This window comes from Dyadobacter sp. Leaf189 (genome assembly GCF_001424405.1).
Taxonomy (GTDB): Bacteria; Bacteroidota; Bacteroidia; order Cytophagales; family Spirosomataceae; genus Dyadobacter.
The window spans coordinates 1,386,613-1,501,955 of record NZ_LMPS01000001.1; the positions used below are offsets into that span (position 1 = coordinate 1,386,613).

Below are 115,343 nucleotides of genomic sequence, written 5' to 3' on the forward strand. Positions count from 1 at the left end.
ATGGAGCCTAAGATGATGCTGGACTATGTGCCGGCAGTCAAGCTCAAAAACTTTGCATTCAAAAACACGGGTAACCTTGCATTCAAAGACGTGACCGGCGACTGGGGAATAGAAAACTCGGGTTTTTCGAATGGAGCGGCTTACGCAGATCTGGACAATGACGGCGACCTCGACTATGTAGTTAACAATATCAACGATTCGGCTTCTGTGTTCAGGAATAACAGTATCCAGATTAAACCGACAGAAAGCAACTTTTTGCGGATAGGTTTTAAGGGGGAGCGGTATAACCAGAAAGGAATAGGGGCGGTTGTGGAGATCACCTATGCAAACGGACAAAAACAGATCGCTGAAAATTCACCTTATCGCGGCTACCTCTCAACTGTTGAGCCCATTGTGCATTTTGGTTTAGGGAAAATACAAAAGGTAGATCGTCTTAAAGTAACCTGGCCAGGAGGTAAATCCCAGGTTTTTCAAAATATAAAGGCAAACCAGGTTTTTGTCGTAAGCGAGAAAAATGCAGTGCAAGGAAACAATCCTGACGCCGGAAAAGAAGCTGTAACGCCACTCTTTACCGACATAACCAATGTGCTGAATGTGCCTTATGTGCACGAAGAAACAGATATTATTGATTTCAATGTGCAAAAGCTGCTGCCGCATAAAATGTCGCAATTCGGGCCTTCGATGGCGGCGGGAGATGTAAATGGCGACAGGCTTGATGATATTTTCGTAGGCGGTGCCATGCAGCACAAAGGGCGCTTTTTGATCCAGCAAGCAGGCGGTCGCTTCAAGGTCTCAGACCTGCTGCCTGGTGCGGACGGTTTGGAGAAAGATACCGAGGATATGGGCGTGCTGCTTTTTGATGCCGATGGAGACCGCGACCTCGACCTTTTCGTCGTAAGCGGCAGCTATGAGATCAACCGGGATTCGCCGGGATTGAGAAGTATACTTTACCTGAACGACGGCAAAGGCAAATTCAGCATCGACACTGCGGCACTACCTAATCTGCTGGTTAATGGTTCCTGCGTGAAGGCGGTTGATTTTGATAAAGACGGTGACCTTGACTTGTTTGTGGGCGGCCGCGTGGAGTCGGGAATGTATCCTAAACCGGTTTCCAGCTACATTTTGAGAAATGATACGCAAAAAGGAGCTGTCAGGTTCTCAGATGCGACAAAGTCGGTTGCGCCTGAGCTGGTGAATATGGGTCTTGTTTGTGACGCATTATGGACCGATTTCGATAACGATGGGTGGATGGACCTGCTCGTCGCGGGAGAATGGATGCCACTTACGTTTCTGAAAAATAAAAATGGAAAGCTGAGCAAGATAGAGTCGGGTATTGAAAACAAGAAAGGCTGGTGGGGGAGTTTGGTTGCAGGTGACTTTGATAACGACGGTGATATGGATTATATCGGCGGGAATCTGGGTGCGAATACTTTGAGCCGCGCCTCCGACGAGCGGCCGGTTCATGTTTATGCCAAAGATTTTAACAACGATGGTTATTTCGACGCCATTCCTACGATTTTCTATAGAGCTGAGGATCAATCCTATAAGGAGTTTCCGTATAATACCAGGGACGACCTCGGTAAGCAGATTATTCAGGTAAGGCAGCGTTTTCAGGAATACAGCAAGTTTGCGCAGGCTTCGCTTACTGACATTTTGAAGCCGGAAGAAATGAAGGATGCGCTGCACCTGACTGCAAACTGGATGAAGAGCAGCTACATTGAAAACCTGGGCAATGGTAAATTCTCGATACGCGAGCTGCCGCTGCAGGCACAGTTCGCTCCGCTATTCGGAATGATAGCCGACGATTTTGATCAGGACGGCAATCTGGATCTGCTGGTTTCGGGAAATGATTATGGTTCGGAGGTTTCAGTTGGCAGGTACGACGCTTTTTATGGATTGGTTTTAAAAGGCAACGGAAATGGCACATTCCAGCCACTCAGTCACACTGCAAGCGGCTATCTCACCAAAGGCAATGCGAAAGCGACGGTCAGAGTGCCTACTTCGGGGGGCAACTGGCTGACTGCTACTTCGCAAAACAGGGACTCCATTCGTTTCCATCAATCCACGCTTTCCGCGCGGCTCATACCCGTATCCGGTTCCGAAACAACTGCTTTGCTGAAACTGAAAAATGGGAAAAGCAGGAAAGAAGAGCTAAGCTATGGGTCCTCATTCCTTTCGCAGTCAAGCCACGTACTGGCATTGCCGCCTTATGTTTTAGAAGCAGTTATTGTAGATTCCCGTGGTGCAAAAAGAACTGTCAAATAGCTGGTACCCATTTGGATATCAGCGTGCTTTCTGGATTGATTAAGTAAGAGCTTTAAACAAAAAATCCCCTGATCAACTCGGTCAGGGGATTTTTGCATTCAATGGACCATACTAGCTTACTTTGATTTCCTGTGCGGGCTTTTCAGAGCCCGGGATAATAGGAAGTGTGAGAAGAAGAATGCCATTTTCATATTCAGCACGAATGTTTTCCGGATCCACTGTTTCGTCGATCATGAATGTACGTTCAAATGAAGTTTTACTGAATTCGTGCCTTACCCAGTTGCGGTTTTCACGCGCTTCTTCTTTCAGCTGGTAAGAAATGCTCAGTTCGTGTCCTTTTAAATTGATCCTGAAATCCTCCTTTAACCGGTCGGGTGCGAAGACGAAAAGTTGATATTCGCCGTCATTTTTCAGGATGTTCACCGGCACGCGGTATTCACGGGAGTTGCCGGCAAAGCGGCCGTAATGATCGTGGCGCACTCCAAAGCCACGGTTTCCATATCTATTGCACATAGTTTTTCTGTTTTGATAAATGGTTATTAATACCTGCGCTCGAACCCCGGGTTCAGGTCGGCTGGTTTCTCGAACTTGTCCCAGTGTCTGTCGCAATGCCGGAATCCGTGGCCGCGAAAGTGTCTGGGGTGAAATCGTGTTCCTGCCGTCAGGTGGAGGCTTGCAGCTGTAATCAGCGCTACGCTGATCCCCAGCAACATCTTAGTGCTTCTTCTCATGGTTAAATTTGTTTTGGATAGTTGTTGGACAGATCTCGCAGGCTCTCTTTTCCTTCGTAAATCTCATAATGATCATAAAACTGCGCGGCGGACCTGCGTCCCCGCCATCTTCCGAAATGTCTCCTGCCCACAGCCAGCCGGAAAATCAGGCCGAAAACCAGAAAGAACAGAAGTGCCTTGAAAATGAGAAATGGAATCAGAAACAGCAGAAAGCCGCCCAGGATGCCTGCAAGTATTACTCTAAAAACGGATGTGATCATGGCTGAACCAGTTTGATTAAATGTTTGATAACAATGCAGTTCAATGCATTTATCAGGCAGACGGGCCAGTCAGGATTTTACTTTAAGTTTTGGAAAAAATAAAGCCCGGTCGGCTGACCGGGCTTTGCTACATATTTTCTGGCGGCTTCCTGCATCGGTTTCGCATTTCCTGCCTGAACCTGATCCTTTCTTCGGGTGTCATTTCCTTCCATTTGTTGCGCCACTCGCCAAAGCGCGAAGGGCCATTCTCGCGATTCCACCTGCCCCAGCGCGGAGGCCCGCCGCCTCCCGGTCTGCCGAAATTCCCGAACAATATCCGGCACAATACCAATAGCGCTACCGCCTGCCAATAGTTGATCTCGTTAACGTCCAGGAGCAAAGGCAGTGTTGCATTCCACAGGAATTTCACTGCCGCGCCCAGCAGCAATGCGGCAAGCAGGGCAAAAACAGGGAATAAAAATGCAAGCCGCCTTCTCTTCATATTGCGCTTATTCATGGTTGACAAATTTAATAATTTACAAACTCCCGGTAAACCGTTTCAAGCCGTTCACGCAAGTGCCGGACTGCATATCTTTTTCGGGAAATCAAGGTTTTGATATTTTCTCCGGTGCGATCCGAGATCTCCTGGAAAGTCTGGTCTTCCATTTCGTTCCAGATAAAAACCTGTCGCTGGTTCTCGGGCAGCTCTTCCAATGCAATGGTGAGTTGCTCCCAGAAAACTTCTTTCAGGTAAGCTGTCTCCGGCGAGTTGTCATCGGCCAGCAGAATTTCCTTAAAATTAAACTCGCCGTCTTCGTCTTCATACCCGTAATCTTCCAGAAAATCGGGTTTTTGCTTTCGGTACTTGTCTATAATGCGGTTTCTGGCCACGCGGTACAGCCAGCTTCCGACCTGCTCAATTGCCTCCACTTCGGGTACGCTGCTCAGCTGGTACCACACATCCTGCAAAATATCTTCCGCGTCCTCATCGGAATTCACACGCTGACGAATGAATCCCATTAACTGCTTACTGTACGCAGCGACGGTCTGGATGATATTTGGTTTTTTCTGGGACAAGCGTTGGAATAAGGTCTTACCAATCAGGTAGACGGGAATGGCGGCAAATTACTTTAACCTTTTTTGCCACGAATGCACGAATGCACACGAAGTCAGCAAGAAAGCATTCGTGTCCATTTGGGCATTCGAGGCAATACAAAATTCATAACTCCTGCAAATTCAAAGAAAAGTACAACAAACCTACAATTGTACTTTTTACAGTTATCTGTCAAATTTCAAACGACTTGTTGTACTTTCATTGGAAACATATAACTATTCTAACATTAATAGATAACAGCAAAAAGAACTTTCTTCAACTTAAAATCAGGCTATTGACTTTTGATGCACGATCCAGCTACCTTTGAATTGTCAAAACGATTAAGAATCAGCAAAAAACTTAATTTTTGACTAGTGCAGTGATAGTAAAAGATTCAAAATATAAAAAGTACAATTATTAACGACTTTAAAACATTAAGTAAAATGAAAAAGACATTTTTAGCAATTGCAGTATTGGTGGGAGTATCAACTGCAAACTTTTCAGTAGCTGCGGACAAAGCAAAAGAAAACAGCGCTTCTATCGAGCTTGTTTCTAACAGCGAATTGAAATTCAAACTGACTTTGGAAAACGTAAAAGAAAGATCTTCTTTGTCTATCAAGAATTTCAGCGGTGAAACTGTTTACAGCACCTCACTTCCAAAATCAGAGAACTTCTCAAAAATATTTGACCTTTCAAACCTTGCTGACGGAAACTACAGTTTCGTTATCAGCAACGGAAACGAAGTATCTACAAAGCCTTTCTCTATCTCAACGGAGACAAAACGTCAGGTAACTGCGGTAGTAAAATAGTATAAATTTGTTGATCAAGTATAAAAATGGCAGCCCGGTTTGAGGCTGCCATTTCTTTTGTCAGGGTATTTCTAAAACTGTAATACCTTCTTGTCGCGGCTGCTTTGCGCGGCCAGGTCGATTACACGCGTAGTCCGCAGAATCTCTTCCGGCTTCACTGCCAGCTCTGCATTGTGTACGATCGCGTCATATACATTTTGGTAAAATGGCGCATAATTCCCGGGTTCACTTGTTATCACGCCGGTGAAATCGTTGCTGTATAATTTGCCCCAGCGATCTTCGGGTTCTACGCCCCAAGGCTGTGTTGTGGGCAGGATATCTTTTCTCAAAGTTTCCTCCTGAGGATCCAGTCCGCCTTTGATGAATGAACCTTTGGTGCCGTGCAAAACGTACCGCAGGTGGTTTTCATAGATCATAAGGCTCGATTTCACGATAACCAGCTTGTCTTTATAACCCAGGCGAATATCAAAATAGTCATCGATTTCGGAATGCGGCCGTACTGTGCGGATCTCGGCAGTAACAGTTTCCGGCTCGCCAAAGAGCACCAGTACCTGGTCGATCAAATGCGGCCCAAGGTTATAGAGGTTGCCGCCCACAGGTACGCTCTTCTCTTTCCAGGATTCTGTCGGTACCACTTCCCGGTAGCGGTCATAGTGGCTTTCAAATTCTATGATATCGCCCAGTTTCCCTTCCGCAAGGAGCTTTTTGACGGTCAGAAAATCAGAATCCCATCGCCGGTTCTGATAGGCGGTGAGTACCAGGCCTTTTTTCTCTGCCAGCTCAAAAAGTTGTCTGGCTTCATCTTCGGTAGCCGCAAACGGTTTTTCGATCACCACGTGCTTGCCATTTTCCAGCGCGTCCATTGCGTAAGGGAAATGGGTATCGTTGGGAGTGCAGATAAAAACCAGGTCTATGGACTCGTCGCTCAGCAGCTCGTCCACTGAGCGTGCATTGCCGATTTCGGGGTCAAAAGCCTGCGCTTCGTTCTTGCTTCTTTCAACAACGGTTTTGATTTTAAAACCGGGATTAGTACTCAGAAAAGGCGAATGGAAATAGCGTCCAGATAATCCGAAACCTATCAACCCGACATTCAGAATTTTTGAAGACATATCATTTAAATAGTTAGACTTAATGCAAATGTAACTTCACGCCGCCGAAATTGCGCTTTAAGCTTCTGCCCACAGCTGTTTGGCGCGGGCCAGATCTCTTTTCATCGCATCAAAAACCACCTTTTTATCTACGGTGATCTGGAATGCACCCTGATCGGCGCCGCCAAGCGGATATTCGAGGTGAAGGCAGATCGGCACATCCACTTTATGTTCTTTCAGCAGTTTGAAATAGGTTTTGAAATCTACCATACCTTCGCCCAGCGGCACATTCTTTGGTCCCCATTTCCCATTGGTCTTTTCCCACATGAAATCTTTAAGTACAATCGTCCTGATACTTGGGCGGATCAGATTGAAGCCGGTTTGCCAGGAAAGTCCGCCTTCAAGCGTCGCGTGACGGATATCATACTGTGCGCCCATTGTTTTAGGATTTGCCTTTTGCAGGATCTGCCAGATCTCGAACATGGAAGCGCCGACCATTCTTCCTGCATGGTTTTGGTAGCAGCCAGTGAGTCCCAGCTGTTCGTTCAGCTTGCTCAGTCCGGCCATTTTTCTCTGATATTCTTCCAGCAGCTGCGGGATTGTTTTCTGGTCGTTGTATTTATACCAATTCATCCGGTAATACTTGAAACCGAGCTTGGCCGCTGTTTCAAGCAGCTTTTTGTCCGTCGGATTAGTCGCATCCTCAACTGCTGTGCAGAAGAGCGAAGGCGAAAAGCCGGCTTTTTGCATTGCCTCAACAGCCAGTGGCAAATCTGTTTCCACCTTTTCCGGCAATACGTGGCCTTTTGGTCGTACTGTCAGGTCAATTCCGTCAAAGCCCATTTCTTTCGCAGCTTCAGACATATCCTGATAGTTCAGGAATTGGAGGTGTTTTGAGAAAATGTTAACTTTTATTGTATCTGCATTTGTATCAGGCTTTGCTGAAAATGCGTCCGTTGAAAGCAATGGGACAGCACTGCCTGCAAGAGCGCTTTTGATCAAAAAGTCACGGCGGGAAAGAGCTTCAATCATGGTCTTTAATGTTAGGGGAAGAATAGTCAGCGGCGTACCATTTACAAAGACGACGTTTTCAGTAGAATTACTGACTTCGCGCTTTATTTTACTTTCATTCAGGATATTTTAGTTAAAAAATATGAATGTATCACGTCTGAACCGCCGGGACTTTCTGAAAGCCGGAGCGGTAGTTTCCTCGTTCATGATTGTGCCCAGGCACGTTTTAGGAAAAGGTTTTACCGCGCCGAGCGACAAGATTGTATTTGGCTTTATTGGCTGCGGGCGACAAGCCGGCGGGCTTCGTAACAGGTTCATCGCATTGCCCGAAGTGCAGGTGACCGCTGCCTCCGATGTTTACCCGGTTAAGCTGGAAACCTTTGTGGCAGCTGCTAACAAATCCTATGCGGAAAAGACGGGGAAAGCCGATTATAATGCTACCAAAGCACATTCAGATTTTCGCGAAATCCTGTCCGACAAAGACATCGATGCAGTAGTAATTGCCTCGCCGGACCATTGGCACGCTTCCATGGCAGTGCTGGCCGCAAAAGCCGGAAAAGATATTTACTGCGAAAAGCCTTTGTCGCTCACAGTCAGGGAGGGTAGGGCTATGGTAGATGCAACCAGGAAACACAACCGCGTATTTCAGACCGGTAGTATGCAGCGGTCTGCGCCTGAATTTACAAAGGCGGTGCAGCTTGTACGCAGTGGCGCGATCGGGAAGGTTGAGAAAGTGTATGTGAATGTTGGCGGGCCGCCGAAAGTGTGGGACCTGCAAGCCGAAACACCGCCAGCAGGCCTGGACTGGAAGATGTGGATGGGGCCGAACACCGTGGACAGGCCTTATAACAATCAGCTCGCGCCCGCAATGGATGCCAAGTTCTGGCCAGCCTGGCGGAACTACGATGAATTCGGTGGAGGCGGAATGACGGACTGGGGCGCACATATGTTTGATATAGCGCAATGGGGCCTGAATATGGACAACAGCGGACCGGTAGAGCTCATTTATTCGGATCCGCAAAAAGGGCTTGTTTATAAATATGCAAATGGGACGGAAGTAATTCACCGGCCGATGGAAGGAAAGCAGCATTGCCACTTTGTAGGGACCGAGGGAGAAGTATTTGTTGCAAGAGGCGAGCTGAAAACCACGCCGGAGTCTTTGAAAGATAAGGCTTTTCAGGAAGGTGCGTCGGACGTATATGTCAGTACAAACCATTACCAGGATTTCATCAATGCGATCAGGTCGCGCAAGCCGCCCGTTTGTGACGTGGAAGTCGGTCACCGGACTGCGAGTGTCTGTAACATTGGCAACATTGCATACAGGCTGGGCCGTTCATTGAAATGGGACCCGAAGAAGGAGAACTTCGTAAAGGATAAGGAAGCAGACAAGTTGCTTGGAAGAGCAATGCAAGAGGAATGGCGGGTGTAAATATGGTATTTAAAAAAACGAACCGGAGGCAGATAGTACCTCCGGTTTTTTGCTTTTAAGGGAGGTCTTCGATGCACATTATATGCCCGGTTCTTTCAAAATGTTTATTTTTGTAAAATGAGCAATCAGCCAGTGACAATACGGTTCAGCAAATTGGAGGAGTTGGAGCAGGTATCCTCAGAACTGATGCAATTGGGAAGGGATACGCCGGTGTGGCTTTTCGAAGGTCACATGGGAGCAGGTAAAACGACATTGATCAAAGCAATTTGCAGGTATTTAGGCGTTCAGTCACACGTACAAAGTCCCACGTTCTCGCTTGTAAACGAGTACGCAGCAGGTCAGGATTCCATTTATCACTTTGATTTTTACCGGATTAAAGATGAAACGGAAGCATTGGATATGGGAATTGAAGAGTATTTCGATTCAGGCTCATTCTGCTTCGTTGAATGGCCGGGAATGATCGGGTCCCTCTGGCCGGAACATTACCTGCATATCGACCTTCGCGCAGACGAAAGTGGCACGAGAATATTACAAGTAAAGAGGATTTAAGAATAACACATACCGGATTTAGTTTCACTTTCTTCGTTCAATGGCGCAATCACAGATTACCGGCTTCGAAGAGCTGGCCAAGCAGTCGATATTATATCCCCAGGAGTCGTTAATGGCTGTTAGGAAAGATCAGAATGCATTGCATATAGGTCTGCCGAGGGAAGTTTCACTGCAGGAAAACAGGATTGCACTGACGCCCGACGCGGTAGGTATACTCGTGCGGAACGGTCATGAGGTTTGGGTTGAGAAAGACGCCGGAAAAGGAGCGAACCTTTCGGATCATGAGTATAGCGAAGCCGGTGCCAAAATCGTGCAAAGTCCGGAGGAAGTATATCAGGCCAAGGTAATCCTCAAAATCGAGCCGTTGGTTGATGGTGAATTCGGCTACGTGAAGCCTGGTACCACGCTGATTTCTGCACTCAACCTGCCTGCACTGGAAAAGCAGTATTTCGAGAAGCTGAATGAGCTGAAAATTACTGGCATCGGCTATGAGCTGATCGAGGACAAGGTGGGAGGTAAGCCGATTATCCGTGCCATGGGAGAAATTGCCGGCAGCACGGTACTTCTGATAGCGGCCGAGTATCTGTCTACACCAAATGGCGGCCGAGGCATTATCCTGGGAGGAATTACGGGCGTTCCGCCGACCAAGATCGTAATCCTGGGCGCAGGTACCGTCGCTGAATACGCCACGCGGGCAGCAATCAGTGTAGGCGCTGATGTGAAAGTTTTTGACAAGCACATTTACAGGTTGCAGAGACTGAAATATTCGATTGGTCAAAACCTTTATACATCCATTATTGACTCAGATATACTTGCAGAGGCGATTGGCCGGGCGGACGTGGTGATCGGCACCATGCGTGCTGAAAACGGATTGAGCCCGCTGGTTGTTACCAAAGATATGGTGTCGCAAATGAAGCCCGGTTCAGTGATCATCGATGTAAGTATTGATCAGGGCGGCTCCTTTGAAACGTCGCGGATGACAACACACAAGAATCCGATTTTCAAATATAACGACGTGATCCATTACTGCGTCCCGAACATTCCATCACGCGTAGCGCACACGGCCAGTACTGCATTGAGCAATGTATTTTTACCTTTTTTGTTGCAAACCGGTACAATAGGCGGCATTGAGGAAATGATTTATGCAAACCGGTGGTTTATGAAGGGAGTTTACTGTCACAAAGGAACACTCACCAACTCACACATCGCCCGAAGCTTCAACATGCGGTATAAAGATTTGACGTTGTTGCTGGCAGCGAGAATGTAGGAAGTGGCTATCGGCAGTCGGCTTCTTGCGAATTAAAATGCTGACAGTAGCTAGCTGAAAGCCGAAGTAATATTAAAATCCGCCGACGGCCGAAAGCCGAAAGCCGAGGTAATCTAAACGCCGAAGTATCTAAAAAAATGATCAACAACAGTAACGAAAATGCCTTGATGGACGATGCCAATTCTCCGGAATTGAATCAGAAGCTGATGGGGCATATATCAGAGGATTTTATAAAAGTGGCCGACCAGTTGAAGGAGGCTTCTTACCAGATCCGCAAACGTGGATTCTCGGATTTTCCCATTTTTGTGGTAACGAATAATGAGCTGCACATCGGCGCATTGCTCATTGATGCGCAGGAACTTTCAAACAATTTCAGCTACCGCGCATCTTATATGCAGGAGTTTGTAGATCGTAAACTGATCGGGGAAGAATCGGTACTGCTTTTTACCGAAAACTTTAAGAATGCGGACGAGTACTGCTGCCTGTTTGCATTGATCGGCGAATTCTCGGGTTTTGTTTTCGTACCCTACCCGGAGGATTAAGCAGGAGCCAGTAAATAGGTTTTTGACCAAGGAGCAGCCGCTGGCTAAACAATACCGGCACGTTAAAGATTGGGGCGTTAGGTTTGCAGGGAATCTGACTAGATTTATTTATCTCTTTTTAACCATAAAAATCGCCCCTCATGGAATCAAAACTACCTCTGGAAAAGGAACTTGAACCTATTTTTCTTGGCAAATTTCCGCCCTTCTCGGAAAGCGTAAAGGAATTTCTTGTTCAATACGGACCTTATTTTATCCTTATTCTCTCCATTCTCGCTGTATTTGGTCTCGTCACTGCTTTTGGTATCGGAAGTGCTGCATTAGGCCTCGGCGCTGTGCCGGCCGGAATCGGGTTCAATTTCTATTTGAGCATTGCACTGGGCGTTATCACGCTCATTATGTACCTCATGGCATTTAGTCCATTACGCGCCAGAAAACGTGCGGGCTGGAATTTACTTTACTATGCTGTGCTGATCGGTGTGGTGAGTAACCTTGTACAACTTTACCTGCTTGGCGCGATCATCGGCGCCGTACTTGGTTTCTGGATCTTATTCCAGATCAGAGAGAAATACGTGATCTGATACTTCGGACATATTCAAGTCGAAAAAGCGAGCGGTACTCCGCCCGCTTTTTTATTTTTACCGCTGGTCACCAAAATCCGGTTTATGCTTGTAACTTTAATATTACCCCTCTACTTTGCACTTTTTGGTGCCTAACCCCGGATTCTCAGCAAATGAATATCATAGAAGTCAGAAACGTTACCAAGGAATATGCCAATCACGTGGCACTTGACAATGTAAGTATCTCCATTCCACGCGGGAAAATCTTCGGTCTGCTTGGCCCCAATGGAGCAGGTAAAACTTCACTGATCCGCATCATCAACCAGATTACGGGACCGGATAAAGGCGAGATCCTTTTTGATGGGGAGTTGCTGGGCAATAAGCACATTTCCAGAATCGGTTACCTGCCTGAGGAAAGGGGTTTGTATAAGAAAATGAAAGTAGGCGACCAGCTGCTGTACCTCGCCCAGCTCAAAGGTTTGTCACAAAAAGAAGCTATGGACAAGCTGAAATCATGGTTTGTCAAATTTGATATAAAAACGTGGTGGGACAAAAGTGTGTCCGACCTCTCGAAGGGAATGCAGCAGAAAGTCCAGTTTGTGTCAACTGTTTTGCACGAGCCCGACCTGATTATTCTCGATGAGCCTTTCTCAGGCTTTGATCCCATTAATGCCAACCTGATCCGCGACGAAATTCTGGAACTCAAACAAAAAGGCTGCACGATCATTTTTTCTACACACAGAATGGAGACCGTTGAAGAGCTTTGCGATCACATCGCATTGATTCATAAATCAAAAAAAATACTTGACGGGCCGAAAAGGGAGATCAAAGAGCAGTTTAAAACCAATACCTACTTTGTGGAATACAAAGGTTCTCTGTCCGGTCTGGAGGGACTTTATGAGATTTCGGCGGACAAAGAAGTTGAAAATGATTATCGGCGGGCTACCATTCATCTTGGCGAAAATAAAAGCCCGAATGCATTGCTGACCAGTCTTTTACCCAATGTAGAGATCCGTTCTTTCGGAGAGAATATCCCAAGTATGAGCGATATTTTCATGCGGTCTGTCAACGAAATACCAGAGGCCTGATCTGCTTAACAACCTTAACTTTCTTCCCAATGCGCAATATTTTCCTTGTCATAAAAAGAGAATACCTCGTCCGTGTCAAAAAGAAATCTTTTCTGATCATGACATTGCTGGGCCCGCTGCTGTTTGTGGGCTTTTATGCAGCCGTGATCTGGGTCGCGATCGGTTCTGTTGACACCAAAACGATACAGGTACTTGACGAGAGTGGTTTGTTTCGCAACGAGTTCAAAGACTCGGAAGCATTGAAGTTCAGCTTTATAGAGGGTAACCTTGATTCAGCCAAAGTGAATTTCAGGAAAGCCGATGCCAATGCATTGGTTTACATTCCGGAGAATGTGATCAAATCCCCGAAGTCGGTCAGGATTTATGCTGCGAAAAATGTAAGCATGGATCTCAAATCCGAAATTGAAAAGGTAATTGAGAAGCAAATTGAAGATATCAAGCTCTCAGAGGCAGGTATCACACATAAAATACTGGAAGATTCACGCGTGAATGTGAGCTCGGAAACGATCAGCCTGAGTGAAGAAGGGGAGAAGACCAGCAGCTCAGGCGCCGCAACCGTCATCGGAGGTATCTGCGCTTTTCTGATCTACATGTCGGTCTTCATTTATGGCACACAGGTAATGCGCGGCATCACAGAGGAAAAAACGAGTCGCATTGTCGAAGTCATTATTTCCTCCGTTAAGCCATTTCAATTGATGTTGGGTAAAATCATCGGCGTAGCGCTCGTGGGCCTGACGCAATTTGTACTCTGGATCCTGCTCACTACCGCACTGACAAGCGCTACTTCGGCCATTTTGAGCAACCGGATACCAAAAGACGCTGTGGAAATGCAGCAGCAGATGGAGAAAGTGCAGAAGGGAATGCCAAACCAGAATATGCCCGGCAACAATGTGGAAAACCCCATGGCAGAAGTGCTGGGAGCAGTCAACAGTCTAAATATCCCGCTCATCCTGGGCTGCTTCTTATTTTACTATCTCGGCGGATACCTGCTTTACAGCGCACTTTTTGGCGCGGTGGGAGCGGCAGTTGATAACGATGCAGATACCCAGCAGTTTATGCTGCCTATTACTTTGCCCATCATTTTCTCATTTGTATTTGCCCAGTTTGTACTTCGCGATCCTGACGGAAGTCTCGCATTCTGGACCTCCATTATCCCATTTACCTCTCCAATCATCATGATGGTGCGGATCCCGTTCGGAGTGCCTGCCTGGGAGATCGCGTTATCGATGGTTTTGCTGGTTCTGGGCTTTATGGCAACCACCTGGCTGGCCGCGCGGATTTACCGTGTAGGTATTCTGATGTACGGGAAAAAGGTGACTTATAAAGAGCTGGCAAAATGGATTTTCTACAAGTAATTCTTAACACTTTTTAAGAGAGTAAGGGACTTTACCTTCTGGTTATTTTGCTATTTTTGGCCCATCGTTGATAAAACTGTTTTGGCAGCGTTACCATATTAGCACATTTTGCATATCATATTTTTTAATTTACCATCTCTCAGATGACCCGTTTCAACCGTTCCAACAACATTGCGGGTTGGATTGTATTCGCAATTGCATTCATCACCTACGCACTTACCGTTGAACGAACTGCCAGCTTTTGGGACTGCGGCGAGTTTATCGCCTGTGCGTTTAAATTACAGGTGCCTCACCCTCCGGGAGCACCATTTTTTCTTTTAATAGGCCGACTTTTCTCGCTGTTCGCATTCGGCGACCTTACCAGCGTTGCCTTTTGGGTGAACATGGTATCTGTTCTAAGCAGTGCGTTGACGATCCTGTTTTTGTTCTGGACAATTACCCTGCTTGCACGCAAGTTCATTTCCAAGTCTGAAAATGAAATGACGACAGGCGACCTGATCCTGGTATTGGGTGCAGCGGCTGTTGGCTCACTGGCTTATACCTGGTCCGACTCATTCTGGTTCTCAGCCGTTGAGGCGGAGGTGTACGGTATGTCTTCATTTTTTACAGCTATTGTGATCTGGGCTGTTTTCAAATGGGAGCGTGTGGAAGATCCGGCTGCCGAAAACCGCTGGCTTATACTGATCGCCTACCTGGTTGGTCTTTCCATTGGCGTCCATTTGCTTAACCTGGTCACTATCCCAGCGCTTGCCCTGGTTTATTATTTCAAAAAATACCCAAAAACAAGCCTTTTTGGTGGTATAATGGCCTTTGTAGGTGGTTTGGTGATATTAGGTATTATCAACTCTGGTATCATTCCGGGACTGCCGAGCGTTGCAGGTAAATTCGAGATTTTCTTTGTTAACTCACTGGGCTTACCTTATAAATCCGGTGTTATATTCTTCATTATCATCTTCCTGGGCAGTCTGATCTGGGGGATCCGGTATTCGCACCAAAAAGGAAATGTGCTGCTTAACACCGGCTTGCTTTCACTCGCCTTTGTATTGATTGGATACGCGAGTTACCTGATGGTACTGGTACGTGCCGAGTACAATCCACCGATCAATGAGAACAATCCCAACGACGTACTGAGCTTTGTTTCCTATCTGAAAAGGGAGCAATACGGAAGCCGCCCGCTGCTTTACGGACCATCATTTGTATCGCGTCCGGTAAGTCAGAAACGGGGCGCGCCCATGTACCGCAAGCAGAATGGCAAGTACGCCATTTATGACTATCGTCCTGAGTATGAATATGAGCCAGGTAGCAGTATGCTGCTGCCGCGTATGTACAGCACCCAGCCAGGTCACCCGCAACTATACCAGCAGCTGACCGGCCTTGCCGAGGGGCAAAAGCCGACCATGGGACATAACCTGTCATTTATGTTCTCTTACCAGATCGGTCACATGTACTGGCGCTACTTCTTGTGGAATTTCGTTGGGCGTGAAAGTGACGAGGAAGGGGCCGGGAATTTGCTGCCATGGGATATCAGCAAGAAATATCCTGAGCCGATCGAGAACAATAAAGCGCACGATAACTTCTTCATGCTGCCATTCCTGCTCGGTTTGTTTGGTATTGTGATGATGTATTTCCGGCAAAAAAGAGACTTGCTCGTATTAGGATTATTGTTCATTCTAACGGGCGTCGCGCTGGTGGTTTACCTCAATTCCCCGCCGACCGAACCGCGTGAGCGTGACTATATTTACGTGGGTTCTTTCTATATATTCTGTATCTGGATCGGCTTTGGCGTACTCGCAATTGCAGATGCGATCAGTAAATTTATCGGTAATCCTTCAACCAGAGCGATTGCCGCCACGGGTGTTGCAATGGTAGTTCCTGTTATTATGGTGGCCAAAGGTTGGGATAATCACAACCGCAGCCACAGGTACCATTCAGTTGATTTTGCCAAAAACCTGCTTAATTCCTGCGCCCCGAATGCGATCCTGTTTACAGGCGGCGATAACGATACATTCCCATTGTGGTATGTGCAGGAAGTGGAAGGATTCCGTACTGATGTTCGTGTTTGTAACCTCAGCTTGCTCGGTACTGACTGGTATATCGATCAGATGAAACGCAAAACTTATCTTTCAGAAGCGCTTCCTATTTCTTTGGACAAGAGCAATTATGCTTTTGGTAAAAACGATATCGTTCCCTTCTACGAAATACCAAGCGTGAAAAACGGTATCAACCTGAAAGAATACCTTGGATTGGTTAAGCAGGAAAACAAGGCGATTCAGGTGCCGCTGACAAGTGGAGATATGACGTCAATCCTGCCTTCGTCGGTATTGTTCCTGCCTGTAAATGCAGAGGCAGTGAAGAAAATGAATATCATCAAATCTGACCTGGTACCATTCGTAAGCGATTCTATCAGCTGGACAATTGGTAAAGGAGATTTGTACAAGTCTGACCTGATCATGCTGGATATCATCGCAACAAACGACTGGAAAAGACCGATCTATTTCTCATCAACGCTGGGCGGATCAAGCTACCTTAACCTGAAAGAATATATGCAGCTGGAAGGTTATGCATACAGATTGCTTCCCGTGAAAGTGCCTGGTGCAAGCGACGGGTACGTGAATGCGGATGTGATGTACGACAACCTGATGAACAAAATGTTCTGGCGCGAGCTCGACAATCCGAATACCTATTACGACAACACGTACCTCGGCTCGCCGGTGGCAACTGCAAGAATCGCATTCCTGCGGTTAGCAGGACAACTGCTCGCCGATGGTCGCAAAGCCGATGCCAAGAAAGCAATCGATAAATCATTGGCGACAATGCCGGATAAGAGCATCCCGTACGATCAGTTCTCGGCCAATTTCATTGGTCCGTTGTTCGATCTGGGAGAAACCAGCCGTGCATTGAAAATAGCGGACACAATGGTCACCCGCGCCGACGAAGTACTTACGTGGGCCAAAGACAACGGAACCACCCGCCGCCGCGACAGCAACGTTTATTTATACATTCTGCAAATCATCGTTCAGGAATGCCGCGAAGCCAAGCAGGAAGCCGCCGCCAAAAAGTACGAGCAAGTCTTCCAAAAGCACCTGGCCGCATTTAATATGTACGGAGGAGGGCAGTAGTCGCTCAACATCCCGCACGTGTCTTCGGCTCCGCTCAGACTGACAAGCTTCTTACGTTGTCACACTGAGCGCAGCCGAAGTGTTGTCACCCTGAGCGGACCGGGCCGCCGGGCGGTCGAAGGGCAAACCAGCAAAAGTCGAAGGGCTAATCCAGCTTCATTTTCACCCATACCAACCGGTGATCGGAGCTGGATTCTCTTTTTTCGACCAGTTCGGCCATGGGTTCTCCTTTTGCCGGCCAGAAAACACCGCTGTCTAGAATCTTAAAACCATCTTTGGATGGAAGTACGTAATCTGCGCGCATTCGCCAGAATGCGGTGTGATTTTTGGCAAATGCATTACCGGCGCTGTGTTCCGCACCGCCTTTACTGGCCGGAGGCAGCTCGTTGTTGATCTTCGGATGATTGAGCAATGAGCGTATTCCTTCTCCGATTGCATTGCCTTCGTCCGGCGACGCGTTTTGATCTCCCAGGATCACAAACGAAGCATTTGCTCCCAGTCCTCCCTTTTTGCCTTTATCATCATAGATATATGCTCCGTCACTGATGTAATCCTTCCAGAAACGGATTTCATCGTGGTTGCGCTTTCCGTTGCGGTCTTCGGGGCCGTCGAAAGAAGGCGGGGTGGGATGGCTGGCAAGTACGTGAATGGTTTTTTCTCCAACCTTCACAGGAATATCCCAGTGTGACTTGGAAGAAAGCGGAAACTGCGCCCAGGCTTCTGCCGAGTACCAGTCGCTTCCGTCTGGTTTCGTCGTTTTCAATGCGCCGGGCATATCTTTCCATTTAAAATGCTGGAAAGTTCTTACCTGCGCCTCGTCAATGGGGTACCGCGATAGCAGCGCCATTCCGTATTGGCCCGGATAGTTACCGAAACCCCAGGCATCGGCTCCGTATTGCTCCGATTTTCCATTCCCGTCAAGGTCAAACGGACTGGGCTGTCCCGTGTTTACTGTTGAATAATAGTAGTAAGGATAATCGATCCCTTTTGCGCCATCTGCATCGGTTTTCAGATAGTTATTGATGAATGCGCCTACGCTGGTGGTTCCGTCTTTCACATAATCAAACTCATTAAGCAGAATAATGTCAGGCCGCACGGTTTTGATGATCCTCGCGATATTTCTGATCTGCTGGTTGCTGCCTGAGGCCAGTTCTTTCACCAGGATCTGCTCCGAAAGTCCTTTCGTGCCGCGGGGGAAGTAATTCTCCGCTTCCATACTTACGTTGTAAGTTGCTACGGTAAGTTCGTTTGCTGACTGCGCCTGCAGCTGAAAAGCGGCGGATGTGATCAATAGAGATAAGAGTGTTTTTTTCATAATAATGAATGCTGAACAACAAAAGTATCCGCAACCAGGGTAATAAATGTTACCGCAGTTTGAATTTTTAAAAGCAGGGTGTCAGTAACAAAAAGAGCCGCCTCCCGGAAGAAGCGGCTCGTATCGTTCAGATATTTATATCAATGAAAGAAGTCTTTCATTTTGTCAAAAAATCCCTTCTCGTTCTTGCCCGGCTTCGGCTGGAAGTTAGGCGAGTGGCGCAGAGATTCCAATGTTTCACGTTCGTCAGACGATAGTTGCTGTGGTGTCCATACATTGATATGAACCAGCTGGTCGCCTTTTCCATACCCATTCAGGTCTTTGATACCTTTGCCTTTCAACCGAAGGATTTTACCCGCCTGTGTGCCTGACTCTACATTGATCCTGGCTTTGCCGTCAATGGTCGGAATTTCTACCGAGGTACCTAGTGCAGCGTCGATGAAGCTCAGGTGCATATCGAATACGACGTTATTACCATCGCGTTTCAGCATTGCATCTTCTTCTTCCTCGATCACGATCAGCAGGTCGCCCGCCATTCCGCCGCGCGCTGGTACATTACCTTTGCCCGACATGGAAAGCTGCATTCCTTCTGCTACACCGCCCGGTATGTTCAGTGTGATCAGGTCATCCTGCAACAGTCTTCCTTCTCCTGCGCAGGAATCACAGCGCTCGCTGATGATCTTGCCGTCGCCATTACAAGTCGGACAGGTGCTGGTAGAAACCATTTGTCCAAGCATGGTACTTACTACCTTGCGTACCTGACCGGTTCCGTTACAGCCGTTGCAATTGGTGAGCGAAGTGCCGTTTTTGGCACCGTTACCACCGCAGGTATTGCAGGTTACGTGGCGTTTTACCTTTATTTTCTTTTCAACACCGTTTGCAACTTCTTCCAGGTTCAGTTTGAGCTTAATGCGCAGGTCCGAACCTTTACGTACACGGCGACCACCGCCTCCGCCCGCACGACCAAAAATGTCACCAAACGGACTGCTATCTCCGAATATATCCCCGAACTGAGAGAAAATATCGTCCATTGTAAACCCGCCGCCGCCGTAACCGCCAGCTCCGCCGCCACTCGCACCACCTACGCCCGCGTGACCGAATTGGTCATACCTTGCACGCTTGTTTTCGTCGCTCAGGATGCTGTAAGCTTCTGCTGCTTCCTTGAACTTGTCCTCCGCAGTCGGGTCGTCAGGGTTCTTGTCGGGGTGAAACTTGATCGCAAGCTTGCGATAAGCCTTCTTAATGTCATCCGCAGTAGCTTGCTTGTCTACGCCCAGTACCTCGTAATAGTCTCTTTTCTTTGCCATTATTTTGTGCTAATGTATCTTTTACGCGGCTAACTAAGCCCCAACTATCACTTTCGCGTAGCGTATGACCTTGTCATTTAAATAATATCCTTTTTCAATTTCATCGATCACCTTGCCTTTCAGATCATCGGAAGGCGCAGGGAATTGTGCGATGGATTCGTGGATCTCGGCATCGAAAACCTCTCCTTTTGAAGTCATCGGTTTCAAACCTTTTGATTCCAGTGCCTTAAACAGCTTGTTGTAAATCAAATCCACGCCTTCTTTCAAAGCCTCTACATCCGTAGAAGAATCAAAAGAAACTTTGGCACGTTCAAAATCGTCCACGATCGGGAGGATGAGCTTTACCATATCGGCACCGGCACCCGAAATCATTTCCAGTTTTTCCTTCGCCGTTCTTCTGCGGAAGTTCTCAAAATCTGCATACAGGCGCAGGTACTTATCTTTCAGCTCGGCGATCTCTGTTTTTGCAGCCGCCAGCGGGTCAATTTCCTGAGCAGGCGCTTCATTTTTTATTTCCTGTCCTGCATTGTCAAGCGGTACCGAATTGGAAATTTCATTGTTTTCACTATTTGCCGTGCTGTCAGTTTCCAATGGCACATTTTCCTCGTTCATTTCGTAATTTTTGTCTTGATCTATGTTGAAATCTGTGTTTTCAGGCATAATTCTTAATAATAACGTGACTTATACAATGCACCAATTGAAGTAAATTATTTTGCCAGAGCTAAAATACTGACAAGATGGCATTTTACAATCAATTTGTAAATTTGCAAGATGACCAGCGCAGATCTAGTAAGCCAGGAAAGGAGTGGGTTCGTGAAAATGAAGGCGAAAGAAATCGGCTTCGACTTCTGTGGTATCTCCAGAGCGGAGTTCCTGGAAGAGGAGGCGCCGCGGCTCGAAAGCTGGCTCAACAAAGGGCGGAATGGACAAATGGGTTACATGGCCAACCATTTCGATAAGCGCCTTGACCCGCGCAAGCTGGTCGACGGTGCGAAAAGTGTCATTTCTGTGCTCCTCAATTACTACCCTGAAAAGCAGCTTCCCCAGGGAGAAGACGACCTCAAAATCTCCAAATACGCCTACGGGACAGACTACCATTATGTATTAAAGGAAAAGCTGTCGCAGCTTATGCTGGCGATCAGTGAGGAAGTTGGCGAGGTAAATGGGCGCGTATTCACGGATTCTGCGCCGGTAATGGATAAAGCCTGGGCAGCTAAGAGCGGGCTGGGCTGGGTAGGGAAGCATTCCAACCTGCTTAACCGCGAGATGGGCAGCTTTTTCTTCATTGGTGAGATCATCTGTGATCTCGAACTGGCGCCCGATGGTCCCGTGCAGGATTACTGCGGTACCTGCACGCGCTGCATTGATGCTTGTCCGACAGACGCGATCACTGAACCTTTTGTCGTTGACGGAAGCAAATGCATCAGCTACTACACGATTGAGCTGAAAGAGGCGATCCCGCAGGATGTTGCTGGCAAGTTTGAGAACTGGATATTTGGTTGTGATATCTGTCAGGATGTATGCCCGTGGAACCGTTTTTCCCGGTCACATTCAACACCTGCATTCGATTTGCCGGAAACTTTGGCAGGCTTTAAAATGAGCGATTGGCAGGAAATAACAGAAGAAGTGTTTAAAGAAATTTTCAAACGGTCGCCTATAAAAAGGGCCAAATTTGAAGGTTTGAGGCGGAATATCGATTTTGTTATATCCTCTAAATAAAAAGCACAACTAATAGTTAATCCTTTTATATTTGGGCTCGGGAGTTCCTTTCGATGACTGAATAACACACTCAATTTAATATGAGAAAACAATCTGTCAATCTTTGGGCCGTGCTGGTGTGCGTAGTGATAGGGCAAATTATTCCTCCGATTTGGTACAGTGCCTTTTCTGAAAAATGGATCGCGTTGAATGGCTTTACCATGGAGCAGATCAAAGCCGCTACGAGTCCCGCTCCATATCTTGCAAGCATTGTTTCTTCCTCTTTTGTGGCCTACACAGTGGCCTGGGTCTTCACCAAAATTCCCGTTAAATCTGTTTGGAGCGGTTTCCTGACCGGCTTGCTTTTCGGGGTTGTCTTTATCCTGTTCGACACAATTGTTAAAGATCTTTTTTCCCTTAAACCTTTCCTTCTGGCGCTCATTGACGGCGGCGTAAGTGTGTTCGTTTATGCCATTACGGGAGCTGTTCTGGGTGGCTGGCGCAAGTACGATTAAGTGGTCCGCGTCGCGTCGCCTTGCATTCAATCTTACAATAATACTAGTTCATTAAGCCGCTTCACGCAGCCTCTTCGAGGCTTCTTTGTGCCGTTTTCCTCCAACTTTCATACAGCTTGCATTCGCTTTTACCCGTCGATTGCTCCGTGTCAATAATGCCGAATCTTAATTGGTGTTTCGAGCACGCAGCCAAATTTTCTCATTTTTGATAATTGTATCTGCGACAAATAAAATTCCAAAGAGTACTCTACGGGGCAGTTTTGGTACTTTCAATCATCATTATTACAGAATATTAGTATAGTGCAATTAAATTTTACCGAATAAATTGCTATTGTTTCGAAATGAGTATAAATTTCAAAAATTTTAAAAACCCAACGAAACCTATGACTAAACATTTACGGTTGATGCTACTGACGTTTGTTCATGTAGCATTTCTTTGTTGCACCGCATTCGCTCAGGACCGGCAAATAACCGGGAAAGTGAATGATGAGAATGGTGCAGGACTGCCCGGGGCCAATATTCTCATTAAAGGCTCGACCCGTGGTACCAATACAGATGCGGAAGGTAATTTCTCTATCTCGGTTGCCTCCGGTTCTACGCTGATCATTTCTTCGGTAGGCTACACTTCAAAGGAAGTATCAGTGAGCGGTTCCATGACCACCGTTACCGTGACTCTTGATCCGGATGTTCGGAACCTTGGAGAAGTAGTGGTAACTGCATTGGGTATCGAAAGAAGCGCCAAGTCACTTACCTACGCGACCCAGAAGATTGACGGAAAGCAGCTTACCGATGTTCGTGATGCCAACTTTGTAAATACGCTTTCAGGTAAAGTGGCCGGTATTGTGATTACCCAGGGCGCAAGCGGCCCGGGTTCTGCAACGCGCGTTACTTTGCGTGGAAACCGCTCTATTTCAGGTAACAACAATGCGCTGTTTGTTGTAGATGGTGTGCCCATTGACAATACGGTACAGGGACAGGTAGGCAGCGATTTTGGTGGTGTTAACGGAAGTGACGGAGCTTCAAACATCAACCCGGACGATATTGAGTCGATGAACGTGCTCAAAGGAGCAGCGGCATCTGCATTATATGGTAGCCGCGCCGCAAACGGGGTTATTATGATCACAACTAAAAAAGGAAAGGCCGGGGCGGTTTCTGCAAACATCAACTCCGGTGTAGTAATTGAAAATCCATTCGTTCTGCCCAAGCTTCAAAATACCTACGGACAAGGTAATGGGGGCATTTTTGCTGAGAAAGCAGGTCAGAGCTGGGGAGCAGCGGCTACTGCTTATCCGGATAATGTGAAGGATTTTTTCAGGACCGGCGTGTCGACGAACAACTCGATCGGTATCTCCGCAGGAACTGACAAGGTTCAGACTTATACCTCTTACACCCATAATAGCAACCAGGGTATCATCCCGAACAATGGACTGACGCGGCATACATTAAACCTGCGTATAGGCACACAGTTTAGCAAAAAGTTTTCAACTGATGCCAAAATCACGTATACCAACCAGACTATTGAAAACAAGCCGCGCGCAGGAGAAGAAAGCGGCGCGGTGATGAATGTGTATAAAGTGCCGCGCAGCGTTGATCTGAGCACTTACAAGAATTATGAGGATGAAAATGGAAATCCGACTTACTGGACTACTTCTTCCATTTACATGAATCCTTACTGGACAATCAACAAAACGCCGAATACGGAGAAAAGAAACCGGACCATCATTCTCGGATCTGCCAAATACCAGCTTACAGACTGGCTGAACGTACAGGGCAGGATCAGCTTTGACCGGTACGACGACCGCATTTCAAGAAGCTGGGCCAACAGAACATTGCTTTTTGCAGGCACAGGCGGATCTTACGAAGATTTTACAAACAATATCTCTGAAAAGAACCTTGACCTGATTGTTTCAGGAAACCATAATATTGGCAAGGATTTCGCATTGACTTACAACTTCGGTGCGGGACAAACTTACAAGCGTTTTTCACAGGTAGGTGGTTTTGCAAACGGGCTGAATGTACCCAACAAATTCGATCTCTCGTTTGCAACTACATTAACCCAGCGTGCTGATTTCAGTGAAAAGGAGCTGCATTACGTATTTGGTACCGCGTCTCTTTCTTACAAGGATTTCCTGACTGTAGATATGGCGGCGCGTAACGACTGGTCGTCTACCTTGCCGAAACCGTATTCGTACTTCTATCCGTCTTTCGGAGCAAACATTGTTCTTTCCGATGCAATGCAGCTGCCTGAGTGGATCAGCTTTGCAAAAATCAGGGGATCGTGGGCGCAAGTGGGTAACGATACTGATCCTTACCAGCTGGTTCAAACCTACACTTTCTCGCAAGGCGGCGGACCTGACAAGCTGGGCTTTATTTCCCGTGACGATACAAAACCTGCGGAAAACCTGAAACCGGAGATTTCTTCGTCAACAGAATTCGGGATCGACCTTCGCACATTTGATGGTCGCCTGGGACTGGATGTAACTTATTACAACTCCAACACGGTAAACCAGCTGCTCAAACTGGCACTTGCTCCTGCTTCGGGGTTTGCATTCCAGTTTATCAATGCTGGTAAAATCAATAACAAAGGGATCGAGATTTCTCTTTCAGCCAAGCCCGTAAGAACTGCAAACTTCAACTGGGATATGACCGTGAACTTTGCACGTAACAAAAACACAATCGTGAAGCTGAGTCCCGAAATCAAGGAAGCTACCCTGGCCGGCGGCTATGGACGTACAGCCAGCCCGGTCGTAAGGGAAGGTGGTTCTTATGGAGACCTGATCGCGCAGAAATGGGACCGTGACAGCACCACAGGCGCATTCATACTGACTGCCCCGGACAGTTTGGGTAAAGGCGGAGGCCGCCCTGTGGCAACGACCACTAACGAGATCATTGGTAACTTCAACCCGAAATTTACATTGGGTTTCAATAACCAGTTCAGCTACAAGAACTTTGTGTTCGGGTTTTTGATCGATGGTCGCTTCGGCGGTGTAATGACTTCGGGTACTGAGGCTAACCTTGCTTTTGACGGTAATGCGGAATATACAACCAACAATAGAGAAGGCGGCTGGGTACTTCCGGGTGTGACGCGCTCCGGCGAAGCCAATACTGCGGCTATCAATGCAGAGGATTTTTGGACAACAGTGTCAGGCGGTCGCTATTCGTGGGGTGAATTCTTTACCTATTCAACAACCAATGTTCGTTTGAGAGAGCTTTCATTCGGATACAACATCCCAACTGGTCCCAACTTCTTCATCAAGAATGCACGGATTTCGTTTGTAGCCCGTAACCTCTTCTTTATTTACCGCGGCAGCGCAACGCTGGATATTCCGGGAGTTGCCAAAAGAAAGCTGCCTTTTGATCCGGACGTGAATCTGGGCGCAGGAAACTTTCAGGGTGTGGAATATGGAAACCTGCCTTCTACAAGAACCGTAGGCTTGAATCTAAAACTGGGATTCTAATCACAAATCATTATTAGGCTACAAAATGAAAATACATATAAAATATAAAAAGATAGCGTGCATTGGCCTGATAGCTGCAACCGTCGGGATCGGGCAGGCTTGTACAGGGGATTTTGAAGAAATGAATACAAGCAAGACAAAGCTCACCACTTTGTCTGATAGCGAGCTTCCATTCCTCTTTTCCCGCGCGCAGCAGCAGGCATCATATTCCAGCGGAACCTACCAGATCGCGCAAAACCTCTTTGCTGATTTGTACGCGCAGTACTTTGCGACTTCCGCAACCTACTTTCCAACAGATCGCTACGCAATGCGGTTTGACTGGCTTACAGGTCACTGGAACCCTGTATACACGCAGGTGGTACCGCAGCTGAAAACCATTTTTGAGCAGACAGATCCGGGCTCGGCTGAATATGCTCTGGCGAATGTGATCTGGGTATTTGCCTTTCACAGGCTTACGGATTATTACGGACCTATTCCTTACTCCGCTGCCGGAACACCTGCATTGTCAATCAAATACGATTCGCAGGCGGATATTTACAAGGATTTCTTTGTGAGACTGGATGCGGCCACAACGGTGCTCAAAGGTAAAACGACCGCTGTTCCTTATGGAAAATTCGATTTGATCTATAAAGGTGATGTTAACAAATGGATCAAATTTGCGAATACTCTCAGGCTGCGGCTAGCATTGCGGATCTCGAAAGTGGATCCGGCAGAAGCTAAAAAGCAGGCTGAGGCGGCTTACGCCGGCGGTATCATGACCGACGTTGCTGACGACGCTTACATGGGTAAAACACAGACCGGAGACGATGCCAATGGATTGAGCCGCATTGCTGTATGGAACGAGTTCCGTATGAGTGCTTCCATGGAGTCGGTACTGAAAGGTTACGCCGATCCCAGGATTGGAATTTACTTTCAGCCAGCCAGCGGAACAGGTACCTATGAAGGTCTGCGCAACGGTCTCACACCGAAACAACTTGCTGCCGGGCCAAACGGGAACAACAATAATTCAAATGTTGGAACAAGATGGGCAACCGGCTCAGGCGCCGACTGGACTACTGTTTTTGATACTCCTCAAAACATCCTGCATTCTGCCGAGGCTTACTTCCTGCGCGCAGAAGGTGCATTGAATGGCTGGGCAATGGGCGGTACTGCGAAAGAGCTTTATGAAAAGGGTATCACTGCCTCTATGAAGCAATGGGGCGTTTCTGATGCAGCCGCAGCAGCTTACGTGAACAGCATGAGCAAGCCGGTTGCGCCAGGGGATGAGCAAAATTCGCCTGCACTTTCCAATATTCCTGTAAAATGGGACGATGCAGCTTCTATTGCTGTGAAACGCGAGCAGATCGGTACGCAAAAATGGCTTGCATTATATCCCGACGGTATGGAGGCCTGGGCAGAGGCGAGAAGAACGCGTTTCCCGAAACTTTACCCGGTGGTGAACTCGGATAATGAAGATCTGAAAAACGGCGCAATGATCCGTCGCATTCCTTTCCTGCGAACAGAAAGGGAGACAAACGGAGCAGCTGTGAAGGCAGCCGAAGCGTTATTGGGTGGTCCTGATAAAGCGAGCACTCCATTGTGGTGGGACAAGAACTAGCCTCAATGGTGCTCTGAATGAAGCAAAAGGCGGGCTATGTGCCTGCCTTTTTGCTATTTAAGTGAAACCTCCTCTTTTTTGAATTGAGCTACAACCTTTGAAATAATGAAAAACAGCTTTCTGGCTTTCGTTCTGTGCGTTTCCCTATTCTCCTGCGGATCGGAAGATACCTTATTTACCTTGCTCAAACCTTCGCAAACGGGCATTGACTTCAACAATTTTATTGATGAAGATGCTTCGAATAATGTGCTGGAATACGGATATTTCTATAACGGGGGCGGAGTTGCGGCAGCTGATTTCAACAATGACGGGCTTGTAGATCTGTACTTTACAGGCAATATGGTCGCCAATAAACTGTATCTCAATAGAGGCGATTTTGAATTTGAAGATGTGTCGGAGCAATCGGGTACTGCATTGAATGAGGGCTGGAAAACGGGTGTGTCGCTCGTGGATATCAACGACGACGGCTGGATTGATATTTACGTTTGCCGGGCCGGTGCGCAGGATCCCAGGCTCAGGACAAAGCTGCTGTATGTCAACAATGGAAAAACGGCCGACGGGGTGCCGACCTTTACCGAGAAGGCAGCAGCGTACGGGCTTGATGATCGTTCCTACACCACTCAGGCTGCTTTTTTTGATTATGACAAAGACGGCGATACCGACTGTTTCCTGCTCAATCATTCGGTCCAGCAATATGCCGGATTCAGTAACCTGATCGCCAATTACCGCCAGCAGCGAAATGACGCCTACGGAAATAAATTGCTGAGGAATGACGGCGGCAAATTCACGAATGTGACAGACTCTTCGGGTATTGTATCCAATGTGCTCAGTTTTGGTTTGGGGATCAATATCAATGATTTCAACAACGATGGCTGGCAGGATATCTACATTTCAAATGATTATAATGAAAACGACTACCTGTACCTGAACCAAAAAAACGGCCGGTTTAAAGAAGTGATCAGAGAAGCTACCGGGCACGTTTCGCTGTATTCAATGGGGACAGATGCGGCCGATATCAATAATGATGGGCTCGTGGATATCCTTACACTGGACATGCTGCCGGCTTCGAACGAGCGGATCAAGCTTACTTCCGGCGATGATAATTACGACAAATACCAGCAGCTGCTCCGTGCAGGCTTTCACGATCAGACAATGCGGAATATGTTGCAGCTGAACAGCGGCGTCAATGCAGACGGCGTGCCGGTATTCAGCGAAATTGGTCAGCTGGCTGGTATTTCCAACACGGACTGGAGCTGGGCAGGTTTAATGGCGGATTTTGATAATGACGGCTGGAAAGACATTTTCATTTCAAACGGATATGCCCGCGATTACACCAATATGGAATTCCTGAAATACTCAACTGATCTGCAAGGCCAGGCGGGAAAAGGAGGGAAGCAGCCTACACAAATGGAAATCATCGCCGAAATGCCGCCCATTGATGAACCCGATGATATTTTCCAAAATCAGAAAAACCTCACTTTTGCTAAAAAAACAAAAGAATGGGGCTTTGAAAAAGGTAATCAGTCCAACGGCGCCATTTATGCAGATCTGGACAACGACGGGGATCTTGATCTTGTAGTCAATAATGTAAATCAGAAAGCATTTGTATATAAAAACAATGCAGAAACAAAGCTGCCTAACAAGTACCTCAAAGTAAAGCTCAATGCACCGAAGTTCGCCTTCATGGCAGGGGCAAAACTGGATCTTTATTCCGATTCGCTGACGCAGACGCACAACTTTCAGCCCGTGCGCGGCTTTCAGTCTGCGCAATGGGACGCGGTACATTTCGGGCTGGGCAGCGCGCAACGTATAGACAGCCTGGTTGTGTCCTGGGCTGACGGAAGGAGACAAACCCTGAAAAATGTAAAAGCGGGAAGCGGGCTAATCCTGAAATATACGGACGCACAGAAGTCTGCCGGGGACAAGGTCCTCCCTCAGCCTGCGCTATGGACGCCGGAAAACCTTCTTGATTTTACACATACCGAAGACCAGCGGAATGATTTCCGCGTACAAACGCTGCTGCCTGCGATGCTATCTGCACAAGGCCCTCATTTTGCTAAAAAGGACATTAACAAGGACGGAACCGAGGATATCTATGTGGGCGGAGCGCGTGGGCAGGCGGGTGCATTGTTCCTGAGCAGTAATGGGAAACTGGTGAAATCGCCGCAGCCGGCATTGGAAGCAGATGCTGCTTTCGAGGATGCTGATATGGAATTTTTTGATGCAGACGGGGACAATGATTTCGACTTGCTGGTAACCAGCCAGGGGTACGAGCTCAATGCAGGCGATCCGCTGTTGCTGCCGCGGCTTTACATTAATGAAAATGGAAAATTTCGGAAGGCCCCATTGCCTGCGGCTGGTTTGAATGCGGCAGTAGTTGTGAGCGCCGACGTGGATAAGGATGGTGATTACGACCTTTTCCTGGGTACCCGCGTAACGCCGGGCAGGTTTCCGGAAAGTATGGGGGGCGTTTTGCTGATCAATGACGGAAAGGGGAGGTTTTCAGACCAAACTAAAACGAATGCAGCTCAGCTGGCAGGCGCAGGAATGGTGACCGACGCCGTTTTTCAGGATCTGAATGGAGATGGTTTTCTGGAGCTATTGCTCACGACCGACTGGGGACCTGTGAAGGTATTTGGCAATAACAACGGAAAGCTCACTGATGCGAGCGCGGCCTGGTCAACGAATGCACTTACCGGCTGCTGGAACACCATTGAAAGTGCTGACCTGGATGCCGACGGAGATATGGATTTTGTAGTCGGGAATGTGGGGACGAACTGGCAATGGAATGTTGTTTCTCCAACTGGGCTGTCTATGTATGCGGCTGACTTTGATAATCTTAACCGCATTGTGCCGGTGATCGCGATCACTGAAAATGGCAAAGAGTTCCCATTTGCGAGTCGTGACGAGTTGCTGGACCAGGTGCCTTCACTCAAAAAGAAATACAACAATTACGTTACCTATTCCAGCGCGGCCCTGAACGAAATACTACCGGCAGAAAAACTGAATGCAGCCAGAAAGCTCGGGGTAAGTGAGTTCAGGAGCGGGATCCTTGAAAATAATGGCGGCAAGTTCACCTTCCGTCCGCTGCCTGTTGAAGCGCAGTTCGCGCCGGTTTACGCGATCGCCGTGACGGATATGAATGCAGACGGGAAGCCTGACCTGGTTCTTGGCGGTAACATCAGGCAAACGCGCGTGCGGCTTGGCAGGAACGACGCCAGTCTGATGCAGGCGTTTGTTAATAAGGGTTCGCAGCAATTTTCCTTCCTTCCTCAATACAAAAGCGGATTTTACGTTAAAGGCGATGTGCGGGATATTGCAGTGGTGCAGAGTGGCGGAGTAAGTTATTTGCTGGCTGCTGTCAATAACGGGAAGATGGAGGGGTACAGGTTGAGAAAGCACTGATTTCCAATGATATTCTTGTAAACCCCCGGTTCTTCATAGCCGGGGGTTTTTTGTTGTTGCAGACTTTGCATCGTAAGTCATACAACTGTAAGTTTTGTGTATGAATGTGTTTGAAAAATGGCATAAAAAATAAATAATGGCGGGTACTTCCTAAAAATATTTAATTACGAGAGATTTTTGAGATATTTGCCTCTCGGATAATGAATAAGAACTTTATTCTGTAAACGCCAATTTAACCAAATTAAAAATTCATTAAAGAAGTAATCTATGAAAGAAAAGCTACCCGAAACCCTTCTCCGGGTTTTATTTTCGGTGTTGTTTCTTCTGGTGACTACCTTCTCTGCTTTTGCGCAGGAAAGAACAATCACTGGTAAGATTTTGGATGAAAAAGACCAGGGACTTCCTGGGGCTTCTGTAACCGTCAAAGGAACTACGAAAGGAGCGAATGCCGATGTAGACGGTAATTTCAGTCTGGCCGGTGTCAAAGATTCTGACGTGATCGTGATCAGTTCGATCGGGTACATGAAGCAGGAGGTTACAGTGGGCGCGCAAAGCTCGATCAGTGTTAAACTACAACCTGACGTAGCTAACCTGGAAGAAGTTGTTGTAACTGCCTTGGGTATTTCCAAAGATGCCAGAAAGCTGGGATACTCAGTAACTACAATCGGCGGCGAGGTAATGACCAAAGCCCGCGAAACCAACGTAGCCAACTCACTCGCCGGACGTGTTGCCGGTTTGAACGTCAAAGGTACGAGCAGCGGTCCTGGCGGAACAGCCAAGATCCTCATGCGTGGTATGCCAAGTATGAACTCGGCCGGTTCTCCATTGATCGTTATCAACGGCGTACCAATGGATAATACCCAGCGCGGAAGTGCGGGTGAGTGGGGTGGTGCTGACGGTGGCGATGGTATTGGTAACCTCAACCCTGACGATATCGAAACCATGACCGTGTTGAAAGGTCAGGCTGCTTCTGCACTTTATGGTACAAGAGCGACAAACGGTGTAATCCTTATCAAGACGAAAGCTGGTAAAAAAGGCGATTTCTCTGTGGATTACAACCTGAACTACTCCATGGATTCTCCCCGTGATATGACTGACTTTCAATATGAATATGGTCAGGGTATCGACGGAAAGAAACCGACTACCGTTGAATTGGCAAAACAAACCGGCCGTATGAGCTGGGGTGCTCCTCTGGACGGTTCGCAGGTGATCCAGTTTGACGGAAAGAATTACGCCTATTCCGCACAGAAGGATAACGTGAAGAATTTCTACAGAACAGGTTCCAACTTTACAAACAGCCTTGCCGTAACCAAAGGTGGTGACAATGGATCATTCCGTCTCTCGATCGCAAATCTTGATACCAAATCCATTATCCCTAACAGCGGGCTGAGCCGTAAAACTTTCAACCTGACTGCTGACCAGAACCTTACCAAGAAATTGAGTGTGAATGTACTGGCTAATTATATATTGGAAAATGTAAAGAACAAGCCACAGTTGAGCGACGGTCCTATGAACGCGAACAACGGGATGTTCCTTGCTACCAACATCGATCAGCGCATTCTGGCACCGGGTTATGATCCTGTAACCGGAAGAGAGATTGTGTTCAGCGATGACGAGTATGTTACCAACCCGTATTTCGTAACAAGCCAGTACATCAACAATGTAAACCGCAAGCGTTTGATTTCGGCGATTTCTACCAAGTATCAGTTCACTGACTGGATTTACGCGCAGGCACGGATCGGTTATGATAACGCGAATGATAAAATATTTCGTGTAACCCCTTGGGGAACGGGGTTCTCTAACCAGGGAAAAGGTGGTCTTGACGAATTGGCCACCTCACAGCGTACAGAGCTGAACGTTGACGGTTTGATCGGTTTTAATAAATCATTCAACAGCGACGAGTTCTCAATTGACGCGATCGTGGGTGCTAACCTTAGAAGAAACAGGTACGAAAGAACATCCATCGGCGGTAGCCCGTTTGTATTGCCTTACCTGTACAGCTGGAACAACGTGGTGAACTTCAACCGTGATTATAACCTTGAAAACACAGAAGTTCAGTCTGCTTATTACAGCCTTGATTTGGGTTACAAAGGAATCCTTAACCTGACTACAACCGGACGCTACGATACATACTCTACTTTGCCCAGCGCAAACAGATCCATCTTCACGCCTTCGGTAACAGGTTCTTTTATTTTTACCGACATGCTGAATGTTGAGTCTCTCAGCTTTGGTAAGCTACGTGCATCCTACGCGCTTACCAGCGGCGAGTTCAAGCCTTACCAAACTCAGGTTTATTACGGTGTAGGAAATGCAATCAATGGTATTCCGACAGGAAATTTCAGCGATCAGCTTCCAAACCTCTTCCTGAAACCATTTACAAAAAGCGAGGTTGAATTTGGTCTTGAATTGAAATTCTTCGGTAACCGCCTTGGATTAGACCTTTCTTATTACGACCAAAAGACCAGAAACGAGATTATGCCTGCGAACTACAGTTCTTCAACAGGTTATGTGAAAGGTGTGGTAGGAACAGGATCTGTTCAAAACCGCGGTCTGGAAGTAATGGTGAATGCAAATCCGGTTAAAACTTCCAAAATAAACTGGAACGTTTCGGTGAACCTTACAAATGTGAAAAACGAGATCCTTCAGACAGATCCAGACAACAACCCGATCAACCTCGGCCAGAACCGTGCTACATTGGGTAACGCTGTAACTGCATTCGTTGTAGGCAAGTCAGGTCCTCAGGTGAGAGCGTATGATTATAAATATGCATCCAATGGTCAGATCATCGTGAACGAGTCTGGTCACCCTGTTGCAGGTAACCTGCTTGACCTGGGTACAGTTCTGCCTACATTATATGGTGGTGTGAATAACGACCTTTCTATTGCAGGTGTGAACCTTTCGTTCCTGGTTGACTACAACTTTGGAAACAAGATCCTTTCTGCTACTGAAAACTACGCTTACAGAAGAGGTTTGCACAAGGCTACGCTTGTAGGCCGTGACGGTATCACAACCGGTGTACTGGAAGGCGGCGCTGCAAATACAGTAGAGGCAAGTGCGCAGGGATATTACACTGCATTGGCTAACAACGTTACCAAGCTGAGCGTACTGGATGGGGACTTCATCAAGCTGAGACAAATCACATTGGGTTACACCATTCCTACGAAAGTAATGGAGAAATGGCCGTTGATCCGTGCGATTGATGTATCGCTTGTTGCGAGAAACCTGTTCTACATCATGCGTAAAACAGATAATATCGACCCGGAAGCATCTTTCGGTGCAAACATCAATTACTCAGGTATCGAAGGTACCAGCTTACCATCGACCCGCAACTATGGTGTCAATCTGAACTTCAAGTTTAAATGAAAATGACAATGAGAAAGAAAATATTAGCGGCGATACTTCTTACAGGTCTGCTTCCGGTAGCTTGTACTGATAAATTCGACGCGATCAATACAGATCCTACAAAAGCATCTGCCGAAACCTTTGATGCAAACCTTCTTTTGCCGAGCATTCAGTGGAAGTATGTAAGCGCGCAGGCGGGATATAATGGTTCGATCCTGTTCCAGAGCGGCTGGATGCAGTTGCTTTCGTCTACCACATCAGGTGCTGCTAACTACTATTCGAATGCGGACAAGTATGTGATTTCGAGCAATACCAATTCATACCTGGCAAGTGTGTGGAACACGGATTACAGTGCGGCCAGCTTCGCCTATGAAATGGAGCAGCTGACGAAAGACAATCCGGTACGGTCCAACCTGACCAACGTCGCGATCATCATGCAGGCACAGACACTGTCTACGCTTTCGGATGTGTACGGGGATATCCCTTACATGGAAGCGTTGCAGGCAAAGGCCGGCGTAACGCTGCCAGCTTACGACACGCAGGAAAGTGTTTACAAGTCGCTGCTGCAAAGACTGGATGCTGCTGTGGCAGGTCTTGACGCTTCAAAACCGCTTCCGGCCAACGATGCATTCGAAGGGTATAAGGGAGATGTTGCGAAATGGAAAAAGTACGGGTACTCGCTGATGCTTAAAATGGCCATGCGCCTTGTGAAAGTGGATCCTGCTACTGCAAAAATGTATGCTGAAAAAGCTGCGGCAGGCGGAACGTTCGCAAGTGTTGCGGATGACGCTTATGTAAGAAGCGACGATGCAAACGGATACACCAATGGAAATGCTTCTGCATTGCAGACACCTGCGGATTTGTACCAGGTAAGATGGAGCAAAAAGCTGATCGATTATTTGAAAGCTTCAAACGATCCGAGACTTGGCGCAATTGCCGAAGTTCCTGCGGCAGGTCTTACTGCCAATCAGAGCCAGAATGCGGGCAATTCAGATCCTGCTGTGCAAATGGGCTTGCCAAATGGTTACGATATGAATGGCGGTGCAACTGACATCACAAGATCTCCGGGTTACCCTGGCGCAACCGGAACGGGTGCGGAAGCTACGCCAATCGGTAAGTATTCAAGACCGTCAGCTATTTACAGAAACAGAAATGCTGCATTGTTTGTATTGACTTACGCAGAAACTGAGTTGTTGCTTGCTGAGGCAGTAACGCGCGGGTTCTCGGTAGGAAGCGCAACTGCTGCTGCGCATTACCGCAATGGCGTTTCTGCAGGTATCCAGTCACTGTCCAAATTGGGCGCGGCTATCCCTGCTGCTACTGCAGATGCATACGCGACCGCAAATCCGCTGGTTCCGGCTAACGCATTGAAACAGATCAACGAGCAGTACTGGGCAACAACCGGTATTTTCTTCAACTTCGTTGAATCCTGGAACAACTGGAAAAGATCAGGCTACCCAGAGCTTACACCTATCAATTACGTAGGTAATTTCTCAGGCGGACAAATCCCGAGAAGGCAGCTTTATCCAACTGGTGAAGCTACTTTGAACGGCGCCAACTACACCGAAGCTGTAAACAGGCTTTCAGGGGGTGACAGATGGACTTCCCGTATCTGGTGGGATAAATAAAATGAAAGGGGTAAGAAATGTAAATTTTCTTACCCCTTTAAAATAAAATAGCTTTGCTAAGTTTTAACTTCAACCAAAAGTTGAAGTTTTTTAATTTTAAGTAAATCTCCTCATCCTGAAACTGGTACCCGTGTTTCAAATGAATAGCAAAAGCAGGTATTTCTCTCTTCTTTTTACATTGCTTTTCGCCTCTCCTTTGCTGTTAAGAGGCCAGCAGCCGCTTTTTAAGCTACTTCCCGCCAAGACTACCGGCATCGACTTTATCAATCCGATCAATGAGGATGAACGGAGCAATGTGATGTCCTACGAGTACTTCTATAACGGCGGCGGTGTGGCTGTGGGCGATATTAACAACGACGGTTTCGACGATCTTTTTCTTACTTCCAATGCAGGTCCGAACAAATTATACCTTAATCTGGGCGGAAAAGGGCAGTTGATGAAATTCAGGGATATTACCAGTTCTGCAGGGAAGGGATTGGAGGGACGAAAGGGCGGTTGGAAAACGGGCGTGACCATGGCGGACGTGAATGGCGACGGGTTGCTGGATATTCACGTGTGCTACTCGGGGAAAGTACCTGACGAATTGCGCAAAAATCAGCTTTTTATCAACCAGGGAAATCTCAAATTCCTGGAACAGGCGCAGGAATACGGACTGGATAATGTGAGTTACAGCACGCAGGCTGCCTTTTTTGACTATGATAATGACGGGGATCTGGATATGATGCTGCTTAATCACAGCGTCAGGAAGATCGATAATATGGAACTGGCGCGCGCCAAGCAGGAAACCGACGCGCTGGCTGGTAACAAGCTGTTTGAGAATCAAAATAACAAGTTTACAGAAGTCACCCAGAAAGCGGGCATTCACCAGTATCCGCTCACGTTCGGGCTGGGTATGGCGATTTCGGATGTGAACCAGGATGGCTGGCAGGACATTTACGTGACAAACGATTACAACGAGCAGGATTACCTTTACATCAACAACAAAAATGGTACGTTCGAGGACGTTACCAAGCAATATTTCAGGCATATCGCCCAGTTTTCAATGGGCATCGATATCGCCGATTTCAATAATGACGGATTGCCGGATATTATGTCGCTCGACATGCTGCCTGAGGATAACCAGCGGCAAAAACTGCTTCAATTACAGGAAAACTACGAGTCATTTGAATTGATGACCAACCAGAATCTCCATAAACAGTATATGCGGAATATGCTGCAGCTGAACAATGGGAATGGTACATTCAGCGAAATAGCCCAGTTTGCGGGCGTTTCTAATACAGATTGGAGCTGGAGTCCGCTGTTGGCCGATTTTGATAATGATGGTTTTAAGGATCTTTTTGTTTCGAATGGCTATTTCAGGGATTATACCAACAAGGATTTTCTGCGCTACTGGGGCGATTACAAGATCAAGCGGGCGGTAGACAAAGAGCCGTTTTACCTGATGGACCTCGTCAAAGCAATGCCTTCAACCAAGCTCGCCAACTACATTTTCAGGAACAACCACGATCTCACCTTCACTAAAATGCAGGATAAGTGGGGGCTGGACCAGCCTTCGATTTCGAGCGGGGCAGTGTACGCAGACCTGGATAATGACGGTGATCTGGACCTGGTTGTCAACAATATCAACGAACCCGCATTCGTGTACCAGAACATGGGAAGCGAATCGAAAGAATTGCATTGGCTGCAAATCAAGGTGAAGCAGACTGGTGCTAATACTGCCGGTACCGGCTCACGGGTTTACGTTTATACCCCTGCGGGAATGCAGTACCAGGAGGTCAACCAGAACAGGGGCTATTTGTCCAGCCTGCCGCAGCGCTTGCATTTCGGGCTGGGTAAAGAGGCTGCTGCCGATTCGGTCAAGGTTATTTTTCCGGACGGTTCTATTAAAATGTTGCGTGCCGTAAAAGGCGATCAGCTGCTGGTGGTGGAGCCTGAGAAAGGATTGAAAAAGGAATTGCCCGCCGCCGGAACGGCGTCTGTGTTTCAGGATGCAGGCGACCTGATCACGCATGTTCATGAGGGTTTTAATGAAAATGATTTTAAAAGGCAGCCGCTCATGCTCACGATGTATTCTCAAACTGGGCCAGTTATCGCGAAGGGTGATGTGAATAAGGATGGGTTTGAGGATATCTTCATCAGCGGCGACCAGAACAAGCAGGCAAAAATCCATTTGCAAAAAACCAACGGTACTTTTGTCCGGTTGCCAGGTTTCTCGATTGGCGACGAGAATGTATCCGCTACTTCTGCGGCTGCATTTTTTGATGCAAATGGCGACGGCTATGACGACCTGTACATCGCGAAAGGCGGATATTCCATGTTCGAGCCGAACACTTTTTCATTGCAGGACGAGATTTACATGAGCGACGGGAAAGGGCAGCTGAGCTTGTCGGTACTGTCGCTGCCCAATATGAAAGCGAGCAGCAAATCCTGTGTGCGTCCGTTCGATTTTGATAAAGATGGTGACCTGGACCTGTTTGTAGGCGGCCGCGTCATTCCCGGCAGGTACCCCGAGGCGCCTGTGTCTTTTTTGTTGTTAAATGACGGAAAAGGGAATTTCACAATGAAAGAGTCGCCTTTCTTCAAAATAGGGATGGTAACTGACGCACAATGGGGCGACCTGAATGGGGACGGGAATGCAGAGCTCGTTATCTGCGGTGAAATGATGTCATTGAAGGTATTTTCTTTTAATGGGAAAGATTTTGAAGATCAAACGGCAAGTTACCTGGGAGAAGAGATCAGCGGATTCTGGTCGGCTTTAAAGCTGGAAGACCTGAACGGGGATGGAAAGCCTGATATTATCGCAGGCAATATGGGCCTGAACTCGCAGATCAAAGCCAGCAGGAAAGAGCCGGCTGAACTGTATTTCGCAGATTTTGATAAAAACGGCTCCATTGATCCCTTCTTTAATTTTTACGTACAAGGTAAATCGTACCCGTTTGTAAGCCGCGACGAGCTGAATGACCAGATTTACCCGATGCGTAAGAAGTTTCCTTTTTACCGCGATTATGCGAATGCGTCGATACAGGAAGTTTTCCCGAAAGAAGATCTTGAAAAATCCACCAGACTGGAAGTAAACGAGACGAGAAGTCTTTGCTTCCTGAGCACAAACGGAAAGTTTGAAAAAACAATCCTTCCCGTGCAGGCGCAATTTGCACCTGTATGTTCCATTCTGGTTGAAGACTATAACGGAGATGGGAAAAAGGACGTTTTACTGCTGGGTAACAAGACAGACAATCGTCTCAAAATAGGCAGTATGGACGCCAATTTCGGTTGCCTGCTATCCGGGAACGGACAAGGTGCATTCAGCTACGTTAGTCAGCCGGTTTCGGGATTGTCTGTGCGGGGCGACGTGAAAACCGCATTCAATATCCGGATCAACAAGCAGCCTTTTGTAACAATAGGCGCTTTCAATGAAACACTCCAGTTTTACAGGTACAACAACAAATAATGCGCAGGTACTTATTGATTTTGCTTCTTCTGACTCAGGTTGCTTTTGCGGGAAAAGGCAAAGATGATCTGCGCATGCATTTGCAGCCGGCTGTTTTTTCAGTTACCATGGTGATGATCCACGACGTGGTAAATCCGCCCGCTGCCAGCCGCTTTTATACCTATTGCTTAATGGGAGCCTACGAGATCGCTGCCCGCAACAACAAGCAGATCGTTTCTCCTGCCCGGTTTGTCAAAGGTTTGGAACCTGTTTCGGTGGCAGATAATGGATACAATTACCAGATAGCGGCCTTATACTGCATTCTTGAAACGGGGCGGTTGATCATTCCGTCGGGCTATATGCTCGAAGAGGACCAGAAGAAGCTGGTGATCAGTTTGCTGCGTGAAGGTTATTCACAAAAGGAGGTCGATGGTGCGATAGTAGTTGCACAGGATGTTGCCAAGCAAATTGCGGCAGGTGCGGCGAAGGACGGATACCTTAAACTGAGTACCAGGGTGCGCTACCGGCCTAAGAAAGGCGAAGCTTACTGGTACCCGACGCCTCCTGGCTACATAGAGGGGGTGGAGCCGCATTGGAAAACCATCCGGACTATGATCATCGATTCGAGTGGACAATTTGTGCCAAAACCGCCGGTGGAGTTTAGCAAGGATAGTACCAGTGCTTTTTTCAAACTGACAAAGGAGGTTTACCTCGCGGGAAAGAACTTGAAGGAAGAAGAACGTTTTATCGCATCCTATTGGGACTGCAATCCATTCGCCATCAATACCTCAGGTCACATGTCCATTGGTTTCAAAAAGATCAGTCCGGGCGGGCATTGGATGAACATTACCGGGATAGCCACTACAAAGGCCAGGCTGGACCTAGACAGAGGAATTATGGTGCATGCAATTGCGGCGGCAACTTTAATGGATGGATTTATCAGTTGCTGGGATGAAAAGTACCGCAGCAGCCGCGTCCGGCCGGAAACGGTGATCAATAGGTCGATCGATCCTAAATGGCAGCCGCTCTTGCAAACTCCGCCATTCCCCGAGTACACCAGCGGACACAGTGTCATTTCCACTGCCGTGGCCGAGACGCTTACGTATCTTCTGGGCGATCATTTCTCATTTCGCGATGATACCGAGGTGATTTTTGATTTGCCGACACGCGATTTTAAATCGTTCAGACAAGCTGCGGAAGAAGCGGCTATTTCACGGTTATATGGCGGGATTCACTACCGCGATGCGATTGAGAACGGGCAGGAGCAAGGCAAAGCAATAGGCCAGTTCATTGTGGAAAAGCTTAAAAGCAGCGGCATCAAGCCGGTACTCTGACATTAAGTGCCGGTTGGTAATCGATATTGGGCCAAAATTGGATAGTTTTGGAAACTGTTTTAAGCAATTTTTCATCATGATCAGAGCACTTGCACTGCTTCTTGCATTCGTTTTTTCGGCTGACTGTTTGTTAGGGCAAAACCCGGCGGGCGCTGAATGGAGCAAAGACAGGGATGCCTCGGCCGTGCTGGTCAAAGAGAAAGATGCGAATGTAAACAAGCCGCCTAAATGGGAATATGGTCTGAATGGCGGTTATGCTTACCGGCTTTTCAGGCCGGGCAGGATCTCGGACGTGGCGACTAAAAACTACATAGATGATCTGAAATCCGGGTTTGCTGCGGGCGGGAATGTATCTTATTTCCACTGGCAGAAAGTGGGTTTTGGGCTTCAATACGAATACTATCAGGGTAATGCAGCTTCCGAGGATGGTTTGAAGGAAAAGGTGACGATCCAACACCTGAGCGGCTCGGTGATCTACCGGCACTATCTTAAAAATCATACAACTTCGGTACTGAGCTCATTTATGCTGGGATACCAGCCTTACCAGAACAAGGCTGCACTGAACGGGGATCAGCTTACGTTCACGGGCAGGACGATGGGATGGGGTATCAGTGTAGGTCTGGAACAAAAAATCAGCAGGCATTTTGCCCTTCATCTGACAGGTAACGCCATGATGGGGGCGATTTACAGAATGCAGCGCAAAACGGGCGTCAGCACCCAGACACTCCATTTGTCGAAAGACGACAGCGTCGATCTCTCCCGCGTTTCACTCACATTCGGATTGCGGTTTTTTTGAGTTTTGTTAAGTTTTTACACATACTAATCAGATGACAAATGTCAACGTTGTGACCTGTCTTCTCTTGCTGGCAATGCAGCTTTTTTACTTACCAAATAGTACGAAAAAATCTTTGAGCAAAGCTGAAATAGCAATAGAGATATACTTATTGGATCCGCAAAATGTACGATGCCTGGACAGCAGCATGGCTTTCTTTCCTAATGAATCGGATCTGCCGCAATCACCCCTAATTACAAACGAAGAAATAACCTCGTACCAATTGAAGTGGGATTCGGCTTCGAATGATTCGGTCTATATACTGGAACTTAAAGATGCCGGAATTGATAAAGTTAGCCGCCTGACAGATGTCAGTGTACGCCAGGGTAAACCATTTGCGCTGTGCGTAAACAGGAAGCCTGTATTTGGCGGATACTTTTGGTCACCGTTTTCTTCCTATTCATGCGACTGGATTGTTATTCCATTAAATAGCCTAAACGGCGGATATTCCATATTGGGAAGCTATCCATTGGCGAAATTCCTTCATCAACGCAGTGATCCAAGAAGCAGCAAAGTTCTATTAGCAGCTTTTCGGGAGAGAATTCTCCCTAAATAGCTGTTCATTTTGATCAGTCCACGGATCTTTCAACTAGCATTAAGTAAGGGAAAAATTGGATTCGGGAGTCTTCTAAGTATTAGTGTTATATCTTTCCGGAAAATTTCAGAGTAAACCCGGACAGGATGCCGGGCAATGCGAGGTATTCCGTTATTTTGGATCTTAATTCTAAACTCTTAAAAGGCTAACCTTAATCGCATGACAAAATTGCTTCACTGCGGCCGCCCCTGGCTGCTGATTTTTACACTCATATCCATTTCCCTATTTACAAGCGGCGTTGTCAAGGCGCAAACGAAGAAGCCGGTGGTCGTTTTCGTGACCGGTGACCACGAGTACAGCGGCGAAGAGACGCTCCCGATCATGGCAGCCGAGCTGGAAAAGAACTATGGTATGAAAACCATTTTCTTGAAAGCCAAAGACGGCCCAAACGACGAAAAGAACATTCCCGGCCTGGAAGCGCTGAAAGATGCAGATTTGGCGATATTCTATCTCAGATGGCGCCAGCTTCCTCCCGATCAGCTTGCGCACATTGACGCTTATCTAAAAACAGGAAAACCTGTCATGGGTTTCCGCACGACCACCCACGCGTTCAACTTTCCAAAGGGGCACGAGAGTGAAAAATGGAATGCATTCGGCGAGTTTGCATTGAACTCACCTCCGGGCTGGGGCGGCGCTGCCAAGCATACGCATTACGGTCACGAAAGCAGTACAGATGTTACCGTCATTCCTGAACAAGCTAAAAACCCAATCCTCACCGGCGTAAAGGGACCTTTTCACGCGCGCTCCTGGCTGTACCGCGTGCTGCCCGACTACCCGACAAAGGGTTCTACCTGGCTGTTAATGGGCAAATCGGTAAACCCGGACAAGGAAGCAATCGAAAATCCGGTAGCCTGGACGGGTACCAACTCTTTCGGCGCCAAAGTTTTCATGACTACCCTCGGGCACCCGGAAGATTTTAAACTCGAACCTTTTCAGCGCCTGATCGTGAATGCGATCCACTGGGAGCTTGGGTTACCTGTTCCTAAATGGAAAGGCAAGATGAACATCGACGTTGCCTACCGTGGCATGAAGTAGTAACACCTGCATACATCCTAATCCCAACCTTTAAGAATACCATTAAAATGTCTAAACCCAGAAAAATCAGCGTTCACGTATCGCTTATTGCATTTGGATTGGCGCTGATTGCGTTCAGTGCTTTCAAGTTCAATCAATCTGCTTCCATTGCCCTTCAAAAAGGCTCGCATATCGTCCTGCTCGGCAACAATTTGGGTTCGAGAATGATGAACTACGATAATTTCGAGACGGAGCTGCACGTGCGCTATCCCCACAATGAGCTTTTTATCCGCAATATGTGCGATGGCGGTGATACGCCCGGTTTCAGACCGCATGCGAGCCGCAATTCACCCTGGGCTTTCCCCGGCGCTGAAAAATTCCAGACAGAGCTGGCAAACCCTTCACAAAGCGAAGGCCATTTTGATACGCCGGATCAATGGCTGACGCGGTTAAAGGCTGATGTAATCGTAGCATTTTTTGGTTACAACGAATCTTTTCAGGGTAAGGCGGGATTGGCCAATTACAAGGCCGAGCTGGATGCATTTATCAAATATACACTGAGCCAGAAATACAACGGCAGCACCGCACCTCAGCTCGCCATCGTTTCCCCGATTGCATTTGAAGACCTCACGGACAAATACGACCTGCCAAACGGCAAAAAAGAAAACGAGAATTTGCTGTTGTATACCAATGCAATGAAAGAAGTTGCAGGAAAGAATGGCGTCCTGTTCGTGGATGCATTTGCGCCTTCACAAAAGTGGTATGCCGAAACAAAAGAGCCGCTTACCATTGACGGATCGCAGCTCAATGAAGCAGGTTACAAAAAGCTGGGCCTGCTGCTCGCAGATCAGATTTTTGGAAAATCTTCACCCAAGGCAGAGGCAAACAGGAAGCTGGTTCATGAAGCAGTGGATGAGAAAAACTGGATGTGGCACAACGATTTCAAGATACCAAATGGCGTGCACGTGTATGGCCGCAGGTATAATCCGTTTGGGCCTGATAACTATCCTGCCGAGATCGAGAAGATCCGTGAAATGACGGATATCCGCGATAAAGCGATCTGGCTGGCAGCTTCTAAAGGAGAGAAGACGGACCTGGCTGCGGCTGATAAGAACACGAAGCCGCTTCCTCCGGTAAAGACGAATTTTAACCCGGAAAAAAATGGCAGTCTTACTTACCTGTACGGACAAGATGCATTAAGTAAACTGAAAGTGCCGCAAGGATATAAAATAGAGCTCTTTGCTTCCGAGGAGGAGTTCCCTGACCTGGCGAAACCGATGCAGATGTCTTTTGATAATAAGGGCCGTCTCTGGATTGCGACTATGCCGAGTTACCCGCATTACAAGCCCGGTGATACAAAGCCTAACGACAAGATCATAATTCTGGAAGATACCAACAATGATGGTAAGGCAGATAAGCAAACTGTTTTTGCGGACGGGCTGCATTTACCGCTTGGGTTCGAGATTGCTCCCGAAGGTGTATATGTGTCACAAGGCACAAACCTGAAATTCTTTGCAGATACAAACGGAGACGACAAGGCGGATAAAATGGAGATCCTCCTCAGCGGCTTTGATGACCATGATACCCACCACAACAGCCACGCGTTTACAGTGGATCCGTCAGGGGCTATTTACTCGGGAGAGGGCGTTTTCCTGCATACCAATGTGGAGACTTCCTATGGACCTGTACGTGCTACAAACGGAGGTTTTTACAGATATGCGCCTCAGCTGAAAAAGCTGGAACGTACCGCGCAATTGTCGATTCCTAACCCGTGGGGTATTGCATTCGACGATTGGGGCCAGCCGTTTTTTGCTGAAACGTCCAGCCCGGATGTACGCTGGATGCTGCCGGGTACTGTGTTGCCAAGATATGGCGAGGCTACGCACAAATCGGTGCAGCTGGTGGAAGAAAAGCACCGGGTACGTCCAACATCCGGTCTGGAATTCGTATCCAGCCGCCATTTTCCTGACGAGTTGCAGGGTGATTTCCTGATCAACAATACCATTGGATTTCTGGGTACAAAAGAGCATACGCTGGTGGATGACGGAACAGGTTATAAAAGTCAGCACCGCCAGGACCTGGTTGTGAGCGAGGACCGTAACTTCCGGCCTGTTGATATGGAGTTTGCGCCGGACGGATCATTGTATGTGATCGACTGGCACAATATCCTGATCGGCCACATGCAGCACAATGCACGAGATCCTTTGCGTGACCACTCTCACGGCCGCGTGTACCGCATTACATATCCTTCACGCCCGCTCGTAACACCTGCCAAAGTAGCCGGAGCGAGCATTGAAGAACTTTTGGATAATCTGAAATTACCGGAATACCGCACCAGATACCGGACAAGAAGAGAGCTGAGAGGAAGGAATGCAAATGAGGTTTTGACTAAAATGAACACCTGGATTGCCGGTCTGGATAAAAAAGATCCGAGATATGAGCACCATTTGCTGGAAGGATTGTGGGTAAGCTGGGGCTTGAACAAAGTTGACCAGAAATTGCTGAAACAATTGCTGAAAGCAAAGGATTATCATGCGCGGGCTGCTGCTGTGGAGGTGGTACGCTACACCGGTCACCAGGTACCCGACCAGGCCGCGCTGTTGATGCAGGCTGCCAGGGATGAGAACAGCCGGGTACGCCTGGTAGCTATTGTGGCTGCTTCGTGGATCGGTAAAGAAAAGGGATTGCCGATTCTGGCAGAGGCCAGGAAAATGCCGCTTGACGACTGGATGATCCACGCCTGGGAAGCTGCCGATGCGCATTTAAATGACAGGAATGTCAAGAAGGAAAAAGAAGAAGTGGCTCAAACCTCTCTGAAAGGCAACGATCTGATCCTGTTCAACCAGGGTAAGCAGATTTACGCCAAAGAAGGTTACTGCGCGACCTGCCATCAGCCTGACGGAAAAGGATTGGCTGCAGCCGGTTTCCCTCCGCTGGCCAATACCAAATGGGTACTTGGAAGCGACGAGCGGCTGATCAAGCTCGCATTGAAAGGTCTGCTTGGGCCCATTGAAGTGAATGGGCAGAAGTACCCCGGACAAGTGCCGATGACACCTTTCGGCGGACTTTTGAAAGACGACGAAATGGCTGCTGTGCTCACCTATGTAAGAAACTCATTCGGTAATAAAGGGCCCGCTATTTCGCCGGAGAAGGTGAAGCAGGTACGTGCTGCCACTGAGAGTAAGAAGGATTTCTACTCACCTGATCAGCTCCTGAAGGAACACCCGATGGAGAAAATGTAATGAGATATAAATTTCAAACGAAGAGAGCGGCCAGGTGCCGCTTTCTTCGTTTAGAGCCTGTAAGTGACATCGTTGACGAAGATTTGGCGGAACGTTTGAGATTAAATGCTTTAAGTTTTTAGATTTGTCTTACGCAGCCAGGTTGTAAGCCCTGCCGATAGCTGCCCACCTCTCATCTATCAAATTAAACTTATGCAGCGATTTTTGGCGGGCATTGTTATAATCCTTGTTGCCCTGATCTACTTCGTTTACAACTTTTACTACTCCGTTAATTTTCCATATCAGGATGATTATCTCCTTATCCAGTTTATAGAAACGATTTCCCAGGGCGGATCGGGTGTTTCAGGAGTTATCAAGGAGCTTTTCAGGACCTTTAACGATCACAAGGCGGCGGTACCGCGGTTTGTGTCGCTGGTTAACTATCATTTGACGGGGTACCTGGATTACCGGGCTTACATTGTGATCGTCTCGGTCAATGTCTGTTACATCTTCGGATTTCTATACCTTCAATTCCGGAAGCTGAATCTGCCGCCCTGGTACTTTCTGCCAGCTGCTTTCCTGTTTTTTCAGCCACTGTATCACGAGATCTCAAACTGGGCGCTAACCGGATTGCAGCATTCTTTCCTGACTGCATTCACAGTTACGGCGATTATGCTCGTTTCCCGACGCACCAGCGGCGCATTCCTCGGAGCGATGTTCTGCTGCTTTCTGGCCACATTTACGCATGGTAACGGGATACTTTCTTTCCCGGCGATCATTTTTTTCTTTCTGTGCATTAAGGATTTCAGAGGCGCCATCATGACAGCTCTGTTTATGATCGGTTGTTTTTTGATTTACATCATCGGCTACGAGTCGGGGCAGGCTGGCAAGCTTCCCACCAGCGTGATCAGCTTCCTTTCTTCGCTGTTTGGTTTTGTGGGTTCAAGTATGTCACTCTGGTCGGCTCCGGTGCTTTGGTCCGCCGTCTGGGGGATTGTGATCGTCGCCTTCGTTGCCTTCATCGTGACCAAAATCGCACAGACGTACTACGGCAAGCCGTTGGTTATCAAGCCCGGTACCGTGGAGCTGATCTCTCTTTTTGCATTCATCTTCATCACGAGCTTTGTGGTAGCCTTGTTCAGGTCCTGGGCGGGCAGCACGATCGCGAGCCGCTTCCAGATTTATGCCTCGCTGGCCACGGTTATTTTTTACCTGTTGCTGCTCAGCTACACCTCATTTTTCCGCCGCATGCGGGTTGTGTCCATACTGATCGGATTAAGTGTGTTCTACTGGATTTATTCCTATTACAAATTCACGGAGATGATCGCCGCTCAGAAGACGGTTTACCTCGCAGATGTTTACAATTGGAAAACCAACCACAATATGTTTTCTGTTGAAAAATCGATTCTCCGGAATGCCGATTTTTATCTTACGCCAGCTTATCAGAAAGGTTTTTTCAGGATTCCCAGGCCCGTCGTTGAAAAGGCGCAGCTGGATTCGATGTTTGCTGCACAGCCTTTGGCCACGGCGGATCACGGCATGTATGTGGAGGAATGGAAGGTAGACAGGCTGAGCCGCGACACTACGGAGCTGCTCACATTCTACTTCGTTTCCAGCGTTGTAGAGCCGGAGCGGAAAGGGTTTACCGGTAACCGGTTTATGGTTTTAAAGGATCGTACCCACGGACAGGTCCACCTGGTGAGTGCCAATCCCAAAGTGGAGGCAAGAAGGGAGATATTAACCTCAGGAAACTACTACAAACCGGGCTTCAATGTGCTTTTCCGGATTGACGATCTGGCGCCGGGGAACTATGACCTGGGTATTCTGGATGTTAGTGATAAACACGAAAAAACGTTTTACCGGCTAGACAAAGCGCTTCTTGTCACCACCAGCCGCATTGCCTTGCAATAGCTGCAAAATACCTTTCTTCTGCATTATTTTACCGTTAGATTACCCAATCCGAATATTGGTTAATTAATATTTCCACCTGCTTCATCCCGTCGCAACAAATCGTTCCCCAAGGCTGGATTCCTCCGAAAAAAAACGTATCTTTACATGCTTAAAAAGCCTGAAAATGGTTCTTTTTATCCAAGTGAAAAACAAACTATATGTCAAACGAAACAGTGCTTGAAGTAAACAGTTATTCAGCTGAAAATATCCAGGTTTTAGAAGGTTTAGAAGCCGTCCGCAAACGTCCGGCGATGTATATCGGTGACACTGGTTTTAAGGGAGTTCACCATTTGATTTGGGAGGTTGTTGATAATTCCATTGATGAGGCAATGGCCGGCTATTGCGATACCATCAATGTTACAATAGAAAAGAATAATTCTATTACAGTACAGGATAACGGTCGGGGTATCCCTACGGGAATGCACCCCAAAGAGAAGCGGTCTGCACTTGAAGTAGTACTGACTGTGCTCCACGCCGGTGGTAAATTTGATAAAGACACATACAAGGTTTCGGGAGGTTTGCACGGGGTAGGGGTTTCCTGCGTAAATGCACTTTCTATACATCTCCGCGCGGAGGTTCACCGCGAGGGAAAAATATTTGAGCAGGAGTTCAGTGAAGGCAAGCCGCTTTATGCTACAAGGGTAATCGGAGAGTCTGAAAAGACAGGGACATTCATCCATTTCCTTCCTGACTCAACCATTTTTACAGTAACTGAATTTAAATACGAAACCGTAGCAACCCGTTTGCGCGAACTTTCGTACCTGAATAAAGGAATACGCATTACCCTGGAAGACAAAAGGGAAGAGGATGAAGAAGGCAAGTTCCGCGGCGAAGAGTTTTACTCAGAAGTAGGTTTGAACGAATTCGTTACCTACCTCGATGCCACAAGACAGCCGCTTATCCCGCAGCCGATCCACATGGAAAGCGACAAAGGCGCGATTCCCGTGGAAGTGGCGATGATGTACAATACGTCGTACAGCGAGAATGTGTTTTCTTATGTGAACAATATCAATACCATCGAAGGCGGAACGCACGTTTCCGGTTTCCGGGCTGCATTGACCCGTACACTGAAAAACTATGCAGAGAAGTCGGGTATTCTTGCAAAAGAAAAAGTAGAGATCAGCGGTGACGATTTCCGCGAAGGTTTGACAGCTGTGATCTCCATTAAAGTACAGGAGCCGCAGTTTGAAGGTCAGACCAAAACCAAGCTGGGTAACTCGGAAGTAACAGGTGCAGTAAGTCAGGTAGTGGCTGAAATGCTTGATACCTATCTGGATGAGCACCCGAAAGAAGCGCGTGTGATCATTGATAAGGTAATCCTGGCTGCCAAAGCACGCATCGCCGCTAAAAAGGCGCGTGAGATGGTGCAACGGAAAAACGTGCTAACAGGTACGGGACTTCCAGGTAAACTTTCTGACTGCTCGGAAACTGACCCTAACGTTTGCGAACTGTACCTGGTTGAAGGGGACTCGGCGGGTGGAACTGCCAAGCAGGGCCGCAACCGCGCCTACCAGGCAATATTACCATTGCGTGGTAAAATCCTGAATGTGGAAAAAGCACAGGAATACCGCATTTATGAAAATGAAGAGATCAAGAACATGTTCACCGCGATGGGCGTGCAGATCGGAAAGGATGGAGACGAAAGGGCGCTGAACATCGATAAGCTGAGGTACCACAAAATTGTGATCATGACCGATGCGGATATTGACGGAAGCCACATTCGCACGCTGATCCTGACGTTCTTTTTCAGGTATATGAAAATCCTGATCGACCACGGGTACATCTACATTGCCCAGCCGCCGCTTTATCTCGTGAAAAAAGGACGCGAAGAGCGTTACTGCTGGACAGAATTACAAAGAGAAGAAGCGATCAGAGAAATAGGCGGAGGGAAAGAAGATTCCGTGAACGTGCAGCGATACAAAGGTTTGGGAGAAATGAATGCGGAGCAGCTCTGGGAAACAACAATGAACCCTGACAAGAGAAGCTTGAAACAGGTTTCTGTTGAATCAGCAGCAGAAGCCGACCATTTGTTCTCTATGCTGATGGGCGATGAAGTAGCTCCGCGGCGTGATTTTATTGAGAAAAATGCAAAGTATGCACGAGTTGACGTATAGCGGCTGATTCACATCGGATCAATCGAAACGGATGGTTGTCACTGGCAGTCATCCGTTTCTTTTTGAGCCAAAATTTAACAGAAACTTCATCGACCCGAAAACAATAGATTATTTACATTCGTTGAAATTTTAGCAGGTTTCCTACAACACATTAGATTAGTTATGTCCGATTCGAGTAACCATACATATAACAGTGAAAAAAAAGGTAAGTTGACAAACTTGTTAGCATTCTTTAAGAGCTCCAAGGAGCCCGTTCCTTCGGAAGAAAGCAAGGCGATCACCTTGTCGGAGAAAGCTACTACCCAGGTCCAGCAAAGCGATATGATCAGTCGTGACCTGAGCTGGCTGAAATTCAACGACCGGGTACTCGATCAGGCACTGGATGAGAGCAGGAACCTTTTCGACCGCCTCAAATTCCTGGCGATCACATCTTCCAATCTCGACGAGTTCTTCACGATCCGGGTAGGCAGTCTTTACAATTACCTGGACTTCGGAAAAGAGCGGCTTGATTATTCAGGCTTGCGGGAAATTCCTTTCCGGAAGGTGATGATGCGCGATATACACGATTTCGTGCGCAGGCAGAATGAATGTTATACCAACCAGTTGAAGCCCCTTTTCTCTAAACACGGTTTTCGCATTGTTGACCTGGAAGAAACCACGGAAGAGGAGAAGAATGCAGTGGAAGAGTATTTCGAGCGCACCGTTTACCCGATGCTGACACCGATGCTCTTTGACTATACCCATGCATTTCCGGTTTTGCTTGCCAAAGTACTGGTGCTCGGCGTGATCACGCAGGTAAAAGGAACTACCTCCGAGGAGGATAGAAAACTGTCTTTCGTGCAGCTTCCATTGAACCTGCCGCGATTTTACGTCATTGAACGTGAGGACGAGCTGCTGTTTATACCCATTGAAAACATCGTCAGAAAGCACATTAACAAGCTTTACCGGAATGTAGATATCGCGTCGACGAACCTGTTCCGCATTATCCGCAACGGTGATTTTACATTGGAGGAGAGCGATGATATCGAAGCAGATTTTATCGACGAGATCAGGCAGAAGATCAAAAGCCGGAGACTGGGGCGTGTAGTGCAGGTTTCCGTAGAGCCGGGTATTAATCCTGACTTGCTTAACCTGATCAAAAAACGCTGGGAGATTGACGATTACAATGTGTTTCCCACCGAAGGTTTGATAGACTACACGGCTTTTTGGAATATCATCAAACATCCGGAATTTAAAGACCAGATACCGCCGATCCACCCGCCTGTGCCACCACTAGGGCTGGACAGGGACCGTATTCCAGATATTTTCGAAACCATGCGGGAGCGGGATATCCTTTTACATCATCCCTACAACAACTTTGAGCCTGTATTGCAGCTGCTCGAACAAGCCGCAGAGGATCCGAAGGTATTATCTATTAAGCTGACCATTTATCGGCTTGCAAAGAATTCACGTGTTACCGAGGCCCTTTTACATGCAGCGGAAAACGGCAAGCACGTGGCAGTATTGTTTGAGGTAAAAGCGCGCTTTGATGAAGAGAATAACATCCGCGAGGCGCAAAGGTTGCAAAAGGCAGGCTGCTTTGTGATTTACGGAATCGGGTTGCTCAAAACGCATACAAAACTGCTGCTGATCGTCAGAAATGAAGGTAACAGGGTATTGCGGTACGCGCATTTGTCGAGCGGGAATTACAATGAGGATACATCAAGATTGTATACGGATACCGGGCTGCTAACTTCCAATGAAGAATACACGCACGATATCTCTGAGTTTTTCAATGTAATAACGGGCCATTCTATCCCCACGGAATACCAGAACCTGATCACTGCGCCGCGGTATATGCGCGCCAAGCTGATCGAACTGATCCAGCAGGAAGCAGAGAATGCGAGGGCCGGACTGAAAAGTGGTATCTGCATTAAGATCAACTCACTTGAAGACAGGGATACGATTCTGGAACTGTATAAAGCTTCGGAAGCAGGTGTGCCAATCCGCCTGATCGTACGGGGAATGTGCTGTTTGCGGCCAAAAAGGAAGGGATTAAGTGAGAATATCACTGTCAGGTCACTCGTAGGCAATTTCCTTGAACACTCTCGGATCTTCTACTTCCACCAGAATGGAAATCCGCTGGTATATGGTGGCAGTGCCGATGCGATGGTAAGAAGCTTCGATAAACGCATTGAGTCGCTTTTTAAGCTGGTAGACCCACGTGTGCGGCAGCAGGCGATCCACATTCTTTATTACAGCTTGCAGGACAATGTGAATGCTTACGAATTGCAGGAAGACGGATCATACGTCAAATGCGAAATCGAAGAAGGCGTAGCGCCGCTGAACGTGCACGAAGCTTTTTACGACGTCAAGCTGGACGAAGTAATGGCGACGCATTTGTTTGAAGAGGAAGACAAAAAGGCAGAAGCTGCGCTGCTCACGCCGGCTGAGCCTGAAATACAAGCCCAGGCCGGCAGCGAAGAATAGTTACTCTTTAAAAAATACCCGTTTTACACGATCTCCTATGCCAGTCAGAATCTCATAGGGGATCGTGTTTATTTTTTTGGCAAGATCAATAATAGGTACCTGCCTGCCAAATACGATCACTTCGTCTCCCTCTTCGGCATTTGCCTCGGTCACGTCGACCATTGTCATATCCATACAGATATTCCCGATCGTAGGGCAAAGCGTCCCGTTCACCCAAACCTGCCCGACACCGTTCCCCAGGCGCCTGTCGTATCCGTCGGCATAACCGATCGCCAGGGTAGCAATTGCCGAATTGTGCCTGATCTGACCTTTTCTGCTATAACCGACCGTTTCGCCGGTTGTCAGGTATTTGATCTGCGAAATGACCGTTTTGAGGGTACCGCTGTGCTGCAATGCACTTTGCTCCTGGCCTGTTGCTTCAACCCCGTAAAGTCCGATCCCAAGCCTGACCATATCCAGCTTGTATTCCGGAAAACGGACAATGCCGGCAGAGTTCAGAATGTGTTTCAGTACATTGTAGCCAAGCGTGTTTTCAAGCAAGGAGGCGCCTTCGATGAACTGGGCATATTGCTGTTTTGAAAATTCATTATGCACACCTTCATCAGCACCGACGAGGTGTGAGAAAATGCTGGCTACTTTTATTTCAGGATGTTCTCCCAGTTTTTGCATTAGCCAGTCAAGATCGTCGGCAACAAAGCCGAGCCGGTGCATTCCGGTATCGAGTTTTAAATGGATAGGAGGTATGTAAGAGCCTGCGGGCAGTTTTTCAATGTAGGCGATCCAGTCGGCCAGTACGCGGCGACTATATATTTCGGGTTCAAGCCTGTGCTGAAGTAGCAGATCAAATGTGGGCGTTGCCGGGCTCATCACCATAACAGGCAGGTTGATCCCGTTTTCTCGCAAAACAACACCTTCATCTGCATACGCAACTCCCAGATAATCGACCCTGTGGTATTGTAAAAGTGCTGCAACTTCGGCACTGCCGCTTCCATAGGCGAAAGCTTTTACCATCGCCATTATCTTCGTTTCCTTTCCTGCTTTTGCGCGATAGTAGTTGAGGTTGTGTACCAATGCGTCCAGGTTGATTTCCAGTACAGTACCATGCGCTTTTTGCTGTAAACGCTGCACGATCTTCTCAAAAGAGAATGGACGCGCGCCTTTTACAAGGATTAAGCTGTCGGTTAATGATTCAAATGGAAATTCTTTCAGGAAAGCTTCCGTGTTATTGTAAAAAGATTGAATGGGGAAATCAAATAGCGCTGCCTGGCTGCTGATCTGCGGACCGATCGCAATCAGCTGATGGATATTCTTCTCTCTTAAAAGGCTGGCCACGGACCTGTACAGTTCAGCCGGGGTTTGCCCGGTTTGTAAAAGATCTGAAATGATAACCGCCTTTTTCTGTCGCTGTTCCTGCTGTCCCAGGAAGTTGAGCGCCATTGCCAGCCCCTGTATATCATTGTTGTAGGTATCGTCGACCACATAATTGTGATTGATCCCTTCTTTCAGCTCCAATCGCATGGATACCGGACGGAGTTGCCTGATTTTCTGCTGAACCTTGTCAGCAGAAATGCCGAAATCAAGCATAAACACAATGCAATGAACCAGGTTTTCAAGCGAAGCCTCGTCGCGGAATGCAGTTTCAAAAATGTGACTGCCGAGCGTACCCTGTAACCGTATCTGCGTTTTGTCAGGGTGAACCTCGAAACTTACCTGTATATCAGCACCGGAGCGGCTGCTGCCCCAGCTTACCGTTTTCAGAAATGTATTGACGGGTTTCAGTATCAGCCTGATTTCTTCATCTATATCCGTGTAATCCTTCCTGTATATCAGCTTTCTGACCTTGGTGAAAAGGCGGAGCTTTTCTGTGATTTTCTGCTTGCGGCTCCTGAAACCATTATCATGCGCAGAACCGATGTTTGTAAAAATTCCGATTGTGGGCTGCATAACAGGTTGCAGGTATTCCATTTCATGTGCCTGCGAGATGCCCGATTCGAAAATTCCCAGTGTATGTTCATTGCTGATGTTCCACACAGAAAGCGGTACACCAATCTGCGAGTTGTAGCTTTTGGGACTCGCTACGATCCGGTGCTCGGGAGATAGAAGCTGCACCAGCCACTCTTTCACGATCGTCTTCCCATTGCTGCCCGCGATCCCGATCACAGGAATATCGAACTTGCTCCTTTTCTCCGAAACCAGTTTTTGCAAAGCGCGGATCGAAGAAGGTACGATCCAGATTTTGGCGTCGTTCCAGGCGGCCATTGTCTCGCGCAGCTGTTCGGGTAGCTGTGCATCTTCGAGCACAAATTCCCGCACACCCATTTCGTACAGTTCAGGGACAAAGTGATGCCCGTCGTGACGCTCGCCTTTGATCGCGAAAAATATACTTTGTTCCGGAAAAGATACCTGGCGGCTGTCAGTAAGAATGTAAGCGGCTGTGGTTGAGATAGGTTGAGAGATCGTCGGAGTAAAGCTCATTCCAATGCATTTTTAAACGGCGTAAAGGTATCAAACCTACATCCATTTTTTGCTTTTGAAATAAAATATCAACCCTGTTGTGACTACCGCCATTAATCCCCAGACATAAAAATAGCCGTACCGCATTTTGAGCTCGGGCATGTATTCAAAGTTCATCCCGTAAACACCTACAATGAATGTAAGCGGCATAAATACCGCCGAGAAAATCGTCAGGGTTTTCATAACCGAGTTCATCCTGTTGCTGATCGTCGACAGATGTACGTCGGCAAGGCTGGCTACCAATTCGCGGTACGAATCAATGGTATCCAAAACCTGCATTACGTGGTCATAAAGGTCGCGGTAGTAGGGAATTACGTCTTTGGAAATCTGAATATTATCTTCCCTGATCAGCTGATTGAGCATGTCGCGTAGCGGCCAGATCTGCCGCCGGGCCAGGGTAAGCTCGCGTTTCAGCGCGTAAAGTTGTTTGAGTGAAATGTCTTCCGTTCCCCTGATAACCTGATCTTCAACAGTATCCAGCTCGTCACCTAATTTTTCGAGTACGATAAAGTAGTTGTCTACCACCACATCGAGCAATGCAAAGAGCAGGTAATCAGGCCCGTTTTTGCGCGTTTTGCCCACCGAGGCTTCAAGCCTGGAAAGTACCGGAGAGAAAATGTCGCTCGTCCGTTCTTCCTGAAATGAGATCAGGTAATTCTTTCCCAACACAAAACTCACATGCTCGGACGAGATGCAGATAGGCTGTTCAGTCTCAATGTTCAGCATCTTCAAAGTAAGGAACAGCTGTCCCGAATCATAGAGTTCGAGCTTGGGCTTGTGCTCGGTATTCACCACATCCTCCAAAAGCAATGAATGGAGATGGTAAATATTCCCGAGCTTCTGGATCAGTTCAATTTCGTGAATCCCGTCGACGTCAAGCCAGGTTACAACAGGTTCTCCTTCTCCGGCAGGAAGACAGTCTTTCAGGGACTTGACCGCCTCATCTTTGATCATCTTTTCATTATACTGGATCCTGCGCACCGTTGTTTTGAGCGCGATTTCCGGGCCTACATAAGTAAGTGTGCCCGGCGAAGTCAGCAGGTTGCGGCGTTTGTACCGCTTCGTTTTTCTGATCAAAGGCGTAAGCTGATCGCTTTCAAGCCCCTGGATTAGTTCTTCCTTACTCAATTAGTTTCAGGATTTAAGGTGAAAAACAAGCAGCGGTACGTGGGTATCGATGACCAGTTTTCTGGTAACGCTCGGGTTGATCAGGAACTCTTCGATAAATGAACGTTCGCGCGCAGACATAATGAGCAGATCCGCGCCTGCTTCGTCGCAATATTCTTCAATTCCGTCCAGGACATGATTCGCTTTTTTATAAACAATCTGATCCTCCGCGATCGCAAATTCAGCCTTGATCTCATCTATATACTGATTGTCGGGCTGGATATTCGGCTGCGCGTCAGACTGGATTTTCAGTAAAGTAAGCTGAGCGCCCAAATGGTTGAGCAAAACAAAAACTTCCTTGAGAATGTCATTTTCATCATATTCAAACTGAGTGGCATATACGACCTTGCTGAACGTGGTCGGATTGCTCTGCGGCGGTATCACAAGCACCGGGCATTTGGATTGCAGCGCAATATGCGTCGCTGAGCTTCCTATCAGCTTATCCAAAAAGCCGCCGGTTCCGGTCCGTCCCACAATGACCATAGCGGGCTGATGTTCCTCAATGGCCTCTTCCACAACAGACTGCACACTACCCAGCATCCACAACGCGCGCGCATTGTAGCCTTGGGCAACGAGGTTGTCGGCGTATTGATCCAGCCTGTTTCGGTAATCATCTTCGAGGTCCGTGGTCATTGCCAGGAAATCCGCGCCGCCTACTCCGGGCAAAACGCCGCCGGGCGTAAGGTTCACATCGGCGATATAGGGCTGGTAAGCATGCAGGATAAGCAGCTCGGTAGCTCCTTTTTCGGCAATGATCTTTGCGGCATTCAGGGCGTGCTCGGCGTTCTCGGAAAAATCAATCGGGATCAGTAGGCGGTTCATAAAATGACGGTTTGAGTTGGGAAAATGCAGTGCCCGAACATATTCAATTTAAGAACTGGATCAAAGGATTCAGGTCAGTTTTCATAATTTGGTAAGATAAAGCTGAATGTGGCTGGCTGCTGCAAATTTCGTCCTGTATGCAGAGGCATGTTAAATTTTTATGCCAAATTAGACCTGTAAAACTGCAACCTGAGACCAACCGGGTTTCTTCTTCCTTTATATATTTGCATTAATCCCAGCTTTAGTATTCTGTAAGAAACAGTTTTTTATTTTATTTTCCTGATCAAACCTGGTATAAACGATAGTAATGTTGAATTAAGGCAATAATTAAATTCTGCAAACGGTGAGAAATGCAGATGCTTCATAGCTGGCCTTAAATTGATTTTTAATAAGTTTACTATCGCAAACCGATCTCCCACTTCAATCCTGATATGAAGAGCAAAATTACGTTAATCAACATTGCATTAGTTACAGTAGCGGCTATCGCCTCAGTGCTAAGCGCCTACGATATTGTTCCCCTTTCTGATACAGTGCTTATTTCCCTCCGCTGGCTCGCGCTGGCAAGTCTGATCGTTTACGCGATCATCAAAAAGAACCTGACGACCTCTATCCTGATCTCCATGCTGGTTGGGACGGAAATCGGCTATGATTTTCCAAAAATGGGAACAGAGCTGCATTTCTTGCGGCAGATATTCCTGCAGATGATCAAAACGGTTATCGCGCCGCTACTTTTCGCGACCCTGGTGACGGGTATCGCCGGTCACTCTGATTTGAAACAGGTAGGCCGAATGGGCTGGAAGTCGCTTTTGTACTTTGAGGTAGTTACCACATTTGCATTGCTGATCGGGTTGTTTTTTGCGAACTGGTTTAAGCCGGGCGAAGGAATTATTCCACCCGAAAGTCTCAATGCGACTTTGCCTAAGGTAAGCGAGCAAACCTGGCAGGATATCGTGCTGCATTCGTTTCCTGAAAACATTGCGAAGTCCATTTACCACGGGGAGGTTTTACAAATTGTGGTTTTCAGCGTCCTGTTTGGTATAGCGCTCGCATTGATGCCGTCAGTGAAGAAAGAGAAGTTTGTGCACGGGGTTGAGTTGCTGGCTGAGGTCATGTTTAAGTTTACCAAAATCATCATGTACTTCGCACCGATTGGTGTAGGCGCCGCCATTGCTGAAACGGTGGGGCACATGGGTATTGATGTTTTGAAAAACCTTGCATTGCTGCTCGCGACGCTGTATTGCGCATTGATCGTCTTCATCCTGATCGTATTTGTCCCTGTTGCTTTAATCGCGAGGATTCCGGTGATCAAGTTTGCCAAAAATATTTTCGAGCCTGTTTCCATTGCATTTGCTACTACCAGCTCCGAATCCGCATTGCCCAAAGCAATGGAGAAAATGGAGAAGTTTGGAGTGCCCCGGCAGATTGTGTCGTTTGTAATGCCAACAGGTTACAGCTTCAATCTTGACGGGTCCACCCTCTACCTCGCACTTGCGACGGTGTTCGTGGCGCAGGCTACCGGTACCGAAATGTCGCTGGGACAGCAGCTCACGATGGTATTGCTGCTGATGCTCACCAGTAAGGGGGTTGCGGGTATTCCGCGCGCCACGCTTGTGATTCTGCTCGGCGCGATTGCCAATTTCGGGATGCCCGAATGGCCGGTACTGCTGATTATGGGTATCGACGAGTTAATGGATATGGGCCGCACATCGGTGAATGTGATTGGTAACTGTCTGGCTACGGCGGTAGTAGCACGCTGGGAAGGAGAGCTGGACGATGAAAAAATGCACAACTCCGACCTCATTCCTGACGACGCTGCAATCCCTGGCGTTTAATCTAATATTCAGTTTTAATTAAAATTTCATGCTGACCGTTTACGGAATCCCCAACTGCGATACCATCAAGAAAACCCGCACCTGGCTGGATAAGAACAATGTAGCTTATACTTTTCACGATTACCGGAAAGACGGGATTTCGGAAGAGAAAATCAGCCAGTGGTTTAAGGAACTACCCTGGGACAAGGTTTTAAATAAAAGCGCTACCACCTGGAAAGAGTTACCGGCTGAACAAAAAGCGGATGTAACAGGTGGGGAAGCTGCGGCTAAGATCCTGGCGGCCAATAGTTCCGCGATCAAGCGACCTTTAATTGAAGACAGCACCGGCAAGGCGATACTTGTTGGTTTTTCAGAAAAGGAATTCACCGAACGGTTCCTGAACTAGGCTTTTCGGGTTACAATTACCGTTTTAGTATTATTGGAGAGGGTAGTGGCAAACAGATAAAAGTCACCGCCCTCTTTCAGTTTCCACTTTTTCCGTAAATCTTCTGTTTTCGCCGGAAAGTTGCGGGTGGTGAGGTTTGCCTTGCTGCCGCCGATGAACTTTGAAATCTCCTTTATATCCGGTTTGCATTGCGCAACAATCGAAAATGCGCGTCCCGGGAAGTCCGTTACCAAAGTTTCGGAAGTGTACAGCTGACTATTTACCGCCAGCTTCTTTAACCCAAATTTTTCACAAACCGTTTTAAATGCGCCGGCTTTCAAAACTGCTGCATGCGGCTCGTATAAAAAGGCGAGCGGCTGGTCAAAGGCAGCTTCTGCGTCCCTTTCTTTTTCCCTGTCAAAATCCAGCGCATGCAATGCATTTCCTTGTTCGTCCACAATGCGCGCTTTGATAGTAAATGAAGGCTCCCGGTGATTTCTGTCAAGAATAAAGAGCAGTTCTTTGCATTCACTTTCATAGCCCACCACGTGCACTTCTTTCAGGTTTGTCAAAGCCTTGGCAGCAAGGTCGATGTCCAGCAGGGGAGAGGTTTTGATCAGGATGTGAGGTGCGAGGCTCAGCAGCAGTTCCTGGTTTGCGGGCAGATCAGGGGCACAATCGGCGAGCTGCACTACTTTCTCCTTATGCTCATTTCTCCGCGCCGGATCAGCATATATCCAGTCGGAATAAATGGGAGTAGCTGCTAGTGATTGCAGGGAATCTGCGTGGTGTACAATGATGTTTTTTGCATTCAAGTGAAGGAAATTAACACGCGCTGCGGCGGCAACTTGTTCCTGCATTTCGAAATAATGTACCTCGCTGAATTTTTCGCTCATGTAAAAACAATCGACGCCCATTCCGCCAGTAATGTCGGTGAGCCGCTCGCCGGAGACGAAAGTGGCCTTGTACCTGGCAGTTGCCTGAGAGGAAGATTGTTCGACCGACAGCGCCGGCGGAAAGAGGAGTGCAGGGTGGCGCGACCATTCGGGGAGCTTGCGCGCGGCCTTTTGTCTGGCCAGGATCTGCCCTGCCATTTTCTTGATATCCAATCCATTCACCGGTCCCGGTTTCAGGATCAGCTCGTTGATATCCCGGTGCCGGTTTTGTTGTATAAAATCAATCTCAGCCTGGCTCAAACCGGCTTCCTGATCGTCGGATCGGGTAATTGCCTCATTCATAACACTCTTGTACAAGCAGGTTTCCAGCCGTGAAAGTACACTTTTTTGGCTTTGCCTTTTCACATTGTACAATGGCGAATAAAATGATAACTTGTCGCCTCAATATCCTAATTTCCCTAAGTTAACCTTTAAAAATCATGAGAATTAAGACCTTTGAAGAGTATCAGGTTGCCTACAAACATAGCGTAGACGATCCCGAAGGTTTCTGGGCAGAGATAGCCCAACAATTTCAATGGCGTAAACCCTGGAAAAAAGTACTGAGCTGGGACTTCAAAGAGGCGAATGTGAAGTGGTTTGAAGGGGGAGCAATGAACATTACCGAGAATGCGCTTGACAGGCATTTGGAAACAAAGGGAGACCAGCCCGCTCTGATCTGGGAGCCTAACGATCCCGAAGATCGCGCCGTTTCGATCACCTACCGCGTGCTTTACGACCGCGTTTGCCGCTTTGCCAATGTGTTGAAAAAACACGGTGTCAGGAAAGGTGACAGGGTTTGTATTTACCTGCCGATGGTTCCCGAGCTCACTGTGGCGGTACTTTCCTGCGCGAGAATCGGCGCGGTGCATTCAGTTGTTTTTGGCGGATTTTCAGCAAAATCCATTGCAGACAGGATCAATGATGCGCAATGCACCATGGTGATCACATCCGATGGCGCATTCCGCGGCTCGAAGGTGATACCGATGAAAGATACTGTGGACGAGGCGCTTGTACAATGCAGCTCGGTAAAGAATGTAATTGTGATGACGCGTACCCGCACACCCGTTTCCATGCTGAAAGGCAGGGATATGTGGTGGGAAGAAGAAGTAAAGCACGTGGATTCAATCTGTCCGGCTGAACCAATGGATGCAGAGGATATGCTATTTATCCTTTATACTTCCGGCTCAACAGGTAAGCCCAAAGGGGTTGTGCATACTTGCGGAGGTTACATGATTTATACGACCTATACTTTTGCAAACGTATTCCAGTACGAACCCGGCGAAGTTCACTTCTGTACGGCAGATATCGGCTGGATTACCGGGCACAGCTACATTGTATATGGTCCGCTTTGCTATGGAGCCACTTCGGTTATTTTCGAAGGTGTGCCTACTTACCCCGATGCAAGCAGGCTGTGGAAAATCGTTGAAAAGCACAAAGTAAACATCCTGTATACTGCTCCTACCGCTATCCGCTCACTGATGAGCTTTGGTCTGGACTATGTAAAGGGGCATGATTTCTCTTCTCTGACAAAATTAGGCTCCGTAGGAGAGCCGATTAATGAAGAGGCGTGGCATTGGTTTAAAACCAATATCGGCGCAGATCATTGTCCGCTGGTGGATACCTGGTGGCAAACAGAAACAGGCGGTATCATGATTTCGCCGCTGGCTGGGATTACGCCGGAAAAACCAACTTATGCGACTTTGCCACTTCCCGGAATCCAGCCGGTGCTGGTGGACGAGAATGGTCAGGAGATCGAGGGCAACGATGTAAGTGGTAACCTTTGTGTCAAATTCCCATGGCCGGGCATTATCCGCACGACCTACGGCGACCACGAGCGTGCGAAGCAAACGTATTTTTCCACTTACCCTGGTATGTATTTCACCGGAGATGGTTGCTTGCGCGACGAAGACGGATACTACCGCATTACAGGCCGGGTTGATGATGTATTGAATGTGTCAGGTCACCGGATCGGCACTGCGGAAGTGGAGAACGCGATCAATATGCATTTGGGCGTGGTTGAATCGGCAGTAGTCGGTTATGCCCATGATATTAAAGGGCAGGGGATTTATGCTTATGTAATTGCCGAGAACGAAGTGGACGATCCGGATATGTTCAGAAAGGACATAGCAGCCACAGTATCACGCATCATTGGCCCGATTGCGAAACCGGACAAAGTTCAGTTTGTAACAGGTCTCCCCAAAACCCGCTCGGGTAAAATCATGCGCCGCATTCTAAGAAAGATTTCGGAAGGTGACGTAAATAACCTTGGGGATACCTCCACGCTGCTTGATCCAGGCGTAGTAGAAGATATCAAAAAAGGTGCATTGTAGTTGTTGCATTAATTTCAATAAGTGATAAACAGGAGCCCCGATTTCGGGGCTTTTGTCGTTTGTAGCGGTTTGGCGCAGCGATACCAGATAATTGCAGATTAGCGGCTTGGGTGCAGCATTATCGAGGTAATTGCAGGGTGGTGTTTTGGGTGCAGCATTATCCAGTAATTGAAGAGTAGCGGTTTGGGTGTAGCATTATCCAGGTAATTGAAGAGTATTAAAGTGGAAAAGCCACCAGTCCGCAGCCCCAGCGGGGCTCCCTGTTTATAGAAAAGCAATGCCATTTATATCAAGGGCTCCTGCGGAGCCTCCTGTTTTTCTCGCATTGGAATTGAGTAGGAGGCTCCGCGGGAGCCCCATTCTTTGGCGATGTTACATTTCTATAAACAGGAGGCTCCTCTGGAGCCCTGCGCTTTGACAATGTTATACTTCTATAAATAGGGGGCTCCTCTGGAGCCGAATTCAACTGGGAACTGTCCCTTTGCTATAAAAGGGGAGCCCCTCGGAGCCACATTACCCATTGAACGCTTTACAATCGGCGAATTTCAAAATCAAAAAAGGCCCTTGACGGGCCTTCTGTGTAACTTTAAGATATCTCAAATTTCACTTTAACTTAAATGCAGTCGCTTTATCTTCTGCACAGCCGCAGCCTTTGGCGCAGCCTCCTGCATTTCGTTTGTCAAACGATTTCCAGATCCGCCAACCGATATAGCCGGCTGCGGCGAGGAACAATAAGAGTATGATAACTTCTTGCGTTTGCATATACCTCAAACACTTACCTATTTCCAATTGTTCCTTAAAGCCAGCTGAAATGCATGCTGATAATGGTGCTCACTGTGCCAGGCGTAATTTGCAATCACTTCGTCCAGACGGAAGGTCCGGTTGGTTGCAGGATGTACATAAGTGCGTGCAAGATCTTTTTCGTCCATTGAATTGAGCAGTAAAACCCAGCGCAAATGCACGTAGCGAAGTAGCTGAATGGATAAATCTATCTGCGCCATTTTGGCGTCAGGTAACTCAGCCCAGAGTTGTTCTTCGTAAGGCTTTATCACGGGATTATCCTCGGTCATTGCCAGTCTGCAACGTGTATATGCATTGATGTGGCTGTCTGCAACGTGATGTACGAGCTGCCGCACTGTCCAGCCGCCAGGCCGGTAAGGTGTATTAAGCCTGTCATCTTCCCAGCTGCCCAGCAGGTTGATGAACTTCGAAGGCAATGCGCTGATAATTTGGATATTTGATTTTACCTCAGCCAGAGAGTAGCTCTCCTGAGCTTGAAACAGACCGATTGGGTAACGGAGGTTGTCCATTTTAATTTTGAATGATTTAATGACTGAATGAATGAGAGAATAAGTAAGTGAGTGAAGCTTTGTAGCCCTGAGCGCACCGGGCCGCCGGGCGTCGAAGGGGAATGCTTTGTCACCCTGAGCGCAGTCGAAGGGCCTCCCCTTTAAAAATTCTCCCGGATGACCTCTACCAGTTGCTGGTGGGCTGGGCCGGCTGTGGCTATGATGTCGCCTCCGAAGAGGTAATTGTCTGTGCCCTGAAAGTCTGTGACTTTGCCGCCTGCTTCTTTGATCATGAGTACGCCGGCTGCCATATCCCAGGAATTGAGGTTGTATTCGTAGAAACCGTCAAAGCGGCCTGCGGCTACGTAGGCTAGGTCAACAGCGGCTGCTCCCATTCTGCGGATCCCGTGTGTTCTTTGCATCAGCAGTTCCAGGATGTGCATATACCTTTTCTGCTTTTCAAATTTGTAGTATGGAAATCCGGTGGCAATAAGGCTATCCTGTAATGAAGGAACGGTCGAAACTTTGATCGGCTTATCATTGCACCACGCTCCGCCGCCCTGCCAGGCGTAAAACATTTCATTCAGATTTGGCTCGTGTATCACACCCAAAAGCAGCTCTTTGCCGCGAGCCAGACCTACACTTACACAGTAAACTGGGATTCCGTGGATGAAATTGGTCGTGCCGTCGAGCGGATCGATGATCCAGTTCAGCGCAGTTGGATCGGGTTCAATGCCCGTTGTACCTTCTTCTGTAATGTAGCTGGCTTCGGGCAAAAGGTTGCTTAATCCTGCCACCAGCAGCTTTTCGGCCTCCTTGTCGACGTAGGAAACAAGGTTATTCAGGTCTTTATATTCAATTTTGTCTCTTGAAAACAGCGCGGCTTCCTGTTGAATAAAGGAAGAAGCCTGTCTTACAATCTCAATTGTTTTTCGTGTCAGTAATTCCAGATCCATATTCCTTTTCCCCGGTGGGGATTTTTGAAAGTGAGTTGTTAATGTAGTACACCCGTACAATCAGCATGAGCAGGATCGGGACAACTACAAAATTGTGCTTGGTAGCATTACCTGTTGCGCAAAGTAAGAGAAATCCATAAAAAATCAAGAAAAACTGAAACCATGCGGGCTTCTTCTTCTCCGACAAAAAGAAAATAACAGGCAGCCAGAATGGGAATGCCCACAAAATATCGTAGTTCCAGGAAGTTACCCCATGGTTGGTCCCAAACCACAGCAGCAGCAAAATCCATCCTGCCAGTCCCACCACTGCGAACAGCACCTTATCCAGTGTGAAGTTGATCTTCTCCTTTTTAATCTGCCAGTAAGTGAATGCAAGTACCAGAATGCCAAGTGTCCAGAAAACAACTGTTGGTGTCAGCGAGCCTGGTCCTGGTTCGGGTTCGGCTGTGAAAAGAACCTGCGTTGTAGCCACCAGGGGCGCAGTGCCTGTGGCTGTCTTTACCTTTGCGTCGGCAAATGCCTTCGCCATATTGTCGGGCAAAAAAGTTGCCTGATCAGCAGTTGCAATTTCGTCGGAAGGGTTACCAATCGCGAGGTCCATTCCAAAATCCGCCCAGGGTTTTTGTTTGTAAGCGTATTTGTCGATCCACTGCCTGAAGCTCAGTTTTTCCTTGGTATAACCGTTGTAAATCAGGCTATCGCCGCAAGCTGCTTTCAATGCGCCGGACATGCGCGTGGAACAGTTATCATAAAAGAATTTGTATTGATACTGCCGGTTTTCCGGCAAATAATTGGTTTCCAGAAACTGAAAGAGCCGCTGTTTCTGGGTTAATGTCAGATTGAGTATCTGCTCGGAAATCGAGCGGTTTTCATACTTCCAATGCTCGGCTTGTAACCCAAGCGGCGAAACGGAGAGCGAATAGGGCAGGGTACCTCTCAAAAACTTAATGTAAAAATTCCCTTCTCCAAAGCTGAAAGTGCCATAATTATAAGCGCGGTCAATGCCGGTTACCGGGTCGTAAATCCAGAGAACGCTATGCCCGAACCCAGAGTAGAGTTCCTGGCCGGGGCCTACTGTAACCAGGCTTGCTTTGGACTGTGGGCTTAATGCAGGAAGCTGCGCGAATGCATTCGTTTGAAACAAAAGAATAGCCAGAACAAGCTCAATTTGGCGGAAAGTACCGCGGATCTTAATCCTCATATTTATCAGATTTCTTTTTTTCTTCGGGTTTACCAGCCAAAACAATCACGATCTCGCCCTTGATGGTCTTGGGTGAAAAATAATCAATTACTTCCTGCAAAGTACCTTTTACATTTTCTTCATAAATCTTCGTCAGCTCCCGCGATACACATACCTGCCGCTCTGCGCCAAAAAACTCGGCAAACTGTTGCAAAGCTTTGACCAGCCGGTGCGGTGATTCATAAAAAATCATCGTACGCTCCTCGTCAGTAAGGTTTTGCAGGCGCGTTTGTCTTCCTTTTTTGTGTGGCAAAAAGCCTTCGAAAGTAAAGCGGTCGCATGGAAGTCCCGAGTTGACGAGTGCAGGCACGAAGGCGGTCGGGCCAGGGAGACATTCAACGTCAACGCCCTGCCGAATGCATTCACGCACCAGCAAAAATCCGGGATCGGAAATAGCGGGCGTTCCTGCGTCTGAGACGAGCGCCATGGTTTCGCCTTTGAGAATGCGTTCCACAATGCGAGTCACCGTTTGATGCTCGTTGTGGATGTGGTAGCTGTGCAACGGTTTGGAAATCCCGAGATGCTTCAACAGTGAGCCCGATGTGCGGGTATCTTCCGCAAGTACAGCATCGACGCTTTTCAGCACATTTATAGCCCGAAGCGTAATATCTTCAAGGTTTCCGATCGGAGTTGGAACAATGTAAAGTTTCATCTAAATGCAGCGCGCCTATCTTTTCAGGAAAGGGTTGCCAATGGGTTTATTTTCCTTTTTCAAAGATTTCATCAATAGCAGCAGCCAGCTTTCTGTCTTTATCGGTGACAACATCGCCTTCGCTGTGGGTATTTAGTTCGAAGTCTACCTTATTATAGGTGTTGGTCCAAAACGGATGATGGTCCATTTCGTTCACCACTTCTGATACTTCGGTCATAAAACCGAAAGCTTCTTTAAAATCCTTGAACTTGAAGCTTTTTTTTAGCTTGTTATCTTCTTCCTTCCACATAAGCCGGTTTCGTTTTGTTGATGCTAAATTTTGGTAACACGGTATTCGACAAATTTATCAGGCCCATTCCCGCGAACGCAGGTGATCGTTTCGATCAGGTACAATTGCTTTCCTTTGAAGTTTCCTGTGCCTTTCATGGAAATCCGCCCGCAGCCGTCTTCGCCTGTTCCTCTGTCGTAAGTAAAATCCGTTCCATTCATTTCCAGCTGTTTGGTGTGGTTAAATGGCGTAACTTCTTCTAGGTCCAGCTTTCGTTCAGCTACCCAGCTTGCCTTCATGGTAACTGCCAGAGAGTCTTTTCTTGACTTATTGAAAAACTTGTACCCCTGGTAGGTTCCTGCCAGCTCGGTGTCGGCGGGCTGTTCCCGGGCAGGTTCTGCTTTCTCCTCGCTTTTTTTGCAGGAAAGCATCAAAAACACTGAAAGAAGCAGCGCCAAGCAGGTTTTTAACATTTGAAGCCAGGGTTAACATTTTATCAAAACGAATATACGAGGATTATCGTTGTTTTAATGATCAGGGAAATGCCCTATCGCATTTGTAAGTATATTTGCAGCTATTCGAAACATTATGAAAATTGAACTAGTGCGCGTTGATGATGCCTTCCACTTCGAAGGCTCCGGATCATCAGAAGTTAAAGTACATACCGACGGCTCTCCTGAAATTGGAGGTAGTAACCTGGGTGTGAGACCAATGGAATTGTTGTTAATGGGGCTTGCGAGCTGCAGCGCGATCGACGTGGTGCTGATCCTCAAAAAGCAGCGCCAGGAAATCACCGATTTTCGTATCGTGGCCGACGGCGACCGCGAGCAGGAGGAAAATACTGAGCGCAAACCTTTCCGTAAAATACATCTGACCTTCAAGTTTGCCGGAAATCAGCTGGACGAGAAGAAGATCAACAAGGCGATCGGGCTATCCATGGAAAAATATTGCTCAGCGACTGCCCAGCTGGAAGCGCTCGCTACCATTACTTATGACGTTGAGATTGCGACTGTCTGAAAAGCCATTTTGTAGATATTAATTCAATTTTAAAATGCAACAATATCAGGACCTGCTACGCCACATTCTGGCAAACGGAGTTCGGAAAACCGACCGCACTGGAACAGGAACGATCAGCGTTTTTGGATATCAGATGCGTTTTAACCTGAAAGACGGATTTCCGCTTGTCACTACCAAAAAGGTACATACCAAGTCCATTATCTATGAACTGCTGTGGTTTTTGAAGGGAGATACCAACATCAAGTACCTCAAAGATCACGGTGTGTCCATCTGGGATGAATGGGCGGATGAGAATGGCGATCTGGGCCCGGTTTACGGGAAACAATGGAGAAGCTGGGAAGGCGCAAACGGGAAGTCGGTTGACCAGTTGCAGGAAGTTTTGAAACAACTGAAAAACACACCTGACTCGCGCCGAATTATGGTGTCGGCCTGGAACCCTGCCGAATTGTCCCAGATGAAATTGCAGCCCTGTCATGCATTATTCCAGTTTTACGTAGCCCCACCCGATGAAGAGGCTGGTGAAACCAGGGGTAAGCTGTCCTGCCAGCTTTATCAGCGCAGTGCGGATGTTTTTCTGGGGGTACCATTTAATATCGCCAGCTATGCGTTGTTAACCATGATGATCGCGCAGGAATGCGAGCTTGATCTGGGTGATTTCGTGTGGACCGGCGGAGATACCCACATTTATCTCAACCACCTCGAACAGGTCGAATTGCAGCTCAGCCGCGAGCCGCGTTCGCTGCCGACCATGGTGATCAATCCTGACGTGAAAAGCGTGCTTGACTTCGAATTTAAAGATTTTGAGTTGCGTGACTATAATCCATGGCCTGGAATTAAGGCACCGGTGGCCGTTTAGCGCATTCTGAAATGAGCATTCAGTACATTTTAGAGATCATCGGAACGTTCGCGTTTGCCATTTCAGGTGCATTGGCAGTGAAGGATTTGAAGCATCCCGACTGGTTTGCTGCCACATTCACTGCTTTTATTTCTTCGATCGGCGGAGGAACGCTGCGGGATATTTTGCTTGGCAGCTACCCGCTGGTCTGGATCAGCGATATCACCATCATTTATGCAATCCTGGCTGGCGTAATCGTCGCATTCATTTTCTTTGACTTCCTGCTTCGGCTTCGTAAAACCTTGTTTCTCTTCGATACTTTCGGGATTGCATTGTTCACCATTGTGGGAACGGAAAAGGCCCTGCATTTAGGTGTGAGGCCGGAAATCGCCGTAATCATGGGCGTTTTTTCGGCGACAATGGGTGGGGTGATCCGCGATATGATGACGAATGAGATCCCGATCGTTTACCGGAAGGAGGTATATGCAACTGCATGCCTGGCCGGGGCATGCAGTTATCTTATTTTTGACAGCTTGGGGATGGAGCGCAATACCGCATTCATTTCGGCTTCGCTGGTGATCATTCTGATCCGAATCCTGGCCGTGCGCTATGAATGGAGCATACCCCGTTTTTTTAGATAGCCTTACTTCTTTTTCTTCTTGCCTTTAACATTCGTCGCAACAGCTTTCGGAGTTACTTTCGGTTGTATCTCGGCGATTGTTTTTTCTATCTGTCCTTTGAAAAAACTTGTAAAAGCCTGGTCGGATGCATTCCCCAGTGTCAGTGCTTTTTGCGCAACGGGCAGTGCTTCGTTGTATTTGCCCAGCTTGTTCAGGATCGAAGCTTTGAGCCACATATTGTAGTAAGATTCTTTCAGGCCAATAGCCTTGTCAGCCCAGGACAGTGCGATAGGGAGATCTTTTCCTTTGGATAACAAATATCCCGCAGCGCTTTCCAGTGCAGCAGTATCTTCCGGCTTCTCGGCGATGATTTTATTCAGCGAGTTCATCGTCAGCGACTCGGTACGTACTGCAACCGGCACCGGAATTGTAACAGAAGACCACGACAGGATCAGATACCCGGTACTGTCTGAAACCGGCTCAATGTCGATCTTGAAAGCTTCCGTAAACTCGCCCGAGGTAGGTACCACGCGCGTCCGCGCCACATCTTCTGATTCTGTATAAGCCTCTGTTCCCTGGTTGTAGTTTTTATTTAAGATGACAGTCCAGGCTGTACCTGAAGGTATAGAAAGCAATGCATATTTTCCGGCAGGTACCTTTCTGTCACCAAATGTGAATTCAGTACTTACTTCAATGGTAGTCGGAGAATTGGCTCCGGTTCGCCAGAGTTGGTTGTAAGGCGCCAGCGCAGAGCTATCGGCAAAAACCTTGCGTTTGCGCAGCATGGGCCGCGAATATTTAACTGTAAAATCAGTTACACCGATCGTCTGCATTACCTGCGCGCCCTGACTTGGTGCAGGTGTGCGCTGGGCAATTGCGTAGGTGGAAAGCAATATGGTGAGTGAAACAATGAGTAGTTGCTTCTTCATAGAGTAAGGCAGTTTTGGGCGGGATATGTTAAACTTGTGGTGAAAATAGAATTAAAAAATCAGATAGCCTAGATGAAACGCGACAGTTTGCTTGCATTGCTCAGATCGTATCAGCCATTGAATGAGGAGGAAAATAAAATGTATCTCGACACCATCGAATTTGTCGAAAACAATAAAGATTGCTTTGAAAGGACACTATTAGCGGGGCATGTTACGGCGTCGGGCTGGGTACTGTCGGCAGACAGGAGTGCCATTTTGCTGATGCACCATTACAAGCTCGGTCAATGGTTTCAACCCGGCGGGCATTGCGACGGTGATCCTGACGTGGAAGCAGTTTCACGAAAGGAAGTCTGGGAAGAAACGGGGATCAGCGATCTGTCTTTAGCCAAAGAAGGTATTTACGACGTAGATGTACATCTGATACCGGCCCATAAAGATTTGCCAGCCCATTTGCATTATGATGTACGGTTCGCGTTTGTCGCGCCTCAAAATGCCAAGATTGTTGTCAACAGCGAGTCGCGCGATGTACAATGGATCCCTGTTGCAGAAGTAGCTGCATTCAACAGCTCCGAGTCGATTATGCGGATGGTGCGGAAAACTAGTTCTTTATAAACTTGACAACCTGTTTTTGATTATCGGCTTCCACACTTAGCACGTACAAGCCGGTAGGAAGCTGGTCAGTCCGGACCATGTGTGTTGTAGTAAGTCGCTCCCGGTTGTCATATTTCGCAGTTCCATTCATATTAAATATCCGGACTCTCGCAATTTTGCCTGCCAGTGTGGCGGGGATTGTCAGCGTGAGATCAGCCGCGACAGGATTTGGCATAAGCAAAATATTGCGCAGCGAAGAATTTTCTAAACCCAACGGTCCGAATTCTGTTGCAATAATTTCCTCCGCTTTTGCTGCATCGGGCACACCGAAGCCGAGCATGTTATTCGGGTTTGCTGCATTGTGCGCTGATTTCTTCAATGCATAAATCAGTTGCTGCGCCGTGATATTGGGATGTGCCTGCCAGAGAATGGTAGCAAGTCCCGCGATGAGTGGAGACGAAAAAGAGGTACCATTTGAAGAGGAAGCATTACCCGACACATTCCCGACAATTGCACCTACACCCACCGCCGCTACATCCGGCTTTTGTACGCCGGCTGCATTAGGCCCAATGGAACTGAGTGAAGCGTAGCTGCGATCGTACATTGTCGCTCCTACTGTGAGTACCGAATCCACATCCGCGGGGGCGGTAATGTATCTCCACGCATTATTTCCTTCATTACCCGCTGAGGTTACCACGAGCATTCCCGTGCGTGTTGCAATACGCGCCGCGCGGCTGATGATGGTCGTTTTACCGTCCATATCTGCATAGGTGTAATTGTAATCGTCGTTATCAAAAGCACCATCAAATGAATAGTAACCTAGCGAAGTATTGATCACATCCACTCCCAGGCTGTCGGCTCGTTCGGCAGCCAGCAGCCAGGTAATTTCCTCGTAAGGCGACTCGCCCTGATTGTGCTCTGTTTGATAAAGTGCGTACGAAGCTTTGAATGCGCCGCCTACCATTGTACCCGGCTGGTAAGCAGCCATCGTGGAAAGTACATTTAATCCGTGAGAGCCGTCGTTGAAAACGTTTCCGTCACGGGCAACAAAATCCTGGCTGTCAACAATGCGGTTTTCTGAACGCAGCTGTTCGAGAAAGGGAACCAGGTTTCCATTGCTGAATCCATTGTCCATGACTGCGATCAGCATACCCTCCCCGTGAAAACCTTTTGCATGAATTCCGGGAACGCCCATGAGCGCGAGCTGCGCATTCATATTGCCGTAATTGATATCCTCTGCTTTTTCAAACTTTTCACGCGTGCCCGCGGTACGTTCAATGCCCGGTGATTTTGACCCGATGTTCGCGACGGGCAGGTTCAGTTCAATTCCTTTGTAAAAAGCGAGCTTTTTAATGGCATCGAGCTGCGTGGCAGATGCTTCTACCAGCGCGCCGTTAAACCAGCGGGAAGGATAAATGACTTTTCCGCCAGTCGCTTTTACAGCCGCAATGTAGGTCGGGTTGACTGGCAGATCGGTGGTAGTTACAGGTATACCTTGCCTTTTACGGCGCGCAATCGCACGTTCAGAAAGATAGTTGCCGGGTTCTGCAATGGAAAAGGGGGAGCCTGCTTTGTCTTTAAAAAGGACGAGGTACCTCGGCGCACTTTGTGCAGATGCAAGGTTTGAGGTAAGCAGAAAGTAGAGTAGTGTGATGGATAGAGTTCTGATCATTGTTTTCCCGTTTTGCTGATTGTAAAAACTTCTTTCAAACCTGATTCGATTATTCCTTTACCAATGCATTCTGTATCGTAACAATAGCGAAGATAAAGCCGCTCGCTGTATATCAGACCAACGTTTGCAGCATATATTTCAATATACTTTTTCCGCGACAAAAGTGTGGAATCGTCCTGATATACAATGCATACTGTATTCGGATAAAACTGTGTGCCCGCTTGAAAGGGCTGGTTAACCCTGGTAGCCTTGGCGACACTTTCTTTTACATTGTTATAAGCATTGAAATTCCATTGCGAATGCTCAGTCAGGGGAAAATGCATTTTTAAAATGATATTTCCATTCTCCTGCTCAAAAGCTTTGTTGGCGGTGAGCCAGGCGGCGTGTACAGAATCAGTTTGCCACTGATTGGTAGCGGCTTTGCTGGCGTAAGTAAGGGGGTATGCCGGCTGGCTGTCGGGCTGTTGAAACATACTTCCCACTGTTCTTCGAACCTTGAATGGAGTGGTCGTTTTCTGATCCGGAAGGTACCGTGTTTTTTCAACTAAAAATTCGGAGTAGCTGCCGGAATGCAGCGGGAAGAAATCCTGTAATGCAGTGCTTTCCCGCGGGGCGGGATTGTTACAGGAAGCAAAAAGAAGCAGGAAATAGAGTGTGGTAGTGTGTTTTTGCATGGGTGTGTATCAGCTAGGCTACTTTTTCGTCCGGGATCTTTCGCCCGCCCAGGTGCGGACATTCCAGCAAGGCTTTGAAGCCGGGATAAGGGACGATCGTTTTAAGATAACCGTAATTGTCTGCCAGCGTGATAGTTCTGTTGTGATCTCCCATTGAAACATCAACATCATTCATTCCAAACTGGCAGGGATGTTCATAGCCGGCTGCGTGCGTAATTTCGATTATTTCCTTGGCGAGCGTCTTCATATAGTTGTTGAAACGCGCGCTTTTAAGTGTTGGATCGATGCCGGATTCGAGCCACTTATTGTTGGTGGTAATGCCCGTAGGACAGCGGTTAGTGTGACAAATCTGCGCCTGAATGCAGCCGATTGACATCATCGCTTCTCTGGCCACGTTGATAACGTCGGCTCCCATTGAAAATGCCATCACAGCCTGCGCAGGTAGACCCAGCTTACCGGAGGCAATAAACGTCAGCTTGTCAGTAAGGTTTCTTTGCTGAAAAATCTTGTAAACAGTCGTGAATGCATATACCAGCGGAAGGGCCACGTGGTCGGCGAAAGAAGGCGGTGCGGCTCCGGTACCTCCTTCTCCTCCGTCAATGGCGATAAAGTCAGGTCCTTTTCCGGTTTCTACCATCAGATCAGCCAGCTCTTCCCACATTTCCACCTTCCCTACTGCCGATTTGATACCCACCGGTAATCCGGTCTTTTCGGCCATTTGCTCAATAAAGTCGATCATTCCTCTCACATCTTCAAAGGCGCTGTGGTAAGGTGGCGACACAACATCAACGCCCATTGGAACGCCCCTTATCTCAGCAATTTCAGCAGAAATTTTGCTGGCTGGCAGTACGCCGCCTTTTCCCGGCTTGGCGCCTTGTGAGAGTTTAAGCTCAATCATTCTGACACAAGGGTTATCCTGCGTCATTTTGATCAGCTTTTCCATTACAAAATTGCCTTCATGGTCGCGGACGCCGAAGTAAGAGGTACCCATATTGAATACCACATCTGCGCCAAATTTGTGGTAAGGGGAAAGCCCGCCTTCTCCTGTATTATGGAAATTGCCAAAAGCGTAAGAGCCTTTATTAAGTGCTTCCACTGCGCGTGAGGAGAGCGAGCCAAAGCTCATCGCGCTCACATTAATAACTGAACGCGGCCTGTAAGGTCTTTTTCTGCCGTGATAAGCACCGATTACTTTGGCAGAGGGAATGGTATAATGGTGCGGATCGTTTCCGTTTTTGACGTGGTGGTTGTGAGTAGAATCAAGCCTCTTTGGCAGCAAAGCGGGTTTTACGAGTACGTAGCCCGGCTCGTGCATATCCTGGTCTGTCCCGAAACCCTGGTAGTTGTTTTCTTTTTTGGAAGAAGCATAAATCCAGGACCGCTGGCGCCGGTTGAAAGGCAATTCTTCGCGGTTATTGGCCACGATATACTGCCGCAGTTCCGGACCGATGGTTTCGAGCATATACCGGAAATGCCCGACAAGCGGAAAGTTGTGCTGGATCGTATGCTTTCGCTGGATAATGTCCCTTAATGCGATCACAACAGGTACCAGCAAAATGTAAACCCAAACAGGTACCTGCGCTAAAAAGGCGAGCAATTGATCCATAAATAGCCTGTTAACTAAATTTCGGTCTCTTCCCAGTTAGTGACTTTGCTGAGATCTTTCCAATACCCGGGATATGATTTCACCACTACCCCCGGCTCCTCGATGCGGATAGGGGATACCATTCCTGCAGGAGCAAATGCCATCGCCATTCTGTGGTCGTCGTAAGTGTGAATGGAAGGGATTTCGGTTGGGGCAAAACCGGTGATGGAGGTCACTTCGTATAGATGGTCTTTTTCTATCTCTTTCAATTCCGCGCCGATCTTTTTCAATTCCTGCTGCAATGCAAATACGCGGTCGGTCTCCTTGATTTTAAGACTTTCCACACCTGTCATCGATAAGCGGATATTTTTGACAGCGCAGCAAACGGCAACGGTCTGGGCGAGGTCGGGACAATCGGTAAAGTCCCAGCCAATGGAAGCGGCGGCAGGAATTTTGGTGAGTAAAACGCCACGTTCAGTAAAAAGGCTCTCTACGCCCAGGTGGCGCATGATATCAACAATGGCGCTGTCACCCTGCAATGAATTCTTTTTAAGTCCCAGCAACTCTACTTCTGCATGCTCGGCCAAGGCCACAATGCTGTACCAATAGCTCGCTCCCGACCAGTCGGATTCGATCGCGTAAGGTTTGGGCTGGTACTTCAATGGCGGTATTGTAATGGTATTAGTCTGCCAGTCGGCTTTGTAATCGATCCCGAAATAAGCCATTTGGTTCAGCGTCATTTCAATATATGGCCTTGAACCCACTTCGCCTTCGAGTTGAATGGTAAGCCCACTCGGCAGCTCAGGCGCGATCATCAGCAATGCGGAGATATACTGGCTGCTCACGTCACCCCGCATCGTCAGATGGTGGTTTCCGGAGCAAGCGAATCCGTTCAGTTTTAATGGCGGGTATCCTTCCTGGTTTTCGTATGTAATGTCGGCACCCAGCTTTCTCAATGCATCTACCAAAATCCCGATCGGTCTTTCGCACATACGCGCCGTGCCGGTCATGGTTTTGGCCTGATTGGTTACCGCATAATACGCAGTAAGAAAACGCATGGTGGTACCTGCATCGATCACATCTGCGACAGCATCTTTGGAAGCAAGCAAACGCATCATGGTTTGCGAATCCCTGGCTTCGGATACATTGGAGAGCTCGCATTGAAAACCTGTCAATGCATTGATGATCAGGGCGCGGTTGCACTCGCTTTTTGAAGCGACCAGTTGGATTTCTGCTTGAACAGGTTTTTGCGGGGGGCTAACAAGAATAGATTTCACTTTAAAAAATCAGATTTCAATTAAATGCGGCAATGCTGCTCACATTGTTCAATATGTTTCCAGTACCTTCAGCTTGTTGCGGTTGTTGATTTTCAGTGATGAAAATGTAAGCCGGTAACAAACATATCCTGCGACCATCATGGAGCCGCCTATTATGAAGGATGAAGCGTCAGTTGTAAAGCGTTTGTTATCCATGCCTTTATTGAAGAAGTCGGCACCGATAAAAATAAGTCCGGCGAGCGGCAGTAATGGGGCAGCCTGAGATATGAATGGAATGTTCCTTGAAACCTTCATCAGCCGGACATCCTTTAATAAAATTTCCTGATAGTCGACGCGGTTCACTGCCTCATTTAATATTCCAATGGTAAATGAGCTATCGGAAACACTCGAAATGGTCTCATTGAATTTGATAGTTTCATTCCGCATTCTGAACTTGATATTGTCACCGGGAAAGAAGCGGTACCGGTGAAAACCACCAATGGCAGGGGAAGCGTCGAGGACGAGGTATTTTTGTCCCGGGCTGGCGATCGCCCTGCTTGGGTTTCCCTGTTTTAAAAACAATTCCTCACTTGTAGGCGCTTTCCGGGGATCATAATGGTCCTGTGACCACGCCGTCAGATTCCCGAAAACAAACAAAAAAACGATAAGCAGCAGCTTTCTCATAGCACAAAAAGAATGTTTCAAATATAGGGAATCATTCTCTTAAACGGGCAGAAGTGTTGCAATGTTGCCTATTTAAACTGCGGCTTAATCCTCTTCCTCAGGCGTTTCCTCCTTGGAAACTTTCACCGAAACTCCCCCGGAAACGATCATTTTCATGATATCCGTAGACGAGGATTCAACGGGTACAATCTGGTCGACGGGCACGATGAAGAGTTCTCCCGACAATGAATAGGAAAAGGGCATGTAAACGGCGACGTGATCCGTTATTTTAAGGTGTGTAAGGTCATTTTGAGTAATAAAGCCAATTTTTTTGATCCCGGTATCTTTGTAAATGGTTACCAGGACAGGCTGGTTGAACTTCTTTTTGTCTCCTACAAAGGCCAGGATCAGATCTTTAATAGAGTAGTAGATCAGGCTTACCAATGGAATGCGCCGCATTATTCCTTCCGTGAATTTGAAGAACGATTGCGGAATGATCGTGGAGAAAAGGAAGCCAAGTAAAATGATCCCGAGGATGATGATCAGCACACCCAGACCAGGCAGGTACACCGATTGCTGGTTGGAAATCGGGATATCTATTGGAATGATGTTGTCCAGAAATTCAACTCCTGTCCATATAATAAGTCCGGTAGCGTAGAGCGGCGCAACAAGCACGAGCCCGCGAATGAAGTAGCTGATAATCCTTTTCAGGATAGAATTCTTGATTTCCATTTTTGGACGAAGCCAAACGAATTATTGATATTTGCACGCCGGCAGTAAAATCAGACTGACAACTACGGTAAAAATAAACAGAAGTTCACTCATTTGACGTATATGTATCAGGCCAGTTATTTGAAACATTTTACCGAGGAAGTATTCCTGGCCATCGGCTGTCCGCCGGCGGATGCGAAACTTGCCTCAGAAGTACTGGTAAGTGCAGACCTGCGGGGAGTTGATTCCCACGGCATTGCCCGGCTCGCCGGTTATGTGCGCCTGTATGATCACGGCCGTTTGAATCCTGTCCCTGAGATAAAGGTTGTGTATGAAACGCCAAGTACGGCAGTTGTGGACGGAGATCGCGGGCTTGGGCTGGTGGTAGCGCCAAAGGCAATGGAAATTGCAATGGAAAAGGCAGAGAAAGTTGGCTCCGGCTGGGTTTCTGTGCGTAACTCAAACCACTTCGGGATTGCGGGGTACCATGCTATGCTGGCGTTGCAGAAAGATATGATCGGCTGGACAATGACCAATGCGGCACCGCTGGTTACGCCTACTTTTTCACTGGATAAGTTGCTCGGCACAAACCCGATCGCAGTGGCGGTACCTGCACAGGAAGAACCTGCATTCGTGGCAGACTTCGCATCAACTGCTGTGGCTTATGGCAAGTTCGAGATTTTACAACGCAAAAACCTGCCGGCCCCGCTCGGTTGGGCGCAGGATGCAGAAGGGAATGCAACCACAGATTCCAATGCAGTAAAAAGCGGTGGCGGATTGCTGCCCCTGGGTTCAGACAGGGAGCATGGAAGTCACAAAGGGTACGGTCTAGGAGCGATCGTTGATATTTTTTCAGGGGTACTTTCGGGTGCTAACTTCGGGCCCTGGGTGCCACCGTTTGCTACTGCGGGATTTATGTCGGCCGGGGCAGGTGTTGGTCTGGGTACCGGGCACTTCTTAGGCGCCATGCGGGTGGACGGGTTTCGTCCTGCCGACGATTTTAAGACAGATATGGATAAATGGATCCGGGCATTCAGAGGCGCGAGGGCCGTGGAAGGGCAGAAAGTGCTGATACCCGGCGATCCTGAGCGCGAAATGGAGGCAGACAGGAGCATAAATGGAATCTCCTTGCTGGAACCGGTCGTTTTGTCGCTGGATGAACTTGCCAAGAGGTTCGGCATCCCATTTGAGGTTAATTTATAAAAATAAAAAAGAGCAGCCGAAAGCCGACTGGCAAATGCTGACAGCCTGATAACTATGTCTCGTAATTTCAAAGTAGGATTGTTCGTCACGGTCGCCATTCTGGCCACGACCTTTTCATTTTATTTCTGGCAGATATTCAAGACGCCCAATCTGCAGGTCGACAAGCAAGCAAGCTTTGCATTGCTGATCCCGGAAGGCGCCTCTTATAAGTCTGTGCTGGATACGCTGAACAAGCACGATGTGATCAATGATCATATTTCCTTCCGTTTTCTGGCCAAGCTTTTGAAATACCCTGAAAAGGTGAAAGCCGGCCGCTATGTAATCAAGCCCGGAAGCAACAACTATGAGGTTGTCAAGAAGTTGGTTTCAGGTAATCAGGATGCGGTTAAGCTCACCTTTAACAACATTCGTCTGAAAGAAGATCTGATCAAAAGGATCGGCAGTCGCTTTGAGTTTGGGGAGGCTAATTTCAGAAAAGCATTGAATGACCCCGCAGTTTGCAACAAGTACGGGCTCGATACGCTTACGATCGTTTCCATGTTCCTGCCTAATACTTATGAGATCTACTGGACTACCGGGACGGAGAAATTCCTCGATCGCATGCATAGCGAATACAAGAAATACTGGACTGACGAACGCATTGCCAAAGCAAAAGAGATCGGGTTGACGCCGGAACAGGTGTCGATCCTGGCTTCCATTGTAGAAGAAGAGCAGGCCAGAAAAGTGGACGAGCGCCCGCGCGTGGCAGGGCTTTACCTGAACCGTTTGAAAGCGCAAATGCCATTGCAGGCAGATCCTACTATCAAGTTTGCATTGCAGGATTTTGGTATCAAAAGGATTTTGAACGGACAGCTGCTCATTAAGTCTCCGTATAATACTTACATCAACACCGGACTTCCTCCCGGGCCGATCCGCGTTGCCGATCTCAAATCACTGGATGCGGTACTGAATTACGACAAGCACGATTACATTTATATGTGTGCCAAAGCAGATTTGTCGGGTTATCATGCATTTGCAACCAATTATGCCGATCATCTCAAAAATGCCCGGCTGTATCAGGCAGAATTGAACAGACTTCAAATCCTCAAATAGCATGTTTGTTCACGAAGTGAAAGGGATCAGGGTCAGGTATGCTGATACTGATCAGATGGGGTATGTTTACTACGGAAATTACGCCCGTTACTACGAGATAGGAAGGGTAGAAGCACTCCGCAGCCTTGATTTTCATTATAAAGCAATGGAGGATGAAGGGGTAATGATGCCCGTTTATGACTGTCACTCACGCTATCTTAAACCTGCCCGTTACGACGATCTGCTCAGTATAAAAGTGACAATCCAGGAAATGCCCGGCGTGCGCGTCCGGTTTTTGTATGAAATAAGAAACCAGCTTGACGTTTTGCTGAATACCGGAGATACTACGCTGGTATTTCAGAGAATGGACAATGGGAAGTTGTGCACAGTTCCTGAAAAACTGAAAGCCAAGCTGCAATCGTACTTCGAATAAATGATACCATGGGAAATATGCTTGAAAAACTGCTGCAAAACCGCCAGATCAAGCGATTTGTTAAATGGTCACAACATGCTACGCCTGTAAGAGGAAGAGTAACCCTTTATGACATTGCTCTTAATCTGGTTAAAAGCAATCGCAAATACGACATTGACCAGCGCGCCTCGGCTGTGGCTTTCAGCCTGACACTCGCGCTGTTTCCAGCGATTATCTTCCTTTTTACCCTGATCCCTTACATTCCGATTGAAAACCTGGATCAGCAGATTATGGATTTGCTGCGGGAGAATATTCCAAGCGGGATTTACGAAGATGCCGACCAGACCATTATGGACATCATCAGCCGGCCGAGGGGAGGAGTACTTTCATTCGGTTTTATCTTCGCGGTAATTGCCTCTACCAATGGAATGATGTCGCTGATGCGCTCATTTGATATGGTTTATGAAGACGACGAGATCAGGACCTTTCTGCAGATCCGCGGTATTGCCATCGCGCTCACCTTTCTCCTGCTGCTGGTATTGTTTGTTTCCGTGATCCTGCTGATTGTAGGTGATGCGGTGATGAACCTGCTTGGGGAGTGGAACATTGTGAGGGACAATTTCCTGTTGGTTTCCCTGAACATTACGCGGTATCTCGTCAGTTTGGCATCTTTAATGCTTACGATCTCCATTATTTACCGTTTCGCTCCGTCACACGGCAGGCAGGTCGCATTCCTGAACGCAGGCGCAATCGTCGCCTCGGTACTTATTCTGGTAGCTACTTACGGTTTCTCATTTTACCTGTCCCGTTTTAGTTCTTACAACAAATTGTACGGTTCCATTGGTACGATGATCGCGCTGATGATCTGGCTGTATTTACTTGCATTCGTTATTATCCTCGGTTTCGAGATCAATGCGAGCATATTGGCTGCGCGCTCTTCCAAGGCGAACCTTAAAGACTGATCTGCCGGAAAATAACTACTTCGGCTGCCTCTGCTTATTGTTCCTACTTTTGTACCGGAAGGCGCGCATTCAACATCAACAAAAGCGCCGTCGTGAGCTAAGCCGCACTTGTGAGGGTAAGATGAAACAATCAGAACAGCCATTGGTTACGGTAATCCTGACCGTATTTAATCAGGATCAATATCTGGGGGAAACCCTCAATTCGGTCTTTTATCAGACATATCCCCTCATTCAGCTTATTGTTGTAGACAATGCAAGCACGGATAAATCCCTGCGGATTGTAGAGCAATTCCGGCAGCGGGCACCTGCATTCCAGGTAATTACCAACACTTACAATGCGGGATTGTGCCGAGCATTTAATCAGGGGCTTGAACTTGCACAGGGCAAATATGTGATCGATCTGTCGGGAGACGATATTCTTGTTCCCGAGCGGATTGAAAGGCAGGTTGCCTGTTTTGAAAGCCTGTCTGAGGAATATGCAGTCGTATTTTCAAATGCACAGTACATTGATCAGGCGGGGCGGAAATTAAACGATCACTATCCTGTGAACCAGCAGGGAAAAACGCTGACCCAGGTACCTTCCGGAGATGTTTACAAAAAGATCCTGGAACGGTATTTCATTTGCACGCCTACCATGATGATGCGGAAAGAAGCATTGACCCAGCTTGGCGGATATGACGAGAGCCTGTTATTTGAAGATTTTGACTTTTGGGTAAGATCGGCTGTGAAGTTTAAATACCATTATCAGGACGAAATCCTGACCAAAAAGCGGGTAGTACCTGCGTCTCTTTCGACGAAGGTTTACCAGAAGAACAGTGGCATGCTCGCGTCTTACTATACAGTCTGCAATAAAGCCTACGATTTGAACCGCGACCAGCAGGAATTTGACATTCTTGCCCGGCGGATCCGCACTTTTATCCGCAAATGTCTTTATGCGCAGGAGTACGAGCTCGCATTGCGTTTCCGGCGCTTATTGAACTATATAGAAAACCCGGGTTGGCAAACTGAGCTGATTGTACTGCTCTGCCGACTTCACCTCCCACTCAATTTCGCATATCGTTTTTACATCAAAAACTTAAAAAAAGCATTCAGGCAGGAAGGATTTAGCTTTTAACGTTGTTAGTTAAAAAAGCCCAGAAGTTTTATGCCTGCTGAATTCATTAAAATATATCCTCAAAATCCAGACGAAAGGCGGATCCGCCAGGTTGTTGATTGTCTCAAAAACGGTGGTCTGGTGATTTATCCTACCGACACGGTTTACGGTCTTGGCTGCGATATTTACAATACCAGAGCGGTTGAGCGGATCGCACGGATCAAGGGGATCAAGCCTCAGAAGAATGACTTTTCGTTCATTTGCTACGATCTGAGCCACATTGCAGATTACGCCCGCGTCGGCAATACTGCTTTTAAAATCATGAAACGGGTACTTCCCGGACCTTACACCTTCATTCTTGATGCGACCAGCAATGTTCCCAAGCTTCTGAACACCAATAAAAAAACGGTTGGAATCAGGGTGCCAGACAACCTTATTCCCCGTTTGATCGTAAAGGAGTTAGGAAACCCTATTGTTACAACGTCCATTAAAGACGATGACGAGATCATCGAGTATTCTACTGATCCCGAGCTTATTTTCGAAAAGTTTCAGCATCAGGTGGATATGGTTGTCGACGGAGGTTATGGCGGAAATGTTCCGTCCACGATTGTGAAGGCTGACTCGGACGACTTTGAGATTGTTCGGGAAGGTTTGGGCGATGTCAGTATTTTTTCCTGAGTGGAAATTGTAAAGATCTAAGGCAGTATTGAACATTGCTGACTGCGCAAAATAATTATTATAAATTTTTTGATAATATCGACAGCCTTTAGCATATTTGGTAGTGTCAGAATTGGAAGTAAATAGTGCTCAGAATCGGGCGGTTAAGTTAGAATTGCAGTACCTGCCTTGCCTGGAATACTTTACCTGCATCCTGCAACACGAACAGGTTTTGATTGATATTGAGGAGAGATACGTGAAGCAGACTTTCAGGAACCGGTGTAGTGTACTTACTACCAATAAGATTGACGTGTTGACGGTCCCTGTCAAAGGTTACGAAGCAGCCAGCCCCACAAAAGACATTTTGATTGATTACAACCAGGAATGGATCAGGCGCCACCTGGGTTGTTTGAAAGCCGCATACGGAAAGTCGCCGTTCTACGAGTTTTATGCATCTGAACTAATCGATACTTACGGTAAAAAACCAAAATTCCTGGTCGATTTGAACTATGAATTATTGACAATTTGTCTTAGATTGGTTGGAATCAAAAAAGAAATAAGGTACATTTTGTCAGGTGAGCGGGAGGATGATAATGGTGTTTTTAATGCTATCTCGCTGATTAACAACAAAAAAACGCAGAACGCATTTAACTACTATTCGCCAGTAGCTTACTATCAGACTTTCGGGAATGGTTTTGTTGGTAATTTGAGCATAATCGATTTAATTTTTAATATGGGGCCGGAAGCAAAAAGTGTTTTGTTAAGATCCTGTGAATCCCGATAAAGCTATTTGAACAAACGGGGATCAAGTAGCGTTAATGATTTTAAAACACTTTTTATTGCTACACAATGGAAGCAAAATTTTCGAATAGAGTGAAGGAAGTAATTTCAATGAGCCGGGAAGAAGCCCTCCGACTTGGCCATGATTACATTGGAGCCGAACACTTGTTACTTGGAATGATTCGTGAGGGAGATGGTGTGGCGATTGGTTTGCTTAAAAAACTCGGCGTTTCGTTGGATGATGTTCGTCAGACGATCGAACAGGCGACCAAGGGTGCCGCAACCAATAATGTCAAGAATCTACAGAATATACCTTTAACCAGGCAGTCTGAGAAGGTGCTTAAAATTACCTACCTGGAAGCCAAGATATTCAAAAGTACCCTGATAGGAACGGAGCATTTGCTGCTCTCTATACTCAGGGACGAGGATAATGTTGGTACTCAGATCTTGCATAAATTTAATGTTAACTACGAAGTCATTAAGGAAATGTTAGAATATCAATCATCTGGATCCAGACCTCATATGGGGCCGGAGACCGAGGACGGAGACGACGAGGCAAGAGGCGGTATGTTTGGAGGCGGTGGATCTTCATCCGGAAAAGAATCAAAAGGTGCAGAGAAATCCCGCACCCCGGTGCTCGATAACTTTGGACGTGATCTTACTAAAATGGCGGAGGTAGGCAAGCTTGATCCTATTGTAGGCCGTGAAAAGGAAATCGAAAGGGTAGCTCAGATTCTGAGCCGTCGCAAGAAGAACAACCCGATCCTGATCGGTGAGCCTGGTGTCGGTAAAACTGCTATTGCAGAAGGACTTGCATTGCGTATCGTTCAAAAGAAAGTATCACGTGTACTTTTCGGAAAACGCGTTGTTACACTTGATCTTGCTTCCCTGGTGGCTGGTACCAAATACCGTGGCCAGTTTGAAGAAAGAATGAAAGCGGTGATGAACGAGCTGGAAAAATCTCCGGATGTAATCCTGTTCATTGATGAGCTGCATACAATTGTGGGCGCAGGTGGCGCTTCCGGTTCGCTGGATGCTTCCAACATGTTCAAGCCTGCATTGTCACGCGGTGAAATCCAATGTATTGGTGCAACAACGCTTGACGAATATCGTCAGTACATCGAGAAAGATGGTGCATTAGCCCGTCGTTTCCAGATGGTCATGGTGGATGCAACTTCTATCGAGGAGACCATTCAGATACTTGAAAATATTAAAGACAAATACGAGGATCACCACCACGTAAATTATACGCCGGAGTCTATCAGCACTGCTGTGAAGCTTTCGGAAAGATACATTACCGACCGTTTTCTACCTGATAAAGCAATTGACGTTTTGGATGAAGTAGGAGCGAGGGTGCATATCAGCAACATTACAGTACCTGAGGATATCCTGCTGCTTGAAGAGCAGATTGAGAACATCAAGCAGGAGAAAAACCGGGTTGTTAAAAGCCAGAAATACGAAGAAGCTGCACAGTTGAGAGATCGTGAGAAGAAATTGATCGACCAGCTTGACCGTGCTAAACTGGCCTGGGAAGAAGAAACCAAGCAGAAACGCTACACCGTTACCGAGCAGAATGTTGCCGAGGTAGTTGCGATGATGACGGGTATCCCGGTAACCAACGTGTCAATGGATGAAGGCAAGAAATTGCTGAATATGGCCGACGAGCTGAAAGGCAAAGTAATTGGTCAGGATCCTCCGATCGAGAAACTGGTGAAAGCAATTCAGCGTACCAGAGTCGGTTTGAAAGATCCTAAGAAACCAATCGGTTCATTTATATTCCTTGGACCAACCGGGGTAGGTAAAACCGAGCTTGCCAAAGTGCTTTCGACTTACCTGTTTGATAAAGACGATTCACTGGTACGTATTGATATGAGCGAGTACATGGAGAAATTCAGCGTATCTCGTTTGGTCGGAGCGCCTCCGGGATATGTGGGTTATGAAGAAGGTGGTCAGCTGACAGAGAAGATCAGAAGAAAACCTTATAGCGTAGTTCTTTTGGATGAGATCGAAAAAGCGCACCCGGACGTGTTTAACATCCTGCTGCAAGTGCTTGACGACGGTATTCTGACAGACGGATTGGGCAGAAGGGTTGATTTCAGAAATACGATCATCATCATGACTTCAAACATCGGAGCGCGTGATTTGAAAGATTTCGGAACCGGAATTGGATTCTCTACAAAAGCGAAGTCTGAAAACCAGGATGAAATTATGAAAGGCACGATTCAAAGTGCGCTGCGTAAAGCATTCTCGCCTGAATTCCTGAACCGCTTGGATGACGTGATCGTGTTCAATTCGCTGCAACGTGAAGACCTGCACAGAATCATCGACATTTCTCTCGGCAAATTGTTCAGCCGCGTGAAAGGTTTAGGTTACGAGATCGAGCTTACGATTCCTGCAAAAGACTTCCTTTCAGAAAAAGGTTACGATCCGCAGTACGGAGCTCGTCCATTGAACCGGGCGATTCAGAAATACCTTGAAGATCCCGTAGCTGAGGAGATCTTGAAAGGCGATCTGCGCGAAGGAGATGTTCTGGTTGCCAATCACGAAGAAAATAGCGAGCAACTCGTTATCACTGTTCGCAAGAAAGAGGAAGAACTGGCTAACTAGGAAGCCGGGTTAATATAAAATCAATGTTAGAGAGGCAGGTCGAAAGATCTGCCTCTTTTTGTTTGCAAATATTAACAGGGCGGATCAAAGCATTTGTCTATATTCAGCGTTCGCATTATGATTTGGGTTATATTTAACCACTGAAAATTTAAATATGCAGATGAAGTTACATTCTATTCACATTGCATTCCTGGCTGCTTTTTGTCTGCTGATTTCGGGGAGTAATGTAGTCGCTCAGAAATATTCAAGTGGTCCCCAGGTACTTACTTTCTCCTCCGATGCAGACGATACAGATCAGCCTTACGGATTGTATCTCCCCCCTAATTACGATTCAACTAAAAAATACCCGCTTGTAGTAATGCTCCATGGCGCAGGCTCTAATCACAAGCTGGCATTGCGACGTGTATTTGGCAAAAGCAATGCGGAGGGCGAGACAGACGTTGAAGCCTCACGCTCCTTTCCCAAATGGGACGATGTGGATTTCATTGTTGCGTCGTCTTATGCCCGTGGTACTGCGGGTTACCAGGGCGTACCTGAGCAGGATGTATACGATATGCTCGATGACGTAAAGCGGCGTTTTAATGTGGATGAAAACAGAATCTACCTGACCGGCTTGTCAATGGGAGGTGGCGGTACCTTGTGGATCGGACTTACCCGACCTGATATTTGGGCCGCAATCGCACCTGTTTGTCCAGCGCCTCCTGAGGGGACATTTGATCTGGCGCCTAATGCATTGAATTTTCCAATCCACTTCTTTCATGGAGATGCAGATCCCGTTGTGCCGGTTGATGGTACAAGAAAATGGGTCAGCCACTTGCAGGAAATGGGTGTGGAGGTGAGCTATAAGGAATTTGTGGATGTGAAGCATGACAGCTGGGTGAGCGCCTATGATAATGAATTTATTTTCGAATGGTTTGGCCACGCGGAGCGAAATCCGTTTCCTGATCGGGTGCGGTTTGTCAGCAAACTGTATAAGTATAACAAATCGTTCTGGGTAACATTTGACAAGATCACTTATGGTGCATTGGCGGAGATTGATGCTAATCTGGGCAAACCGAATGCATTGCAAATCACAACCAAGAACCTTGAAGGTTTTACGCTTAATCTCAAAAATCACCCTAAGTTCAAGCCCGGTACTGTCACTATGGATGTGGATGGTGTAAAGCTGTCGGCAAAAACAGACAGCACGATCTCATTCTCAAAAAAAGGCACTGTCTGGACTTTGATACCAAACGCGGTAAGTACGGCGGCTGGGAAGAGAAAAGGTGCGGAAGGCCCTATTTTCGATGCATTCTCGACCCGGCATATCTATGTTTATGGAACAGCTGACAACCCGTCACCGGAAGAGCTCGCAAAAAGACTGGAGATCGCCAATGCAGCAGCTAACTGGTCGCAATACCGGGGCCCGTTCCTCGGAAGGATTATGTTTTTCCCACGCGTTTTGTCTGACAAAGAAGTGCGCCCAAGTGACCTCGAAAGCAGCAATTTAATTTTGTTCGGAACGAAGGAAACAAATTCATATATAAGCAAGTACGCCGACAGGCTGCCTGTGCATTTGAAAGCCACAGATAAAACCCACGGGCTTTTCTATGTTTTTCCGGTGGATCAGCATTATGTTGCAGTTAATTCGGGATTGCCCTGGTGGCTTGGAACAGAAGATCAGGGTTATCCCTTTGTACCAGTAATGCATAGGAAGCTTTCCGAGTATAAGGATCTCATATTTTTCAAAGACAGCGCCAAGAATATGATCGTAGAAGGTTATTTCAGCCCTGAATGGAAGTTAACAGAAGATATGAGCTCCAAACTGTCTGCTTCCGGAGCAGTGAACATTACAAAGTAGAACAATTACCATTTACCAAATAACCGATGAATTACGACGAAAAGATTTCCAGGAAATCATTTATGAAGGCAAGCGCCCTGATGCTTGCTACGCCTATGTTATCTAAACTGAATTGGGAGTCGAAAGCTGCTTCCAAAATAGGTTTGCAACTGTACACGCTGCGCAATGAACTATCCAAGGATTTGCTCGGAACCCTCAAAAAGGTATCTGCTATCGGTTATAAGGAAGTGGAGCTTTTTGGTTATTCTGATGGGAAGTTCTTTGGAAAAACACCCAAGGAATTTAAAGCAATGCTGGGAGATCTTGGCTTGAACCCGGTAAGCGGACATTATGGAGCAGGTGTTGAGAATAAGACCGCCAAAGGCACACTCAGCAACAACTGGCAACAAGCTATCGACGATGCTGCTGAAATCGGCCAGAAGTATGCGGTATGCGCATACCTGACAGACAAGGAGCGGCAAAGCATTGATCAGTACAAGAGCTATGTTGATCTTTTTAATAAATCGGGTGAAGTAGCAAAGAAGGCAGGATTGCAGTTCGGCTATCACAATCATGATTTTGAATTCAAGAAAATTGACGGCCAGCTGCCTTACGAGCTGATTGCTTCCACAGATCCGAATCTCGTTAAGTTGGAACTGGATCTTTACTGGATCGTAAAAGCAGGTATGGATCCGGTTGATCTGTTCAAGAAGTATCCTGGCCGTTTCCCACTGTGGCACGTGAAGGATATGGATAAAACAGATCAGTCTTTCGCAGAAGTAGGTACCGGCTCCATTGACTTCAAAAAGATCTTTGATGCGCGAAAAACGGCTGGGCTGACGCACTTCTTTGTAGAGCAGGACGTAGCTAAAAGACCTCCTCTTGAAGCAATCGAGATAAGCTTCAAGAACGTGACCAAGATGAAAGTTTAAAACAAAAAAAGACCCGGCCGCATAGCAGCCGGGTCTTCCAAATTATGCAGATAAAAATTTCAGTTTACTAACTGTAATTTAAGCTCATTAAGCCTGCTTCTCAAAGACGCGTCGATCTGGCGGTCTTCAATGGTCAGGATATATCCTCCGATTAGGGCAGGATTGATTTTCTCAGCCAGCTGCACTGTTCTTCCCGTTTTCTCTTTAACGATTTCCTCAAACTGCTGACGCAGCTCTTCTGTCAAAGGAGTGGTTGTAGTAACAGTCGCCTTCTGAATGCCCTGGTAAAGGTTGTATGCTTTTATAAATTCGTTAGCGATCTCATCAAGGATCGACTCCCGGTTTTTCTTTGTAATAATATTAAAGATCGCGTAAGACACGGGGTTCACGCGGCTTTCGAAAAGTGCTTTCAGTATACCTGATTTCTTTTCGTGACGCACAACAGGGCTTTTCAATGCAAGCATTAAACCTCTGTTTTTGTCGGCTGTATCTTTGAACAAAAGCATATCCTGGTAAACTGCTTCAAGCACATTCTGCTCTTTAGCGAGTTCAATCAGCGATTTTGCATATCTGGAAGCTACTATACTTACTGACATCGGAAATCAATGGTTTAATTAAGACGTGCAGAAGAAGCAAGTTCCGCGATCAATTTTTCCTGAGCTTCCTTGTCTTTCAATTCGCGCTGCAAGACTTTTTCAGCGATTTCAAGAGAAAGTGTAGCAACTTCTTTTCTGATTTTTGCTACGGCAACCTGTTGTTCGTTGCGGATCGATTCGCGTGCGCCTTCGATCATTTTCTGTGCTTCCACAGCTGCTTTGTCTTTTGATTCTGCAATGGTGCGATCGGCTGCATCTTTCGCGTCGCGGAGGATCTGGTCGCGAACTGCATTGGCTTCTGCGATCAGTTTTTCGTTATCAGATTTCAACTGAACCATTTCAGCACGGGTTCTTTCCGCCAGGTCCAATGCACCCTGAATTTCGTTTTCACGGTCTTTAAGTCCTTTGATGATCGGTTTCCAGGCAAATTTGGCAAGGATGAAAACCACCAGTAAGAATACTACCAGCATCCAGAAGATAAGACCTGGGTTTGGAGTAAGCAATGACATAGAATAATGAGTTTAAGTGTAAGTAGCTCTCTTTTTTCAAAAGTCGTGGAAGCCTAATGCTTCCACGAAATGGTTTCTTTTACTTCTCAGCCTAATGCAGTTGAAGTAAGGACAATGTCCCGATTCGATTAAAGCTTGAACGAGATCAGCAGACAGATAACCGCCGCGAACAACGCTACCGCTTCAATAAGAGCCGCGATGATAAGCATTGCAGTCTGGATAGCACCAGCAGCTTCTGGCTGACGAGCGATACCTTCAACAGCGCTACCACCGATTTTACCGATACCAAGACCAGCACCGATTGCAGCAAGACCAGCGCCGATTGCAGCACCGAAAACAGCAAGACCAGCACCGCTCTGCTCAGCAGCTTGAAGCAAAATTTGAAGCAACATAATTGTGTTTGTTTAAAATATAATTGATAAAAAGAGATTCAGAATCAATGTCCGTGGTCTGCGTGGCTATGTTCTTCAATAGCGCTGCCGATGTACATGGACGACAAAAGAGTAAAGATAAATGCCTGGATAAACGCTACCATGATCTCGATAAAGTTTAGGAACAAGGCGAAAAGCGAAATAACCGGCGCGATCATAAAGCTTTGGAAAATAAAGATCAGACCGAAAAGGCTTAAAAGGATAATGTGGCCTGCTGTAATGTTGGCGAAAAGCCGCACCATTAAAGAGAATGGTTTCATAAACACACCCACAATCTCAACCGGAATCATTATCAGCAACAATGGAATAGGTACGCCGGTCGGTCTTACAAGGTGTTTGTAATAGTTGCCGTTCGCATTCAGGTGAACAACAATGAATGTCAGCACCGCCAGTGTCATCGTTACTGCGATATTACCTGTCAGGTTGGCAGATCCGGGAAGCAGACCCATGATATTGTTGATCAATATGAAGAAGAACAATGTAAGCAGGTAAGGCAGGTACTTTTCATATTTGGGACCTACGTTAGGCTTTACAACTTCGTCGCGGATAAAGAGGATAATTACCTCCATGGCCGACTGAAAGCCTCTTGGCGCTCTTCTGCTGTTGTTTTTATAGAATTTGGCGATGCTCGTAAAAATGAGGATCAGGATCACTGCGCTGAGCAGCATGGAAGCGACGTTCTTCGTAATGGAGAAGTCGTAGATTTTACGGGATTCATCAACCGGGACGATTTGTTCTGAATCGCCGTGAACCAGGTGATATCCGTTGTATTCGTGGTGGTCGTTGTGGAAATTGGATGAAGAGAATACTTCAATTCCGCGATCAGCTGAGTAAAGGATCACTGGCAGAGGTATCACTACGCCATGCGTGATTTCCCACTCGTGAGAGTCGGCAATGTGGTGCATGATCATCTCGCCGATATTGAACTTCTCCTCTGACTCTTCAAGCTTATGTTCAATTTCGTGCTCTTGCTCGTTGATGCTTTCGGTCACCTTTTCACCCTCGTGCTGAGCCCGAGTCGGAGCGCTGAAAAGGCAGGTAGTAGCTACCAGGGCAATTGTAAAAAAACGTCTGATATGGATATACATAAATGCTTGAAATACTATGCTTTGTCAATCGCGGCGCAAGTTACAATACAAACCATATATTTCAAAACATGTGTAAAATAAATAGAGTGCAAAAAAATTGATAATGAATAGGAATGAATTACTTAGCCCCTGATATAAAAAGAAGGCAATGAAAACGAGACACAGTATAATGCGGGCAACGATGGAAGAAATGTAAAAAGTGACAAATTTCTCCCGGTTGTTTCTTAATCCTATCTCCATGAGCCGGTGGCCCAGAAAAGAGAGCCCCAGGAAAAAGATCAGAATGTACCATATATAAGGGTGGAGCAGGGTATCTCCGCCAAAGTGCTTAACAAGGAATAATGCAATTCCTAAAATGAGGGTGGCAAGTAAAGTACGTAGCATCAGGCTGACTGGGTGAAAGGCTCAGGACTTTGAAAAGCTTCTGATCAGCATGTAAAGCGAGCCGGCTATTGAGGTAAGTGAAAGAACCAGCGTCCATACAGGTACCTCGTTTTGCTGGTATTCGTCCAGTTTGTAACCGCCCCAGGTAAACAGCAGAATGGTCCCCAGCATTTGCGTGGCCAGTCCGGAATATTTCAGGAATTTGGAAGATTGGTTTTTAACTGACTGTTTCCCCCCTTTTTCCCCCGATGTGCTGCTGTCGCTGTCCATACCGCTGATTGATAATATTGCGGTAAAATTGCTCCAATTTTCACAAATGCCGCTATCTTCGATACGGTTTTATTTAAATATCCGTTTTAGTTTTGCTTGTTACAAGAAGATCAGACCACCCCTAAAAGCTGCTTTGTGATCGACGTTATTGCCTTTCATATCCGAAAAATCACTTCTTTCCTTATTCTGACTGTGCTGATCGCGGGGTGTTCGCAGTTCAGCAACAGGCCGGGAGCTGTGAACTTCCATAACATTTCGGCAAGGTATAATGCATACTTTATGGCCGAACAGGATATGCTTGAAGCCGAGTACGAGATGAAAAAGGCTTTCAAGGAAGATTATAACCAGCTGCTCCCCATTCTCCTTCCGATGGATTCGGTTCTCGCGCTTCCTGTCAAGCCAAAATTGGAAGACGCAATCAAAAAAGCTTCCATTGTTGCAGAAAAACATCAGAATAGCAAGTGGCTTGATAATAGCTACATTCTTTTGGGTAAATCGCGGCTTTACCTCGGGCAATGGGCCGACGGTCTGGAAGCGCTCCGGTATGTGTATGCCAATGGACGCGACGAGAATGACAAAAACAATGCGCTTATCCTTTTAATGCGCGCCTATATCGAGCAAAAAGACTACTCAAATGCATTGGGCGTGGCAGAGCACCTGAGCCAGCAGCCGCTTAACAAATCAGCAATTCGCGAGTTTTATCTAACCAAAGCATATCTCCATCAGCAAAACGGAGAGTACCTTACCTCAGTGGCAATCCTGGAAGAGACATTCCCGCTGTTGAAAAAATCAATAGAAACGGCGCGGATCCATTTCGCAGCTGCGCAGATGTACGATCGGCTTGGTCAGTATGCTCTGGCCAATAAGCATTACAGGGGAGTTTCTAAAAACCGGCCATCTTACGATCTGGGCTTTTATTCCTCCATGAATTCCCTGCAAAATGAGGTAGTACTCAATCCTAAGAAAGACCTGAGCTCAGTTGGTTTTGACAGAATGTTGCGTGACAGGAAAAATGACGATTTACGTGACAGGATCTACTTTACAATGGGTTTGCTGGCAGAGCACCGCAAGCAAGTGCCGGAAGCTGTTGGTTACCTGCAAAAATCAGCCGCTGCTTCCAAAGGAAATATGCAGCAAAAGGCATATACCTATTTGCAGCTGGCCCGCATTAACTATGAAGCCCTTGAAAATTTTGAAGTCTCGAAATCATACTACGATAGCGCGCTGGTAATCCTCCCGAAAGAGGCGCCTGAATACAGACTGGTTGCTGACAGGAAGCGCGCATTGGACAGCTTCGTCTCGCAATACGCAATTGTGACAATGCAGGACAGTTTGCAAAAGCTGGCCGCCATGAATCCCGCAGCACTTGATAACAAGATCGACGCGATCATTGAAGCCAATGAAAAGTTGCGCATTGAGGAAGAAGAAAAGGCCAGGAAAGCAATGCTCGCTGCGAACAATGTAAATAATCAAGCAGCCTCGAACCCGCTTGTAAGTGGAAACGAGCGCAGATGGGAGTTGTACGATCCTGCATTGATGAATCAGGGTAAGATAGATTTTAAGAGAATCTGGGGGAACCGGCCGCTGGAAGACGACTGGCGCCGGAGTAATCGTCCATTGCAGGCAGTGTCCAATAATCCCGCCTCCACTGCTGACGACAGTACCGCGTTGGCAAGTACTGCGCCTGTTGATCAAAGCATGAAAAAAGGGACGCCCGAATGGGAGGCAGCGCATGATTTATTGAAAAAGAATGTTCCGCTTACCGAGCCGCAAATGGCTGAGTCGCGGCATGCGAAAGAAGATGCGCTGTATAATCTTGGTAAAATTTACCGCTTTGACCTGAAAGAACCTGGCCGCGCCATTTCCACATTCGACAGAATGCTTGCTGAATATCCCCAAACCCAGTACAAGGATGAAATTTACTACCTGCTTTATCTGAGCTATGAGGAAGATAATCAAACCAGGGCTGCGTGGAAGAATAAGCTGCTGACCGAATATCCAAATTCCACTTACGCCAGGCTGGTGAACAAATCCAGTGAAGCTGCTGGAAATTCGGGTAATCCGATTAAAGAATATGAAGCTGTATATCAGCTGTATGCGAGCGGTAATTACACCAAAGCGCTTGAAGATATTGAACGTAACCTGCCTGCTTATAAAGGGGGAGCAATGGAAGATAAGTTTGCTTTACTGCGTGTTTTCCTGATCGGAAAAGTAAGGGGCAAAGAAGCTTACGGACAGGCTATTACTGAATTCATGCGATTATACCCTGCCAGCATCTACCTGCCACGACTGAAAGAAATGCAGGAATTCAATTCTGTTTCGATGGGAAAAAGATAATTTCCCCGAAATCATATCTTTGTAAGTTTTCAATACCAAATCCCACATCTAATGATTGAGTTACAACCCGGAAAATATCGTCGCACCATTATACGCTTATGGAAGTATGTGGCACTGGGACTGGGTCTGATTATCCTTTATATTGTTGCTGTAAGCTTTAACTTTTTCTGGCTTTTTGGTGGAATGCCGGATTTAAAGATCCTGGAAAACCCGAAAAGCGAACTCGCTTCCGAGCTGATCAGCGAGGATGGAAAGTCTCTTGGTAAGTACTTTTTCGAAAACCGTACACAGATCGATATTTCCCAGATTTCACCTAATCTGATCGACGCATTGGTTGCTACTGAGGACGCGCGTTTTGTAAACCACTCCGGGATCGACCCAAGAAGTTTGTTGCGTGTATTCAAAGGAGTTGTTTCGGGTAATTCAAGTTCAGGGGGAGGTAGTACCCTCACGCAGCAGGTTGCCAAAAACCTTTTCAATACAAGGTCTGAGGAGTATGAAGGATTATTAGGTAAAATTCCGGGAATCAGGATCGTGATCGCGAAGACCAAGGAATGGGTACTTGCCGTAATTCTTGAAAGAAAGTATACAAAGCAGGAGATCATGCAAATGTATCTCAACACTGTTTCTTTCGGTAATAACACTTATGGTATCAAAGTGGCTGCCAAAACCTACTTTGACAAGGAAGCCTGGGACCTGAATGTAACGGAGGCCGCCTTACTCGTGGGAATGCTTCAAAATCCAACGCTTTTTAATCCGCTTCGTTTCCCAACCAATGCGACCAACCGCCGCAATACGGTACTGGCGCAAATGATGAAGTACGAGTACATCCCGGAAGAGGATTTTTTGAGATATAAGGAAAAACCGCTTGGCCTCAACTTCACCGTCGACAGTCACAATACTGGATTGGCGCCTTACTTCCGCGAGTCAATGCGGAACTACCTCAAAAGCTGGGTTAAGATCTACAACGAAGAGCACGATAAGGATTACGATTTGTATACCAGTGGTTTACGTATTTACACGACCATCGATTCAAGAATGCAGCGCTATCAGGAAGATGCTTTAAAAGAGCACATGAAAGAACAGCAGCGGCTTTTTGACGAACACTGGAAAGGCAGAAACCCGTGGACTTTTGACAATGGGAAAGAGATACCTGGATTTTTGGTGTCGGCAGCTAAGAAAACGCCGCATTTCATATCCCTGAAAAGAGACCTGGGTGAAGAAGAAGCCTGGAAAATCATGCGCAAACCTTACAAAATGAAGGTTTTTACGTGGAATGGAGAGAAAGAGGTGATGATGAGCCCGATGGATTCAATTGCTTATTACAAACGCTTTTTGCGCGCAGGTATGATGTCAATGGACCCGCGGAACGGACATGTGAAAGCCTGGGTAGGTGGTATCAATTTCAAATACTTTAAATATGACCACGTAAAGCAGGGTTCACGCCAGCCAGGCTCCACGTTCAAGCCCTTTGTTTATGTTTCTGCGTTGGATAAGAGCTTCCTGACACCTTGCGATCATGTAACGGATCAGCCCATTTATTTTGGTCCTTCCGACGGGGTTCCCGGCGGTTGGTCTCCGAAGAACTCTAATAACAAATACTCTTACCAGGCACTTTCGCTGCGCCAGGCACTCGGAAAATCGGTGAACACAGTCAGTGCCTATCTGATGAAAATGGTCCGGCCGAAAACGGTTGTGGAGTATGCCCATAAACTGGGAATCACCAGTGACTTACAGGCGGTACCTTCACTCTGTCTGGGTATCAGCGATGTTTCTGTTTATGAGATGGTGGGCGCTTATTGTGCATTTGCAAATGGGGGGCACCGTACGGAGCCGATGACGATCCTGCGAATCGAGGACCGCTATGGTAACGTTTTACAAGAGTTCTTTCAGAAGCAAAATCAGGAGATCAGTGAAAATATGGCATATAATATGCTTTACCTCATGCGCGGCGCAGTTGAAGATCCGGGTGGAACAGCTGGCCGACTCAGACAATGGGGTGTAACAGAAGGTAACGAAATCGCTGCGAAAACGGGAACTACCTCAAACTATTCCGATGGTTGGTTCATGGGTATGACGCAAAATCTTGTTACTGGTATCTGGGTTGGGGGAGAAGATCGTGCGATCCACTTCCGTACCATTGCATTAGGTCAGGGTGGCCGGATTGCGATGCCCGCCTGGGGGATGTATATGAAGAAAGTGTATGCCGACCAAACACTTGTACAATACAGAAAAGGCCCATTCAACAAACCTGAAAACTACGTCAGGGAATGCGGTAATGTATCTATGGATAGTACCGACACCTATGTTCCGCCATCCAGATCTGACGACGAGGGCGTTTTGTTTTAATCCTCAAAACTGGAAAGCATTGAATATTCTCGTTGCACCCGATAAGTTTCGTGGTTCGCTCGAAGCGGACGAGGTATGCAATGCAATCCGTGCGGGTATTTTGCTTGCCTATCCGGATGCGAATGTAACCACAGTACCGCTTGCCGACGGAGGAGAGGGGACAGCACAGATCCTGACAAAGCAGGCTGGTGGTACACGAATTGAGGTCAAAGTCTCTGACCCACTGGAACGCGAGGTAACCGCTTCTTATGGACTTTCTGCTGATAGTGAGGTTGCATTCATTGAAATGGCTGCGGCATCGGGCTTGAAGTTACTTTCGGAAAATGAGCGTAATCCGCTGCTCACAACTACATTTGGTACCGGTGAACTGATCCTTGATGCATTGAACCGGGGTGTCAAGAAGATTATTCTGGGAATTGGCGGCAGTGCTACAACCGACGGCGGCATCGGGCTGGCTGCTGCACTCGGTTTTCGGTTTTTTGATAAAAACAATAAAATGCTGGGAGTCAATGGAGGCAATTTGTCCCTGATCGACCGCATTGAAACTGCCAATGCAGATCCCAGGTTAAGCGCTGTATCCATTGTAGTCGCATGCGATGTTTCAAATCCTCTATTTGGAACCAATGGAGCAGCTTATGTATATGGTCCGCAAAAAGGCGCGACCGCTGAAATGGTGGAAGTGCTTGACAATGGATTAAGAAATGTGGCCGACGTAGCTAGCAAAACCTTCGGTCGGGATTACAGCGAGGTACCTGGCGCCGGTGCTGCCGGCGGGCTTGGCGCAGGTTGCATGTGGTTTTTGAATGCTGAATTGAGAGACGGAGTCAGCATTGTAATCGACCAGAGTAATATCGTCGAGCTGATCAAGCAAGCTGATCTCGTCATTACCGGCGAAGGAAAGATTGATGAACAAACACTGAGCGGAAAGGTAGTAAAAGGATTGGCGGACTTCTGTCAGCAGTATCAGGTACCTCTTGCCGCGGTGTGCGGTACCCTTCAAATCACCCCGGAACAAACCCGCGACGCAGGTATTACGTACGCGGTTTCTGTTTTGGATAGACCAATGAACCTGGATGTTGCCCAAAATGAGGCATTCAGGTTGGTAAGAGACGCAACTTTTCAATTGGTACGCTTGTTTTTTGCCAATACCAGATCTGATTTTTCCTGAGTATCTTTTATTAAATGTCCGAATTCAACTATAAGGAAGAGCTTTCAAAGATTCCGAACGATCCCGGAGTTTACCGGTATTTTGACGAAACGGGAACGGTGATTTATGTGGGGAAAGCTAAAAACCTGAAAAGCAGAGTTTCCAGTTATTTCCTGAAATCCAACCAACACGATCGCAAGACGAGACGACTTGTAAGTCAGATCAGAAGGATCGAGTACACCATTGTGCTAAGTGAATGGGACGCGCTGCTGCTGGAAAACCAGTTGATCAAACAGTTGCAGCCTAAATTTAACATTCTTCTCAAAGACGATAAAACTTATCCGTTTATCTGCATTACCGACGAGCCTTTTCCAAGGGTTTTTCCGACGCGTAATATGGATCGGGGCAAAGGTACTTACTACGGTCCTTTCGCAAATCTGAGGTCAATGCACACGCTGCTTGACATGTTCAAGTCGCTGTATCAGATCAGGTCCTGTCAACTTCCGCTCACCAAACCGAATATCGAAGCAAGGAAATTTAAGGTTTGTCTTGAATACCATATTGGCAATTGTAAAGGCCCGTGCGAAGGTCTGCAAACGGAGCCCGAATACAATGCAGAGATAGAGCAGGTACACAATATCCTAAAAGGCAACCTGTCGTCCCCGCAGCAATACTTCAAGGAGAAAATGCTTGCTGCGGCAGAGCAAATGGCGTTTGAGAAAGCGCATGCGTGGAAGACCAAGATTGAACATCTTTCTAATTTCCAGAGTAAAGCGACGGTTATCAATCCACGTATCGGGAATATCGATGTGCTGACGATCGTGTCTGATGAAGAGGCTGCATACCTTAATTTTATGAAGATAAAACAGGGGTATATGGTGGCTACACAGACGGTCGAGGTGAAGAAAAAGCTGGACGAAAGCGACCGCGATATACTGGCAATGATGATCATCGAAATGCGCAGTACTTACGGTGCAGAGGCCCGGGAGCTGATTTCGAATGTGAAGCCTGATCTTGAAATGCGGCTTGAAGTAACCGTTCCGCAGATCGGCGACAAGAAGAAGCTGCTGGATATGTCAATGAAAAACGTGATGTATTTTCGCAGGGAAAAGGCGGAGCGCCGGGAAGTGGAAGCTTCTGCTACCTCGTCTAAAAAAGACAGGGTACTGATTCGTTTGAAGACTGATTTACAGCTGAAAAGCCTGCCAAGACACATTGAATGCTTTGATAACTCCAACATTCAGGGTACTAATCCGGTAGCGGCTATGGTTTGTTTCAAAGAGGGGAAACCTTCCAAGAAAGACTACCGGCATTTTAATATCAAAACGGTGATCGGACCCAATGACTTTGCGTCCATGAATGAGGTTGTGAGCAGGCGCTACCTGCGGTTGATCGCTGAGGAGCAGCCGCTGCCAGATCTGATTGTGATAGATGGAGGTAAGGGGCAGCTTGGAGCAGCCTGTGATGCATTGAAAAGTCTGGGTATTTACGGTCAGATTCCTATAATAGGTATTGCGAAGCGTTTGGAAGAGATCTATTTTCCGGAAGATTCACTACCGCTTTATATTGATAAAAAGTCGGAGTCACTCAAACTGATCCAGCAGATACGCGACGAAGCCCACCGTTTTGCAATCACTTTCCACCGTGACAAGCGTAGCAAGGGAAGCCTGATCAGTGAACTGGAAGGAGTTGTTGGCGTAGGGAAGGTCACTGCCGCGAAGCTCTTAAAGCATTTTGGCTCGGTGCGCGGCATTCGCGAAAGCTCATTGGAAACCCTCACCGAACTTGTGGGGTTAGATCGCGCCAGGAAAGTGCGGGCCTACTTCGATGCTATGGCTGAGTAAGGCCGATGTTTTTGCCTGCGATGTAGCCGGTTGTCCACGCGTTCTGAAAGTTGAACCCGCCTGTGATACCGTCTACGTCCATTACTTCCCCTGCGAAGTACAATCCACTTACAGAGCGGCTTTGCAATGTTTCAGGATCAATGTCTGTCAGCGAAATACCGCCGCAAGTCACGAATTCTTCCTTGAAGGTCGTTTTTCCACTTACTGCAAACTGGCTGTTTGTAAGTACTTCTGTGAGACGATTTAGGTTTTTGTGGCTCGCATCTCCCCATTTCAGTGTTTCAGGAATTTCCACCATTTCAGTAAAAGCTTTCCAAAGCCGGAGCGGCAAGCCAAACCTTGCATTGGAGACTACCTGCTGTTTCGGTGTTTTGGTTTTTTCATTGATCAGGAATTCGCGCACCTGCTGTTCATTCAATTCAGGTAACCAGTTGACCCTGCACCCGAATTCATAATTCTTCTCAGCCAGTTCGCGGGCCCCCCAGGCTGAAAGCTTCAGAACGGCCGGCCCGCTGAGGCCCCAGTGTGTGATCAGTAATGGACCACGCCACTCGTATTTGGTACCCGAGATTTTGACAACCGTATCCTGAACTGAAACACCTGCAAGCGGAAGCAGGAAATTTTGAGGTGTATTGAATGTAAAAAGCGAGGGTACTGGCGAAATGATCTCGTGGCGGTGCGTTTCGAGCCAGTCAAAACTGCTTAGCCGGGGATAGCCTCCGGTGGCTATGAGCAGCCTGTCGGCCTTTAAAACTTGACTATCTGCCAAATGCAGTTCGAAGCCTTCCGGAGTGGATATAAATGAATCCACCGTGGTACTTGTTCTGATTTCAATATTTAGCTGGCGTGCAGTCCGGAGCAGACATTCAATGATGGTGTGGGAAGAATCCGTTACCGGGAACATTCTTCCGTCCGCCTCCGTCTTCAACTTGACACCTTTTTTTTCAAACCAATTTACGGTTGCATTCGCGTCAAATCGGGGCAGCAGTTTTCGCAGCAGCTTTTCGCCGCGTGGATAATTTTTAATAAAAAACCGGAGATCGGAAGGGTTGTGAGTCACATTGCAGCGACCCCCGCCCGAGATCCTAACCTTGTTCAAAACGGTCCTGTTCTTTTCTAAAATGACAATTCTTGCCTCCGGGAATGTCTCAGCGGCGGTAATTGCCGCCATAAATCCGGAAGCGCCTCCACCAACAATTGCTATCTGCATCGTAATAGTTTGATCATGCAAAAATGAAATGTAAGTTTTAAAAACTGCAATTTCTTTTCATATCTTTCAAAAACCTTCAAATAATTTAACTAAAACCCGTCAAAACTATACATGCAAAAAATTCTCGTTATCGGTTTAGGTAAAGTTGGCTCGCTGGCGGGAACACTGTTGAGCAAGCGCTTTGATGTGACAGGTGTGGATAAAGCCTCGCCTGCGTTGGTGCTCCCGTTTCCTGTACTTTCAGGTGATGTGAATGATCCTGAAAAATTGGATCAGTTAATGAGCGGTCAGGATGCTGTTGTGTCGTGTATGCCTTACAATCTCAATCTGCCGATTGCCCGCAAAGCTTATGAGCACGGCATCCATTATTTCGATCTTACGGAAGATGTTGGTACCACAGCAGCCATTCGCGAGCTGGCCAAAGACAGCAGCAACGTATTCGCTCCGCAGTGCGGCCTGGCGCCCGGGTTCATCGGGATTGTAGGAATGGATCTTGCAAAGAAATTCACAAGGCTGCGTGATATGGAGCTGCGTGTGGGTGCATTGCCACGTTACCCAAACGGATTAATGGGCTATTCTTTTACCTGGTCGCCGGCGGGCGTCGTGAATGAATACATTAATGATGCGGAAGTTATTCATAACGGTGTCAGGAAAATGGTACCCTCTTTAGAAGGTATTGAAATGATCAATATCGAAGGTCAGGAGTTTGAAGCATTCAGTACTTCCGGCGGCCTCGGTACCATGTGTGAAACGCTGGAAGGCAAGCTGGATACGCTCAATTACAAGACGATCCGTTACCCGGGACATTGTAGTCTGATGAAGTTCATGCTCTATGAACTTTGCTTGAAAGACAAGCGCGAGCTCGTCGAACAGATCCTGACAGAAGCCAAACCGCCCGTTCAGCAGGATGTAGTGTACGTGTATGCAGTGGTGGAAGGCTGGAAAGACAACCGGCTCGAACGCGAGGAGTTTTATAAGGCATATCACCCGATCGAGATTGACGGGATACATTGGCGGGCAATTTCCTGGACTACGGCGGCATCCATAGCGGCAGTAGTGGAAATGGTAGCAGATGGCATTCTTCCGCAAACGGGTTTTATCAGGCAGGAAGATATTCTTCTGAGCGATTTTCTTGCAACCCAAAACGGCCGCTTTTTCCTTTAAAACGCTTTTCTAAAATGATTGATATAAGATCTGTATTAAACAAGCTGGATATACAGCCACTAAACAATGGCATTACAACCGGTCAGAAAAGCTGGACGGGCGATGGCGACGTCATTGAATCCATTTCACCAGTTGATGGTAAAAAGATCGCCGGAGCCAATCAGGCAGAGCGGAGCGATTACGATCAGGTAGTGAAAAAGGCAGAAGAGGCATTCAGGATTTGGAGAATGCTGCCTGCGCCTAATCGTGGCGAGATCGTGCGGCAAATGGGCGACGCGCTTCGAAATGCCAAGACCGAGCTGGGTACGCTTGTCAGCTATGAAATGGGTAAAAGCTTGCAGGAGGGCCTCGGGGAGGTTCAGGAAATGATCGATATTTGTGATTTTGCCGTCGGGTTATCGCGCCAGCTTTACGGGCTGAGTATGCATAGCGAGCGGCCACAGCACCGGATGTTTGAACAATGGCATCCGCTTGGTATCGTCGGGATCATTTCTGCATTCAACTTCCCCGTAGCTGTGTGGTCCTGGAATGCGATGCTGGCTTGGGTCTGCGGCAATGTTTGTATATGGAAACCTTCGGAAAAAACACCGCTTACAGCTCTGGCTTGTCAGAATATCATCCAGTCCGTCCTGAAAAACAACGAGGTACCCGAGGGGGTATCCTGCGTGATCGTAGGCGGGCGCGAAGCAGGGGAATGGATCGCTTCCGATACGCGTGTGGCTTTGGTATCTGCTACAGGAAGTACGAGAATGGGAAAAGCGGTGGCGGAGGCAGTAGGGCGCAGACTTGGAAAAAGTATCCTGGAACTGGGCGGTAACAATGCGATTATTGTTACTCCGCACGCGGACGTCAACCTCGCCATTCCGGGCATTGTCTTCGGAGCAGCCGGAACTGCGGGCCAGCGATGCACTTCGACGCGGCGCGTACTTGTACAGGACAGTATTTATGAAGAAGTAAAATCCCGGCTTGTTCGCGCATATGGTCAACTGAAAATCGGAAATCCGCTTGATGCCGGGAATCACGTCGGCCCATTGATCGACTTGCAGGCTGTTGAACGATACAATGGTACTATTCAGAACTTGAAAGAAGCAGGGGCGCAATTTGCCGTAGAGCCAGGTATTCTGGAAGGTGAAGGGTTCAGTTCAGGCTGCTATGTTAAGCCCTGTATTGTAGAAGTTGACAACAACTGGCCCATTGTTCAGCACGAAACATTTGCGCCTATCCTGTATCTGATCAGGTACACTACCCTGGAAGAGGCGATTGCAATGCAGAATGATGTACCGCAAGGTTTGTCTTCCGCTATTTTTACATTAAACATCAGAGAATCAGAACTGTTCCTGTCACAGGCAGGCTCCGACTGCGGCATTGCGAATGTCAACATCGGTACGTCGGGGGCAGAGATCGGCGGTGCATTTGGTGGTGAAAAGGAGACAGGCGGTGGGAGAGAATCAGGATCGGATGCCTGGAAAGCCTACATGCGCCGGCAGACCAACACCGTTAACTACGGCAGCACGCTTCCATTGGCGCAGGGAATAAAGTTTGAGATTGACTGAGTAAAATTTTTAACTTTGTACAAACGGCACATTATACTTTTTCAATTCCCTTCATGAAATATCAATTAACCTCAGATCAGATTTCGTCAAAAGTAGCGGGTGAAACCGTTATTCTCAATCACAACAAAGGCGCCTATTATGGCCTGGACGAAGTTGGAGTGCTGATCTGGGATACGCTTGAAAAAGGGCCGCAGACAATTGACGAACTGTGTGATGTAGTGGTAAGCGAGTATGACATCGATCTTGATACCTGTAAAAATGATGTCGATACTTTGCTGAAAGATCTGATATCTGAAAAGCTGGTTGAAACTGTGAAATAAGTTGGGAAAGCTGCGCAGATTTTTTGGTAAATGGCAAAGCCTGAGTAACTCCGGTAAGCTGATCTTTGTAAAAGCGACCGCTTGTCTGTTGCTGGTGAAGGCCGGACTTTCATTGCTCCCATTTGCTACATTCAGAAAGCTTTTCCACCGGTTAACCAGTACGAAAACGGTGGAGGAAAAATCCAAAGCGGAGATAGACCAGGTTGTTTGGGCCGTGGATACTGCCGCGAATTTATTGCCAATTGAGCTGTTATGCCTCCCTCGCGCGCTTGCCACCAAGTTTCTGCTTCGTAAAATTCCTGCATTAACACTTGAAATCGGTTTCGAAATCAACCCTGCCAAATCCTTTGAAGCCCACGCGTGGGTTGAGCGTAATGGACATATCATCATAGGCGACTGGCCTGACGCGATTTCATACAAGCGTCTCTGGGTTTGGGAATGAGCTAACCTAAATTATACATGCATTATTACAAGGCTTTCGGGCTGAATGTATTTTCTGAAATACCACTACCGGAATTGAGCGAAGGTGATCCTGCTACATCACCTGATCTGCAAATCAAAACAGCCACCATTGAACTACCGGATCTTAGCAAGACACAGGTTTACAGGCGGGGCATTCGTGCATTATTTGGCAAAAACGCAGGCGAGCTGGTATTGCATTGGCCGGGTATAGCTACATTCAAGGCGATCGGCGGTAACGAGCTGGTCGTGAATCCATTCGTAGAAGATCCCAATCTTGTCAGTCTCTTTACAGTAAGTGAGGCAATTGGTTTGATATTATTCCAAAGAGGGCTTTTTCTGCTTCACGCCAGCGCAGTGCTGGTAGGGGAGGAAGCCTGGTGTTTCATGGGTACACCCGGCGCTGGCAAGTCTACTACCGCCGCTGCATTTATAAAAGCAGGTTGCCGCTTGCTGAGCGATGATCTTACGGCGATTCAGACAGCGGAGAATGGCACATTATCTGTTCTGCCTGCTTACCCGCAGCTTAAAATCTGGGATAAAACCGTTGCAGGCTTGCAGTACGACAGAGGAAATCTCGAACCTGTCAGCGAGGGTGTGAACAAGTTTTCATTTCAGCCTAAAACCAACTTTCCTGATAAGCCTGTTCCTCTTACCAAAATCATTTTCCTGCACAGAGCCCGGAACCGGGCTGCTTTACAGCAGGTAAGTGTGAGCGAAACGCCCGGCGAAATGATCAGGAACTTTCCTCTTCCTATGCAATTGCTGACCGGCGACGTATTAAAAACACATTTTCTGCAAAGTATGAAATGTGCCGCCCAGGTGGAGGTAATCAAAAAGAGAAGACCCGAAGGATTTGACTTATTGGAAAAATGGGTTCAGGAGAGTGTCATTCATTCGGTTTAGTGCATGAAAATCTCCCCTGAGCTGAACCTACTGATCAAAGCGTCGCTGGACAACGCAAGCGAGTTGCCTTTCCAGGTTGAGGCCCGTTCCATTGACTGGCAAAAGCTTGGCCGGCAAGCTAAATGGAATCAGGTCCGCCCTCTTGCCTTTGACTTTCTCTCCCAAAATCCGGACAACCTGGCCGCTGACGATGTACTTGCGCAGCTAAGAGATTTCAGTGTTGGACAAGCTGTTACCAATATGGCATTTTCCAGCATTTCCGTTCATTTGAATCAGCAGTTGGCGCAGCAAGGTGTTCGGGCATTCCTGATGAAAGGTGCATTGTGGGCCTGGCTGCTGTATGAAAAGCCTGGGCTCCGAGAATTTGGGGATATTGATTTTTTTGTCGCAAAAGAGCAGCTTCAAGGTGGTTTGAATGTTTTTGAACAGAATGGATTTGAACCCGATTCGTACCGTAAGTACCTGTTGAGAAGCGATAAAGCTGCCAGCGCCTACCTGAATACAGACTATCAGCTCCCATTAACGCCGGTGCGGGAACACGCATTAAGGTCACTGGAAATTCAATGGAATTGCAGCTACCCGCGCTACCAGTTTAATTTCAGCTGGAAGGAGCTGTGCAGCGAAATGGTGGGGCATCAAATTATGGGTAAGACGGTCAATGTGCCTGTTCTGGAAAATCAGCTGATTATGATGCTGGTACACCATGTAGGAATTGAGCAATGGGATAAGCTGAAATACATGGCCGACTTTGTGCGGCTGTTAAAACAGTACTCAGCGACACTCGACTGGGCTTATATCTCCCGGATTGCGCGTCACAAAGGTTTTTTCAACCTGCTGCTGGAATCACTTGGAGCCGCACAAATGCTCACGGGGATACAGTATGTGCGGCTCGTAGATCCAACCGGCAATGCGGAGTACCCTTCGGCCGGGTTTATGCAAGATATTGTCAGCCACTGGGAAGACGAAAGGGACACTTTAAAGACCAAGACGTTCCGCATTCTAGCTTACAATCTGAAATACAGGGACAATTGGAAAGTAAAGTTGAGAATCCTGTCGGGACATCTCGGTTACCTTGTTCACTGGCGACTGATCTGGCACAAATGGATCTGGCATAAAAACCGTTAAGTCAATCGTACTACAATCTCCCCGCTGAATACACCGCCTCCTGGCAGAATATACAATCCGTCTCCCGTATTAAAGGAATCAACATTGGCGGTAAGTGCCTCAATGGCGATACAATCCCTTTCAGGCGGTGTGTAAACTACCAAATGATTGAATTTGCCTTCTCCTGTTTCCTGCGTAACAGACAGTGTGACGTCCTGATTTTCGGATATAAGCTCAGTAGTTGCCAATTGTCCTTCTGACTTTACAACAAAACAATTATCGAAGACTTTGCGGTGTAAAAGCGCTGGCTTGTCAATGTGAAAATGCGCCACTCCGGTAGGAATCTGGTTACTGTCAAATGTGACGATCTGATCAGACGGAATGATAATCTTCCAGGCTTCCACATCTTCGTTCCCCAGCCTGAAATAGGGGTGCCACCCAAACATAGCCGGACAAGGTTCCGATCCTTCATTCAAAGCTTCAAAGGAAACAACAAAACGCCCATCCAAATGGAGGATATACCTGATGGAAAAGAGCACCCGAAAAGGGTAACCTTCAGGCGCATCTATCAGATACGATAGTTTAATGGATGCATGATCAGCATGCGCCAGTTGTTCTTCCAGATGGAAATGCTGCTTTCTTACCAGCCCGTGAATTGCATTCAGACCATTCTTTTCATTTTTCGCAAGCTGATAATCTTTTCCCAAGAACCTGTATTTACCCTCGGGAATGCGGCTGGCAAACGGGAACAGAAGCTCACTTGCACTTTCCGTATCATGTTTCAGCGTTTCCGGTGTTGGAGGTGTTTTCAGGACAGAAAATAACGTAAGACCTTTCCGGAGCGATAATTGCCGGACAATTCCGCCTAGCTCGGGTACCACTACGAAGCGGTTGCCTGTTGTACTTTCCTGCACTACATATTCTGTAAGATCACCAAATTGCTGCTTGAATATCTCAAAGGCCATATTTTCTCTTGGTTCAATGGGTTTATAAAACAATAGCCGGGCTTTCGAGTGCCCGGCTTCTATTTTATGGTATTTATTTCAGATTCTATTCGTTTGAAGCATCTTTTTCAGCTTCTGCCATCTCTTCTTCCTTCTTTTCCTGTTCAAGAGTATGTTTTACAACTTCCTCATGAATGGCAGCTTCCTCGTTTGAACGACGGTTAATGTACGCCTGATAGCTCGTTTCTTTTTCGTAAGGACGTTTGCCGATCAGCTTTTCAAGGTCGCTTTGGAACAGGATCTCTTTTTCAAGAAGTTCTTTGGCCAGCACTTCCAGCGCCTCACGTTTTTCGATCAAAAGGTTTTTAACAAATTGGTAAGCCTGGTCAACCAGCTTTCTTACTTCTTCGTCAATTGCCTGTGAAGTTGATTCTGAATATGGTTTGGTGAATGAATAGTCCGACTGTTTCGAATCGTAGAAAGAAATGTTACCAATCCTTTCGTTCATTCCGTACATCGTAACCATGCTGTAAGCTACTTTGGTAACTCTTTCAAGGTCACTTAATGCACCTGTTGATATCTTGCTAAATACTACATCCTCAGCCGCTCTTCCACCCAATGTCATACACATTTCGTCAAAAAGCTGCTCTGTACGATACAGATACTGCTCACGAGGGAGATACTGTGCATAACCCAACGCGGCAACGCCACGGGGAACGATAGATACTTTCACCAATGGATCAGCGTGTTCCAGGAACCAGCCGGCTACTGCGTGACCAGCTTCGTGGTATGCTACGATCTGCTTCTCTTCGGGCGAGATCAGTTTGTTCTTTTTCTCCAAACCACCAATAACACGGTCCATTGCATCCTGGAAGTCCTGCATGGTTACCTCTTCCCGGTTACGACGCGCCGCGATCAATGCAGCTTCGTTACAAACGTTGGCAATTTCAGCACCCGCAAAGCCGGGAGTTTGTGAAGATAACTTCTGAATGTTGACGTCAGTTGCCAGTTTCAAAGGTTTCAAATGCACTTTGAAGATTGCTTCACGGCCAATTACGTCTGGCTTGTCAACTGAGATCTGACGGTCAAAACGGCCCGGGCGAAGCAGGGCAGGATCCAATACATCCGGACGGTTGGTAGCAGCAACGATAATGATACCTGAATCGGTCGCGAAACCGTCCATTTCTACCAATAAAGAGTTCAATGTATTTTCACGCTCGTCGTTTGAACCTGGCATAGCGCCACGTCCACGAGAACGTCCAACTGCGTCAATCTCATCTATAAATATGATACAAGGCGCTTTCTCTTTTGCCTGCTTGAAAAGGTCACGCACACGGGCAGCACCCACACCTACGAACATCTCAACAAAGTCGGAACCTGACAGCGAAAAGAATGGAACACCTGCTTCACCCGCAACAGCTTTTGCAAGCAAAGTTTTACCTGTTCCCGGAGGGCCAACAAGCAATGCACCTTTTGGGATTTTCGCACCCAGTTTCTTGAATTTGTCTGGGCTTTGAAGGTATTCTACAATTTCTTTGATCTCTTCTTTCGCTTCATCAAGGCCAGCCACATCATTAAATGTAATCTTCACCTTGTTTTCAGCGTCGAAAAGCGTTGCACGGGAGCGGCCTATATTGAAGATCTGACCACCAGGACCTACTCCTCCTGACATTCTGCCGAGGATGAAGTACATCACCAGTATCATTACGATAAAGAAGCCCCAGGTTCCGAGGAAGCTGGTCCAGTCATTTCTTGTATCAACTACAAAAGGGACTTTGTCATCGTCAGGCACTTTCTCCTGCATTTTGTCAAAATCCTTCTTAAACGTTTCTGCTGATGTTACCTGAAACTGGTAATGCGATGCGCTTTCGCCACCGAAGTAGTTATTTTCCTTCGCAACAACCTTGTATTTATCTTGCTTTAACGCCTCTGGTTTAAGAGTTACTTCTACCGACTTATCGTTCACGATAGTTACCCTTTCCACTTCCCTGTCGGCCATCATCTTTTCAAAACGCTTCTGAGTAGTTTCGCGGATTGTTGAGGTACGATTCAGGTAAGTAATTCCCAGTATAGTGGCAATAAGAGCGGCTATAATCCAGCCTTGATATCCCTTTTGAGGACTTTTAGGACTGAGGGGCCCCCTTTTGTTATCGTTTTCGGACATTCTTTGTTTCTAATTAAGAGGAAATTTAATAAACAACGTTCCCGGTAGGATGAATGTTCACCACCGGCATTTTATACCATGGAATCTTCCAGGTATGTCACCTCTGCATCTCCCCATAGTTCTTCCAGATCGTAGTGCTTACGGCGTTCCTTGTTGAAAATGTGAGCGACAACGTCTACATAGTCAATCAAAATCCATTCCCCGTTTGCTTTTCCTTCTTTCTGCCAGGGCTCTGTTTTAGAGATTTTATACACCTCTTCTTCAACCGAGTTTGCCAGAGCATCGATCTGCGTATCGGAGTTACCGGAACAAATCACGAAAAAATCAGTTATTGAATTTTTTACTTTGCGGAGGTCGAGTATTGCTATGTCCTGGCCCTTCTTTTCTGTCATTCCTTTTACTACCAGCTCGGAGAGATCTTTTGAAGATAGTTCTTTATTTTTGCGTTCTTTCATGCGTAATGGATTCCTTTCTAAACCCTAAAGTAAAGCAAAAAAATTGTACAACTCGATACAGGATACCTTAATAATTGGTAAAAAAGTTATCTATCTGCCAAGTTGTCATTCAACAAACGACATAGCGGCGGAAATAGTACATGCTGGCTTGTTCACGGAGGGTACCGTTGTCATAACCGACCATCAGCTGTCAGGAAGGGGACAGCGGGGGACAAGCTGGTTCGCAAATCCTGGGCAAAACCTGACATTTTCAATTGTACTGACACCCGCATTTCTGCCCATCCAGAATCAATTTCTTATCAGTCAGACCGTTGCTCTAGGTATCAAAGCATATCTGGAAAAGTATATTTCAGGAGTTCAGATAAAATGGCCGAATGACATTCTTGTGGGCGGAAAGAAAATCTGCGGAATACTGATCGAAAATGCAATCCAGGGCAGCAAACTGAATACCTCCATTGTCGGTATTGGGTTGAACATCAATCAGATGAATTTTGAGAATGATCTCGCAACCTCACTGTTTATCGAGACAGGGGGCGAGCTTTCACTGGGGGACGAATTTGCAGCGTTAATGCGTTGCCTTGATGCCGCCTATCTTCAATTGAGAGGCGGCAATCGGTTTACAGAAATTCGCAGGGCGTATATGGGCAGTCTGTATGGGTATGCACAGGAGGTGAAGTTCTCCTACAAAGACCGCGTTTATACAGGTACCGTAACAGGGGTCGATGAGTTGGGACAGCTGTCTGTCAGGCTGTCAAACGGAGAAGAGCTTACAGATCTGGGTATAAAGGAGATCAGCTGGATCAGGAGTTAGGCTGTCCCCATTTGCCAATCACAAACATCACGATCGCACTGATTGCAAGTCCCAGCGACTCTCTCGCCAATTCAATGTTCAGGCTCCTCATCTGCGTTTCGCCAAAGAAAATTCCTTCGAATTCTGACGGCCATTGAAACACAGCACCTATCAGGTAGGCTGCTCCCAGCATATAAAAAACCCAGCTTGGCCAAAGGTCGCGGATACTCATAAAACAAGCGAGCGCTGCAAAACTGTAAATCCCGATCCATACACCGGAGTCAGGATCATTCAGTTGGAAGTAGGCGAAAATGACGAAGATGATGCCGAAGAATATTTTAAACAATCGCATTGTTCTTTCAATAAAAAGTGAGTCGGTATATTTAGATAAAGTACTTTCACAGGCTCAATTTACCCGTTTTCCCCGATTTATTGACAAAACTGCGCCAGCGCATTGACCGCGTCGGAATAGCCCAGTTTTTCAGCTTGTTTGAGACTGGTGCAGCCAAGGTCTTTCTCTCCGTCATTCCATTGCGAAAGGCCAAGTCCATAGAATGCTTTTCCGTATTGCCCGTCCAGTTTTACTGTCTGCCGGAACGCTAGAGTCGCTTTTTTGTAATCTTTCAAGCGGTAGTAAGTATTGCCGAGATTATACCAGGCTTGCTTATTGTTTTCATTAAGCCGGGTAGCTTTTTCAAAGTCCGGGATAGCTTCTGTGGGTTTGTCCATTAGAACCAGCAACTGACCGCGGTTGAGAAAAACGTCGGCAGTGTCGGGCGCAAGTGTGGCGGCTTTATTGTAGTCTGCAAAAGCGGAGTCGAGGCGGTTTTCACCGGAGTAGAGCAGAGCGCGGTTGAAATACGCGCGGTAGTTGTCAGGTTCCAGTTTAATCGCCTGAGCAAAGTCCAGCAAAGCATTTTCATTCTCCTTCAATTCATAGTAAGCGACAGCGCGGAGGTTGAAGGCCTCTGCACTCGTTGTATTTTTTTCAATTGCTGTATTAATGAATTCAATGGCTTCACGTGGTTTTCCCTCATTCATCAAATCCTTGCCTTTTTTAAGAAAAGCGTCGGAAGATTGGGAGCAGGCATTAAGGAGTACTAAAAAAAATAAAAAAAATAAGCGGGGCATACTGATTCATTTCTAGGTGATTCGCACAAAAGTAGCGCGAAACGGCAAATGAATGTTTTCTTTTTGTTAATAAAATGTCTTTATCTTTGCACCCGGCAAATCGGAACTACCAGCTCCTTCCGAATCCCCCAGGTCCTGACGGAAGCAAGGGTAGGTGGTTGATGCGGTGAGATTCTCGGTTTGCCTTTTTTTATTCCCCTCCCTGCGATCCCCCCTTCTTTCTTTTTGCATTTGACCAGGGTTTTCTACTTTTGTGGAATATTCTAACCAATAAATTTCCGATATGAAGTTTTTCATTGACACTGCTAACCTGCAAGAGATTCAGGAGGCACAGGCGCTTGGCGTTTTAGATGGAGTTACCACCAATCCATCCCTGATGGCGAAAGAAGGAATTACAGGTAAGGACAATATTATGCGTCACTACAAAGCAATTTGTGACATTGTTGATGGAGACGTAAGTGCCGAAGTAATATCAGTTGATTTGGAAGGAATGATCCGCGAAGGTGAAGAGCTGGTGGAGATTGATGATAAAATTGTGGTGAAAATCCCGATGATCAAAGAAGGTGTGAAGGCATTAAAATATTTCTCAGGCAAAGGAATCCGTACCAACTGTACACTGATCTTCTCTGCTGGACAGGCACTGCTGGCTGCAAAAGCAGGAGCAACTTATGTATCTCCTTTCATTGGCCGTCTGGATGATATTTCAACAGACGGAATTGGGCTGATCGAGCAAATTCTTACTATTTACAGAAATTATGGATTTGATACCCAGGTACTGGCTGCATCAGTTCGTCACCCGATGCACATTATCCAATGCGCAGAAGTAGGCGCCGATGTAATGACCGGCCCGCTTAGCGCAATGGAGGCACTTTTGAAGCATCCATTGACCGACATCGGTCTTGAAAAATTCCTGGCCGACTACAACAAGGGTAACTCCTAAAAAATCGTTTTTGCATTATTATGACTGAGTCTTCGGAGCCGATAATTGTACTCGACCAGGCGGATATTTTCCAGGGTGACCGGCCGGTACTGAATGACGTGCATTTTGAGATTAAAAAGGGAGAATTTGTCTATCTGATCGGTCGGACCGGCAGCGGCAAAAGTTCACTTTTGAAAACCCTCTATGCGGATTTGTGGCTCCATACCGGGTCTGCCAAAGTGGCTGGTTATGAGCTTCACAACATCAAGAGAGCAGATATACCTTTCCTGCGTCGCCGGATCGGCATTGTGTTCCAGGACTTTCAGCTCTTATCCGATCGCTCTGTGGAGGATAATCTTTCATTTGTACTCCGCGCAACCGGCTGGGACAACCAGACGAAAATTTCGAAACGAATAGCCGAAGTGCTCATGCAAGTTGGATTAGGTACTGCTCAGAAAAGAATGCCGCACCAGCTTTCAGGCGGAGAGCAGCAACGCATTGTAATTGCACGTGCGATGCTCAACGAGCCGGCAATCCTGATCGCCGATGAGCCTACTGGTAACCTTGACCCGGAAGTTGGTGATCAGATCATGAATGTGTTCAGAACAATCAATAATGCAGGTACTGCCATTTTAATGGCTACTCACAATCACGATTTTATAAAAAGATTCCCTGCGCGTGTTTTGAAATGCGAAAATGGGAGCGTGACAATCAGCTAAGTCACACCAGACTAAGAACAAAAAGGGGGCAGAGTTTTAAACTCTGCCCCCTTTTTGTTTGCTACCTGTTGCATTAATTACTTAGCTGTCATATCGATGATCGGAATGATCATCTCTTCCAGTGACACGCCGCCATGCTGGAAGGTATCCCTGTACAGGTTGACGTACTGGTTATAGTTATTCGGATAGGCGAAGAAGTAATCTTCCTTCGTGAATACATAAGAAGTTGAAACGTGCGGTTTTGGCAGGAATATCCGCTCAGGCTTGCGGCAGACCATTAAATGGTTGTCATCAAATCCCAGGTTCTTTCCGTGTTTATATCTCAGGTTGGTGTTTGTTTCACGATACCCAATGATCTTCACCGGCTTTTGTACTCGGATCATACCGTGGTCAGTGGTCAAAATCAGCCTGCATTTCTTTTCTGCCACCTTTTTTATGAAATCCAGAAGGGGAGAATGCTGGATCCAGGAGCGGGTAATAGAGCGGTAAGCTGCTTCATCTGGCGCCAGTTCCTTGATCATCTGCACGTCCGTCCTGGCGTGCGACAGCATATCCACGAAGTTATAGACAATCACATTCAGCTGATTGTTCAGCATGTTGTTGAAATTGTCAACCAGCGATTTGCCCTGATTTGTATTAAGAATCTTGTTGTAAGAAAACTTAATGTTGTTAAAGTGGTTCATTTCCAGCTGTTTTTGCAGGAAATCCTGTTCGTGGTTGTTCAGTCCCTCTTCACCTTCCGGCGTATTTTCATCGCTAACCCACCACTGCGGATGCTTGCGCTCCATTTCACTCGGCATTAAGCCCGAGAAAATTGCATTCCGCGCATACCCAGTAGTAGTTGGCAGAATGGAATAGTAGGAAGATTCTTCCTCAATGTTGAAATACTCCTGCAAAATGGGCTGGATCATCTTCCATTGATCATAACGGAAATTATCGATCAAAAGGAAAAATACAGGTTCGTCGGAGCTCTTCAGATGTGGAAATACCTTCTGCTTCATCAATTGGTGAGATAAGATTGGCTTATCCGACTTGGGGTCGTTCAGCCAGTCTTCGTACTCATCTTCAATAAACTTGCAGAAATTAGCATTCGCCTCACTTTTCTGCATGCTGAACACTTCTGCCATTCCCTGATCCTCGGAATTTTCGAGTTCCAGTTCCCAGTAAATCAGTTTCTTATAAATATCTGCCCACTCTTCGTGCCCGATCCTGTCCTGGTATTGCATAGCCAGGCTTCTGAATTCCTGCTGGTAGCTCAGGGTCGTTTTTTCGGTAACCAGTCGTTTGTTGTCGAGTATCTTCTTAACCGAAAGCAGGATTTGATTAGGATTAAGAGGTTTGATCAGATAATCATCTATTTTAGAGCCTATTGCATCCTCCATAATGTGTTCTTCCTCACTCTTGGTGATCATCACTACCGGAAGGCTGGGCTGCTGTTGTTTGATCTGGGCGAGTGTTTCAAGGCCGGTCATACCCGGCATCATTTCGTCCAGAAAAACTATATCAAACCGGTCATTTTCAATGCGGTCCAAAGCATCAGCGCCACTGTTTACAGGAGTGACATTGTACCCTTTGTTCGTCAAAAACATGATGTGTGGTTTGAGAAGATCTATTTCATCGTCGGCCCAGAGAATGTTATATTGCATAAGCTTGTTTTTTCAATGATAATTAAAATGGAATGCCTTTAAGGGTAACGGGACAATCAGAAAGTGTGGTATAAAAATACCCG

The 115,343-nt window shown here is 47.2% G+C and carries 97 protein-coding genes (1 of these 97 running past the window's edge); 56 read left to right on the forward strand and 41 right to left on the reverse strand.

The window, feature by feature from the left end:
• On the forward strand, positions 1–2,265 hold the 3' portion of the coding sequence (locus tag ASG33_RS05860; protein WP_056281304.1) for a VCBS repeat-containing protein. Its footprint begins 1,290 nt before the window's first position; 2,265 of the gene's 3,555 nt are visible here — the last part of the coding sequence; its start codon lies beyond the left edge, outside the window; its stop codon occupies positions 2,263–2,265.
• A gap of 111 nt (positions 2,266–2,376) precedes the next feature.
• Here ASG33_RS05860 and ASG33_RS05865 read toward each other — a convergent pair whose 3' ends face one another.
• From ASG33_RS05865 to ASG33_RS05880, 5 genes are all read right to left on the reverse strand, one after another.
• Positions 2,377–2,778 carry an Hsp20/alpha crystallin family protein gene (locus ASG33_RS05865; RefSeq protein WP_056281306.1) on the reverse strand — a complete coding sequence of 134 codons (402 nt, stop codon included), beginning with the start codon at positions 2,776–2,778 and terminating at the stop codon, positions 2,377–2,379.
• 26 nt (positions 2,779–2,804) lie between these two features.
• Positions 2,805–2,996 carry a hypothetical protein gene (locus tag ASG33_RS25730; RefSeq protein ID WP_157474590.1) on the reverse strand — a complete coding sequence of 64 codons (192 nt, stop codon included), beginning with the start codon at positions 2,994–2,996 and terminating at the stop codon, positions 2,805–2,807.
• A gap of 2 nt (positions 2,997–2,998) precedes the next feature.
• Entirely contained in the window at positions 2,999–3,256 is a 258-nt protein-coding gene (locus tag ASG33_RS05870) for a hypothetical protein (RefSeq protein ID WP_056281308.1), read from the reverse strand.
• A gap of 127 nt (positions 3,257–3,383) precedes the next feature.
• Positions 3,384–3,752: a hypothetical protein gene (locus ASG33_RS05875; protein WP_056281309.1), complete on the reverse strand. Its 369-nt coding sequence runs from the start codon at positions 3,750–3,752 to the stop codon at positions 3,384–3,386.
• A gap of 11 nt (positions 3,753–3,763) precedes the next feature.
• On the reverse strand, positions 3,764–4,312 hold the full coding sequence (locus ASG33_RS05880; protein ID WP_031525807.1) for an RNA polymerase sigma factor: 549 nt from the start codon (positions 4,310–4,312) through the stop codon (positions 3,764–3,766).
• Between the two features lie 459 nt (positions 4,313–4,771).
• Between ASG33_RS05880 and ASG33_RS05885 the strand changes: the two genes are divergently transcribed.
• Positions 4,772–5,137 (forward strand): hypothetical protein, encoded by a 366-nt coding sequence (locus ASG33_RS05885; RefSeq protein ID WP_056281310.1) that lies wholly within the window; start codon positions 4,772–4,774, stop codon positions 5,135–5,137.
• 71 nt (positions 5,138–5,208) lie between these two features.
• Here the strand turns inward: ASG33_RS05885 and ASG33_RS05890 are convergent, their stop codons facing one another.
• Positions 5,209–6,246 carry a Gfo/Idh/MocA family oxidoreductase gene (locus ASG33_RS05890; RefSeq protein ID WP_056281312.1) on the reverse strand — a complete coding sequence of 346 codons (1,038 nt, stop codon included), beginning with the start codon at positions 6,244–6,246 and terminating at the stop codon, positions 5,209–5,211.
• A gap of 57 nt (positions 6,247–6,303) precedes the next feature.
• Positions 6,304–7,257, reverse strand: a complete 954-nt coding sequence (locus ASG33_RS05895; protein ID WP_056281314.1) for a sugar phosphate isomerase/epimerase — start codon at positions 7,255–7,257, stop codon at positions 6,304–6,306.
• 121 nt (positions 7,258–7,378) lie between these two features.
• On the opposite strand from ASG33_RS05895, the gene ASG33_RS05900 reads away from it, so the two are divergent.
• The 8 genes from ASG33_RS05900 to ASG33_RS05935 all read left to right on the forward strand — a co-directional run bounded on the left by ASG33_RS05900 (position 7,379) and on the right by ASG33_RS05935 (position 17,142).
• Entirely contained in the window at positions 7,379–8,665 is a 1,287-nt protein-coding gene (locus ASG33_RS05900) for a Gfo/Idh/MocA family protein (protein ID WP_056281317.1), read from the forward strand.
• Between the two features lie 117 nt (positions 8,666–8,782).
• Positions 8,783–9,214, forward strand: a complete 432-nt coding sequence (tsaE, locus tag ASG33_RS05905) for a tRNA (adenosine(37)-N6)-threonylcarbamoyltransferase complex ATPase subunit type 1 TsaE (protein WP_056281318.1) — start codon at positions 8,783–8,785, stop codon at positions 9,212–9,214.
• A 40-nt stretch (positions 9,215–9,254) separates the two neighbouring features.
• Positions 9,255–10,481, forward strand: coding sequence for an alanine dehydrogenase (locus ASG33_RS05910; protein WP_082489087.1), 1,227 nt, complete (start codon positions 9,255–9,257; stop codon positions 10,479–10,481).
• Between the two features lie 137 nt (positions 10,482–10,618).
• Complete coding sequence (locus tag ASG33_RS05915) at positions 10,619–11,023, forward strand: hypothetical protein (protein ID WP_056281320.1); 405 nt, start codon at positions 10,619–10,621, stop codon at positions 11,021–11,023.
• 140 nt (positions 11,024–11,163) lie between these two features.
• A complete protein-coding gene (locus tag ASG33_RS05920; protein ID WP_056281322.1) occupies positions 11,164–11,601 on the forward strand; it encodes a hypothetical protein in 438 nt (145 codons plus the stop codon).
• A 152-nt stretch (positions 11,602–11,753) separates the two neighbouring features.
• A complete protein-coding gene (locus ASG33_RS05925) occupies positions 11,754–12,668 on the forward strand; it encodes an ABC transporter ATP-binding protein (RefSeq protein WP_056281324.1) in 915 nt (304 codons plus the stop codon).
• 29 nt (positions 12,669–12,697) lie between these two features.
• Positions 12,698–14,023: an ABC transporter permease gene (locus tag ASG33_RS05930; protein WP_056281326.1), complete on the forward strand. Its 1,326-nt coding sequence runs from the start codon at positions 12,698–12,700 to the stop codon at positions 14,021–14,023.
• 143 nt (positions 14,024–14,166) lie between these two features.
• Positions 14,167–17,142 (forward strand): DUF2723 domain-containing protein, encoded by a 2,976-nt coding sequence (locus ASG33_RS05935; RefSeq protein WP_056281328.1) that lies wholly within the window; start codon positions 14,167–14,169, stop codon positions 17,140–17,142.
• Positions 17,143–17,287: 145 nt separating this feature from the next.
• Here ASG33_RS05935 and ASG33_RS05940 read toward each other — a convergent pair whose 3' ends face one another.
• From ASG33_RS05940 to ASG33_RS05950, 3 genes are all read right to left on the reverse strand, one after another.
• Entirely contained in the window at positions 17,288–18,457 is a 1,170-nt protein-coding gene (locus ASG33_RS05940; protein ID WP_056281330.1) for an endonuclease/exonuclease/phosphatase family protein, read from the reverse strand.
• Positions 18,458–18,597: 140 nt separating this feature from the next.
• Complete coding sequence (gene dnaJ / locus ASG33_RS05945; RefSeq protein WP_056281332.1) at positions 18,598–19,764, reverse strand: molecular chaperone DnaJ; 1,167 nt, start codon at positions 19,762–19,764, stop codon at positions 18,598–18,600.
• 33 nt (positions 19,765–19,797) lie between these two features.
• Positions 19,798–20,424: a nucleotide exchange factor GrpE gene (locus tag ASG33_RS05950; RefSeq protein ID WP_056281333.1), complete on the reverse strand. Its 627-nt coding sequence runs from the start codon at positions 20,422–20,424 to the stop codon at positions 19,798–19,800.
• 111 nt (positions 20,425–20,535) lie between these two features.
• Between ASG33_RS05950 and queG the strand changes: the two genes are divergently transcribed.
• The 16 genes from queG (at position 20,536) to ppk1 (ending at position 52,363) form a co-directional block, all read left to right on the forward strand.
• Positions 20,536–21,483 (forward strand): tRNA epoxyqueuosine(34) reductase QueG, encoded by a 948-nt coding sequence (gene queG / locus ASG33_RS05955; RefSeq protein ID WP_056281335.1) that lies wholly within the window; start codon positions 20,536–20,538, stop codon positions 21,481–21,483.
• An 80-nt stretch (positions 21,484–21,563) separates the two neighbouring features.
• Complete coding sequence (locus ASG33_RS05960) at positions 21,564–21,977, forward strand: DUF1761 domain-containing protein (RefSeq protein WP_056281337.1); 414 nt, start codon at positions 21,564–21,566, stop codon at positions 21,975–21,977.
• Positions 21,978–22,360: 383 nt separating this feature from the next.
• On the forward strand, positions 22,361–25,435 hold the full coding sequence (locus ASG33_RS05965) for a SusC/RagA family TonB-linked outer membrane protein (RefSeq protein WP_082489147.1): 3,075 nt from the start codon (positions 22,361–22,363) through the stop codon (positions 25,433–25,435).
• Between the two features lie 25 nt (positions 25,436–25,460).
• Positions 25,461–27,032 (forward strand): SusD/RagB family nutrient-binding outer membrane lipoprotein, encoded by a 1,572-nt coding sequence (locus ASG33_RS05970; RefSeq protein ID WP_056281341.1) that lies wholly within the window; start codon positions 25,461–25,463, stop codon positions 27,030–27,032.
• Between the two features lie 105 nt (positions 27,033–27,137).
• On the forward strand, positions 27,138–30,437 hold the full coding sequence (locus ASG33_RS05975) for a VCBS repeat-containing protein (protein WP_056281342.1): 3,300 nt from the start codon (positions 27,138–27,140) through the stop codon (positions 30,435–30,437).
• Between the two features lie 267 nt (positions 30,438–30,704).
• The gene (locus tag ASG33_RS05980) at positions 30,705–33,800 is read left to right on the forward strand and encodes a SusC/RagA family TonB-linked outer membrane protein (protein ID WP_056281344.1); all 3,096 of its coding nucleotides are present in this window, start codon (positions 30,705–30,707) and stop codon (positions 33,798–33,800) included.
• Between the two features lie 8 nt (positions 33,801–33,808).
• On the forward strand, positions 33,809–35,407 hold the full coding sequence (locus tag ASG33_RS05985; RefSeq protein ID WP_229238570.1) for a SusD/RagB family nutrient-binding outer membrane lipoprotein: 1,599 nt from the start codon (positions 33,809–33,811) through the stop codon (positions 35,405–35,407).
• 139 nt (positions 35,408–35,546) lie between these two features.
• Positions 35,547–38,855, forward strand: a complete 3,309-nt coding sequence (locus tag ASG33_RS05990; protein ID WP_056281348.1) for a VCBS repeat-containing protein — start codon at positions 35,547–35,549, stop codon at positions 38,853–38,855.
• Entirely contained in the window at positions 38,855–40,168 is a 1,314-nt protein-coding gene (locus ASG33_RS05995) for a vanadium-dependent haloperoxidase (protein ID WP_056281350.1), read from the forward strand. Before ASG33_RS05990 ends, ASG33_RS05995 begins: the two co-directional genes overlap by 1 nt.
• A gap of 76 nt (positions 40,169–40,244) precedes the next feature.
• Positions 40,245–40,964, forward strand: a complete 720-nt coding sequence (locus tag ASG33_RS06000; RefSeq protein WP_056281352.1) for an outer membrane beta-barrel protein — start codon at positions 40,245–40,247, stop codon at positions 40,962–40,964.
• Positions 40,965–40,995: 31 nt separating this feature from the next.
• The gene (locus ASG33_RS06005; RefSeq protein WP_056281353.1) at positions 40,996–41,556 is read left to right on the forward strand and encodes a hypothetical protein; all 561 of its coding nucleotides are present in this window, start codon (positions 40,996–40,998) and stop codon (positions 41,554–41,556) included.
• 198 nt (positions 41,557–41,754) lie between these two features.
• A complete protein-coding gene (locus ASG33_RS06010; RefSeq protein ID WP_082489088.1) occupies positions 41,755–42,630 on the forward strand; it encodes a ThuA domain-containing protein in 876 nt (291 codons plus the stop codon).
• A gap of 47 nt (positions 42,631–42,677) precedes the next feature.
• Entirely contained in the window at positions 42,678–45,851 is a 3,174-nt protein-coding gene (locus ASG33_RS06015) for a PVC-type heme-binding CxxCH protein (RefSeq protein ID WP_056281355.1), read from the forward strand.
• 192 nt (positions 45,852–46,043) lie between these two features.
• Positions 46,044–47,741 carry a hypothetical protein gene (locus tag ASG33_RS06020; protein WP_056281357.1) on the forward strand — a complete coding sequence of 566 codons (1,698 nt, stop codon included), beginning with the start codon at positions 46,044–46,046 and terminating at the stop codon, positions 47,739–47,741.
• Positions 47,742–47,938: 197 nt separating this feature from the next.
• A complete protein-coding gene (gene gyrB, locus ASG33_RS06025) occupies positions 47,939–49,894 on the forward strand; it encodes a DNA topoisomerase (ATP-hydrolyzing) subunit B (protein WP_056281359.1) in 1,956 nt (651 codons plus the stop codon).
• Between the two features lie 162 nt (positions 49,895–50,056).
• Positions 50,057–52,363, forward strand: a complete 2,307-nt coding sequence (gene ppk1, locus ASG33_RS06030; RefSeq protein ID WP_056281361.1) for a polyphosphate kinase 1 — start codon at positions 50,057–50,059, stop codon at positions 52,361–52,363.
• Here ppk1 and ASG33_RS06035 read toward each other — a convergent pair whose 3' ends face one another.
• From ASG33_RS06035 to ASG33_RS06045, 3 genes are read right to left on the reverse strand one after another with little or no spacing between them, the layout of a single operon-like run.
• Positions 52,364–54,838, reverse strand: coding sequence for a bifunctional UDP-N-acetylmuramoyl-tripeptide:D-alanyl-D-alanine ligase/alanine racemase (locus tag ASG33_RS06035; protein ID WP_056281362.1), 2,475 nt, complete (start codon positions 54,836–54,838; stop codon positions 52,364–52,366).
• 36 nt (positions 54,839–54,874) lie between these two features.
• Positions 54,875–56,005, reverse strand: coding sequence for a magnesium/cobalt transporter CorA (gene corA / locus ASG33_RS06040; RefSeq protein ID WP_229238571.1), 1,131 nt, complete (start codon positions 56,003–56,005; stop codon positions 54,875–54,877).
• 6 nt (positions 56,006–56,011) lie between these two features.
• Complete coding sequence (locus ASG33_RS06045; protein ID WP_056281365.1) at positions 56,012–56,866, reverse strand: universal stress protein; 855 nt, start codon at positions 56,864–56,866, stop codon at positions 56,012–56,014.
• A gap of 431 nt (positions 56,867–57,297) precedes the next feature.
• Between ASG33_RS06045 and ASG33_RS06050 the strand changes: the two genes are divergently transcribed.
• Together ASG33_RS06050 and ASG33_RS06055 are read left to right on the forward strand one after the other, a co-directional pair.
• Complete coding sequence (locus ASG33_RS06050; protein ID WP_056281367.1) at positions 57,298–58,698, forward strand: dicarboxylate/amino acid:cation symporter; 1,401 nt, start codon at positions 57,298–57,300, stop codon at positions 58,696–58,698.
• 28 nt (positions 58,699–58,726) lie between these two features.
• Positions 58,727–59,083: an ArsC family reductase gene (locus ASG33_RS06055; protein WP_056281369.1), complete on the forward strand. Its 357-nt coding sequence runs from the start codon at positions 58,727–58,729 to the stop codon at positions 59,081–59,083.
• On the opposite strand, the gene ASG33_RS06060 is transcribed toward ASG33_RS06055, so the two are convergent.
• On the reverse strand, positions 59,080–60,300 hold the full coding sequence (locus ASG33_RS06060; protein ID WP_056283353.1) for a THUMP-like domain-containing protein: 1,221 nt from the start codon (positions 60,298–60,300) through the stop codon (positions 59,080–59,082). The two genes, ASG33_RS06055 and ASG33_RS06060, sit on opposite strands and share 4 nt — an antisense overlap.
• A gap of 137 nt (positions 60,301–60,437) precedes the next feature.
• Here ASG33_RS06060 and acs point away from each other — a divergent pair, with 137 nt between their 5' ends.
• The gene (gene acs / locus ASG33_RS06065; protein ID WP_056281371.1) at positions 60,438–62,327 is read left to right on the forward strand and encodes an acetate--CoA ligase; all 1,890 of its coding nucleotides are present in this window, start codon (positions 60,438–60,440) and stop codon (positions 62,325–62,327) included.
• A gap of 603 nt (positions 62,328–62,930) precedes the next feature.
• Here the strand turns inward: acs and ASG33_RS25500 are convergent.
• The 7 genes from ASG33_RS25500 to ASG33_RS06100 all read right to left on the reverse strand — a co-directional run bounded on the left by ASG33_RS25500 (position 62,931) and on the right by ASG33_RS06100 (position 67,205).
• The gene (locus tag ASG33_RS25500; RefSeq protein ID WP_082489089.1) at positions 62,931–63,089 is read right to left on the reverse strand and encodes a FeoB-associated Cys-rich membrane protein; all 159 of its coding nucleotides are present in this window, start codon (positions 63,087–63,089) and stop codon (positions 62,931–62,933) included.
• Positions 63,090–63,106: 17 nt separating this feature from the next.
• Positions 63,107–63,637 carry a YfiT family bacillithiol transferase gene (locus ASG33_RS06075; RefSeq protein WP_056281375.1) on the reverse strand — a complete coding sequence of 177 codons (531 nt, stop codon included), beginning with the start codon at positions 63,635–63,637 and terminating at the stop codon, positions 63,107–63,109.
• Positions 63,638–63,777: 140 nt separating this feature from the next.
• On the reverse strand, positions 63,778–64,572 hold the full coding sequence (locus ASG33_RS06080) for an inositol monophosphatase family protein (protein ID WP_056281378.1): 795 nt from the start codon (positions 64,570–64,572) through the stop codon (positions 63,778–63,780).
• Positions 64,538–65,773: a DUF4105 domain-containing protein gene (locus ASG33_RS06085; RefSeq protein ID WP_056283356.1), complete on the reverse strand. Its 1,236-nt coding sequence runs from the start codon at positions 65,771–65,773 to the stop codon at positions 64,538–64,540. The genes ASG33_RS06080 and ASG33_RS06085 overlap by 35 nt, the downstream gene beginning before the upstream one ends.
• A complete protein-coding gene (gene rsmI / locus ASG33_RS06090) occupies positions 65,763–66,464 on the reverse strand; it encodes a 16S rRNA (cytidine(1402)-2'-O)-methyltransferase (RefSeq protein WP_056281380.1) in 702 nt (233 codons plus the stop codon). The genes ASG33_RS06085 and rsmI overlap by 11 nt, the downstream gene beginning before the upstream one ends.
• Positions 66,465–66,510: 46 nt before the next feature.
• Positions 66,511–66,753: a 4a-hydroxytetrahydrobiopterin dehydratase gene (locus ASG33_RS06095; protein WP_056281381.1), complete on the reverse strand. Its 243-nt coding sequence runs from the start codon at positions 66,751–66,753 to the stop codon at positions 66,511–66,513.
• A 23-nt stretch (positions 66,754–66,776) separates the two neighbouring features.
• A complete protein-coding gene (locus ASG33_RS06100) occupies positions 66,777–67,205 on the reverse strand; it encodes a hypothetical protein (RefSeq protein ID WP_056281382.1) in 429 nt (142 codons plus the stop codon).
• Positions 67,206–67,320: 115 nt separating this feature from the next.
• Here ASG33_RS06100 and ASG33_RS06105 point away from each other — a divergent pair, with 115 nt between their 5' ends.
• The 3 genes from ASG33_RS06105 to ASG33_RS06115 are packed head-to-tail and all read left to right on the forward strand — an operon-like array spanning position 67,321 to position 69,225.
• On the forward strand, positions 67,321–67,749 hold the full coding sequence (locus tag ASG33_RS06105) for an OsmC family protein (protein WP_056281383.1): 429 nt from the start codon (positions 67,321–67,323) through the stop codon (positions 67,747–67,749).
• A 34-nt stretch (positions 67,750–67,783) separates the two neighbouring features.
• Positions 67,784–68,605, forward strand: coding sequence for a thymidylate synthase (locus ASG33_RS06110; RefSeq protein WP_056281384.1), 822 nt, complete (start codon positions 67,784–67,786; stop codon positions 68,603–68,605).
• Positions 68,606–68,616: 11 nt separating this feature from the next.
• Positions 68,617–69,225 (forward strand): trimeric intracellular cation channel family protein, encoded by a 609-nt coding sequence (locus tag ASG33_RS06115; RefSeq protein ID WP_056281385.1) that lies wholly within the window; start codon positions 68,617–68,619, stop codon positions 69,223–69,225.
• A 2-nt stretch (positions 69,226–69,227) separates the two neighbouring features.
• Here the strand turns inward: ASG33_RS06115 and ASG33_RS06120 are convergent, their stop codons facing one another.
• Complete coding sequence (locus tag ASG33_RS06120; protein ID WP_056281386.1) at positions 69,228–70,133, reverse strand: DUF2911 domain-containing protein; 906 nt, start codon at positions 70,131–70,133, stop codon at positions 69,228–69,230.
• Between the two features lie 72 nt (positions 70,134–70,205).
• On the opposite strand from ASG33_RS06120, the gene ASG33_RS06125 reads away from it, so the two are divergent.
• The gene (locus tag ASG33_RS06125) at positions 70,206–70,745 is read left to right on the forward strand and encodes an NUDIX hydrolase (RefSeq protein ID WP_056281387.1); all 540 of its coding nucleotides are present in this window, start codon (positions 70,206–70,208) and stop codon (positions 70,743–70,745) included.
• Here the strand turns inward: ASG33_RS06125 and ASG33_RS06130 are convergent.
• The 6 genes from ASG33_RS06130 to ASG33_RS06155 form a co-directional block, all read right to left on the reverse strand.
• Positions 70,732–72,396, reverse strand: coding sequence for a S8 family peptidase (locus ASG33_RS06130; RefSeq protein ID WP_056281390.1), 1,665 nt, complete (start codon positions 72,394–72,396; stop codon positions 70,732–70,734). The two genes, ASG33_RS06125 and ASG33_RS06130, sit on opposite strands and share 14 nt — an antisense overlap.
• Positions 72,393–73,070, reverse strand: coding sequence for a hypothetical protein (locus tag ASG33_RS06135; protein WP_056281391.1), 678 nt, complete (start codon positions 73,068–73,070; stop codon positions 72,393–72,395). Before ASG33_RS06135 ends, ASG33_RS06130 begins: the two co-directional genes overlap by 4 nt.
• A 13-nt stretch (positions 73,071–73,083) precedes the next feature.
• On the reverse strand, positions 73,084–74,676 hold the full coding sequence (locus ASG33_RS06140) for an FMN-binding glutamate synthase family protein (RefSeq protein WP_056281393.1): 1,593 nt from the start codon (positions 74,674–74,676) through the stop codon (positions 73,084–73,086).
• A gap of 14 nt (positions 74,677–74,690) precedes the next feature.
• The gene (locus tag ASG33_RS06145; RefSeq protein ID WP_056281395.1) at positions 74,691–75,932 is read right to left on the reverse strand and encodes a 3-phosphoshikimate 1-carboxyvinyltransferase; all 1,242 of its coding nucleotides are present in this window, start codon (positions 75,930–75,932) and stop codon (positions 74,691–74,693) included.
• A 48-nt stretch (positions 75,933–75,980) separates the two neighbouring features.
• The gene (locus ASG33_RS06150) at positions 75,981–76,595 is read right to left on the reverse strand and encodes a hypothetical protein (protein WP_056281397.1); all 615 of its coding nucleotides are present in this window, start codon (positions 76,593–76,595) and stop codon (positions 75,981–75,983) included.
• 84 nt (positions 76,596–76,679) lie between these two features.
• Entirely contained in the window at positions 76,680–77,306 is a 627-nt protein-coding gene (locus ASG33_RS06155) for a DUF502 domain-containing protein (RefSeq protein ID WP_056281399.1), read from the reverse strand.
• Between the two features lie 102 nt (positions 77,307–77,408).
• Here ASG33_RS06155 and ASG33_RS06160 point away from each other — a divergent pair, with 102 nt between their 5' ends.
• From ASG33_RS06160 to ASG33_RS06205, 10 genes are all read left to right on the forward strand, one after another.
• Positions 77,409–78,488: an Ldh family oxidoreductase gene (locus ASG33_RS06160; protein ID WP_056281401.1), complete on the forward strand. Its 1,080-nt coding sequence runs from the start codon at positions 77,409–77,411 to the stop codon at positions 78,486–78,488.
• 54 nt (positions 78,489–78,542) lie between these two features.
• On the forward strand, positions 78,543–79,580 hold the full coding sequence (gene mltG / locus ASG33_RS06165; RefSeq protein ID WP_056281403.1) for an endolytic transglycosylase MltG: 1,038 nt from the start codon (positions 78,543–78,545) through the stop codon (positions 79,578–79,580).
• A 1-nt stretch (position 79,581) separates the two neighbouring features.
• Positions 79,582–79,992 carry a thioesterase family protein gene (locus ASG33_RS06170; RefSeq protein WP_056281404.1) on the forward strand — a complete coding sequence of 137 codons (411 nt, stop codon included), beginning with the start codon at positions 79,582–79,584 and terminating at the stop codon, positions 79,990–79,992.
• An 8-nt stretch (positions 79,993–80,000) separates the two neighbouring features.
• The gene (locus ASG33_RS06175) at positions 80,001–80,933 is read left to right on the forward strand and encodes a YihY/virulence factor BrkB family protein (RefSeq protein WP_229238572.1); all 933 of its coding nucleotides are present in this window, start codon (positions 80,001–80,003) and stop codon (positions 80,931–80,933) included.
• A gap of 121 nt (positions 80,934–81,054) precedes the next feature.
• A complete protein-coding gene (locus ASG33_RS06180; protein WP_056281407.1) occupies positions 81,055–82,047 on the forward strand; it encodes a glycosyltransferase in 993 nt (330 codons plus the stop codon).
• 30 nt (positions 82,048–82,077) lie between these two features.
• Entirely contained in the window at positions 82,078–82,704 is a 627-nt protein-coding gene (locus tag ASG33_RS06185; protein WP_056281409.1) for an L-threonylcarbamoyladenylate synthase, read from the forward strand.
• Between the two features lie 103 nt (positions 82,705–82,807).
• Positions 82,808–83,467: a WbqC family protein gene (locus ASG33_RS06190; protein WP_229238573.1), complete on the forward strand. Its 660-nt coding sequence runs from the start codon at positions 82,808–82,810 to the stop codon at positions 83,465–83,467.
• 65 nt (positions 83,468–83,532) lie between these two features.
• Positions 83,533–86,070 (forward strand): ATP-dependent Clp protease ATP-binding subunit, encoded by a 2,538-nt coding sequence (locus tag ASG33_RS06195; protein ID WP_056281413.1) that lies wholly within the window; start codon positions 83,533–83,535, stop codon positions 86,068–86,070.
• A 160-nt stretch (positions 86,071–86,230) separates the two neighbouring features.
• Positions 86,231–87,910 carry an alpha/beta hydrolase-fold protein gene (locus ASG33_RS06200; protein WP_056283360.1) on the forward strand — a complete coding sequence of 560 codons (1,680 nt, stop codon included), beginning with the start codon at positions 86,231–86,233 and terminating at the stop codon, positions 87,908–87,910.
• A 26-nt stretch (positions 87,911–87,936) separates the two neighbouring features.
• Positions 87,937–88,821 carry a sugar phosphate isomerase/epimerase gene (locus tag ASG33_RS06205; protein ID WP_056281414.1) on the forward strand — a complete coding sequence of 295 codons (885 nt, stop codon included), beginning with the start codon at positions 87,937–87,939 and terminating at the stop codon, positions 88,819–88,821.
• Positions 88,822–88,880: 59 nt separating this feature from the next.
• Here the strand turns inward: ASG33_RS06205 and atpH are convergent, their stop codons facing one another.
• The 6 genes from atpH to ASG33_RS06235 all read right to left on the reverse strand — a co-directional run bounded on the left by atpH (position 88,881) and on the right by ASG33_RS06235 (position 92,099).
• Positions 88,881–89,417, reverse strand: a complete 537-nt coding sequence (gene atpH / locus ASG33_RS06210; RefSeq protein WP_056281416.1) for an ATP synthase F1 subunit delta — start codon at positions 89,415–89,417, stop codon at positions 88,881–88,883.
• A gap of 14 nt (positions 89,418–89,431) precedes the next feature.
• Entirely contained in the window at positions 89,432–89,926 is a 495-nt protein-coding gene (atpF, locus tag ASG33_RS06215; protein WP_229238574.1) for a F0F1 ATP synthase subunit B, read from the reverse strand.
• A 128-nt stretch (positions 89,927–90,054) separates the two neighbouring features.
• Positions 90,055–90,318: an ATP synthase F0 subunit C gene (gene atpE, locus ASG33_RS06220; protein ID WP_031525687.1), complete on the reverse strand. Its 264-nt coding sequence runs from the start codon at positions 90,316–90,318 to the stop codon at positions 90,055–90,057.
• Between the two features lie 44 nt (positions 90,319–90,362).
• Positions 90,363–91,445 carry a F0F1 ATP synthase subunit A gene (atpB, locus tag ASG33_RS06225; RefSeq protein ID WP_056281420.1) on the reverse strand — a complete coding sequence of 361 codons (1,083 nt, stop codon included), beginning with the start codon at positions 91,443–91,445 and terminating at the stop codon, positions 90,363–90,365.
• A gap of 24 nt (positions 91,446–91,469) precedes the next feature.
• Positions 91,470–91,829 carry a hypothetical protein gene (locus tag ASG33_RS06230; RefSeq protein WP_056281422.1) on the reverse strand — a complete coding sequence of 120 codons (360 nt, stop codon included), beginning with the start codon at positions 91,827–91,829 and terminating at the stop codon, positions 91,470–91,472.
• A gap of 21 nt (positions 91,830–91,850) precedes the next feature.
• Positions 91,851–92,099: an AtpZ/AtpI family protein gene (locus tag ASG33_RS06235; protein ID WP_056281424.1), complete on the reverse strand. Its 249-nt coding sequence runs from the start codon at positions 92,097–92,099 to the stop codon at positions 91,851–91,853.
• 135 nt (positions 92,100–92,234) lie between these two features.
• On the opposite strand from ASG33_RS06235, the gene ASG33_RS06240 reads away from it, so the two are divergent.
• The 4 genes from ASG33_RS06240 to uvrC are packed head-to-tail and all read left to right on the forward strand — an operon-like array spanning position 92,235 to position 99,776.
• Complete coding sequence (locus ASG33_RS06240) at positions 92,235–94,436, forward strand: tetratricopeptide repeat protein (protein WP_056283362.1); 2,202 nt, start codon at positions 92,235–92,237, stop codon at positions 94,434–94,436.
• 51 nt (positions 94,437–94,487) lie between these two features.
• Complete coding sequence (locus ASG33_RS06245; protein ID WP_056281426.1) at positions 94,488–96,785, forward strand: penicillin-binding protein 1A; 2,298 nt, start codon at positions 94,488–94,490, stop codon at positions 96,783–96,785.
• 19 nt (positions 96,786–96,804) lie between these two features.
• Positions 96,805–97,953, forward strand: a complete 1,149-nt coding sequence (locus tag ASG33_RS06250) for a glycerate kinase (protein ID WP_056281428.1) — start codon at positions 96,805–96,807, stop codon at positions 97,951–97,953.
• Positions 97,954–97,967: 14 nt separating this feature from the next.
• Complete coding sequence (uvrC, locus tag ASG33_RS06255) at positions 97,968–99,776, forward strand: excinuclease ABC subunit UvrC (protein ID WP_056281430.1); 1,809 nt, start codon at positions 97,968–97,970, stop codon at positions 99,774–99,776.
• Here uvrC and ASG33_RS06260 read toward each other — a convergent pair.
• Positions 99,763–100,986 carry an NAD(P)/FAD-dependent oxidoreductase gene (locus ASG33_RS06260; RefSeq protein ID WP_056281432.1) on the reverse strand — a complete coding sequence of 408 codons (1,224 nt, stop codon included), beginning with the start codon at positions 100,984–100,986 and terminating at the stop codon, positions 99,763–99,765. The two genes, uvrC and ASG33_RS06260, sit on opposite strands and share 14 nt — an antisense overlap.
• Before the next feature lie 111 nt (positions 100,987–101,097).
• Between ASG33_RS06260 and ASG33_RS06265 the strand changes: the two genes are divergently transcribed.
• Genes ASG33_RS06265 through ASG33_RS06290 form a run of 6 tightly spaced genes read left to right on the forward strand, consistent with a single transcriptional unit; the run spans position 101,098 to position 106,513 of the window.
• Complete coding sequence (locus tag ASG33_RS06265; RefSeq protein ID WP_056281438.1) at positions 101,098–102,150, forward strand: saccharopine dehydrogenase family protein; 1,053 nt, start codon at positions 101,098–101,100, stop codon at positions 102,148–102,150.
• A gap of 14 nt (positions 102,151–102,164) precedes the next feature.
• The gene (locus ASG33_RS06270) at positions 102,165–103,703 is read left to right on the forward strand and encodes an aldehyde dehydrogenase family protein (RefSeq protein WP_409012501.1); all 1,539 of its coding nucleotides are present in this window, start codon (positions 102,165–102,167) and stop codon (positions 103,701–103,703) included.
• A 53-nt stretch (positions 103,704–103,756) separates the two neighbouring features.
• Positions 103,757–104,023, forward strand: a complete 267-nt coding sequence (locus ASG33_RS06275) for a PqqD family protein (protein ID WP_056281440.1) — start codon at positions 103,757–103,759, stop codon at positions 104,021–104,023.
• 1 nt (position 104,024) lies between these two features.
• Positions 104,025–104,465 (forward strand): lasso peptide biosynthesis B2 protein, encoded by a 441-nt coding sequence (locus ASG33_RS06280; protein WP_056281441.1) that lies wholly within the window; start codon positions 104,025–104,027, stop codon positions 104,463–104,465.
• A gap of 17 nt (positions 104,466–104,482) precedes the next feature.
• Positions 104,483–105,388, forward strand: coding sequence for a hypothetical protein (locus ASG33_RS06285; RefSeq protein WP_056281443.1), 906 nt, complete (start codon positions 104,483–104,485; stop codon positions 105,386–105,388).
• Between the two features lie 3 nt (positions 105,389–105,391).
• Positions 105,392–106,513, forward strand: a complete 1,122-nt coding sequence (locus tag ASG33_RS06290) for a nucleotidyltransferase family protein (RefSeq protein ID WP_056281444.1) — start codon at positions 105,392–105,394, stop codon at positions 106,511–106,513.
• Here the strand turns inward: ASG33_RS06290 and ASG33_RS06295 are convergent.
• The 3 genes from ASG33_RS06295 to rsfS form a co-directional block, all read right to left on the reverse strand.
• On the reverse strand, positions 106,510–107,457 hold the full coding sequence (locus ASG33_RS06295; RefSeq protein WP_056281446.1) for an aldose 1-epimerase: 948 nt from the start codon (positions 107,455–107,457) through the stop codon (positions 106,510–106,512). The genes ASG33_RS06290 and ASG33_RS06295 overlap by 4 nt on opposite strands.
• Positions 107,458–107,542: 85 nt before the next feature.
• Complete coding sequence (gene ftsH / locus ASG33_RS06300) at positions 107,543–109,600, reverse strand: ATP-dependent zinc metalloprotease FtsH (RefSeq protein ID WP_056281448.1); 2,058 nt, start codon at positions 109,598–109,600, stop codon at positions 107,543–107,545.
• Positions 109,601–109,671: 71 nt separating this feature from the next.
• Positions 109,672–110,055: a ribosome silencing factor gene (rsfS, locus tag ASG33_RS06305; RefSeq protein ID WP_031525662.1), complete on the reverse strand. Its 384-nt coding sequence runs from the start codon at positions 110,053–110,055 to the stop codon at positions 109,672–109,674.
• A gap of 43 nt (positions 110,056–110,098) precedes the next feature.
• On the opposite strand from rsfS, the gene ASG33_RS06310 reads away from it, so the two are divergent.
• On the forward strand, positions 110,099–110,866 hold the full coding sequence (locus ASG33_RS06310) for a biotin--[acetyl-CoA-carboxylase] ligase (RefSeq protein WP_056281451.1): 768 nt from the start codon (positions 110,099–110,101) through the stop codon (positions 110,864–110,866).
• On the opposite strand, the gene ASG33_RS06315 is transcribed toward ASG33_RS06310, so the two are convergent.
• Both ASG33_RS06315 and ASG33_RS06320 read right to left on the reverse strand, forming a co-directional pair.
• The gene (locus ASG33_RS06315; RefSeq protein WP_056281453.1) at positions 110,856–111,197 is read right to left on the reverse strand and encodes a transmembrane 220 family protein; all 342 of its coding nucleotides are present in this window, start codon (positions 111,195–111,197) and stop codon (positions 110,856–110,858) included. The two genes, ASG33_RS06310 and ASG33_RS06315, sit on opposite strands and share 11 nt — an antisense overlap.
• Positions 111,198–111,274: 77 nt before the next feature.
• A complete protein-coding gene (locus ASG33_RS06320; RefSeq protein ID WP_056281455.1) occupies positions 111,275–111,976 on the reverse strand; it encodes a tetratricopeptide repeat protein in 702 nt (233 codons plus the stop codon).
• A gap of 283 nt (positions 111,977–112,259) precedes the next feature.
• Here ASG33_RS06320 and fsa point away from each other — a divergent pair, with 283 nt between their 5' ends.
• The gene (gene fsa, locus ASG33_RS06330) at positions 112,260–112,916 is read left to right on the forward strand and encodes a fructose-6-phosphate aldolase (RefSeq protein WP_056281459.1); all 657 of its coding nucleotides are present in this window, start codon (positions 112,260–112,262) and stop codon (positions 112,914–112,916) included.
• A gap of 20 nt (positions 112,917–112,936) precedes the next feature.
• A complete protein-coding gene (locus ASG33_RS06335) occupies positions 112,937–113,614 on the forward strand; it encodes a cell division ATP-binding protein FtsE (protein ID WP_056281461.1) in 678 nt (225 codons plus the stop codon).
• Between the two features lie 77 nt (positions 113,615–113,691).
• Here the strand turns inward: ASG33_RS06335 and ASG33_RS06340 are convergent, their stop codons facing one another.
• Positions 113,692–115,260 (reverse strand): bifunctional response regulator/alkaline phosphatase family protein, encoded by a 1,569-nt coding sequence (locus ASG33_RS06340; RefSeq protein ID WP_056281463.1) that lies wholly within the window; start codon positions 115,258–115,260, stop codon positions 113,692–113,694.
• Positions 115,261–115,343: the final 83 nt, after the last annotated feature.

Bases quoted from the DNA above. Each gene is read 5' to 3' on its own strand.
- ASG33_RS05865 (WP_056281306.1), bottom strand. From the start codon at position 2,778: ATGTGCAATAGATATGGAAACCGTGGCTTTGGAGTGCGCCACGATCAT.
- ASG33_RS25730 (WP_157474590.1), bottom strand. From the start codon at position 2,996: ATGAGAAGAAGCACTAAGATGTTGCTGGGGATCAGCGTAGCGCTGATT.
- ASG33_RS05870 (WP_056281308.1), bottom strand. From the start codon at position 3,256: ATGATCACATCCGTTTTTAGAGTAATACTTGCAGGCATCCTGGGCGGC.
- ASG33_RS05875 (WP_056281309.1), bottom strand. From the start codon at position 3,752: ATGAATAAGCGCAATATGAAGAGAAGGCGGCTTGCATTTTTATTCCCT.
- ASG33_RS05885 (WP_056281310.1), top strand. From the start codon at position 4,772: ATGAAAAAGACATTTTTAGCAATTGCAGTATTGGTGGGAGTATCAACT.
- ASG33_RS05890 (WP_056281312.1), bottom strand. From the start codon at position 6,246: ATGTCTTCAAAAATTCTGAATGTCGGGTTGATAGGTTTCGGATTATCT.
- ASG33_RS05895 (WP_056281314.1), bottom strand. From the start codon at position 7,257: ATGATTGAAGCTCTTTCCCGCCGTGACTTTTTGATCAAAAGCGCTCTT.
- ASG33_RS05900 (WP_056281317.1), top strand. From the start codon at position 7,379: ATGAATGTATCACGTCTGAACCGCCGGGACTTTCTGAAAGCCGGAGCG.
- tsaE (WP_056281318.1), top strand. From the start codon at position 8,783: ATGAGCAATCAGCCAGTGACAATACGGTTCAGCAAATTGGAGGAGTTG.
- ASG33_RS05910 (WP_082489087.1), top strand. From the start codon at position 9,255: ATGGCGCAATCACAGATTACCGGCTTCGAAGAGCTGGCCAAGCAGTCG.
- ASG33_RS05915 (WP_056281320.1), top strand. From the start codon at position 10,619: ATGATCAACAACAGTAACGAAAATGCCTTGATGGACGATGCCAATTCT.
- ASG33_RS05920 (WP_056281322.1), top strand. From the start codon at position 11,164: ATGGAATCAAAACTACCTCTGGAAAAGGAACTTGAACCTATTTTTCTT.
- ASG33_RS05925 (WP_056281324.1), top strand. From the start codon at position 11,754: ATGAATATCATAGAAGTCAGAAACGTTACCAAGGAATATGCCAATCAC.
- ASG33_RS05930 (WP_056281326.1), top strand. From the start codon at position 12,698: ATGCGCAATATTTTCCTTGTCATAAAAAGAGAATACCTCGTCCGTGTC.
- ASG33_RS05935 (WP_056281328.1), top strand. From the start codon at position 14,167: ATGACCCGTTTCAACCGTTCCAACAACATTGCGGGTTGGATTGTATTC.
- ASG33_RS05940 (WP_056281330.1), bottom strand. From the start codon at position 18,457: ATGAAAAAAACACTCTTATCTCTATTGATCACATCCGCCGCTTTTCAG.
- dnaJ (WP_056281332.1), bottom strand. From the start codon at position 19,764: ATGGCAAAGAAAAGAGACTATTACGAGGTACTGGGCGTAGACAAGCAA.
- ASG33_RS05950 (WP_056281333.1), bottom strand. From the start codon at position 20,424: ATGCCTGAAAACACAGATTTCAACATAGATCAAGACAAAAATTACGAA.
- queG (WP_056281335.1), top strand. From the start codon at position 20,536: ATGACCAGCGCAGATCTAGTAAGCCAGGAAAGGAGTGGGTTCGTGAAA.
- ASG33_RS05960 (WP_056281337.1), top strand. From the start codon at position 21,564: ATGAGAAAACAATCTGTCAATCTTTGGGCCGTGCTGGTGTGCGTAGTG.
- ASG33_RS05965 (WP_082489147.1), top strand. From the start codon at position 22,361: ATGACTAAACATTTACGGTTGATGCTACTGACGTTTGTTCATGTAGCA.
- ASG33_RS05970 (WP_056281341.1), top strand. From the start codon at position 25,461: ATGAAAATACATATAAAATATAAAAAGATAGCGTGCATTGGCCTGATA.
- ASG33_RS05975 (WP_056281342.1), top strand. From the start codon at position 27,138: ATGAAAAACAGCTTTCTGGCTTTCGTTCTGTGCGTTTCCCTATTCTCC.
- ASG33_RS05980 (WP_056281344.1), top strand. From the start codon at position 30,705: ATGAAAGAAAAGCTACCCGAAACCCTTCTCCGGGTTTTATTTTCGGTG.
- ASG33_RS05985 (WP_229238570.1), top strand. From the start codon at position 33,809: ATGAGAAAGAAAATATTAGCGGCGATACTTCTTACAGGTCTGCTTCCG.
- ASG33_RS05990 (WP_056281348.1), top strand. From the start codon at position 35,547: ATGAATAGCAAAAGCAGGTATTTCTCTCTTCTTTTTACATTGCTTTTC.
- ASG33_RS05995 (WP_056281350.1), top strand. From the start codon at position 38,855: ATGCGCAGGTACTTATTGATTTTGCTTCTTCTGACTCAGGTTGCTTTT.
- ASG33_RS06000 (WP_056281352.1), top strand. From the start codon at position 40,245: ATGATCAGAGCACTTGCACTGCTTCTTGCATTCGTTTTTTCGGCTGAC.
- ASG33_RS06005 (WP_056281353.1), top strand. From the start codon at position 40,996: ATGACAAATGTCAACGTTGTGACCTGTCTTCTCTTGCTGGCAATGCAG.
- ASG33_RS06010 (WP_082489088.1), top strand. From the start codon at position 41,755: ATGACAAAATTGCTTCACTGCGGCCGCCCCTGGCTGCTGATTTTTACA.
- ASG33_RS06015 (WP_056281355.1), top strand. From the start codon at position 42,678: ATGTCTAAACCCAGAAAAATCAGCGTTCACGTATCGCTTATTGCATTT.
- ASG33_RS06020 (WP_056281357.1), top strand. From the start codon at position 46,044: ATGCAGCGATTTTTGGCGGGCATTGTTATAATCCTTGTTGCCCTGATC.
- gyrB (WP_056281359.1), top strand. From the start codon at position 47,939: ATGTCAAACGAAACAGTGCTTGAAGTAAACAGTTATTCAGCTGAAAAT.
- ppk1 (WP_056281361.1), top strand. From the start codon at position 50,057: ATGTCCGATTCGAGTAACCATACATATAACAGTGAAAAAAAAGGTAAG.
- ASG33_RS06035 (WP_056281362.1), bottom strand. From the start codon at position 54,838: ATGAGCTTTACTCCGACGATCTCTCAACCTATCTCAACCACAGCCGCT.
- ASG33_RS06045 (WP_056281365.1), bottom strand. From the start codon at position 56,866: ATGAACCGCCTACTGATCCCGATTGATTTTTCCGAGAACGCCGAGCAC.
- ASG33_RS06050 (WP_056281367.1), top strand. From the start codon at position 57,298: ATGAAGAGCAAAATTACGTTAATCAACATTGCATTAGTTACAGTAGCG.
- ASG33_RS06055 (WP_056281369.1), top strand. From the start codon at position 58,727: ATGCTGACCGTTTACGGAATCCCCAACTGCGATACCATCAAGAAAACC.
- ASG33_RS06060 (WP_056283353.1), bottom strand. From the start codon at position 60,300: ATGAATGAGGCAATTACCCGATCCGACGATCAGGAAGCCGGTTTGAGC.
- acs (WP_056281371.1), top strand. From the start codon at position 60,438: ATGAGAATTAAGACCTTTGAAGAGTATCAGGTTGCCTACAAACATAGC.
- ASG33_RS25500 (WP_082489089.1), bottom strand. From the start codon at position 63,089: ATGCAAACGCAAGAAGTTATCATACTCTTATTGTTCCTCGCCGCAGCC.
- ASG33_RS06075 (WP_056281375.1), bottom strand. From the start codon at position 63,637: ATGGACAACCTCCGTTACCCAATCGGTCTGTTTCAAGCTCAGGAGAGC.
- ASG33_RS06080 (WP_056281378.1), bottom strand. From the start codon at position 64,572: ATGGATCTGGAATTACTGACACGAAAAACAATTGAGATTGTAAGACAG.
- ASG33_RS06085 (WP_056283356.1), bottom strand. From the start codon at position 65,773: ATGAGGATTAAGATCCGCGGTACTTTCCGCCAAATTGAGCTTGTTCTG.
- rsmI (WP_056281380.1), bottom strand. From the start codon at position 66,464: ATGAAACTTTACATTGTTCCAACTCCGATCGGAAACCTTGAAGATATT.
- ASG33_RS06095 (WP_056281381.1), bottom strand. From the start codon at position 66,753: ATGTGGAAGGAAGAAGATAACAAGCTAAAAAAAAGCTTCAAGTTCAAG.
- ASG33_RS06100 (WP_056281382.1), bottom strand. From the start codon at position 67,205: ATGTTAAAAACCTGCTTGGCGCTGCTTCTTTCAGTGTTTTTGATGCTT.
- ASG33_RS06105 (WP_056281383.1), top strand. From the start codon at position 67,321: ATGAAAATTGAACTAGTGCGCGTTGATGATGCCTTCCACTTCGAAGGC.
- ASG33_RS06110 (WP_056281384.1), top strand. From the start codon at position 67,784: ATGCAACAATATCAGGACCTGCTACGCCACATTCTGGCAAACGGAGTT.
- ASG33_RS06115 (WP_056281385.1), top strand. From the start codon at position 68,617: ATGAGCATTCAGTACATTTTAGAGATCATCGGAACGTTCGCGTTTGCC.
- ASG33_RS06120 (WP_056281386.1), bottom strand. From the start codon at position 70,133: ATGAAGAAGCAACTACTCATTGTTTCACTCACCATATTGCTTTCCACC.
- ASG33_RS06125 (WP_056281387.1), top strand. From the start codon at position 70,206: ATGAAACGCGACAGTTTGCTTGCATTGCTCAGATCGTATCAGCCATTG.
- ASG33_RS06130 (WP_056281390.1), bottom strand. From the start codon at position 72,396: ATGATCAGAACTCTATCCATCACACTACTCTACTTTCTGCTTACCTCA.
- ASG33_RS06135 (WP_056281391.1), bottom strand. From the start codon at position 73,070: ATGCAAAAACACACTACCACACTCTATTTCCTGCTTCTTTTTGCTTCC.
- ASG33_RS06140 (WP_056281393.1), bottom strand. From the start codon at position 74,676: ATGGATCAATTGCTCGCCTTTTTAGCGCAGGTACCTGTTTGGGTTTAC.
- ASG33_RS06150 (WP_056281397.1), bottom strand. From the start codon at position 76,595: ATGAGAAAGCTGCTGCTTATCGTTTTTTTGTTTGTTTTCGGGAATCTG.
- ASG33_RS06155 (WP_056281399.1), bottom strand. From the start codon at position 77,306: ATGGAAATCAAGAATTCTATCCTGAAAAGGATTATCAGCTACTTCATT.
- ASG33_RS06160 (WP_056281401.1), top strand. From the start codon at position 77,409: ATGTATCAGGCCAGTTATTTGAAACATTTTACCGAGGAAGTATTCCTG.
- mltG (WP_056281403.1), top strand. From the start codon at position 78,543: ATGTCTCGTAATTTCAAAGTAGGATTGTTCGTCACGGTCGCCATTCTG.
- ASG33_RS06170 (WP_056281404.1), top strand. From the start codon at position 79,582: ATGTTTGTTCACGAAGTGAAAGGGATCAGGGTCAGGTATGCTGATACT.
- ASG33_RS06175 (WP_229238572.1), top strand. From the start codon at position 80,001: ATGGGAAATATGCTTGAAAAACTGCTGCAAAACCGCCAGATCAAGCGA.
- ASG33_RS06180 (WP_056281407.1), top strand. From the start codon at position 81,055: ATGAAACAATCAGAACAGCCATTGGTTACGGTAATCCTGACCGTATTT.
- ASG33_RS06185 (WP_056281409.1), top strand. From the start codon at position 82,078: ATGCCTGCTGAATTCATTAAAATATATCCTCAAAATCCAGACGAAAGG.
- ASG33_RS06195 (WP_056281413.1), top strand. From the start codon at position 83,533: ATGGAAGCAAAATTTTCGAATAGAGTGAAGGAAGTAATTTCAATGAGC.
- ASG33_RS06200 (WP_056283360.1), top strand. From the start codon at position 86,231: ATGAAGTTACATTCTATTCACATTGCATTCCTGGCTGCTTTTTGTCTG.
- ASG33_RS06205 (WP_056281414.1), top strand. From the start codon at position 87,937: ATGAATTACGACGAAAAGATTTCCAGGAAATCATTTATGAAGGCAAGC.
- atpH (WP_056281416.1), bottom strand. From the start codon at position 89,417: ATGTCAGTAAGTATAGTAGCTTCCAGATATGCAAAATCGCTGATTGAA.
- atpF (WP_229238574.1), bottom strand. From the start codon at position 89,926: ATGTCATTGCTTACTCCAAACCCAGGTCTTATCTTCTGGATGCTGGTA.
- atpE (WP_031525687.1), bottom strand. From the start codon at position 90,318: ATGTTGCTTCAAATTTTGCTTCAAGCTGCTGAGCAGAGCGGTGCTGGT.
- atpB (WP_056281420.1), bottom strand. From the start codon at position 91,445: ATGTATATCCATATCAGACGTTTTTTTACAATTGCCCTGGTAGCTACT.
- ASG33_RS06230 (WP_056281422.1), bottom strand. From the start codon at position 91,829: ATGCTACGTACTTTACTTGCCACCCTCATTTTAGGAATTGCATTATTC.
- ASG33_RS06235 (WP_056281424.1), bottom strand. From the start codon at position 92,099: ATGGACAGCGACAGCAGCACATCGGGGGAAAAAGGGGGGAAACAGTCA.
- ASG33_RS06245 (WP_056281426.1), top strand. From the start codon at position 94,488: ATGATTGAGTTACAACCCGGAAAATATCGTCGCACCATTATACGCTTA.
- uvrC (WP_056281430.1), top strand. From the start codon at position 97,968: ATGTCCGAATTCAACTATAAGGAAGAGCTTTCAAAGATTCCGAACGAT.
- ASG33_RS06260 (WP_056281432.1), bottom strand. From the start codon at position 100,986: ATGCAGATAGCAATTGTTGGTGGAGGCGCTTCCGGATTTATGGCGGCA.
- ASG33_RS06265 (WP_056281438.1), top strand. From the start codon at position 101,098: ATGCAAAAAATTCTCGTTATCGGTTTAGGTAAAGTTGGCTCGCTGGCG.
- ASG33_RS06270 (WP_409012501.1), top strand. From the start codon at position 102,165: ATGATTGATATAAGATCTGTATTAAACAAGCTGGATATACAGCCACTA.
- ASG33_RS06275 (WP_056281440.1), top strand. From the start codon at position 103,757: ATGAAATATCAATTAACCTCAGATCAGATTTCGTCAAAAGTAGCGGGT.
- ASG33_RS06285 (WP_056281443.1), top strand. From the start codon at position 104,483: ATGCATTATTACAAGGCTTTCGGGCTGAATGTATTTTCTGAAATACCA.
- ASG33_RS06290 (WP_056281444.1), top strand. From the start codon at position 105,392: ATGAAAATCTCCCCTGAGCTGAACCTACTGATCAAAGCGTCGCTGGAC.
- ASG33_RS06295 (WP_056281446.1), bottom strand. From the start codon at position 107,457: ATGGCCTTTGAGATATTCAAGCAGCAATTTGGTGATCTTACAGAATAT.
- ftsH (WP_056281448.1), bottom strand. From the start codon at position 109,600: ATGTCCGAAAACGATAACAAAAGGGGGCCCCTCAGTCCTAAAAGTCCT.
- rsfS (WP_031525662.1), bottom strand. From the start codon at position 110,055: ATGAAAGAACGCAAAAATAAAGAACTATCTTCAAAAGATCTCTCCGAG.
- ASG33_RS06315 (WP_056281453.1), bottom strand. From the start codon at position 111,197: ATGCGATTGTTTAAAATATTCTTCGGCATCATCTTCGTCATTTTCGCC.
- ASG33_RS06320 (WP_056281455.1), bottom strand. From the start codon at position 111,976: ATGCCCCGCTTATTTTTTTTATTTTTTTTAGTACTCCTTAATGCCTGC.
- fsa (WP_056281459.1), top strand. From the start codon at position 112,260: ATGAAGTTTTTCATTGACACTGCTAACCTGCAAGAGATTCAGGAGGCA.
- ASG33_RS06335 (WP_056281461.1), top strand. From the start codon at position 112,937: ATGACTGAGTCTTCGGAGCCGATAATTGTACTCGACCAGGCGGATATT.
- ASG33_RS06340 (WP_056281463.1), bottom strand. From the start codon at position 115,260: ATGCAATATAACATTCTCTGGGCCGACGATGAAATAGATCTTCTCAAA.